This window comes from Rhodovulum marinum (assembly GCF_004343075.1).
Lineage (GTDB): Bacteria > Pseudomonadota > Alphaproteobacteria > Rhodobacterales > Rhodobacteraceae > Rhodovulum > Rhodovulum marinum.
Genome location: NZ_SLXP01000013.1, coordinates 1 through 91,305, shown reverse-complemented (window position 1 = coordinate 91,305; position 91,305 = coordinate 1). Strand labels below are relative to the sequence as shown.

78 protein-coding genes, 2 tRNA genes and 9 pseudogenes are annotated in these 91,305 nt (G+C 64.4%); 40 read left to right on the top strand and 49 right to left on the bottom strand.

The window, feature by feature from the left end; all coding sequences use genetic code 11:
- The coding region (locus tag EV662_RS16380; RefSeq protein ID WP_132464881.1) for a UDP-glucose dehydrogenase family protein at nucleotides 1-719 on the bottom strand (719 nt) is incomplete at its 3' end.
- A gap of 228 nt (nucleotides 720-947) precedes the next feature.
- On the opposite strand from EV662_RS16380, the pseudogene EV662_RS16375 reads away from it, so the two are divergent.
- Nucleotides 948-1,124 (top strand): annotated as a pseudogene (locus EV662_RS16375) (IS481 family transposase); the annotation flags it as partial.
- A gap of 14 nt (nucleotides 1,125-1,138) precedes the next feature.
- Here EV662_RS16375 and EV662_RS16370 read toward each other — a convergent pair.
- Nucleotides 1,139-1,408: pseudogene (locus tag EV662_RS16370) on the bottom strand (DDE-type integrase/transposase/recombinase); the annotation flags it as partial.
- Between EV662_RS16370 and EV662_RS16365 the strand changes: the two are divergent.
- Nucleotides 1,407-1,703 (top strand): annotated as a pseudogene (locus EV662_RS16365) (transposase); the annotation flags it as partial. The pseudogenes EV662_RS16370 and EV662_RS16365 sit on opposite strands and share 2 nt — an antisense overlap.
- 62 nt (nucleotides 1,704-1,765) lie before the next feature.
- A pseudogene (locus EV662_RS16360) lies at nucleotides 1,766-1,882 on the top strand (ATP-binding protein); the annotation flags it as partial.
- A gap of 232 nt (nucleotides 1,883-2,114) precedes the next feature.
- Here the strand turns inward: EV662_RS16360 and EV662_RS16355 are convergent.
- From EV662_RS16355 to EV662_RS16340, 4 genes and pseudogenes are all read right to left on the bottom strand, one after another.
- On the bottom strand, nucleotides 2,115-3,263 hold the full coding sequence (locus tag EV662_RS16355) for an acyltransferase family protein (RefSeq protein ID WP_165915634.1): 1,149 nt from the start codon (nucleotides 3,261-3,263) through the stop codon (nucleotides 2,115-2,117).
- Between the two features lie 40 nt (nucleotides 3,264-3,303).
- Nucleotides 3,304-3,797, bottom strand: a pseudogene (locus EV662_RS16350) (GDP-mannose 4,6-dehydratase); the annotation flags it as partial.
- Nucleotides 3,798-4,025: 228 nt separating this feature from the next.
- Nucleotides 4,026-5,000: a UDP-glucuronic acid decarboxylase family protein gene (locus EV662_RS16345; protein ID WP_132464875.1), complete on the bottom strand. Its 975-nt coding sequence runs from the start codon at nucleotides 4,998-5,000 to the stop codon at nucleotides 4,026-4,028.
- 16 nt (nucleotides 5,001-5,016) lie between these two features.
- Nucleotides 5,017-5,847, bottom strand: coding sequence for a glycosyltransferase family 2 protein (locus EV662_RS16340; RefSeq protein ID WP_207903638.1), 831 nt, complete (start codon nucleotides 5,845-5,847; stop codon nucleotides 5,017-5,019).
- A 126-nt stretch (nucleotides 5,848-5,973) separates the two neighbouring features.
- On the opposite strand from EV662_RS16340, the pseudogene EV662_RS19960 reads away from it, so the two are divergent.
- Nucleotides 5,974-6,268: pseudogene (locus EV662_RS19960) on the top strand (transposase); the annotation flags it as partial.
- Between the two features lie 367 nt (nucleotides 6,269-6,635).
- Here EV662_RS19960 and EV662_RS16330 read toward each other — a convergent pair.
- The 15 genes and pseudogenes from EV662_RS16330 to EV662_RS16260 form a co-directional block, all read right to left on the bottom strand.
- A complete protein-coding gene (locus EV662_RS16330) occupies nucleotides 6,636-7,175 on the bottom strand; it encodes an LbetaH domain-containing protein (protein ID WP_132464869.1) in 540 nt (179 codons plus the stop codon).
- An 18-nt stretch (nucleotides 7,176-7,193) separates the two neighbouring features.
- A complete protein-coding gene (locus EV662_RS16325) occupies nucleotides 7,194-8,378 on the bottom strand; it encodes a glycosyltransferase (RefSeq protein ID WP_165915633.1) in 1,185 nt (394 codons plus the stop codon).
- Entirely contained in the window at nucleotides 8,378-9,715 is a 1,338-nt protein-coding gene (locus tag EV662_RS16320) for a hypothetical protein (protein WP_132464866.1), read from the bottom strand. The genes EV662_RS16325 and EV662_RS16320 overlap by 1 nt, the downstream gene beginning before the upstream one ends.
- On the bottom strand, nucleotides 9,712-10,887 hold the full coding sequence (locus EV662_RS16315; protein WP_165915632.1) for a glycosyltransferase family 4 protein: 1,176 nt from the start codon (nucleotides 10,885-10,887) through the stop codon (nucleotides 9,712-9,714). Before EV662_RS16315 ends, EV662_RS16320 begins: the two co-directional genes overlap by 4 nt.
- 58 nt (nucleotides 10,888-10,945) lie before the next feature.
- Nucleotides 10,946-11,668: a hypothetical protein gene (locus EV662_RS16310; protein ID WP_132464860.1), complete on the bottom strand. Its 723-nt coding sequence runs from the start codon at nucleotides 11,666-11,668 to the stop codon at nucleotides 10,946-10,948.
- Between the two features lie 36 nt (nucleotides 11,669-11,704).
- Complete coding sequence (locus EV662_RS16305) at nucleotides 11,705-12,808, bottom strand: hypothetical protein (RefSeq protein ID WP_132464857.1); 1,104 nt, start codon at nucleotides 12,806-12,808, stop codon at nucleotides 11,705-11,707.
- Between the two features lie 74 nt (nucleotides 12,809-12,882).
- Nucleotides 12,883-13,770: a hypothetical protein gene (locus EV662_RS16300; RefSeq protein WP_132464854.1), complete on the bottom strand. Its 888-nt coding sequence runs from the start codon at nucleotides 13,768-13,770 to the stop codon at nucleotides 12,883-12,885.
- A 64-nt stretch (nucleotides 13,771-13,834) separates the two neighbouring features.
- Complete coding sequence (locus EV662_RS16295; protein WP_243695879.1) at nucleotides 13,835-13,945, bottom strand: LbetaH domain-containing protein; 111 nt, start codon at nucleotides 13,943-13,945, stop codon at nucleotides 13,835-13,837.
- Nucleotides 13,942-14,394 carry an acyltransferase gene (locus tag EV662_RS16290; protein ID WP_132464851.1) on the bottom strand — a complete coding sequence of 151 codons (453 nt, stop codon included), beginning with the start codon at nucleotides 14,392-14,394 and terminating at the stop codon, nucleotides 13,942-13,944. The genes EV662_RS16295 and EV662_RS16290 overlap by 4 nt, the downstream gene beginning before the upstream one ends.
- On the bottom strand, nucleotides 14,391-14,702 hold the full coding sequence (locus EV662_RS16285) for a glycosyltransferase (protein ID WP_132464848.1): 312 nt from the start codon (nucleotides 14,700-14,702) through the stop codon (nucleotides 14,391-14,393). Before EV662_RS16285 ends, EV662_RS16290 begins: the two co-directional genes overlap by 4 nt.
- Nucleotides 14,703-14,870: 168 nt before the next feature.
- Nucleotides 14,871-16,028, bottom strand: coding sequence for a glycosyltransferase (locus EV662_RS16280; protein WP_132464845.1), 1,158 nt, complete (start codon nucleotides 16,026-16,028; stop codon nucleotides 14,871-14,873).
- Nucleotides 16,029-16,701: 673 nt separating this feature from the next.
- A pseudogene (locus EV662_RS16275) lies at nucleotides 16,702-17,652 on the bottom strand (IS5 family transposase).
- A 65-nt stretch (nucleotides 17,653-17,717) separates the two neighbouring features.
- Nucleotides 17,718-18,107: a sulfotransferase family 2 domain-containing protein gene (locus tag EV662_RS20110; protein ID WP_132464842.1), complete on the bottom strand. Its 390-nt coding sequence runs from the start codon at nucleotides 18,105-18,107 to the stop codon at nucleotides 17,718-17,720.
- Nucleotides 18,104-19,228: a glycosyltransferase family 4 protein gene (locus tag EV662_RS16265; protein ID WP_132464839.1), complete on the bottom strand. Its 1,125-nt coding sequence runs from the start codon at nucleotides 19,226-19,228 to the stop codon at nucleotides 18,104-18,106. The genes EV662_RS20110 and EV662_RS16265 overlap by 4 nt, the downstream gene beginning before the upstream one ends.
- The gene (locus EV662_RS16260; RefSeq protein ID WP_132464836.1) at nucleotides 19,225-19,758 is read right to left on the bottom strand and encodes an FkbM family methyltransferase; all 534 of its coding nucleotides are present in this window, start codon (nucleotides 19,756-19,758) and stop codon (nucleotides 19,225-19,227) included. The genes EV662_RS16265 and EV662_RS16260 overlap by 4 nt, the downstream gene beginning before the upstream one ends.
- Before the next feature lie 9 nt (nucleotides 19,759-19,767).
- On the opposite strand from EV662_RS16260, the pseudogene EV662_RS16255 reads away from it, so the two are divergent.
- Nucleotides 19,768-20,058: pseudogene (locus EV662_RS16255) on the top strand (transposase); the annotation flags it as partial.
- 359 nt (nucleotides 20,059-20,417) lie between these two features.
- Here EV662_RS16255 and EV662_RS16250 read toward each other — a convergent pair.
- Both EV662_RS16250 and EV662_RS16245 read right to left on the bottom strand, forming a co-directional pair.
- Nucleotides 20,418-22,226 (bottom strand): ABC transporter ATP-binding protein, encoded by a 1,809-nt coding sequence (locus EV662_RS16250; protein ID WP_132464833.1) that lies wholly within the window; start codon nucleotides 22,224-22,226, stop codon nucleotides 20,418-20,420.
- A gap of 170 nt (nucleotides 22,227-22,396) precedes the next feature.
- Entirely contained in the window at nucleotides 22,397-22,786 is a 390-nt protein-coding gene (locus EV662_RS16245) for a MarR family EPS-associated transcriptional regulator (RefSeq protein WP_132464830.1), read from the bottom strand.
- 792 nt (nucleotides 22,787-23,578) lie between these two features.
- On the opposite strand from EV662_RS16245, the gene EV662_RS16240 reads away from it, so the two are divergent.
- The 10 genes from EV662_RS16240 (at nucleotide 23,579) to EV662_RS16195 (ending at nucleotide 33,402) form a co-directional block, all read left to right on the top strand.
- On the top strand, nucleotides 23,579-24,343 hold the full coding sequence (locus tag EV662_RS16240) for a glycosyltransferase family 2 protein (protein ID WP_132464827.1): 765 nt from the start codon (nucleotides 23,579-23,581) through the stop codon (nucleotides 24,341-24,343).
- Nucleotides 24,340-25,461, top strand: coding sequence for a GDP-mannose 4,6-dehydratase (gene gmd / locus EV662_RS16235; RefSeq protein WP_132464824.1), 1,122 nt, complete (start codon nucleotides 24,340-24,342; stop codon nucleotides 25,459-25,461). The genes EV662_RS16240 and gmd overlap by 4 nt, the downstream gene beginning before the upstream one ends.
- An 8-nt stretch (nucleotides 25,462-25,469) precedes the next feature.
- On the top strand, nucleotides 25,470-26,441 hold the full coding sequence (gene fcl / locus EV662_RS16230; protein ID WP_132464892.1) for a GDP-L-fucose synthase: 972 nt from the start codon (nucleotides 25,470-25,472) through the stop codon (nucleotides 26,439-26,441).
- Complete coding sequence (gene nusG, locus EV662_RS16225) at nucleotides 26,405-27,157, top strand: transcription termination/antitermination protein NusG (RefSeq protein ID WP_341799086.1); 753 nt, start codon at nucleotides 26,405-26,407, stop codon at nucleotides 27,155-27,157. The genes fcl and nusG overlap by 37 nt, the downstream gene beginning before the upstream one ends.
- Nucleotides 27,158-27,337: 180 nt before the next feature.
- Nucleotides 27,338-27,571, top strand: coding sequence for a hypothetical protein (locus EV662_RS16220; RefSeq protein WP_132464818.1), 234 nt, complete (start codon nucleotides 27,338-27,340; stop codon nucleotides 27,569-27,571).
- Nucleotides 27,572-27,586: 15 nt separating this feature from the next.
- Entirely contained in the window at nucleotides 27,587-28,660 is a 1,074-nt protein-coding gene (locus tag EV662_RS16215; RefSeq protein ID WP_132464815.1) for a nucleotidyltransferase family protein, read from the top strand.
- The gene (locus EV662_RS16210; protein ID WP_132464812.1) at nucleotides 28,660-29,823 is read left to right on the top strand and encodes a PqqD family peptide modification chaperone; all 1,164 of its coding nucleotides are present in this window, start codon (nucleotides 28,660-28,662) and stop codon (nucleotides 29,821-29,823) included. The genes EV662_RS16215 and EV662_RS16210 overlap by 1 nt, the downstream gene beginning before the upstream one ends.
- A gap of 120 nt (nucleotides 29,824-29,943) precedes the next feature.
- On the top strand, nucleotides 29,944-32,193 hold the full coding sequence (locus EV662_RS16205; RefSeq protein ID WP_165915631.1) for a GumC family protein: 2,250 nt from the start codon (nucleotides 29,944-29,946) through the stop codon (nucleotides 32,191-32,193).
- A gap of 44 nt (nucleotides 32,194-32,237) precedes the next feature.
- Nucleotides 32,238-33,014, top strand: coding sequence for a metallophosphoesterase family protein (locus EV662_RS16200; protein ID WP_132464806.1), 777 nt, complete (start codon nucleotides 32,238-32,240; stop codon nucleotides 33,012-33,014).
- Between the two features lies 1 nt (nucleotide 33,015).
- Nucleotides 33,016-33,402, top strand: a complete 387-nt coding sequence (locus EV662_RS16195; RefSeq protein ID WP_132464803.1) for a hypothetical protein — start codon at nucleotides 33,016-33,018, stop codon at nucleotides 33,400-33,402.
- Here the strand turns inward: EV662_RS16195 and EV662_RS16190 are convergent.
- Both EV662_RS16190 and EV662_RS16185 read right to left on the bottom strand, forming a co-directional pair.
- Nucleotides 33,346-34,800 (bottom strand): O-antigen ligase family protein, encoded by a 1,455-nt coding sequence (locus tag EV662_RS16190; protein ID WP_132464800.1) that lies wholly within the window; start codon nucleotides 34,798-34,800, stop codon nucleotides 33,346-33,348. The two genes, EV662_RS16195 and EV662_RS16190, sit on opposite strands and share 57 nt — an antisense overlap.
- Before the next feature lie 649 nt (nucleotides 34,801-35,449).
- Nucleotides 35,450-36,100 carry a hypothetical protein gene (locus EV662_RS16185; RefSeq protein WP_132464797.1) on the bottom strand — a complete coding sequence of 217 codons (651 nt, stop codon included), beginning with the start codon at nucleotides 36,098-36,100 and terminating at the stop codon, nucleotides 35,450-35,452.
- Between the two features lie 337 nt (nucleotides 36,101-36,437).
- Between EV662_RS16185 and EV662_RS16180 the strand changes: the two genes are divergently transcribed.
- Together EV662_RS16180 and EV662_RS16175 are read left to right on the top strand one after the other, a co-directional pair.
- Nucleotides 36,438-37,598 carry a polysaccharide biosynthesis/export family protein gene (locus tag EV662_RS16180; protein ID WP_132464794.1) on the top strand — a complete coding sequence of 387 codons (1,161 nt, stop codon included), beginning with the start codon at nucleotides 36,438-36,440 and terminating at the stop codon, nucleotides 37,596-37,598.
- 427 nt (nucleotides 37,599-38,025) lie between these two features.
- On the top strand, nucleotides 38,026-38,745 hold the full coding sequence (locus EV662_RS16175) for a VPLPA-CTERM sorting domain-containing protein (protein ID WP_165915630.1): 720 nt from the start codon (nucleotides 38,026-38,028) through the stop codon (nucleotides 38,743-38,745).
- Between the two features lie 217 nt (nucleotides 38,746-38,962).
- Here the strand turns inward: EV662_RS16175 and EV662_RS16170 are convergent, their stop codons facing one another.
- Nucleotides 38,963-39,637: a sugar transferase gene (locus EV662_RS16170; RefSeq protein WP_132464788.1), complete on the bottom strand. Its 675-nt coding sequence runs from the start codon at nucleotides 39,635-39,637 to the stop codon at nucleotides 38,963-38,965.
- A 690-nt stretch (nucleotides 39,638-40,327) separates the two neighbouring features.
- Between EV662_RS16170 and EV662_RS16165 the strand changes: the two genes are divergently transcribed.
- The 4 genes from EV662_RS16165 to EV662_RS16150 all read left to right on the top strand — a co-directional run bounded on the left by EV662_RS16165 (nucleotide 40,328) and on the right by EV662_RS16150 (nucleotide 43,304).
- Nucleotides 40,328-40,774: a hypothetical protein gene (locus EV662_RS16165; RefSeq protein ID WP_132464785.1), complete on the top strand. Its 447-nt coding sequence runs from the start codon at nucleotides 40,328-40,330 to the stop codon at nucleotides 40,772-40,774.
- A 239-nt stretch (nucleotides 40,775-41,013) separates the two neighbouring features.
- Nucleotides 41,014-41,433: a hypothetical protein gene (locus EV662_RS19630; RefSeq protein ID WP_165915629.1), complete on the top strand. Its 420-nt coding sequence runs from the start codon at nucleotides 41,014-41,016 to the stop codon at nucleotides 41,431-41,433.
- A 3-nt stretch (nucleotides 41,434-41,436) separates the two neighbouring features.
- A complete protein-coding gene (locus EV662_RS16155) occupies nucleotides 41,437-42,516 on the top strand; it encodes a CBS domain-containing protein (protein ID WP_132464779.1) in 1,080 nt (359 codons plus the stop codon).
- 26 nt (nucleotides 42,517-42,542) lie between these two features.
- Complete coding sequence (locus EV662_RS16150; protein ID WP_132464776.1) at nucleotides 42,543-43,304, top strand: HNH endonuclease; 762 nt, start codon at nucleotides 42,543-42,545, stop codon at nucleotides 43,302-43,304.
- Between the two features lie 259 nt (nucleotides 43,305-43,563).
- Here the strand turns inward: EV662_RS16150 and EV662_RS16145 are convergent.
- Nucleotides 43,564-43,638 (bottom strand) — tRNA-Thr (locus EV662_RS16145).
- 87 nt (nucleotides 43,639-43,725) lie between these two features.
- Here EV662_RS16145 and EV662_RS19625 point away from each other — a divergent pair.
- Genes EV662_RS19625 through EV662_RS16135 form a run of 3 tightly spaced genes read left to right on the top strand, consistent with a single transcriptional unit; the run spans nucleotide 43,726 to nucleotide 45,634 of the window.
- Nucleotides 43,726-43,878: a hypothetical protein gene (locus EV662_RS19625; protein ID WP_165915628.1), complete on the top strand. Its 153-nt coding sequence runs from the start codon at nucleotides 43,726-43,728 to the stop codon at nucleotides 43,876-43,878.
- Nucleotides 43,878-45,146 (top strand): UDP-N-acetylglucosamine 1-carboxyvinyltransferase, encoded by a 1,269-nt coding sequence (gene murA / locus EV662_RS16140; RefSeq protein WP_132464773.1) that lies wholly within the window; start codon nucleotides 43,878-43,880, stop codon nucleotides 45,144-45,146. The genes EV662_RS19625 and murA overlap by 1 nt, the downstream gene beginning before the upstream one ends.
- Entirely contained in the window at nucleotides 45,143-45,634 is a 492-nt protein-coding gene (locus EV662_RS16135; RefSeq protein ID WP_132464770.1) for a DUF2948 family protein, read from the top strand. The genes murA and EV662_RS16135 overlap by 4 nt, the downstream gene beginning before the upstream one ends.
- Nucleotides 45,635-45,643: 9 nt before the next feature.
- Here EV662_RS16135 and EV662_RS16130 read toward each other — a convergent pair whose 3' ends face one another.
- The gene (locus tag EV662_RS16130; RefSeq protein WP_132464767.1) at nucleotides 45,644-46,042 is read right to left on the bottom strand and encodes a c-type cytochrome; all 399 of its coding nucleotides are present in this window, start codon (nucleotides 46,040-46,042) and stop codon (nucleotides 45,644-45,646) included.
- Nucleotides 46,043-46,241: 199 nt separating this feature from the next.
- Here EV662_RS16130 and hisD point away from each other — a divergent pair, with 199 nt between their 5' ends.
- The 11 genes from hisD (at nucleotide 46,242) to EV662_RS16075 (ending at nucleotide 52,612) form a co-directional block, all read left to right on the top strand.
- Nucleotides 46,242-47,552: a histidinol dehydrogenase gene (hisD, locus tag EV662_RS16125; protein ID WP_132464764.1), complete on the top strand. Its 1,311-nt coding sequence runs from the start codon at nucleotides 46,242-46,244 to the stop codon at nucleotides 47,550-47,552.
- Nucleotides 47,549-48,034 carry a UPF0262 family protein gene (locus EV662_RS16120; protein ID WP_132464761.1) on the top strand — a complete coding sequence of 162 codons (486 nt, stop codon included), beginning with the start codon at nucleotides 47,549-47,551 and terminating at the stop codon, nucleotides 48,032-48,034. The genes hisD and EV662_RS16120 overlap by 4 nt, the downstream gene beginning before the upstream one ends.
- 1 nt (nucleotide 48,035) lies before the next feature.
- Nucleotides 48,036-48,503: an arsenate-mycothiol transferase ArsC gene (locus EV662_RS16115; RefSeq protein WP_132464758.1), complete on the top strand. Its 468-nt coding sequence runs from the start codon at nucleotides 48,036-48,038 to the stop codon at nucleotides 48,501-48,503.
- Nucleotides 48,500-48,895 carry a ketosteroid isomerase-related protein gene (locus EV662_RS16110; RefSeq protein WP_132464755.1) on the top strand — a complete coding sequence of 132 codons (396 nt, stop codon included), beginning with the start codon at nucleotides 48,500-48,502 and terminating at the stop codon, nucleotides 48,893-48,895. The genes EV662_RS16115 and EV662_RS16110 overlap by 4 nt, the downstream gene beginning before the upstream one ends.
- Nucleotides 48,892-49,479: a GNAT family N-acetyltransferase gene (locus EV662_RS16105; protein WP_132464752.1), complete on the top strand. Its 588-nt coding sequence runs from the start codon at nucleotides 48,892-48,894 to the stop codon at nucleotides 49,477-49,479. Before EV662_RS16110 ends, EV662_RS16105 begins: the two co-directional genes overlap by 4 nt.
- Nucleotides 49,476-50,369 (top strand): carbon-nitrogen hydrolase family protein, encoded by an 894-nt coding sequence (locus tag EV662_RS16100; protein WP_132464749.1) that lies wholly within the window; start codon nucleotides 49,476-49,478, stop codon nucleotides 50,367-50,369. Before EV662_RS16105 ends, EV662_RS16100 begins: the two co-directional genes overlap by 4 nt.
- A 68-nt stretch (nucleotides 50,370-50,437) precedes the next feature.
- Entirely contained in the window at nucleotides 50,438-50,656 is a 219-nt protein-coding gene (infA, locus tag EV662_RS16095; RefSeq protein WP_037209844.1) for a translation initiation factor IF-1, read from the top strand.
- A 3-nt stretch (nucleotides 50,657-50,659) separates the two neighbouring features.
- Entirely contained in the window at nucleotides 50,660-51,238 is a 579-nt protein-coding gene (locus EV662_RS16090; protein ID WP_132464746.1) for a Maf family protein, read from the top strand.
- The gene (locus tag EV662_RS16085) at nucleotides 51,235-52,278 is read left to right on the top strand and encodes a ribonuclease E/G (protein ID WP_132464743.1); all 1,044 of its coding nucleotides are present in this window, start codon (nucleotides 51,235-51,237) and stop codon (nucleotides 52,276-52,278) included. The genes EV662_RS16090 and EV662_RS16085 overlap by 4 nt, the downstream gene beginning before the upstream one ends.
- A complete protein-coding gene (locus EV662_RS16080) occupies nucleotides 52,275-52,457 on the top strand; it encodes a DNA gyrase inhibitor YacG (RefSeq protein WP_132464740.1) in 183 nt (60 codons plus the stop codon). The genes EV662_RS16085 and EV662_RS16080 overlap by 4 nt, the downstream gene beginning before the upstream one ends.
- 80 nt (nucleotides 52,458-52,537) lie before the next feature.
- Nucleotides 52,538-52,612, top strand: a tRNA-Phe gene (locus tag EV662_RS16075).
- A gap of 515 nt (nucleotides 52,613-53,127) precedes the next feature.
- Here the strand turns inward: EV662_RS16075 and EV662_RS16065 are convergent.
- The 7 genes from EV662_RS16065 to EV662_RS16035 all read right to left on the bottom strand — a co-directional run bounded on the left by EV662_RS16065 (nucleotide 53,128) and on the right by EV662_RS16035 (nucleotide 62,270).
- Nucleotides 53,128-54,240 carry a tyrosine-type recombinase/integrase gene (locus EV662_RS16065; RefSeq protein WP_132464737.1) on the bottom strand — a complete coding sequence of 371 codons (1,113 nt, stop codon included), beginning with the start codon at nucleotides 54,238-54,240 and terminating at the stop codon, nucleotides 53,128-53,130.
- Nucleotides 54,241-54,265: 25 nt separating this feature from the next.
- Nucleotides 54,266-54,505, bottom strand: a complete 240-nt coding sequence (locus EV662_RS16060) for a helix-turn-helix transcriptional regulator (protein ID WP_012177662.1) — start codon at nucleotides 54,503-54,505, stop codon at nucleotides 54,266-54,268.
- A 426-nt stretch (nucleotides 54,506-54,931) separates the two neighbouring features.
- Nucleotides 54,932-55,927: a DUF2840 domain-containing protein gene (locus EV662_RS20105; protein ID WP_132464734.1), complete on the bottom strand. Its 996-nt coding sequence runs from the start codon at nucleotides 55,925-55,927 to the stop codon at nucleotides 54,932-54,934.
- Entirely contained in the window at nucleotides 55,924-56,952 is a 1,029-nt protein-coding gene (locus EV662_RS16050; RefSeq protein ID WP_243695878.1) for a replication initiator protein A, read from the bottom strand. Before EV662_RS16050 ends, EV662_RS20105 begins: the two co-directional genes overlap by 4 nt.
- 427 nt (nucleotides 56,953-57,379) lie before the next feature.
- On the bottom strand, nucleotides 57,380-58,504 hold the full coding sequence (locus EV662_RS16045; protein WP_132464728.1) for an ABC transporter permease: 1,125 nt from the start codon (nucleotides 58,502-58,504) through the stop codon (nucleotides 57,380-57,382).
- Between the two features lie 3 nt (nucleotides 58,505-58,507).
- The gene (gene rbbA / locus EV662_RS16040) at nucleotides 58,508-61,249 is read right to left on the bottom strand and encodes a ribosome-associated ATPase/putative transporter RbbA (RefSeq protein WP_132464725.1); all 2,742 of its coding nucleotides are present in this window, start codon (nucleotides 61,247-61,249) and stop codon (nucleotides 58,508-58,510) included.
- A gap of 10 nt (nucleotides 61,250-61,259) precedes the next feature.
- On the bottom strand, nucleotides 61,260-62,270 hold the full coding sequence (locus EV662_RS16035; RefSeq protein WP_132464722.1) for an HlyD family secretion protein: 1,011 nt from the start codon (nucleotides 62,268-62,270) through the stop codon (nucleotides 61,260-61,262).
- Nucleotides 62,271-62,525: 255 nt separating this feature from the next.
- Between EV662_RS16035 and EV662_RS16030 the strand changes: the two are divergent.
- Nucleotides 62,526-62,752: pseudogene (locus EV662_RS16030) on the top strand (integrase core domain-containing protein); the annotation flags it as partial.
- A gap of 187 nt (nucleotides 62,753-62,939) precedes the next feature.
- Here EV662_RS16030 and EV662_RS16025 read toward each other — a convergent pair.
- The 9 genes from EV662_RS16025 to EV662_RS15985 are packed head-to-tail and all read right to left on the bottom strand — an operon-like array spanning nucleotide 62,940 to nucleotide 72,382.
- Complete coding sequence (locus tag EV662_RS16025; protein WP_165915627.1) at nucleotides 62,940-65,183, bottom strand: ATP-dependent nuclease; 2,244 nt, start codon at nucleotides 65,181-65,183, stop codon at nucleotides 62,940-62,942.
- Nucleotides 65,184-65,220: 37 nt separating this feature from the next.
- Complete coding sequence (locus tag EV662_RS16020) at nucleotides 65,221-66,948, bottom strand: complex I subunit 5 family protein (protein ID WP_165915626.1); 1,728 nt, start codon at nucleotides 66,946-66,948, stop codon at nucleotides 65,221-65,223.
- Nucleotides 66,948-68,444, bottom strand: coding sequence for a complex I subunit 5 family protein (locus EV662_RS16015; RefSeq protein ID WP_243695877.1), 1,497 nt, complete (start codon nucleotides 68,442-68,444; stop codon nucleotides 66,948-66,950). The genes EV662_RS16020 and EV662_RS16015 overlap by 1 nt, the downstream gene beginning before the upstream one ends.
- Nucleotides 68,441-69,919 carry a complex I subunit 5 family protein gene (locus tag EV662_RS16010; RefSeq protein WP_207903636.1) on the bottom strand — a complete coding sequence of 493 codons (1,479 nt, stop codon included), beginning with the start codon at nucleotides 69,917-69,919 and terminating at the stop codon, nucleotides 68,441-68,443. The genes EV662_RS16015 and EV662_RS16010 overlap by 4 nt, the downstream gene beginning before the upstream one ends.
- A complete protein-coding gene (locus EV662_RS16005) occupies nucleotides 69,912-70,211 on the bottom strand; it encodes an NADH-quinone oxidoreductase subunit K (RefSeq protein WP_132464710.1) in 300 nt (99 codons plus the stop codon). The genes EV662_RS16010 and EV662_RS16005 overlap by 8 nt, the downstream gene beginning before the upstream one ends.
- On the bottom strand, nucleotides 70,208-71,167 hold the full coding sequence (gene mbhE, locus EV662_RS16000) for a hydrogen gas-evolving membrane-bound hydrogenase subunit E (protein ID WP_132464707.1): 960 nt from the start codon (nucleotides 71,165-71,167) through the stop codon (nucleotides 70,208-70,210). Before mbhE ends, EV662_RS16005 begins: the two co-directional genes overlap by 4 nt.
- Nucleotides 71,164-71,463, bottom strand: a complete 300-nt coding sequence (gene mnhG / locus EV662_RS15995; RefSeq protein ID WP_132464704.1) for a monovalent cation/H(+) antiporter subunit G — start codon at nucleotides 71,461-71,463, stop codon at nucleotides 71,164-71,166. Before mnhG ends, mbhE begins: the two co-directional genes overlap by 4 nt.
- Nucleotides 71,463-71,723 carry an MrpF/PhaF family protein gene (locus EV662_RS15990; RefSeq protein ID WP_132464701.1) on the bottom strand — a complete coding sequence of 87 codons (261 nt, stop codon included), beginning with the start codon at nucleotides 71,721-71,723 and terminating at the stop codon, nucleotides 71,463-71,465. The genes mnhG and EV662_RS15990 overlap by 1 nt, the downstream gene beginning before the upstream one ends.
- A complete protein-coding gene (locus EV662_RS15985; RefSeq protein ID WP_165915625.1) occupies nucleotides 71,720-72,382 on the bottom strand; it encodes a Na+/H+ antiporter subunit E in 663 nt (220 codons plus the stop codon). The genes EV662_RS15990 and EV662_RS15985 overlap by 4 nt, the downstream gene beginning before the upstream one ends.
- A gap of 286 nt (nucleotides 72,383-72,668) precedes the next feature.
- Here EV662_RS15985 and EV662_RS15980 point away from each other — a divergent pair, with 286 nt between their 5' ends.
- A complete protein-coding gene (locus EV662_RS15980) occupies nucleotides 72,669-73,040 on the top strand; it encodes a DUF1127 domain-containing protein (RefSeq protein WP_132464695.1) in 372 nt (123 codons plus the stop codon).
- A 259-nt stretch (nucleotides 73,041-73,299) separates the two neighbouring features.
- On the opposite strand, the gene EV662_RS15975 is transcribed toward EV662_RS15980, so the two are convergent.
- A complete protein-coding gene (locus tag EV662_RS15975) occupies nucleotides 73,300-74,295 on the bottom strand; it encodes a DUF2333 family protein (protein WP_165915624.1) in 996 nt (331 codons plus the stop codon).
- A gap of 190 nt (nucleotides 74,296-74,485) precedes the next feature.
- Between EV662_RS15975 and EV662_RS15970 the strand changes: the two genes are divergently transcribed.
- Nucleotides 74,486-74,992, top strand: coding sequence for a sigma-70 family RNA polymerase sigma factor (locus EV662_RS15970; RefSeq protein ID WP_207903635.1), 507 nt, complete (start codon nucleotides 74,486-74,488; stop codon nucleotides 74,990-74,992).
- An 11-nt stretch (nucleotides 74,993-75,003) separates the two neighbouring features.
- A complete protein-coding gene (locus EV662_RS15965) occupies nucleotides 75,004-75,810 on the top strand; it encodes an anti-sigma factor family protein (protein ID WP_132464689.1) in 807 nt (268 codons plus the stop codon).
- Between the two features lie 581 nt (nucleotides 75,811-76,391).
- Here EV662_RS15965 and EV662_RS15960 read toward each other — a convergent pair.
- The gene (locus EV662_RS15960; protein WP_132464686.1) at nucleotides 76,392-79,841 is read right to left on the bottom strand and encodes a phospholipase D family protein; all 3,450 of its coding nucleotides are present in this window, start codon (nucleotides 79,839-79,841) and stop codon (nucleotides 76,392-76,394) included.
- A gap of 58 nt (nucleotides 79,842-79,899) precedes the next feature.
- Nucleotides 79,900-82,716, bottom strand: coding sequence for a DUF3427 domain-containing protein (locus EV662_RS15955; protein WP_132464683.1), 2,817 nt, complete (start codon nucleotides 82,714-82,716; stop codon nucleotides 79,900-79,902).
- A gap of 452 nt (nucleotides 82,717-83,168) precedes the next feature.
- Here EV662_RS15955 and EV662_RS15945 point away from each other — a divergent pair.
- Nucleotides 83,169-84,271 (top strand): IS3 family transposase gene (locus tag EV662_RS15945; protein ID WP_132464677.1). Its coding sequence is split into 2 segments (ribosomal slippage): nucleotides 83,169-83,430 and nucleotides 83,430-84,271, totalling 1,104 coding nucleotides; the frame shifts between segments, so codons are not numbered across the junction.
- A gap of 106 nt (nucleotides 84,272-84,377) precedes the next feature.
- Here the strand turns inward: EV662_RS15945 and EV662_RS15940 are convergent.
- Both EV662_RS15940 and katG read right to left on the bottom strand, forming a co-directional pair.
- Entirely contained in the window at nucleotides 84,378-87,848 is a 3,471-nt protein-coding gene (locus EV662_RS15940) for an EAL domain-containing protein (RefSeq protein ID WP_132464674.1), read from the bottom strand.
- Nucleotides 87,849-88,240: 392 nt separating this feature from the next.
- Nucleotides 88,241-90,415, bottom strand: coding sequence for a catalase/peroxidase HPI (gene katG / locus EV662_RS15935; protein ID WP_132464671.1), 2,175 nt, complete (start codon nucleotides 90,413-90,415; stop codon nucleotides 88,241-88,243).
- Nucleotides 90,416-91,305: the final 890 nt, after the last annotated feature.

The window sequence follows — 91,305 nt, the reverse complement described above, 5'->3', positions numbered from 1 at the left end:
TTGGACACCGCCTTGATGTCGGCGCCGACCTTTTCGCACAGCATCGCCATTTCGTTGATGAAGGTGATCTTGGTCGCGAGAAAGGCGTTGGCGGCGTACTTGATCATCTCGGCCGATTCGAGGTCGGTGTAGACGATGGGGAATTCGCGCAGGAACAGCGGGCGGTAGATATCGGCCATCACCGCGCGCGCGCGGTCGGACTCGACACCCACCACCACCCGGTCGGGCCGCATGAAATCGTCGATCGCGGCCCCCTCGCGCAGGAATTCGGGGTTCGACGCGACGTCGAACTCGGCCGCCGGGTTGGCCCCGCGCACGGCCGCCGCAACCTGGCGATTGGTGCCGACGGGCACCGTCGATTTCGTCACCACCACGCAATAGCCGGTCAGCGCGCGGCCGATCTCCTCGGCGGCGGCCATCACATAGGTCAGGTCGGCATGGCCGTCGCCGCGCCGCGTGGGCGTGCCGACCGCGATGAACACCGCGTCGGCCCCGTCGACCGCGGCGGCCAGGTCGCCGGTAAAGGACAGCCGCCCGGCCGCCACGTTGCGCGCCATCACGTCATCGAGGCCCGGCTCGTAGATCGGCACCTCGCCGCGCTCCAGCATGTCCAGCTTGCGCGGGTCCTTGTCCACGCAGACCACCTCGTGGCCGAAGTCCGAGAAACACACACCGGAGACCAGCCCGACATAGCCCGTCCCGACCATCGCAATCTTCATGTCGAAATCCCTTTAGCAAATGCCGCCGGGATCGCGATGCGACAGCGGGCGGCGCGTGTCAACACGGTGGAAGGTCGGGGGTCCCCCTCTGTCAGGACTGATCTGCTCCCCTGAAACGTCCTATTTTTGAAACTAGTTGTTCCATACCGGATGATCACATAGACCCTCGCCGGTCCGCTTTGTTCATGGCAAGATTGATCCTGCGCAGTGTTCGCGAGGGGGGCAAGCATGCTGATCTCTTTGCACAAGCAGGCGGCGAGCACGCCGGAGATCCGCGCCGCGATCCAGGCCAGCACGGAGCCGGCCTGGCTGGTGGCTGAGCGCTACGGGATCGCGGAGCAGACGGTCTGGAAGTGGCGCAACCGCGACGACATTCACGACCGGAGCCACACGCCGCATCGTTTGTAGACGACGTTGTGCTGCCACACGGCCATCAGCAGGGCTTGCAGGGCGAGGTCCGTCGTCATGCGGGACTGGGCGGACCAGCCGACAACCCGACGCGAGAACAGATCGATGACGACGCACAGGTACAGCCAGCCTTCATAGGTCTTGATTTAGGTGATGTCGGTCACCCAGACCTGATCGGGCTGAGACGCATCGAAGCACTGCTCCAACCTGTTATCAGCGACTACAGCAGGCTTGCCGCCATATCGGCCGGGACGGCGCTTGTAGCCGATCTGCGCAGCTATCCGCAGCACCATCGAGGCGGTTTTCAATGAAGAGCTCGACGGCTTTCTCGGCCGGCTGCGCTACGATCGGGAGGCCGGGGCGGCGAAGGGCTATCGCCACGGCCACCGCGATCGCCGGATCACGGGGACGTTCGGCACCGAGACGATCAGCGTCCCGCGCGCCCGTGTCGAGAACGAGGACGGCAAAGTGCGCGAATGGCGCTCGAAGGCGCTGCCGCGTTACCAGCGGCTGACGAAGACGGCCGAGGCGCTGATCGCGTCGGTCTATCTCTCGGGCACCAACACGCGTCGTGTGTCCCCATGGTCGCCTCCTCGGCTCAAAGTAAGGGGGCAAAGCATCTAAAAATCTAGGGGCACCTCACTACTGCGCTCCTCGATCGCCTTACCAATCGCTGCCACATTCTCGTGACCGGCAACGACAGCTACCGCTTCAAGGCCAGCACCAAAGCCGCCCGAAAGAAGAAGGAGGACTGACGGGCATTGACCCACACATAGACCAAAGACCATAACCCTGAGGGGGATCGCTTCCCCATGAAAAGACCGGGGCAGTTCTCAGCGGAAATCAACACCACAGTGACCTCGAACCAAAGGCTGGAGCGCGCGGGGGAGCTGGCGCAAGATGGGCGATCCCACCATGCAGCGATGTCCGGCAACATAGGTTCCTTTCACGCTTTAATCTTTTCGGATCCGAGGCCCCGATAGGACTTCACGTATCCTGTTTTTCATTGCGGGGAACGGATTGCTGAAGCCAGCCGCTGTCGAGGCGCGCCATGGCCCAGCGGTACACCCGATTGGTATGGCGTTCGAAGAGCCACCAGACCAGCCAAGCATAAACGAACGCCGCGAGGATCAGGACGGCGTAGGTTGTAATCCCGGTCGTCGAAAGGGCCAATTGGTCGGGAAGCAGCCACACAGTCGAGAAAAACATCAAAAGCGGAAAATGTGTCAAGTAGAGGGTGAAAGACATCTCTGCCAGATGTTCACTTATTACATTGAAGACGCGTGACACCGAGGGCATCGCGGCCCAGACCGGAAGGCCCGCAGCAACCAAGAGGCCAAACCACAGGTCGCTTGAGGCTGACAAGAGCTTAGCACCCACCATGCCCACCGGCAGCGCGACGATCGTCGTCGCGCGAGCGAGGTTGTGTTCGAACAGCGGTTTTAGCCTCCGGTCCTGCGCCGCGACGGCGGCGACGGCGCCGGCCAGCCAGACGAAGCCGCCGACGATGAACGCGGCTGGCAGCAGGACGACCATTGCCGCCAGAGCCACGATGCCGATCGTGCGGATGCGGCGCTGGGCAATGCCGAGAGAGACCCACAGGGCCGTCGGAATGAACACGTAATACCAGAACTCGTTCGCAAGGCTCCACATTGGTCCGTTGGAGCCGAAGACGGGCACGGTCACGGTCTGGAGGAACAAAACGTTGCCTAGAAACGTGACCGAAGAATCCGCGAGCCCCTGCGCCCCGGGGCCAGAGCTCAGGAGAGCGTTGTAGGAACCGTCGTAGCCTTTCCCGCCGGACAGCGAAGCGCCGAACGTGTCGAAGGCCAGCGTAAGTAACAGGGCTGGGATCGCCACGATCCACAGTCGCGATAGGCGTCGGGCCACGTAGGGCACCCAGGCGAAGGTGCCGAACCAGAGCATCCGGATGGCGGGCCCGCCGACGAGGTATCCGCTCATCGCGAAAAAGATGATAACTGCTTGGTGCCCGAGCCCTGTAGCCAAATAAAACAGGTCGGCTAGGACGCCGCCCCCGGGGGTGTGATCCTCGAACACGAATGCCCGCGCATGGCCAGCCACCACCAGCACGGCCGCAGAAGCCCGAAGGAAATCAAGGTAGTGATGCCGTGTCAATGTGACGAAACCCGTGACGGGGAGGAGGCGACGGGCGCGATCAATTCTCGACCGATACTGGAGTGCTCAGCCCGTGCGCCTTCAACAGCGCATGGCGTCGGGCCGCCTTGAGGTCTTCGACGACCTTCTCCGCGCACATCTCTTGCGCGGTGATCTCGGGCTCCCAGCTGAGCTTCTGCTTGGCTTTCGCAGGTCGCTCAACTGGGTCTCCACTTCGCCTGGACGTAAATGGCGCGGATCGATGCGAACCAGTACCTTGCCCGGCTCCACCGAGGGCGCGATATCGGCCTCGACCGACGTGAACACGGCGCGCTCGTCGAGGCCCTCACTATCGAAGCCGAGCGTGTTGCCCAGTTCGGACGCCGACCATGCGCAGAACTCGAGCACGGAATACTGGTTACCGGTCGCGATCACGAAATCTAAAGGCGTGTCCTGGTGGAGCATCATCCACTGCATGCGGGCGCAATCCTTTGCGTCGAGATTGCCTATGTAGAGACAGGACTCTAACCCTTGCGCGGAGTTTGCGAGCACGCGGTTGCCATCGGGCGGATCTGGGATGTCGTCAAAGGCGCCCAAAAGGGTGTTCATCAGGGGGAAAGACTCCGAAGAGTGTGTCCCACCCCACAGAATCCATCCCGCGCTTGGCGGCAAGAGGGTCAGATCAGACCCTCCGCGCCATATGCGATTCTCCTGAAGACCGGGCGCCGGCGCGGCGAAGAAAGACCCCGGTGGTTCGAGCGACGAGTGCCGGCGGGGCCTGGATCAGGCCGAAGGCGCAAGTTCCGGCAGCCGGGATCGGAAGTAGTCTATCGTTCGGTCCAGCCCTTGGTCGAGCGGCACCGTCGGCTCCCAGTCGAGCGTCACCTTCGCCTTCGTGATGTCGGGCTGGCGCTGCTTCGGATCGTCCTGCGGCAGGTCGTGGAACACCAGTTCGGAGCGCGACCCGACCTTCTCGATCACCTTCTCGGCCAGTTCACGGATGGTGAACTCGTTGGGGTTGCCAAGGTTGATTGGGCCGGTCACCTCGGACCCGGTCTCCATCAATCGGATGAACCCCTCGACCAGGTCGTCGACGTAGCAGAACGACCGGGTCTGCGTTCCGTCGCCGTAGATCGTGATCGAATTGCCCTGAAGCGCCTGGACGATGAAATTCGACACCACCCGCCCGTCGGCGTGGTGCATCCGAGACCCATAGGTGTTGAATATGCGCGCCACCTTGATGTCGAGCCCGTGCTGCCGGTGGTAGTCGAAGAACAGGGTCTCGGCGCAGCGCTTGCCCTCGTCGTAGCACGAACGGATGCCGATCGGGTTGACGTTGCCCCAATACTCTTCGGACTGGGGATGCACTGTCGGATCACCGTAGACCTCGCTCGTCGACGCCTGGAAGATCTTGCATTTCAGCCTTTTGGCGAGCCCGAGCATGTTGATCGCCCCGTGCACCGATGTCTTGGTGGTCTGCACCGGATCGTGCTGGTAGTGGATTGGGGAGGCGGGACAGGCGAGGTTGTAGATCTCGTCGACCTCAACGTAGAGCGGGAAGGTCACGTCGTGCCGCATCAGTTCGAACCGCGGATGGTTGTGCAGATGGTCAATGTTGCGCTTGGAGCCGGTGAACATGTTGTCGACACAGAGCACTTCGTGGCCGTGATCTAAGAGTCGGTCAATCAGGTGCGATCCGATGAATCCGGCACCGCCGGTTACCAATATACGTTTCCGGCTATCGTAAAGTCGGGCCATTGGACGGTGTCCTTTCTCATATGGCTTTTTGTAGGGCCGGTTCAGCAGCATACTCTTGGATCAGCAGGCGGATTGTTTGGAAGTACCACGCTTTGTACATGGCGTAGTGAAACCCTGCGCTGCCGTCTAGAAACCCGCGCTTGGCGATGAAGGTGAAGGCAAAATAGAACGGCGGATACCACCATTTGGTAAGGTGGGTATACTTGAACTTCTGGCGATCGGTGAGCTGTGTCCAGGTTTCAGGTTCGTCGCGCATCAGCGCATAGCGCCGTGCTTCCCATTGCGCGTAATCGCGGTGTTTGGAGATGAAATGCGCAAGACCCTTAAAGTCACGATGGTCGATCCGCGCATCGATTTCTCCTACCTTGCCCTCGACGATCGGGTGCTCGTGGATTTCCATGTCGAGCGCGCTCCAGTTGTGCTCGTCGATCCGCTCATAGAGAGCCTTTCCGACCCTGAACAGCGCGAGTTTGCGTTGCACGAGACCATGCCGGATGGGTTTGCCGAGGAAAAAGTTGTCGTAGTGGAGCCAGTAGCCATGAATGTCTTCACGGGTCACGGCCGCCTCGAGCGCATCGCAGAACGCATCGTCGACATATTCATCAGCGTCGAGAAATAACACCCACGGCGTCGCGATCGGCTTGTTCATGAGAAACCAGTTGCGCTTCTTCGGGAATTCGCCGTTCCACTGGAAATCGACGACCCGCGCACCAAAGCCCTCGGCGATCTCGCGCGTGCGATCGGTTGACCCGCTGTCGATGATCACGATCTCTTCGAAGCGGCCCAGCCTCTCGAGACACCGGGCGATGTTGGCTTCCTCGTTCTTCACGGGAACGGCAACGGTCACGGGAAGTTTGCGCTTTGACATTGGTCTGACTTTCGAATTGGCATGGCTAACAGGTTGCTGAAAAACTCCGATCGACTGCGCGGCAAGCCCATGATTTAAGACTTTGGATCGGAATTGGCAGAGAACATGCGCGGATCGAATGAAAGTACGGGGTTGCTGTTCAGCTATGTCGATCTTGAGGAGCGTGTTCCGGCTGGGCATCCGCTGCGCCAGATCCGACGGGTTGTCAATGAGGCGGGATGTGACACCTAGATGCCGATTTCGAGGATATCTATGCGCCGGATGGCGGGCCCTCGGTCCCGCCGGAACGGCTGATCCGGGCGAGCCAGCTGCAGGTTCTGTTCTCGATCCAGTCCGAGCGGCAGTTGATGGAACAGATAGACTATAACCTGCTGTTACGCTGTTCTTGGGCCTGGGGATTTGCGGAGGTGGTCGGGGCGATGCGGCACCGTTCTCCAGTGGCGAACACCGCCGCGCCGATCGCCCTGCGCAAACGCGACCGAGATCGTTGCCTTATGGACGTCCAGCCCGACGAACATGCTATTCTGCATCTGCTCTCTCCCTCAATCTTGAGGCTCGGCGCCAGCCAATCTGCCGTAACTCTTGAAAGGAGAATGCCGCCGACCCAGTCAGCTCACTCCGCGATCTCTGGGTCTAGAGGAACGCATCCCGGATATCGCGCCACGGGAGCGCTGTTGTTCCACGACCGGCAGGGCACGGATTGCATTTCAAAGGCCCCGGTGCGGAAAAAACCGGGCACCAGAGTTGCGCTGTGTTGGCCGACATCGTCATACGTCCGTCCGCCCAATCGGGCGCGCCGGGTTGCCGCCAACAATGGTGCCGGCGGGCACCGCTTTGACGACCACGGCGCGCGCCGCCACGATGGATCGATCGCCGACGTCGAGCCCCGGACCCACGTAGGCGTCCGCGCAGATCCAGCAATCGGCTCCAATGCCGATCGGGGGTTTCAGGAGCGGCATATGCGGTTGCCGCCAGTCATGCGTGCCGGCACACAGATGAGCCCCCTGCGAGACGGTGGTGCGGGGCCCGATGCGCACCTGGCCGAGCGCATAGAGGATGACTCGGTCGCCGATGGCACAATGGTCTTCCAACGTGAGGTTCCACGGGATCGTGATCCTAACGGTCGGGAAAACATGAACCTCGTGGCCGATGCGTGCGCCGAATAACCTGAGCAACCAGCGCCGCACACCCCACATGGGGCGTGGGCTGAGGCGGAAGAGCGGCCAAGCCGTGGTCCAGAGGATGCGCCCCGCGAGTTCGCGGCGCGACCATTTCCGGCTATTCCTATTTGTCGCCACGTCGACCATGTTGGACAATCTCGGGCGCTACACTTGGACCATGTCAGGAGGCGTGCCGCCCGCCACGACCCAGCGATAGACCTCCAGCATCTTCAGGGCAACCTGGTCGAGGCCGAAGTCGCGCGAGACCCAGTGGCGCCCCCTCTCACCCATTCGGTGCAGAGCATGCGGCGATAGCGCCGTGGACGCCAGCAAGGTTTCGCGCAAGGTCTCCTCGCTCAGGTCGATCCACCAGCCACATTCGTTGGATTCAAGCCCCGACCACGGCGCATTTCTGGTGGTGATCACGGGTACCTCCTGTGCCAGAGCTTCGGCGACGACGAGGCCGAAGTTCTCGGCATAGGTCGGCAACACGAGCAGATCGGCGCTACGGTAGAGCGCCGCCTTGTCCGCGCCATGGACAGCGCCATGCCAGACAACGCGACGCAGGCCGAGCTCCGATGCCAGTGCTTTCAACTCGGCGGTGTGGTTGACTTCGTCGGGCCCGGCGATGTGCAGGTCCCAGTCGGGCCGTTGGACCTCGAGCGCGGCCCAGGCGTGCAATAGGATCGGAAGGCCTTTCTTGGGGTGAACCCGGCTGAGAAACAGAAGCCGCCGACGGCCATCTGCAAGCGGGACGCGTGGCGCCAAGTCGGGGATCTCGACACCGTTTGGCACGACGGCAATCGGGTTGGTCAGGCCGTAACTGCGGAAGTGTTCCGCTTCCATGTCGGCCGTCGCGCGCAGACAGGCCGCTGTGCGCAGATGCGCGTCTTCGAACCACAGCCGCACCAGACGTTTCTTGAACGCGGATCGGTCACGCGCCCAGGGGTCAAGCATGCCGCGCGGGGTGACTACGTAAGGCGTCCCGATTGCACGATGGTAGCGCAGATTGGCAAGTGACGCATAGGTCCACAGCCCTTGCACGTCGGTCACGTCGGGCGCGAGAGTGCGCAAGCGCCGCGCGAGGGACGGCGCGAAGACAAAGGATTTTGGGCCGTAGATCCGCGCGGCAAACACCGCTTCGGCCCAGGCCGCGGCCGCCTGCGGATCCGAAGGATCCTCGCCGCCGAGCACTTCGACCTCGGCCGCGCCGGAAGCGCCGAGGCGATGGGCTAGGTTGGGGACCGAGGATGAAAGCCCGCCGGCCCTGGCGGACAGCGTTCCGGCGAGAAGGCCGATCCTGATGTCCGGTGTTGCGGCAGCCGCGTCCAGATGTGGCCTTGGCACCATTATGTCTCTCGGATGAGTGAATGGCGCAGCGCGACGACCAGGCCAAACGCGAGCCAGAGCATGTATGCCTCGGTCGTAGAGCTGGTCAACTGGCCGAAGGCGAACGACACGGCTACCAGACCTGCAATCGGCAAGGCCGCGTATTCCCTGCGTGCTGCCAACCGGACGGAGAGCCACGCGATCCAACCCGCCGTGGCAAAGCGGAGCAGGAGGAACAGCGGCCCAATGAAGAGCCCGAGTTCGTTGATGTTGCGCCGGGTATCGGACTCGCCAAGGAACAGAGGGCGCAGACCAAAGAAGCTGGTCACGCCCGGCGCACCGGCGCCGATCCCGTAGCCGAGCAGTTCCGACTCGTTCTCCGAACCGAGGAAACTGAAAGAGTTGTAGTAGATCCTGTTCCACAGCCCGCCCTCGGCGTTCGAAGCCCGTTCGAAGCGATCCTGCATGGCGGCGAACATGTCCGAAAAGACCCAAACGAAAAGTACGCCCGCCAGCCCGATGAAAAGGAGGATGCCGAACATACGGCGGAAGGCGCGCACGGTTGGGCGCGCCCCCAGAATCCCAACGCTTGCCAACCCAAAAATTGCCGCTGCCAGGAAATAGATCGTTCTGCTGCCGGTCAGAACCAGCATAGTGCCGACGGCGACGGCCACGGCGACCAAGAAGAGTGTCTGTTTCTTGCCCAGACTCGCGGCGAGGTAGTAGGCGATGAAAGCCGCCAGCGAGAAGGCCGTGTAGAGCACGTTCGGCGCCGTGTAGGTGAAAAGCCCGAAAGGCCTGACGAGCCCGTCACCCAGACCGACCGCACCCTCGTTGTCGCCGGCAACGCCCCAGTTGATGACAGCAACAGGTGGCGCCGAATACTGCATCGCAACAAGTATGGCATAGGGGATCGCGACGATCAGCACGATCCGCAGGAACCGGGAGATGTCTTCGCGCTGATAGGTGGCGGCGATGACCAAGGCCAGCGGCATGTACAGCCAATAGGTGCGCACGCCCAGCAGCCACCCGGCGACACCCAAGCCATTGAGCAAGTATTGCAACAGGCCGATCGTCGACGTGAGAACTGCGAAGAACAGCCAAAGTTTGGCAACGCCGCGTTTCCAGAAAAAGCCATTTGCTAGGGCATAGGCGTAGAGCGCGAGCGCGAGCGGATCCCGCAGCAGCGTCAACACACCCGAAAGCCCCGGCAGAAACCATTTCCGCAGCGACCCTTCAATTAGAAACACAAAGAACAGCAGGAAGGTTGCCCTAACGACAAGCCGACGATTTGCTTCCCGCTTTGCCTGGCTGCGAACGGCTAGAAGCTCCGCGCGGTCTCTCACAACGGAGGTCATTGCGCGACTGCCTTCCCGACGGCCGCCGCAACCGCCTCTTCGTAGCGCGACCAGGGCGATCGTGCCGCCAGGTCGAGCGCCGCTTGGGCCATGGCTTGCCGCAGGTCTTCGTTTTCGGCCAGACGGGTTATCCTGTCGGCAATGGCGTCCGGATCCCGGATCGGGACGATGAACCCTTCACGACCGTCGGTGATGAGATCGGGCGCCGCGGTGTGCGGTGTCGCAATGATCGGGAGCCCGCAGGCCATCGCCTCGGTTAGAACCATGCCGAAGCCTTCGTAGAGTGAGGGAAACACGAAGACGTGCGCCTGCGTCATGGCCCCAAACAACCGGTCGGGTGTGACGAATCCGAGATACTCAACATTGTCCCGTTTCAGGAAAGCGGAAAGCGCATCCGGGACTTCGCGAGGCAGACCGCCGGCAATCGTCGCTTGCCAGTCAATATCCAGTCGCCCCAGCGCGGCGACGAGATCAGCGAAACCCTTGGACTGACTGAGGCGGCCGGCGAAGAAGATCCTGATGGGTTGTCCGGGCCCACGCCGGATCACCCGATCAGTCCTCGGAGACGGCGCCCCGTAGGGCACCACCGTAACGACGTCCTCCATCCCAAGGTATCTCCCCAATGCCGACCGCGAAAAACTTGAGGCGACGAGAATTCGATCCGAAAGATGCAGTTCCCGATCCTTCCGTTTGCGGTGCTGATCGCTGTCGATCAGCCCGTCCATGGTGCCGGCCCAATCCGGCTGGCGGTCACGTTCCTCTTCCAGGATATCTTTGACCGCGCGCCAATGTGGCGAGGGGAGATCATAGACGCACGTGAGACCCAACTGTTCGGCCGCGGTAAAGCTCATCATTGCACCGTCCTCGTAGGCGTAGAGGCTACCCGCACCTTCACGCGCTAAACGCGGTAGCCGGCGCGCCACGGCAAGATCGAGCGCATAATAGACCTGGTGGTAGCTCGCCAATCCGGTTTCATGTCGTGTCAGTCTCTTCCACCCGGCGCGCCGGGCGATCTGCCGAACGCTTTCTCGCAGCGGGTGGGTGACGACCGATGCCGAGGGCACCTCCGGAAACACGCGTGCCGCGAATTCGTCTCTGATGTTCGCTGGCATCGGGATTTTCGCCAGAACCGGCTCTGAGAACGCCAAAGTCGTACAAAACGTATGAAGCATGTCCCTTTCATGCAATCCCCGCAACACAGCGCGGAGATTGGCATTGCCGGTTGGATGGCTAACGACGACGCGCATGGATTTCCAGGTAGCGTTGATGCACTTGGTCGCAGCGTTTCATCAAGTTGCGTAGGCCGGCATTTGCCTCCAGCGCCGCATCGAAGTCGTGGCGCAGCCCATCCTTGATCTCGTCACGCTTTTCATTCGGCCGGGCGTGCCAGCCCAATTCGGTGGACTTGGCCGCCGCCGTGGATTCGCTTTGGAACTCCGTACCAAACGTGGCGTTCACATCCTCGATCATCGGCTTCAGATCCTGCGTCACCTCATCGAAGGGCGCGATCACGATCTTGTCGAGATATGGTTCGAGCGTCTCATAGAACATCAACCAACTGAATGCCACGTCGCTGAAAGAAAGTGGCTTTTCGGGTCGATCTTCGCCACGATAACGGGCCTCTTCGACCAGGGCCAGGTTGGACAGCATCGCGGTCGCCGGTTTGCGGATCAGCACCACGGCGGGTAATCCCTTGCGCGCCGCCTGCAACAACTGGGCGACATGGTGCTTATGGTGCGCGAGGCGGATGTCACCAACCTGGCGGTCGATGAAGCCGTGCGCCGTCGTGCTGTTCGCCGAGCGCGGATACCCTTCGATGACGATATCCGTGTTTTTCGTGACGCAAAGCTTGTCAAATCGTCCCGTGAGGCGCCTGAGGCCGTAGTAGAGGGTTGGACGCGTCGAGACCCAGATCGTCGCCCGATACTTCAGCGAATGCAGCGGAATGGTCATTCTTCGTCCTTCATCTCCAAACGGAAATAGCGTGCTCTAGGCGTCGGAATCGGGCGCCCTGTGCGCTCCTGTGGTCGGTAACGTACCGGTTCCGGCGGCCTCGAACAGCCGGCGGGCGACCACCGCAACACCATGTTTCCGGTACCAGGCATGTCCAGCCGCCGCCGTTGTCGGCCCCTGGGCGGCGATGCTGTCCAAAGAGACAAAACCGGCATTGTGCGGCGGGGCGTCTGCCCCGCCCGCCAGAGCCGCGTCGTCACCGAGGTTGAACGCAAACACCCCGTGCGCGAGGTAGGCGGCGAGAATACCCGACTTCGTCAGACGGTTGCCGGGATAGTCGAGCAACCCGAGCCGGCTGGCCAGAAGGGTTTCGCTCACCCGATCGGCAGGCAGCACGCCAAGGGCCTCGACCGGCCGGCGCGCGATCCGGTCGGCAACCTGCAAATCCGGGCCGATATCCAGGATTCTGTCGATCTTCAGGTCCGACAGGAGCTTTTCGGTCTGGCGTGGGTGGCGCTTGAGCGCCTCGTAGACCCGCCGCCGCTGCCCGCGGCCGCCGAAAACCACGGCCTGGGGCGGACGATCGAACAGCGGCGCGACTTCCGCGGGTTCGCCCACGTTGGAAAACACCGGGAGCACCTCGCAAACGCCAGGCGCCCCAATCTTGTGCAACTGAGCGGCCCCGACTGCGGACGAGACAAAGCACCTGTCGGAGATGCGAGCCAGGTCGCGGGCGATGCGCCGCTGCGGGCGCGATGTCCAGAAACTCCTGCGCCAAATCGGGCCGGTGGCATAGACCTCGTGGAAGATGGTCACGATCCGGCCTTGTGGCCGCTCATCTTTCCAGCTGTTGAGACCCTCGACGAGCCAGACGCACAGCCCGTTGCGGGCATAGCCGTAGCCGGAGAAATGCGCGATGACCGCCTCCGCCCCGCTGCCGTGCAGCGCGTCGGTCAGAGCCTGCGCTGAACGCACGCCATTGAGGCTCTTGCCCGCCTCCGAGATCGGGTGTTCATTCGCGACGACGGTGTAAAGCTGCGCGCCCAACCGCTCGAATTCCGGCACCATCTGCGCGGCGTGGTCGCCAACGCCGCAGACAATCGGCGGATAATTCGGCGCGATCTGAACCAGATCAACCATGCGGTATTGCACCCTGCGCCGGTCCCTTGGTCCAGGTGCGGGCCAGTACACTCGGATATTTCGAGGTCATGGCCCTAGAATATCCGCATCCACACGCGGGCAATCTTCATCTCCAGCCGCGCCAAGCGCCGCTCCCGCGGTGAGAAAGCTTCGACCGGTCCCGACACGTTGTTCCAGTAGACTACGTCCGCCATCCGTGGGCCCACCCCAGCAACGATCGCCTTCTTCAGATAGCCGCGATGCCAGGGTTTCCACTTTCCGACCGGGTGGGTCATGTATCCCTTCGCAAGCCCGAAACTCATACCCTCCGGCCCCACCAGAGAGAGCGGCACATCCACCGCCATCATCGTGGCATTCATGACGTCCTGGTCGATGGTAATGAACCCGTGTTCGTTGGCGACACCTGCATGGGTCCCGCCGCGCCGTTCCGCCTTCAGTTCGAGGAGCCGTTTCCAGGTATGAACGAATTGAACGTCTTTCTTCTTCAGCCCGATGAAACCGCTGTTGGCGTATCCGGTCAGGCGTCGTGGCGACAAGCCGGCATCCTCGATGAGGCGCGACCAATAGTATCGCATGGGGTGGTTCTCGCCCATGCCTGCGAAGTTCACGTCCCCGCACAAGGCGACGCCCATTTCGATCCAGGTCTCGAAGAAATCCCAGTCCTTGCAGATGACGATGTCGGAATCGATGAAGAACACAGCGTCGTCTCCGGCGGTTTCGAGCGCGTGCAGCAGGATCTCCGGCTTGCGGTAATGCGGCAACCCCCCCTCGGGAAAGGTGTGGAACACTAGTTCGATCCCTAGGTCTGCGAGCGTTCCGGCCGCCGCCTTCAAGCGCTTGGGCACCGACCCGACATGACCGACAAAGACGCGGCCGCTGAAGCCGTGGGCGTGGAGCGAGTTCAGGAGTGCGGCGGTGCCGACCTCGAAGCTTTCGGTCGTTATCGTGCAAATCGTGGACATGCTGTGCCTGTATTAATTCATTGAGAGCTGGAGCCCTGGTCCTGATCGTCACCAAACCGCGTCTTCAGAAACCGAGCGGCCCCCCCCATATCTCGTTGCTCGGGACGGATTTCGTAACCACGGCACCCGCCGCAATGATTGCGCTATCTCCGATCGTGATCCCCGGCAGGATCAAGCTAGACGCGCCGATCTACACGCCGTCGCCGATTTCGATAGGCGTATAGGTCGCGCCTTGTTCCTTGATGGCGTATCCGGGTTCTCGGAGTTGTGGCGCGCATCGGTGAACAGACACATCGGCGCGACGAGCCTGTCGCGTCCAATCCTGAACCTGCTCCCGACGTTGATCTGCGTCGAATGACCGATGAAGGTGTTTTCGCCGATCTCGATACCGGAGACCGGCCAGGGACCATCCGGGCGCAACCGCACGGAATCCTCCAAGTGGCACAAGCGGCCGATCTTCGCGTCCTCGGGGCGTTCGGTGCGGATGCGACCAATCAAGGCGCCGCGCCCGATCTCCGCTCCTCGCAGTCTCAAAAGACCGATGGTTATCGTGTTTCTGAGACGGTCGATCTCGCGCAGGACCCGATTGACGGTCCTGGGCAGAAGTTTCCTTGCGCGCGTCATCCGGCAGACCCCGATTTCTGGATCCCGTCGGCATAGAGACGCAACAGCGCATCCTGCCACCCGTCGGCATACGGCATTTTGCCCATGTCGCCAGCGGTGCGCTTGTCGACGTCCTCCGGCCGCCATTGCGCGAGCGCGCGCAGGACCAGCCGTGTCGCATCCTCGACCGTGCCATCGAAGAAATGCCCGAAACCCTGGGCGACTTCGGCGAGCGAGGCGGCATCGCTGCACACCACCGGCGTGCCGCACATATGCGCTTCCAGCACCGGGAGCCCGAAGCCCTCGTACAGTGACAAAAAGAACAGCACAGCCGCGGTAGAGTGTGCTGGTCAACAGGGTCGAGCCGGTGCGCCCCTGTGCGAAGACCAAGAAGCGCACGGTCGGCCGCGGGCGGAGGGCATTGCGCGCGGTTTTGAGCTCGTTCCTCAGACCGGTGCGGATCATGCGCCCGACGGGGCGGTGTTCGCACGCCTCGATCAGGCCCTTGCGGCGCTGGAATCTCGGCATGTCAACCCCATGATTTCGCGCAGGCGGGCGGCGGTGTGCGCGTGGGTAAAGTGGTCCTCGACACGGGCGCGACCAGCGCGGCCCATCGCTTCGGCGCGCTCCGGATCGTCGAGGAGAGCGAGCATCGACGCTGCCATGCCGTCCACGTCGTGTTCCTCGACAAGGAGACCGGTTTCGCCGTCGGTGACGGCTTCCGGAATGCCGCTGTGCCGCGTGCTGACGACCGGCAATTTGTGCCCCATCGCTTCAAGGATAGCAACGGGCAGGCCCTCACAGTCCCCATCGCTCGCCTCCACGGAGTGCTGCACGAAGGCCAGCGCGTAGCGCATCAGGGCGACGACTGTCTCATGGGGGACGACGCCATGAAACCGAACACGCTCGCTGATGCCAAGCCGGTCCGCTTCACTCCGGCAGTGGTCCATGAGTGGCCCGTCTCCGGCGAAATCGAGCACGACCTCATCGTCCTCCTCCGCCACCTTGGCGAAGGCGCGCAAGGTGCTGAGCGGCGACTTCTTTTCGACGAGGCGCCCCACGGCGAGAAAGGCCTTTGGACGCTCACGTCGCTCGCCCTGCTCGGGTAGCTCGATCCCGCACGGGCTGACATGAAGCTTCGAACGATCGCAGCCCATATCCGTCAAACGACCTGCCAGAAACTCCGACGGCACGATGATCCCCGTCGAATCGCGGAAGAGGCGCCGGTAGTGCCGCCGCCAATGCCTGTCACGCGCCAGCTTCGTCGCGTCGAGGCCGTGGAAATGGACGTAGAGCGGGATGCCAGCGCGCGTGCAGGCGCGGCGCAGGAGCGCTCCGTTCGGTCCGAACTCCGCCAAGACCGCCGTCACCCCGTGGCGCTGGAGGAACGCCCGCACCCGCGCCTCGTTCTGTCCATTTGCGGCTGGATCGACGTATCTGCGCCACCGATGGAGCAACCCGTTGAGTACCCGCTCCAACAGGTGCCGGGGCCGGGGCAGAGGGACGACATCCGAGAGCACCGGACACCCGAACTGCGCCGCGCCGCCGTCCTCCCGGCAGATCAGCACCGTCCGCCCCGGGGCAATATGGGTGACATGCGCCCGGATGAAGGTCTCAGACGGCTTGTCGAAGGTGTTGGCGGCGATGGCGAGCATTACTCTCGTGACATGGTTACTTGAATTGACATTGAAGTCGGCGGCAACTTCTTCAATCTGACGGCTTGATCGCTTGCGATATCAATTCGTAATCTATTTTGTAGATTTGTCAGATAAGACCTTTTGCCTCTTCGTCCGCCAGGGAGGCGTTGTCGGGGAGCGATCCACGCAATTCGTATGATCGCGCCAGGCGGTTCGCTGGCGTGTTGGACTGCGGGGTATGTTCGGCTGTTATCGGCGTGCTATTGACTCGAGAGTGAAAAAGGAATCAACAACTTCTTCGGTGAGGATATCCTGACTTGCCTCGGGGAGGTCGTCAATCATCATGACTTGATCGTAGGTAATCGGCCATAGATGCTGCGCTTGTGAAAAGCAATGTGGATCTATCGTGGCGTCGGAGGAAGGATTATTTTTCAATATCAAGCGCAGATATTTATCCTTAAAGCATTTAAAGCGCGCCTCTCCGCCTTGTATGCCGGTGGTTTCTTCGAAGCTTTGCAGGATGTCTTCTGCGCCTCTCCTTTGAATGAAGGAACGTCTGATCTACGCGGTTGGCTGCGCCGAGATGGCGGCTTGATCGCTTCCGGGACCGTGGCACGTGTAGTTGGCGGTCCATGTCGTGGTTTCTGGGCCGCCGTGTCGGCTGTCGGGCAGATCGAGGGCGGACTCTTCTTCACGCCAGCAGTCTCCTCCGGACCAGGAACAGGTTGCCGAGCGCAAACAGCGTGAAGAGCTGGTCGCGGTTTTTGGACAGGCCCCTGTAGCGGGTCTTCACGTAGCCGAACTGCCGCTTGAGGATGCGGAACGGGTGCTCGACCCTGGCCCTGACCTTGGCGATGATCCGGTTGATCTTCTCGTCCTCGGGGTGAAGCTTGCCGCCCTTGGGCGCCTTGCGCGTCACGCCCCAGACCTTGCCCTCTTCTTCGGCAAAAGCGGCCTCGCGCTCGGCGCTGACATAGCCCTTGTCGGCCCAGACCAAGGTCTCCTCGCCGTGCAGCAACTCGTCCTAGATCCGACTGTCATGGACTCTGGCGGTCGAGGTCTCGAGGCTGTGGGTCACCTCGCTTTCGGCATCGACGCCGAAATGCGCCTTCATGCCGAAGTACCAGGTGTTGCCCTTCTTCGTGGACGACATCTCTGGATCGCGGGCGCCCGCCTTGTTCTTGGTGGATGACGGCGCATCGATGATGGTCGCATCAACCAGCGTGCCCGAGCGCAGCGTGATGCCCTTGTCCGCCAGGTGCGCGTTCACGTCCGCGAAGATTGCCTCGGTCAGCCCGTGCCGCTCCAGAAGATGGCGGAAGTTGAGGATAGTGGTCTCGTCGGGAATGCGGCCGTCGCCAAGCTCAATCCCGGCGAAGCGCCGCATTGCCTCGCTATCGTAGAGCGTCTCCTCCGCCATCGGGTCGCTCAACGCGTACCAGTTCTGCAGGAAGTAGACCCGCAGCATCGTCTCCAGTGGCATTGGCGGCCGTCCGCCCTTCGGCACCGCCTTTGGATAGTGCCGCGCGACCAGCAACCGCGTCCACGGCACCACGGCATCCATCTCCGCCAGGAACTGCTCCCGCCGCGTCACCTTCTTCTTCATCGCATCGCGAAGACCGGGAATGGCAGGCTGCTTCAGCATCAGCGGAACTCCTCAAGGGTGCCCACGCAGCCTATCAGATCACGCCAGAGCAGGGAAGTTTTTCAGGGGTTCCTGAACTTGTTCCGGTACAAAGAACACATCCGCTCAACCGGGTCGCGCAGTATGAGCAGGCGCCTTGTGCGCGCAAGTTCCCACTCCACTGAAAATGCGTATCTCTCTGCAACAATCGAAATGTTGGCGTCATGTCCGCGCCGCTCTCCCATGTCGTGCAAGAACCAGCGCTTGAACGCACTACAGCCATTCTTTCCAATATAAACGTAAACAATATGATCGTATGGTTTCGGAAGCCTGAGGTGTAGTCCTGCATTCTTGTAAAGCAGGGGGCGCCGTGCTCGTAGCCGTCCGCGTAGGCGGGTATGAAACGGCACCTTGACTGGGCCAGTCTGAGCGGGGCTAAACTTCTGTTTTGAATTGTCTATCTGGCCAATCATGCAGAGAGCGCGCCCTGAGATGACGTGTAAATATCTCGATAGTTTTTCGCCCAATTAGTGGCCGAGAAATGGTTCGGCAGAGTTTCTATGCCGTCCGTGGCCAGGGCGTTAAGGGTGGCGCTGCTCAAAGCTCTTACTTGCTTTGGATCGCAAAGGAGCGCATATGAATTACCCACCTCCGGCAATGCCCCCCGGTCCGAGCACACCACCGGCGTGCCGCACATCTGGGCTTCCAGGACGGGTAGGCCGAAGCCCTCGTAGTAGGAGGGGAACAGCAGGACCGCGGCGGTGGTGTAGAGAGTCGCCATGTCCGCGCGCTCTATCCGTTCGATCACGTGGAGCTCGGGGCCGAGGCCGAGCCGCTCCGCCTGAGCCTCTAGAGCCGGGGGCAGGGCGCCGACCATGACGAGGTGCACGTCCGGCCGCGTTTCGCGAACACGGGCGGCCACCTCGAGCACCGTTTCGCGGTTCTTGTACCAGTTGCGCCCCACATGGAGGATCAGCGGCGCCCCCGCGGGCAGGCCCAGGCGAACGCGCAGGTCGGCGCAGGCCTCTGGCGAAGCTGGTGCCATGGGCTGGAAGACGGCGTTGTGGATGATTCTGACGCACGCCTCGGGGATGTCGACGTAGGCCAGCAGGTCGCGTCTGGTGGCGTGGGAAATGCAGACGATGTGGTCGACCTTGGCCAGCTGCGCCGTGATCCGGTTCATCAGCCAGCGCCCGGTAAGGGTGGGCCGCCAGCCCGGCAGTTTTCCGTCGCGAGCGAGGTAGGGGATCATGTCGTGCACGGTCACGATCGACCGGCGGTGGCGGATGAGCGGTAGGTAGACGGCGTTGCCCGGGTCGACGACATGGACGATGTCGGCCTTGCGCCCGGCGAATTTCAGCGGCGTGACGACGAAACGGTCGAGATTGTTGGCGAACTTGCGGGGCGGGCCCTGGATCCGTTCGGGCAGGAGCCGGCCGAGCAGCGAGGCGGGGCGGAACTCTACCACCTCGTGCCCCGACTGCCGCGCCGCCTCCAGCACCATCTCGCCATAGCCGATCATCGACCGCTGGTCGGCAGCGCGGGCGTTGGTGAGGATGGCGAGGGTTTGTTTGGGCATGGACTTGGCAATCACCCGATGGCCTCGTGCAGGTCGTCCAAACGCTCCGCCGGATACATCAGGCAAGTCTCGACCCGCCGGAGGCCAGCGAGCGCCTCAATTGGGCATGCCTCGAGCCGGGATGTCGCACCATCCTCGCGTAGAAGGGCGGTCTCGTAACCGTCTGGGAGCGACGGGGCAAATACTGCCGAGGATGTCGTCCCCCGCTTTTGATAGAACCAGTTATTGATTTCGGTAAGGATGATGGGTCGGTCGCGGTGCAGCCACTCCTGTGCCCCGCGCAGGAAGAAGTCCTCGTGGCCTTCTATATCGACCTTGGCGACTAGGTACTTCGCCTTGCCCATCTCTGTCAGAACATCGTCGAAGCGCCGCATGGGCACGGAAATTTTCCGGAACCGTCCATCGGCATCTTCCGAAATCGCTATGGAGGCATTGCCGGTGGCCGAGCCCGACTCGAAATCTTCCCTCAACACGAGCATTGTCTCGCCATTGGCATCGGACAAAGCGATTTGCTGAACCTCCACGCGGTCTTCAAGGTCGTTCATACGCGCATTCTCACGGACGGCCTTCCTCCCGCCGAACACATGCTGGCGGACCGAGGATACGATGCGGACTGGTATCGCGAAGCCCTTGAAGACAAGGGGATCACCCCGTGCATCCCTTCCCGAAAGAACCGTAAGGTGCCGATCCCGCATGACGAAGCCCGATACCGCAAGCGCCACAAGATCGAAAACAGCTTCGCCCGGCTCAAGGACTGGCGGCGCGTTGCAACCCGCTACGATAGGTGCCCCAAGGTATTCTTGTCGGCATGCGCCTTGGCTGCTGTGGTGATGTTCTGGTTATGAATCCTGACCCTAGGCCCGCCGCGACCCGTATCGAATACATCCCGATATTTCCGCCAACATCAAGAAAACCACCGTCGTGCCGAACCAGCAGCTTTCTGATCAGGGCGATGGAGGCGTCGTCGTAGCGGCCCGAATAGAAGGAGTACCATTCTGTCTGGGAGCGGAGATCGAGGCGCATTCGCGTACCATCTCGCATTCGACCGACTTGGATCGGCGGCACGCCTGCCTTGAGGAAACGATGGTTTAGAAATCTGCAGACCCGCCCCGCACCGCGAACAACGGAAAATGGACGCAGCGCTCCAACGAAGGCGGCCTGAACTCTTTGTGCTGTATTCATCGAGTATCTCCGCAGGCCGACGTCAGGCCGCCTCCGCCAGCGCCCGGAACGCCGCATTGCGTTCCATGAGATCCGTCCATGTGCCCACACCGGCAACGCCCCCCCGCTCCATCACCACGATCCGGTCGCAGACTTTCACGGTGCTCAGCCGGTGCGCGATCATCAAGATCGTCTTGTCCCCCGGCAGCGCCTCGATCGAGGCCATGACCTCGCGCTCGGTCAGGTTGTCCAGGGCGCTCGTCGCCTCGTCGAAAACGATCAGATCAGCGTCGTGGTAGAGGGCGCGAGCGATGCCGATGCGCTGCCGCTGCCCACCAGAGAGGCGCACCCCGCGCTCGCCGATGAGCGTCGCGTAGCGGTCTGGAAGCTCGGTCATTGTGAAGTCGTGCAGTTGCGCGATACGGGCCGCGCGCTCGACACGGGCGGCGTCGATCTCCTCGGGGCGCAGACCGAGGGCGATGTTCTCCGACAGGCTCGCGTCGGTGAGGAAAATGTCTTGCGGCACGTAGCCTACCGTCTGCTGCCAGGCGCGCAGGGTGTCGGGCGTTATCTCCGCCCCGTCGGCCCGGATCGTGCCGGTCTGCGGCACGAGTAGGCCGAGGACCACGTCGGCGAGTGTCGTCTTGCCCGCGCCACTCGCGCCGACGACGCCGATCCGCTCTCCGGCGCATATGGTGAGGCCGACGTCGCGCAGGCCGGGCTCCTTTGCACCGGGGTAGGCGTAGGTGACTCCTTCCAGCTCCAGCGCGTGGCGCAAGCCGAGGGGCGCCGGAGTGGTGCGGTCGAGGGGGGCGGGGGGGCCGCCCGTCAGATCGGCATGCACGCGGTCGAGCGCGGCGGTGCCGGCGGTCATCTGCGTAATCGACTGGTAGAGCTTCTGCAGCTCCGGCATCAGGCGCTGCCCGGCGAAGGCGAGGAGGCCGACGAGCGGCAGGATCCCGCCGAGCGCCTCTCGCTTCTGCAGGCCCTCGGGGTCGAGTAGCACGAGGCATAGCACGATGATGCCTCCAAAGGCGACCAGCTGGATCGCGTAGCGCGGCGCCTGCGCGAGGACGCTGACACCGATCTGCGCCTGCGCCATCTCGGCCGAGGGACCGCTGAACCGGTCGAGGTAGGCGGCTTCCCGGCCGAGCAGCTTGACGTCCTTGATCCCGCCGAGCGCCTCGCCAGCCATGCGGAACCGCCGTGTGTTCGCGAGCGCCCGCTCCTGCCCCATGCGCCGGACGTAGCGGCGGGTGGTCATGGTCACCGCTCCGTAGACTGCCGCGAAGCTGCCGATGGCGATGGAGGCGACGACGGGGTCAGCGATCAGCAACGTTGTGACGACAGCGGTGATGGTGAGCGTGGCGGAGAGCAAATCGCCAAGCGGGCGGAGAAATTCCCCGACGACCTGCTGCGCCTCCGACAGGATGTTCGTCGACATATCGCCAGAGTGTCGGCCGAGGAAGAAGTCGTATGGCTGCGCGAGATAATGGGCGAGCAGCCCCCGGCTGATCGAATGCACCCGCATCTGCATGTAGCGGGCGACGGCCCAAGTCTGCAGCACCAAAACAATATTCGAGAACAGGATGACCGCAATCGCCCCGAGCCCCAGCGCGACGAGGAAACCATAGCCCGAGGTGAAGCCGCCCGCGCGGTAGAGCCAATCGAGGACCGCGTTCTCCGCGATCAGCCCGGGGTCGGCGAGCACCGTGAGGAATGGAAAGACCGACCCCACCATGGCTGCCGAGGCGAAGGCGCCGAAGACCATGACACCCAGCAACTTATACGCATTGCGACGCTCCTGAGCGTCGAGTAGCGCCCATGCTTTTTTGATCGATGAGCCAGTCATGCAAATCTCCGGAGTTCGTCCAACGCAATTGTTGGACGAACTCGCCCCAAACCCCCGATAACGCAAACTCACGGCCTCAAGCAGCGCCGCGGTAGACCGAGAAAGGAAACTCCCGGCCTCAAGCAGCGCAGCGGTAGGCCGGTATAACAACTCGCAGACCCACGCGGGCCTCATTCGTCACTTTCCCGCCGGTTGCCCGGACCCTCCTCGCGGGGGGCCGCGCCGGGCTCGGGCGGAGGGAAGTCGCGCTGCAGTGTGGCGATCTCGGCCTTCAGCGCCTCGTATTCCGCCATCTTCCGCATCAGGAAGCCATGGGCGAGGCGGGAGCGTTCGGAGAGGCCGCGGGGGGTCAGCAGGTAGGCATAGCGCAGCTTGTTGTCGGAGGCGCGGAAGCTCTCGGTCTTGAGCAGGCCTTTCTCGATCAGGGCGCGCAGGCAATAGTTCATCCGGCCCAGGCTGACCCCCAGGCGGTCGGACAGCTCGCGCTGGCTGATATTCGGATCGGCGGACAGTTCCTGCAACACGCGGAACCGGACATCGTCGGCGGCAGGGCGGGTCATCCTTCGGGGCCACGGCTACCGCACCGGAGGTTGCGGCACTGCCCCTCTCGGAAGATCGCGTCGGAACGGCACGTCACGCGTGAAGCGAGTCGCGTTCATGCCTGAACGGCTATCGGATTCGGGCCGGGCGAACAAGTCCGTTTCGCCTTCGCGCGCCTGCCGCAGTGAAAGGCCATGTGCTGGCAATGCGAAATTGAAAAAGAGAATTGGGGACGAAGACAGATTTCGTAACTTTGCACTGAATGCTGCAGTCCCGCCAACGGCGAGCCGCTTCTACTGTGGCGCGCCTTTCGGGCGCCTGTCGGATGTTCTGCAAGCATAACAAAACAATATTTTTCCTGCTTTGGCGGTTTTCGGGGCGAGGGGGCCGGTTGAGAAATATATTTATTAACAGTGCTTTGGCCGATCCGGGGGCTTCGCGCCAGGCTTCGGTTCGACGCGGTGAGCCCTTCAGTGGAAGGTGTTCGCGATCCGCTTGAAACATGAGCGCTTTGCAATCCCGTTGTGCCGTGCGGTGAAAGAAGCGGTCGGACCTGATGAAAGGTCAGAACTCGGTTACGATTTAAAAACCGATGCTTGAACGAGGCCAAAGGCGGTGGCACTCAATTGCGGTGCCCTTTGCGGAATCGCAACGAGGCATTGGGGTTGGGCTTTTTGATTCGGTGCAAAGTTCATTCCGTTCCCGTTTGTGCTTCGGTCCCATTGGGGCGCAGGCGATCCTGGTTGGCACGTGTCTGGTCGGGCGGTGTCGTCGGGCGCCGGACGGGCGGAAGGGTAGGGTGGATCGCGAGCATGAAGATATCCGTTGTGACGGCAGTATTCGATCGTTCTGGTACGATTGGGGATGCTTTGCGGAGTGTTGCGGGGCAGAGCCATGGTGATGTCGAGCACGTGATCCAGGACGGTGGGTCGACCGACGGGACGCTGGAGCGGATCGCGGCTTTGGCGACGGGGGCGACGCGGCTGGAAACGGGGCCGGACGCGGGTATCTACGACGCGATCAACCGGGGCATCGCGCGGGCCACGGGAGACGTGATCGGGCTGATGCACTCGGACGATTTCTTTGCCCATGACCGGGTGCTGGAGCGGGTCGCGGCCGCGCTGGCCGATCCCGGGATCGACGGGGTTTACGGCGATCTCGATTACGTCTCGGCCGCCGATCCGCAGCGTGTGATCCGGCACTGGAAGTCGGGGGGGTACGACCGGGCGAAACTCGCGCGTGGCTGGATGCCCCCGCACCCGACGCTGTACCTCCGGCGCGAGGTGTTCGCCGCCTGGGGCGCCTATGACACGCGGTTCCGCATCTCGGCCGATTACGACGCGATGCTGCGCTGGCTGGTGCGCGGCAATATCCGCCTGGCCTATATCCCCGAGGTGCTGGTCAAGATGCGGGTGGGCGGCGCCAGCAACGGCTCGCTCGGGCGCATCCTGCGCAAGAGCCGCGAGGACCTGCACGCCCTGAGGCGCAACGAGGTGGGGGGCGTCGGCGCGCTGGCGCTGAAGAACGCGCAGAAGCTGTCCCAATTCGTCATCCGCGAGCGGAGGGCCCGGGCATGAAGCGCGCGCTGATCACCGGGATCACCGGGCAGGACGGGTCGTACCTGGCGGAATTCCTGCTGGAGAAGGGCTACGAGGTGCATGGCATCAAGCGCCGTGCCTCGCAGTTCAACACCCAGCGGATCGACCACATCTACCAGGACCCGCACGAGGCGAACCCGCAGATGCACCTGCATTACGGGGACTTGACCGACACCTCGAACCTGACGCGGATCATGCGCGAGGTGGAGCCCGACGAGGTCTACAACCTCGGCGCCCAGTCCCATGTCGCGGTCAGCTTCGAGGCGCCGGAATATACCGCCGATGTGGATGGCATCGGCACCCTGCGCCTGCTGGAGGCGATCCGGTTCCTGGGGCTGGAGAAGAAGACGCGGTTCTACCAGGCCTCGACGTCAGAGCTTTACGGGCTGGTGCAGGAAACCCCCCAGCGCGAAACCACACCGTTCCATCCACGCAGCCCCTATGCGGTCGCCAAGCTCTATTCCTACTGGATCACGGTGAACTACCGCGAGGCCTACGGGATCTACGCCTGCAACGGGATCCTGTTCAATCACGAGAGCCCGCGCCGGGGCGAGACCTTCGTGACCCGCAAGATCACGCGGGGGCTGGCCAATATCGCGCAGGGGCTCGAGACCTGCCTGTACATGGGCAATATCGACGCGCTGCGCGACTGGGGGCATGCCAAGGATTACGTGCGCATGCAGTGGATGATGCTGCAGCAGGACGCGCCCGAGGATTTCGTGATCGCGACCGGCCGGCAATACGCGGTGCGCGAGTTCATCGCCTGGGCCGCGGCCGAGCTGGGGATCGCGCTGGAATTCCGGGGGGCGGGCCTCGAGGAGGTGGCGGTCGTCGCGGCGGTCAGCGGCGACAAGGCGCCCGCGGTCCGGCCCGGTGACGTGGTGATGCGCATCGACCCCACCTATTTCCGCCCCGCCGAGGTCGAGACGTTGCTGGGTGACCCGACCCGGGCGCGCGAGCGGCTGGGCTGGGCGCCGCGGATCACCGCGCGCGAGATGTGCGCCGAGATGGTCGCCGAGGACCTGAAGATCGCCGAACGTCACGCCCTGCTGAAGCGGCACGGCTACGACATTCCCGTGTCGCTGGAAAACGCGTGAGCCGGACCATGGCCAAGGTCTATGTCGCGGGGCACAGGGGCATGGTGGGCGGCGCGATCCTGCGCCGGCTCGAGGCGCGGCGGGCGGACGGTGCGCCGCTGGACCTGGTCACCCGCACCCATGCCGAGCTCGACCTGACCGACCAGCACGCGGTGCGCGCCTTCTTCCGCGACGAACGCCCCGACGTGGTGATCCTGGCGGCCGCGCGGGTGGGGGGCATCCATGCCAACAACAGCTTCCCGGCCGACTTCATCTACGAAAACCTGATGATCGAGGCGAACGTCATCCACCAGGCCTGGGCCGCCGGGGTGCGGCGCCTGTTGCAGCTGGGGTCGTCCTGCATCTACCCGCGCGAGGCGCCGCAGCCGATGCCCGAAGAGGCGCTGCTGACCGGCCCGCTGGAGCCGACCAACGAACCCTACGCCATCGCCAAGATCGCCGGGATCAAGCTTTGCGAAAGCTATAATCGCCAGCACGGCGTGGATTATCGCTCGGTGATGCCCACCAACCTTTACGGGCCGGGCGACAACTTCCACCCCGAGAACTCCCATGTCCTGCCCGCGCTGATCCGCCGGTTCCACGAGGCGGTGCGCGAGGGCCGCGACGAGGTGGTGATCTGGGGCAGCGGCACGCCCCGGCGCGAGTTCCTGCATGTCGACGACATGGCCGAGGCCAGCCTGTTCGTGCTCGACCTCGCCCCCGAGGTCTACGCCGCGAACACGCGCCCGATGCAAAGCCACATCAACGTGGGCACCGGCGAGGATATCAGCATCGCCGAACTGGCCCGCCTGGTCGCCGAGATCACCGGATTCCGCGGCGCCATCCGCCACGACCGCACGCGCCCCGACGGCACGATGCGCAAGCTGATGGACGTCTCCCGGCTCGCCGAAATGGGCTGGCGCGCACGCATCACCCTGCGCGACGGCATCGCCGAAACCTACAAATGGTTCCTCGACAACGCCGAGGAGGTCAGGGCCTGAAATCGCGATGGCGCGCGAATGGGGGATGCAAGTCATTTAAAGCGGAACGGTGTTCCGAATTTTTCGAAGGGGGAAAGATGCCGGCAAATTCGCAATGGTTTCTCGCGCAACTCAGGCCGAATGGCCTGTGCCTTGCCGAGCGTAATCTTCTGAGGCAGGGGTTTCGCATCTTCAACCCGCGTCAGCGGCAGACCCGACGGCGGGGTGGGCGTTTCGTGACCGAGAACGCCCCGCTTTTTCCAGGTTATCTTTTCGTGTCCTTCGATCCGCGCCAGGGCCAGTGGCGTGCGATCAACAGCACCTATGGCGTGGCCCGGCTGGTCAGCTTCGGCGGGCAGCCAAGGCCTGTGCCCGGCCGGTTGGTCGATGGGCTGGCTGCGCGCACCGACGCGGACGGCCAACTTGGCCTCGCGCCCGGCGATCGCGTCCGCATCACCGCGGGTGCGTTTGCCGAATTCGTCGCCACGGTGGACCGGCTGGCCCCGGACCAGCGCGTCTGGCTGTTGCTGGACATCATGGGGCGCGAGACGCGCGTGGCCGTCGAAAGCACGGATCTTGCCCCGTGCGAGCGGCGTGGGAACTGTGTGGGTGGCCGTGACGCGGCCGGTGATCCGCGTGCCCCGCAGCGGGGGCGAATCGCGCGCGATGGCGGGGCGGTGCAGTCCCGCGCTGCGCCGGCGAACGGGGCGAGGCCGCATCTGCACGCGGGCGAATAATCGCATCGCGGGAATATGGTGGCGGTTTCGCGCATGAATTGGGCGTACGAAGCTTGACAACATATCCGTTCAGAAATGAACGCGTTAAAACCTTTTATTGTCCGGCCATATCCGAAATGATATGGAAGATCGCGTTGGGGTGATTATTATGCGAAATTCAAAGGTGGGTGCATAAAGGGTATGACACGGCAGACGCAAATCGACGAGGCCCCCGAGGCTCTCGGTGAAATCGACGGCGAGCGCCGCGCGGCTTTGCGCCGTCTCGGGGCGCTGGCCGGTGGGGCGCCTGCGGTCGCGCTGTTGCTCGCGCCGTCCGCGTCCAGGGCGGAATTCATCGGATCCTGTGTCGACGCCAGCAATTGCCCCGATCTCGGGGATGTCGACGACGACGATGACGACAGGCCGCAACTCTGACGGCCGGGTTTCGGGATGAGCGACGGGCTGCAGATGCTGTCCGCGATCGGAAAGCTGGTCGCGGGCAACGGGGCGTTTTCCTGGGACTGGTCCGACAGTCGCCTGGTGCGTGCAAGTGATACGCTGGTGACGGCGGTCTGGCCGGCGGCGAATGCTGCCGACAAGGCGCGCCACGCCGCAGATCTGGCGCCGTTCGAAGCTGCCCATGATCTGAACGCCGTTCGTAATGCCGATCTGCGCCGACAGATCGAAGCCGTTGGCATTTGCCTGAACCGCGCAGGCATCGTGCCCGTATTGCTGAAGGGGGCGTCGCACCTGGCGACGGATCTTTGGCCCACGCCGGGATCACGCCTGTTGGCGGATCTCGACCTTCTCGTGCCGCAGGGGCAGCTGCAAACGGCGCATCGCACCCTTCTGGAGCTTGCCGGGCGGGGGGCGCAGGCCCCGGGCCACCCGGAACTGGTGGCACAACACAAGCATCTCTTGCCCGTGGTCGGCGCAGGGGGGCAGGCGCCGGTGGAACTGCACCATGCGATCCTCCCCGAAGAGGCCCGCGCCCTGGCGCCCGCCGAGGACATCATCGCGCGATCCGAGGAAATCGTGCTGGGGCAGGCGCGCCTGCGCGTGCCCGCTCCGACCGACCGGGTTCTGATCGCGATGCTGCATGGCCCCGCGGGCGGCGGCACCTATCTCGCGCCCATGCTGCAGATGCGCGACCTGCTCGATATCCGGTTTCTTGCCGCCCGCCACGGGGACCGTATCGACTGGGACTGGCTCGAACGCCATCTCGCCGGGGCGGGGTGGTCCGGCGTGCTTGAAATCACCAATCGCTGTCTCGTTCGCTTTACCGGGTATGCGCCGCCCGTGCGGCGCTGCGGCCCCGTGGCGCGGCTCGACGCGGCGCGGTGGGTGTGGCAACTCGACCATCCGCGGTCGCGCCGGGTGGGGCTTGCGGCAAACCTGGCACGTTACACCTTGCGCAGCCTGGCCCGCGGGGGAGAGCCACGCCGGCGCGCCATCCGTTATCTCGGCCAGCCCGAAACCTATCGCCGTGCCTATCGCCGTTACGTTCTGGGGCGGTCGGCGTGATGGCAGCAGGGGCCCCCGATGTCGCGGCCTGCCGCCACTGGCGGCCCAGCGTGGACTTTGCCGGTCTGCGCCTGGGCCTTGTGCCCGCCTGGAATGCCGTCGTCGGGCTGAACGGCACGGCCGCCGAGATCTGGGACCTGCTGGCCGGCGCCCCCGGACACGGCACTCTGGCCGAACGGTATCGCGCCCGCCGCCCCGACCGCGCGGCGCAGGCCGATACCGACATCGCCGATTGCCTGGCCGCCTGGCGGGCACAAGGTCTTTTCGATCCGCCTCCGTTCCGGGATGTCCCGGCATTTGAGGGGGAAACGGTCGGATGTCCCGCGTTTCGGCGGGGGATCGCGGTGGCCGGGCGCTCTGTGGTGCTTGAGGTCGACGACCCCGGTCTGGCGGCGACCGTCGCGGACATGACCGCCGGGTTCCCGGATGGCGGCGCGGGGCGCCGTCATGTTCTGCGGGTCGCGGGACCCGAGGGGGGGTGGCGGCTTTGCCTCGAGGGCAGGGTGTTCCGCCGGGAACGGGATGCGGTGGCGCTGCGCGGGGCTCTGGTGTCTGAGCTCATCCGGCTTGCCGGCGACTGGCACGCCATGGTGCATGGGGCCGTGCTTGCGCGGGATGGCCGGGCGGTCTTTCTTGCCGGACCCAGCGGGGCGGGAAAGTCGACGCTGGCCGCGGGGCTCGTTGCGCGCGGCTGGCAGATGGTGGCCGAGGATTGCGCGCCCTTCGATGCGGAAATGCGCGTTGTCCCTTTGCCGTTTGCCCTGAGCGTCAAGGAGGGCAGCGTCGCGGCGCTGGCAGGCCTGTTCCCCGGTCTTGCCGGGGCGCGCGTGCATGTCCTTGGCCGGCGCAAAGTGCGCTACCAGCCCTTGCCGCAGGGGGCGGTCGCAACGCATCCGGTCCGGCCCGACCTTGTGGTCGATCTGCGTTACCGGCGCGATTTTCCGGCGGCGCATGCCATCTGCCGTACGCTCTCGCCGCTGGACCGTTTGCGGCTGTTCCTGACCGAGGACGGCTATGTCGATTTCGAGCGCGATCTTCGCAACGCCTTCTTGCGGTTCGTCGAGACGACACCCGGCATCGCGCTGGAACATGGCGGGCTCGATGCCGCCGAAGGGGCGATCCTGCGCCAGCTGGACAGGGTCGTGGAGAGGTGTTCGGGATGAGATGCCATCCAGACCGCGCCGGCCCGTCTGACCGTTCGCAAATGGGCAGGGCCGGCGCCACGCATGCCAAGCAGAAGTGGTTACATGACAGGTACGAGTAACAGGACCCCGGGCCCGGCAATGGCCGAACCGTTCGACGAAGACGACGACGTCATCGATCTGCGCGCGCTGGCGATGACCATGTGGCGCGGCAAGTGGATCATCGCGATCTGTGCGCTGTTCGGGATCGTGATGGGTATTCTCGCCGCAAGCCAGGTCGAACCGCGTTACCGGGCGACGGCAAAGCTATTGATCGGGACCGAACGGGCCGATGTGATGAAGGGCGAAGGGGTGATGGTGGATGCCCGTTTCGGGGATACCACGCTCCAGACCCATACCGAGATCCTGCGGTCGACCAAGCTTATCAATCGCGTGATCGACGAGCTTGGCCTGATGGAAAATCGCGAATTCCAGCCCAGGCCGCCCGAGGATCTGACCGCGGTGCAGAGAGCGCGCCAATGGTTGCGCGACCTGACGACGCTTCCCGACGGCGTGCAGGAATTCATGATGGATATCGGCCTGAAATCACCGCCGCCACAGCCCTTGCCGCCCGAAGAGGCCGCCATGCGCAAGCGCCTTGCCCTGGTCAACCGGATCGAAGCGGGCATGTCGCTGAATCCGATCCCGGAAAGCCGCGTTATTTCGGTGTCTTTCACCTCGGGTGATCCAAGGCTTTCGGCACGTATCGCCAACGAGATCACCGAACAATACCTTGTCGATCAACTGGAAGGAAAGCTCGAGACCACGCGAAACGCCGTCGGCTGGCTGTCCGACCGGGTCGAGCAGTTGCAGGGCCGGGTGTCGGCGGCCGAGCGCGAGGTCGAGATCGCCTATGCCACGCTCAGCACCGAGTCGGGCCAGAGCCTGGATGTGACCAAGCAGCAGATCCAGTCGTTGAACGGCGCGCTTGCGGTCACCCGGAACGAATTGTCCTCCAAGGAGGCGCAATTCCGACGGCTGTCGCAGGCGGTTGAAGAAGGGCAGGACCTGGGTGCGCTGACCGAGTTCCGTGAATCCCCGATCATCGCGGGGTTCCGCCGCGAGGAAAGCGAATTCATGGCCCAGCTGGCCGCGCTGGAGACCACGGTGCCGGCGGGCCATCCCGCCCGTGTCCGGCTGACCGCGCAGATCGAGGAGGTCCGCAAGAGCATCCGCGCCGAGGCCGCCCGGATCCTCAAGTCGATCGAGATCGATCTCGAGGCGAAACGCGCCGCCGAGGAAAAGCTGGTCGCCGAGATCCGTGCGCTCGAGGACAAGGCGGCCGAACAGGCCAAGGCAGCGGTCGAAATCCGCCAGCTGGAACGCGAGGCCGAAGCGAGCCGCATCCTTTACGAGAACCTGCTGTCGCGCCTTCAGGAATCCTCGGCCGAAGAAACGCTTCAGACCGCGGATGCCCGCGTGATCTCGCCGGCCGAGATCCCCAACGGCCCGCTCGGCACGTCGGCCCGGCGCACCAAGATGCTGTCCACCCTTCTGGGCCTGATGACCGGGGTGGGGCTGGTGTTCCTGATGGACAAGCTGAACAACACCTTCCGCTCGGCCCAGCAACTCGAGCAGATGACCGGCCTCGGCATCCTGGGCACGATCCCCTCGGCCGGAAGCCGGGTGCAACGGTCGGACGTGGTCGAGGTTTTGCGCGACAAGCCGAATTCGTCGCTTGCGGAATCGATCCGCAACCTGCGCACCTCGATCCTGTTCTCGAATGTGGACAGCCCGCCGAAGGTGGTCATGTTCACCTCGTCCGTCCCGCGCGAGGGCAAGTCGACGACGTCGATGTTGCTGGCGCTCACCAGCCGGCAGATGGGCAAGTCGGCGATCATCGTCGATTGCGACCTCAGGATGCCCGCGCTTGGCAAGGTGTTGAAGGTCAAGGAGGACGAACTGGGTCTGCTGTCGGTGATGAACAACACGGCGACGCTTGCGCAGGCGATCTACAAGGAACCCGAGACCGGCCTGCACCTGCTGATGACGAAGTCCGCCGAGCGGAGCGCGAACATCAACGCCGCCGACGTACTTGCCTCGCACCGGTTCCGCGAACTGGTTCAGGACCTGTCCGAGGCCTATGACCTGGTGATCCTCGACACGCCGCCGACGCTGGTCGTGACCGATGCGCGGATCCTGGCGTCGATGGCCGACACCGTGGTGTTCGCCGTGCGTTGGGACAAGACCCCGAGGAACGCGGTCCTCGAAGGCCTGCGGGAACTGACCTCTGTCGATGCGAAGCTGACCGGCCTTGTCTTCACCATGGTCGACGAGGCCAAGGCCTCCCGGTACGCCTATGACGGCTACGCCTATTACAAGGGGCGCTACCGGGACTACTATGAGGTCTGATCGCGCCTCGCGCGGCCGGACGATCCGTTGAGTGGGCGGTGACCATGCTGGGGTTGAACAGAAGAAAGACAAACACGCCAGCCGAACCCGAACCGGTGCGGCTCCCCGCGCCGGATCGTCGTCTTTACGTGGTCGGCGATCTGCACGGGCGCATCGACCTTCTCGAGAGGATGCTGGACCGGATCGCCACCGACATCTCGGCCCGTGCCGGCGACGGTCGCGATCCGACGATCGTCTTCGTGGGCGACATGATCGACCGGGGCGACCAGTCGCGCGAGGTGCTGGAATGTCTGCACGGTCTGGCCTCGGTCTGCGAGGCGGACGAACTGGTCCTTCTGAAGGGCAATCACGAAGCGGCGCTGTTGCGATTTCTCGATGCGCCCGAGGCCGGCAAGTCCTGGCTGCAATTCGGCGGCGCGCAGACATTGGCAAGCTACGGTGTCCCGCCGCCCCAGGGAGAGCCGCGCAGCGACAAGCTGCGCACCGTGGCGCTGGGCCTTCTCAAGGCGATGGGCGATCACGTGGACTTCCTGCGGGCGATGCCCCTGGTCTATCGGTCGGGCGACGTCGTCTGTGCCCATGCAGGGCTTGATCCCCAGCAGCCGGACAGCACCGACGAGGCCGCGCTCCTCTGGGGATCGTCGGGTTTTCTCGATGCCGAAGGCGTGCCGGGGCTGCGTGTTGTTCACGGTCATTTCGATGCGTCCGAGCCGGTTCTGACCGACCGGCGGATCTGTGTCGATACGGGCGCCTATTACTCGGGGCGGCTGACCGCGGCCGTGATCGACGAGAATGTCCGTTTCCTGACGGTCTGGAACTAGCGTGGCGGCCGGTCGCGGCGCGCCATGGTCACCTTCCGCACGTCGCCGGATCGCGGCGGTCTCGGCGCTGGGCCTGTTTGCCGCGATCTGCTGGCTCAGCCTGACCGACGATCTGCCCGACCTCGTGCGGCGCGCGGTGGAAGGGTATCAAGTGCCCGCGCATGGCGCCATGCATATGGCCTTGGCCGTTCTGGTTTACGCAGCCCTGCCGCGCCGCAGGGATGCCGCCGCGGGGGTCTTGCTGGCCGTCGCGGTGCTGCTTGAACTGGCGCAGGGGATGACCGCGACGCGCGAAGTCTGGTTGTCCGACATGGCCGCGAATGTCGCCGGCTCACTTGCCGGGATCGCGCTTTTCGCGGCGGTCTCGTCCAGGTGCGCCCCGCGATAGATCCGACCGGCGGCGCCGGCGGGGCGTGGTTTCGACCGCGGTGAACGCCTGCGCCCAGCCGATGCCCAGGATCGCGGCGAACGTGGCGGCGATGGCGGGGATCTGCAGGCTGAAATCGAACAGCGAATGGAACGCGGCCACCGTGAAACAGGCAAAGGCCAGCGCCGGTACGCTTTGGAACCTGCGCCGCGTGCGCAGCCCGCGCAACAGCCGCGTCCCGATCAGCCCGAGCGCCGCGAAGAACAGCACCGCTGCCGGCAGCCCGAATTCGAACGCGTTCTCAAGGTAGGTGTTGTGCGCCATCGTCCATTCCGCGAAGGCCGCCTCCAGGGGGACATAGGGGCGAAACGCGGGCAGGAACGACCCCGCCCCGTGGCCCAGCAGCGGGCGGTCCAGGATCGCCTCGACCACCTTGGGAAACACGATGAACCGCGCGTCGCCCTCGGTTCCGGCCAGCCGGTCGACGACATCCGAACTCAGCACCAGCGCGACGAATCCCGCCAGCGCGGCCGGCACCGCCCAAAGCAGCCGGTCGCCGCCGCCCTGCTTGCGTCGCAGCGCCCAGATCAGCACCAGGATGCCGATCACCCCGGCCATGCCCCCCGCGCGCGAGGCGGTCATCGCCAGCGCGCTGAGACACAGCAAGGCCCCCAGCGCATGCACCCAGCCGCCCGCAAAGAACCGCTCCAGGTAATCGCGCAATGCCATGGCGCCCTCGGCCCGGAAGGTCATCCGGTAATAACAGGCGATATTGGCCAGCGCGCCGAAGGCGGCATAGGTGGCATAGGAATTTCGGTTGAAGAAACTCGCGCGGACCGGCCCATGTTCGTCCACGCCCAGCAGGATGTTGACCCCCGCCAGCCGCGACAGGATGCCGTAAACCGCCAGCGCCGCCGAGAACAGCGCGAAGGCGCGCAGGAACGCCATGGCGCGGCCTGGGTCCAGCGCGCTGCGCATCATGATCCAGAAGATCATCGCATAGGCGGTCAGCCGCATCACCAGTGGCCGCCCGCTTTCGGGATCGGCCGAGATCGTGGGCGCAGCGCCTTCGGGCGCGATGGCCCAGACCGGGTGATGCAACCCCATGGGCAGCCCCGGTACACCCTGCAGCAGCAGCCATCCCAGCACCGCGAACCACAGCGCGCCTGGCACAAGCGCCCGGCGCGCGGCCACCGGCAGCCCACCCGCCATGTCCAGCACGACCTGCAGCGTAAAGAGCCCGAGCGCGGCCAGCGCCATCAGAGTCGAGGCCACCGCATAGACCCCGCCATTGACGAGCGCAGCCGCCATCGCGACCAGCAGCGCCGCCCAGCCAAGCGCGCCCTGCAACCGGTCGGCGACCGTGCGGTCCGCCGGCCGCGACAGGGCAGGGGAGAGGGAGCGGACGGACGCGCGCATGGATAGCATTTGAGACTCGGACCGGGATACAGCATAACGCCTTTCCTCTAGCCTGATGCCCCCCGAAAAGGCAAATGGCCGCGATCAAATCGTGAAGTCGTTACGAAGTCGGCCAATTGCCCCGTTTCTGCCCCCGTGTCGATTGACCGGCCGGGGGGGCGGACGGTATTAACCAAGTCAGGTTTGGCATTGCCCGCGGGACGGGGAGAGTTGCGATGATGCGCATTTCGAGGAAGGTTTTTTTTGCGGTGGCTTTCGGTGTCAACGCGACGATTGCGGGTGCTCTAGGGGCCCAAGTTCCTGGCCTTCAAGAATATTGTGCAGAAGCCGACGCGGTTTTGACTTGGTGTGGAGTTAATAATGAACAGGGATGTGATGGATTTGATAACCTGAGTAGCCTCGCCGCTTGCTGCGTTCTCGGCAATGATGGCAGCTACTCTTGGGGTGACACAGTGTATTGTGCGCAGAACGACCTTAGCAAGGACTCTCTTCTGTGCACTGCTTCCACAACCGCCAGTCCGAGTAACTCCCGTATTTGCCCGCCAACGCAGTGAAATGACCGAAACCATGGTGCCGTTACCGAGTTCTATTCGAGGGTGAGGCTCCGTACATCTCTTCAGGTCGTTTGTTCCAGACGCCTGACGTTAGGTCACTCGAAAGCGGCGACGTCCTCAAGCAAGTCCACGATCGCTGACGTCTGGACCTCGTTCATTGCCCGTCCCGTTCGCCCGAGGGTGGCGGCATTCGCCCGGACAAGGGGCCTCAGCGCCGCGTCCGCCTCCACCGCGCCGCGCAACTCCGCCGCCAGGTCCAGCCTTTCTTCTGCCATATCAATGCTGTAGGGCGCCATGGCTTGCGCGCGCAACAGTGCCTCCAGCGCCCTGTCGGGGGCGCCCAGTTCCTCTTGGGCCGAGGCCAGCAGCAGCCAGGTATGGGCATCGGACGGGCGCAGGCGCAGACTGGCCAGCGCCAGGTCACGGGCGCGCGTGTATTCGTTCTGTACCACGCCGCCGGCGGCCTCGGTCGCCGCGCGGTTTCGTTCCATGCGCTTCTTGAACGCCTCCAACCCTTGCGTGAACATCAGGGTCAGGGTCGCATGCCGATAGCCATAGCCCACCTGGTACAGGTATTCCGCCCGGTGATACATCGACCCTTCGCGGAAGGACCGCGTGCCGCCCAGGACGTTTTCCACCTGCAGGCTGCGGTTGAAGGCGGGGGTGTGGCGCAGCGTGTCCCAGCTTTGCCAGCCCGCAAAGGCAAGAACGGCAAGCGGGGCGAGCGACCAAAGGCGTTTCGGCATGGGCAGGACCTGCGGCAAAGCGGCATGAGGCAAAAGGTTTCCGGCTTTGGATGCGAAAGTCAATCGCCGGGGCCGTTCCAATGGAAGGGCGCCCTTGGCATCGCTGTTCCCACCGAATAACCGCGCAATGTTACGAATTTAAGCCTGGCATCGGGGGAATTCCCAAGGGTGCCACGGGTCGGCTGGCGAAACCGGCCTGCCCGGTGAATGAGCGATTGCGCAAAGGCCGACCGATGCAGAAAAACCGCACCGTATCAGCGAATTGATCGCGTGACTTGCCGAACTCTGCGGCGTTGGGTCATCAAGATGCAAATTCGGCTTGGTTCGGAGCGGTCAGGTGAACAAGTGCAAAACGTTGGTTCTGGGGTGTGGTCTTTTGCTGGCCGGGTGCGGCGGCAGCGGGCCCAGCGCCAACGCCATCCTCAGCGGCACGGACATGGTCGTGGGGCGCGCCAGCCTGTCGGAAACCGAACGTGCCCCTTACGTTCTGGTCGAAATGGACCGCGGCCTTGCACGAGCGTTCACCGACGCGCAGCGCCGTACCGAACAAGAGGCGTTTCACCGCACCGGCGGGCCGATGCCGGTGGTGATCGGGCGTGGCGACATCGTCCAGGTGGCGATCGTCAGCACCGCCGAGACCGGGTTCGTCGATTTCACCACCGCCTCGATTTCGCCGATCTCGCAAACCTCGCTGGTCCCCCAGGAGGTCGGCGATGACGGGATGATCCGGGTGCCGCCGCTGGGCCGCATCCGGGCGCAGGGGCGAACCGTCCGCGAAGTCGAGAACTTCCTGACCGAACGGTTGGGCGAGGTGCTGGTGGAACCCGCGGCCATCGTGCGCATCGCCGATCGGCAAAGCGCCAAGGTGTCGGTCGTGGGCAAGGTCGGGGCGCCCGGCAAGTATTCGCTGGACGATGTGAACCTGCGGGTCCTGGACCTGATCACCGCGGCCGGCGGCCCCGCCGAGCGGTCCGAAAACCTGCGCGTCAAGCTTAGCCGCAACGGCGTGACCCGCACCGCGCTGTTGGAAAGCATTCTTTCGAATCCGCGGCTGAACGTCTATCTGCGCCCCGGTGACGTGATCGAGGTCGAGACCCCCGAGAACCGAATCGTGGTGCTGGGGGCGGGAGGGACGCGCAACCAGACTTTGACGCTGGATCAACCCGATGGCACCCTGGTTGATGTTCTTGGTTATGGCGAGGGGTTGGCGAACCGCCGCGCCGACCGGTCGGGCGTATTCATCTATCGTGACGCGCAGCGCGACGTTCTCGCCCGGATGGGAGTGGACGTATCGCGCTTTGCCGGGGACAGCGTGCCCACCGTCTTCCGCTTCGATCTCTCGCAACCCGACTCTCTCTTCGTGGCAAAGTCCTTCGCGGTCGCGGATGGGGACGTTCTCTACATTGCGGCCAGTCTCAAGGATGCTGTGGACGCCTTCGCGACCTTCTTCCCGGTGCCGTCGACCTTCGTGCCGACACCGTCCGGTTTCGACTATTGACGCGGCAGCCCGACCGTTCGATTTGACCGCTGCCACTGGAATATGCCAGTCCAAATTAATATCGTAACGTGAGCCGGTTTTAGGCTTGCATTTTTCATTAACGCATTTCCGAATCGCCTGGCATTTGCTAACGCTGAACTGGGTGTCGTGATTGGATTGGCGGGTTTGGCTTTGGGGGAATTGCAGGGGTTGAACGTCCGTGTACGTTCGATGCCGTCGGACACGGGGCTGGACGACACGTCCGTCACGCTTGACCGGGATTAGTCTTCCAAAGTTGCTGCAATCAGGCCGTGCGCGCCGGCTATTGTTCAATTTGACGGGTCGTTGCGAAACTTACGGGGTGCCATCATGACGGATCGAAGGGCGATGTGCCGCTGTCCGGACGGATCGGTCGGGCGGGGTGCAACGGCGGTAAGAGGTAATGGGAATGAATAAATCCGGTATCCAGGCGATTGTGGTCGGGCTGTCCCTGTTTGCAGGGGACGCGGCATTGTCGCTGACGCTGACTGGGAATTTTGGATCGAACGAGTACGATAACTTCGGTGTTCCGCAGGCCCTTTCGAACGGCGCGGCGAACGCTGGTCTCTTGGCGCTGACGGCGAAATACGACGACGGCTCGACGCAGTCGATCGACGCATATTGCGTCGACCTGTACCAGCCCTTCCTGCAGGGGAAGACCTATTCATTTACCGAGATGCCGTTCGGAGATGGCGGTATGTCGCTCAGCCTTGCGCAGCAGCGAGATATCAAAAACCTGTTCGAGATCGCGGATCCAGTCAGCCTCGATTTCGGGACAGAGAAGCACTCCGCGGGTCTGAACCTGGCGCTTTGGGAAATCGTTTATGAAACCAGCGGTGTCTATTCCCTGGCAAATGACGGCGGCGCCTTTTGGGTGTTTGCCGATCCGAACGACCCGGGCAATGGCGAGGTCGAGGCCGCGAATTTCGCGGCGTCGCTTCTGGCGCAGATCACGCCGGGTGCTGCTGCGGTGAGTGACAATTACAATGTCCGTTTCCTCGAGTCCGCAAACCATGAAAGCCAGAACCTGGTGACCTTCACGCCTGTGCCTCTGCCCGCGGCGGGTTGGGCACTTGTCTCGGCGCTTGGCGCGCTGGTCCTGATGCGGCGGAAGACGCGCGCGGCCTGAGGTCTGAGAAGCCGTTCCTTGCATCTTTGGCTAGCCTGGTTGGTTGGTGGGGTAGGTAGAAAACAAACCCCGGGTCTCATGGACCCGGGGTTTTCCGTTGCACTGTCGTGAATGAACCTTATCGTCAGGACATCACCTGGTCACCGCGAAACGGCTTTGTCCGAGAGATCGGCGTAGATCAGATGAAGCTTATTGAGGAAGCGTGGCTGGCGGGCGCTTACTTCGCGCCCCAGCCCGTCAGCATCACGCGTACCGTGTGCCAGATGATGTGAAGTTCCATCTTGATGCGCGAGCGGCTGACGTAAAGTCGGTCGAAACGTGCCTTGCGCCGAATGGCATGGTCACAATCGGCATAGCCGGCATGGATCTGGGCCAAACCCGTAATGCCCGGCCGCACACGGAAGCGCAGCTGGTAATGGGGAACCGTTCCGACATAGCTGCGCGCATGCGACCAGGCATCCGGTCGCGGACCGATCACGCTCATCTCGCCGCGCAGGACGTTGAAAAAGTTGGGCAGCTCGTCGAGCCGGGTCTTTCGCAGGAACCGACCGAGAGGCGTAATCCGATCCTCCTCTAGCGGTTCGTTATGGTGACGGACGACCGTATTGGAGGGCAGCATGGTCCGAAATTTCCACATCAGGAATTTCTGACCACCAAGCCCCATCCGTTCCTGCCGAAAGAAAAGCGGTCCGGGATTCAGAAACGGGTTCAGCAAGAGCAACACAACCGCCACGCCCAAGATGATCGGCATCGCCGCGATCGACATGCCCTTGTCGAAAGCAAATTTGAACACCCGGTACCGCGGCGACCATCGCGCGATGGGGGCGGGGCGCTGCACGCGTGGAACATCCGCGTAACGCAAGTCCAGATGCGAATAGCCGTCAAAAGACATGCCCACCCCCAGGCGATGAGAAAACACGACACCGAATGATAGCGTTTGGCCACCTGTGCAGGTTCGACCCGCACCCCATGCAAAGAAATCGCGAAAGGGTTGAATGAATCAAGGAAATATTAATCGTTCATTTTTGAACGTGTATGCTTCGTTTCGTTGTTACGATTGCATTGGACGAGGGAGTGTTTCGCGCAAAATACTGGCCAAGATGGATGCAGTTTGAAAACTCTACGGACTGCACAGGTATCAACGGCGCTCGTCAAACGCGAATCGGTGCGGATTGCTGCCGCTCCCTGACAACACGGGAAGATGATGCATGTGCACAACACCCTAGAACAGGCCATGAGTGGCTTTTTTGACTTCACGTAAGTATCTGGAAATATTGACGAGAGCGTTCCTGTTCCCATGTGGCGCTCGAGCTTTCGCGGTCCGTTTGGATACGGCGAGGGAGGCGTATTTGACACGGTGATTGTCGAGCCCATCGCGCGTGCCTTGATAAGTTGTCGTCCAAGGCGGCTGCGCCGCTGAGAAATCAGCATGAAATACTGAAATTAATGATGGTCGATTAAATTCGGTCGGGTTTCTGGAATTGCTCTGAATTGGCCGGACTGCCTGCACCCCATGTACGCTCGACTCCGGGGCGACGATCCATCGCGGGGGCATTGGGCGTGTTAAAGCAGCAGGGATGTCTTGGCGTATCGCAGCAACGGCCAATTCACGGTCGTGGCTTGCCGTTGGTCATGCGGTGTCGCCAAGTTCTACGAGCGCGCCAACAAGGACGCGAAGAAGGGCCAGGGCACATTCGACTTCACCGGTGGCCGGTCGGACCTGCCAACCGCCCCGCTCTCGGCGGAGTTCTCCGATCTGCGCGACCTGCCGGAGGATACTGTCAAGGATGTTGAGGCCAAGGCGAAGGCCTACCGCTCGCTCCGCAAGCAGGACGCCTTCCTGCGGGCGCGCATGGGCTGCAACCTCTACATGGCGGCCTTCCTGCTGCCGAAGACCGACGAGGTGCCGAGCGGAGATTCCGAACGGACCGTGCCGACGTCGCAGGATGTCTGGCTCGCGGTTGGTCAGGGCAAGCCGACCCGACATGGGACCCAGCACCCCGCTACTGGGTGCCCGAGGACGAGGTGACGGCGCGGCTAACCGCCAGGGACTGGAAGCGCGGCTGGTCGATAGGCTGGCGTCGGAATGCAAGAAATACTGATGAACGCACTATGATTGCGAACCCACTGGTCGGTTCGCTGGGCATCGGAGACAGCATATTCTGCCTATCGACGGCACAGAGTAGTCCCGCGCAGGCAGCACTTCTTGCCAACCTTGACACGCTTTCGATGGACTTTGCCGCTAGACAAAAAGTTAGCGGGGTCAACATGAGCTTCTATTTCGTCAACCAATTCCCCATCCTCCCCCCCGACTTTTACACCGCGTCCCGCCTCGCCTTCATCACACCCAAAGTTCTAGAACTCACCTACACCTCGCACAGCCTGGCCCCCTTCGCCCGCGATCTGGGCCATGATGGCCCACCCTTCCCTTGGGACGAGGACCGCCGCGCGCTCCTCCGTGCCGAGCTCGACGCCTTCTACGCCCGCGCCTACGGCCTGACCCGCGACGAGCTGCGCTACATCCTCGACCCCGCCGACGTGAAGGGCCCCGATTACCCGTCGGAAACCTTCCGCGTCCTCAAGGAAAAGGAAATCCGCACCCACGGCGAATACCGCACCCGCCGCCTCGTCCTCGAAGCCTGGGACCGAATGGAGGCGAACTGCGAGTTCAAGGCCATGGGGATGTGACCGATGCCTGATGATCTCAATGCCGTTGAGGACGCGATGATCGCCGAGTTCGAGGAGGTGAAGAAGGACGTAGCGGAAGGCCGGGAGCCGTCCCGAAGCGTTCGAGAATTGCTTCGCTGGTTCGGCGCTCGGCGCAGGCGAGCCGGCGTCGTGGAACGCATCGAGGCGGAACTGGAGGCCGCTGGCCTTTGCACCGATCCGCATTTCACCACGACCTGGATCGACGCGCCAGTGGTCTTCAGGAAACTCGACGCTGCCGCTCCCGCGCCCGAGGCTGCTCCTGTCGTAGCCCCCGAGCCCGGAGACGATGGCGCCAAACCTGCGAAGCCTTCTGACGTCGCGGACATGACCCATCTCGTACGCATGCTCGAAGCTGCGAACCGTGAGGTGATTTCTGTCAACCCGCAGGATCCGATCGAGCGGGCTGTCACCCTGATGCTTGCCTATGACTTCTCGCAACTCGCGGTGATGACTGGCCCGCGCGATCTGAAAGGGGCAATCAGCTGGAAATCGATTGGCAGTCGCCTGAGCCAGCGCAACGAGCTCAAGCAGGTCAGCGACGCGATGGAGCAAGCAGCCGAAGTCTCAGACGCTGACTCCCTGTTCGAGGTCACGAAAACAGTCATCCAGCGCGAATATGTTTTCGTGCGCGCTTCTGCGGATCGCAGGATAACTGGCATCGTGACAGCAACCGATCTTAGCGAGCAGTTTCAGGGACTCTCTGAGCCGTTCTTGCTGCTGGGCCGGATCGAGAACCAGATCAGGCGGCTGATTCAGGATGTCTTCGACGTCGACACCCTCCGCGCTGCCTGCGATGACAATGATCCCGAACGAAAGGCCTCCGTCACGAAGGCGTCGCAGCTGACCTTCGGTGAGTATCAGAGGATCTTCGAGCGAGAGGAGAACTGGGCTCAGCTCGGGTTCGTCGCCTGCCGAAAGACGTTCTGCAAGGAACTGGATGAAGTCCGCAAGCTTCGCAACGAGATCATGTATTTCCACCCCGATGTCATCGAAGATGGTGATTTCGAGCAGCTTCGAAGATTCTCGCGACTTCTTGAACAGCTTGATCAACTCGCTGGCTGAGCAAAAAGAAGAAGCAGACACGTCGCATGCCTGTCATCGAAAGCCCCCAATCCTTCGTCACCCGCCAGGAATGCGACAAGGTCGCGTTCCAGAACGGATTCCGCCGGACGCATGGCGAGACCGATGGGTGGCGACGCTACAGCTCAACGACGGCTCAGGGCTCGCTCTGGCTGGCTCGTGACGCTGCCGACGGCTGGCTGCTCGCCATCGACCACGGGGGGGTGATCGAGGAACTTGAGATTGCTGTGACTTTCGTCGAAGGACCAGGACTGGCCCGCTATGCATTCGCAACGCTGGGTGACCTCTACACCCTGATGCCCCGGTTCTATCAGCTGGCGGCCAGCCTTCCCGACGCGCCGCTTGCGCAGTTCCACGCCAAGGTGAAGGATCTACCGACCAGCACCGAGGCCGAACGACTGGTAGTTCAGCGCATCGGCCAGGATGTATTCCGATCGGGACTGCTCGAATATTGGCAGGGTCGCTGTCCGCTGACGGGCATCTCAGATGAGCCCCTTCTCCGTGCTTCGCACATCATTCCCTGGAAGGACTGCACGAGCGACGCCGAACGCCTCGACGTGCATAACGGGCTGCTTCTCTCGGCACTCTGGGACGCCGCGTTCGACCGCGGCCTAGTGAGCTTCGACGACGACGGCCAGCCGCTACTCTCTCCTATCCTTGGCGAGCAAGCGCGCTCGGAGCTTCGCTGGCAGCAGCCAATCGCGCTGACCGACAAGCACCGTGGGCGCCTCGCCTGGCACCGGGCACAACGCTTCGAGCAGAACCAGTAAGTGAGCCCCTTGGCCTGTCAATGGCGGCCGCAAAGCGCACTGGGAAAAACAAACTTGAAAAGGTCCAGTTTTCGGGGGCAGCGCAGGGGCTGTGATAAGCCGACCGGACGATCAGGGACTTGACCAGGCTTGCGCGCAGGACCGAGTGGGTCAAGTTCGTATTCTTACCGACCATAGACGCAAAGGTGGTCCATTGGGTGGACAGACTTTGATATGAGCTGCATACGGCGTTGTAAATAAATGAAAATATAAAAATTTATGGTGCCGCAGGGGAGGATTGAACTCCCGACCTCACCCTTACCAAGGGTGCGCTCTACCACTGAGCTACTGCGGCGTAACGTGGGCGGCTGATTAGACTCAATCCTTTCCCGACGCAAGCGCTATCTGGACGCATTTTCCACCCTGCGCTAGAGAGGGCGCCATGAGTGGAAAACCCCCGAAAACCGGCGCGGACAATGGGGCCGCGACCCGCGAAGAGCGGTTGAAGCAGGCGCTGAAGGCGAACCTGGCCCGGCGCAAGGCGCAGGCGCGTGCCCGGGCTAACGCGTCCGACGGGCAGAAAGAACAGGGCTGATGGACCAGATCATGATCCGGGGCGGCACGCCGCTTCATGGCGACATCCCGATCGCGGGGGCCAAGAACGCGTGCCTTGCGTTGATGCCGGCGACGCTTCTGACCGATGCGCCGCTGACGCTGACCAACGCGCCGCGGCTGTCGGACATCCGCACCATGACGACGCTGCTGCAATCGCTGGGGGTCGAGGTGTCGGCGCTGCACCGGGGCAAGGTGCTGGTGCTGTCCTCGCACGCGCTGGACAGCCAGCGCGCCGATTACGACATCGTCCGAAAGATGCGGGCCTCGATCCTGGTTCTGGGGCCTCTCCTTGCGCGCTGCGGGCAGGCGCAGGTGTCGCTTCCGGGGGGGTGCGCCATCGGTGCGCGCCCGGTCGATCTGCATCTCAAGGCACTCGAGGCGATGGGCGCGGAGTTGGACCTGCGCGACGGCTATGTGCATGCCAAGGCGCCGGGCGGTCTGAAGGGCGCCGTGGTCGAGTTCGAGCAGGTGACGGTCGGGGCGACCGAAAACGCGCTGATGGCCGCGACGCTGGCCAAGGGCACCACGGAACTTCGCAACGCAGCCCGCGAACCCGAGATCGTGGACCTTGCCCAGTGCCTGCGCGCGATGGGCGCCCGGATCGAGGGCGAGGGGACGGGCACGATCACCATCGAGGGTGTCGACCGATTGGGCGGGGCGACCCACGCGGTGGTGCCCGACCGGATCGAGTTGGGCACCTACATGCTGGCCCCGGCGATCACGGGGGGCGAGGTGACCTGCCTGGGCGGGCGGCTGGACCTTGTCGCCGCCTTCGCCGAGAAGCTGGACGAGGCGGGTGTCTGCTGCGAAGAGAACGAGCGGGGCATTCGCGTAAGCTGCCGTAACGGGCGGGTAAATGCCGTCGATGTCACCACGGCGCCGTTTCCCGGCTTTCCGACCGATCTGCAGGCGCAGATGATGGCGCTTCTTTGCACGGCCCAGGGAAAAAGTGTCCTGGAAGAGACCATCTTCGAGAATCGTTTCATGCACGCACCCGAGCTGATGCGGATGGGCGCGCGGATCGAGGTGCATGGCGGCAGCGCGACGGTGACCGGGGTGGATCGGCTGAAGGGCGCACCGGTGATGGCTACCGATCTGCGCGCCAGCGTGTCGCTGATCCTCGCCGGGCTTGCGGCCGAGGGCGAGACGGTGGTCAGCCGCGTCTATCACCTGGACCGCGGCTACGAGAAGGTGGAACAGAAACTCGGCGCCTGCGGCGCGCATATCGAACGGGTCAGCGGCCAATGACCGGACAGCGGGAAGACGCGCGCTTTGCCGATGGGGCCGAACGGCCACTGCACCTGATCGCCGTCGACCCCGGCGATCTGCCGGTGATCTCGGCGCTGGTGCAGGACGCGGTCTTTCCGGTCACCGAAATGCGCTGGGACCGGCGCGGGCGGCGCTTTGCGATCCTGCTGAACCGGTTCCGCTGGGAAAACCGCGAGGCCGCCGAACTTCGCGGGCGCCCCTATGAACGCGTACAGTCGGTGTTGACCGTCGAGGACGTGCTGGCCGTCGCCAGCCAAGGCTTCGACCGGGACGACCAGGACCTGGTGCTGTCGCTGCTGTCGATTACGTTCGAGCCGGGCAAAGACGGCGCCGGCCAGGTGATCCTGACGCTGGCCGGCGACGGCGCGGTGTCGTTGGCAGTCGAATGCCTCGAGGTGACGCTGCACGACGTCACGCGCCCCTACGAGGCCCCCTCGGGCAAGGCGCCGCGTCACCCCGATTCCTGACGCGTGGCCTTATTGCTGGATCGATTCCAGGTACTGGGCGAGCGCCAGCACGCGCCCGCGTACCATCAGTTCGGCCCCGTATTCGCCGCCGCTGGGCACCGCCTCGGCCTTGAACCGGTCGCCCCAGACCGGCATCGGATAGCCATGGCCGCGCACGCCGGTGCGCCCGTCGATGATCTGGATCACCGCCAGCATGGGGAATTCGCCCTCGTTGGCGGCGGAAAGCTGTGTCAGGTCGGGCATCGGCACGGTCATCAATTCGGCCAGCGGACCATCGCCCACCCCGCTTTCGCCATGGCAGGCGGCGCAGGCCTGCATGTATTCGGCCGGGCCGGGATCCTGGGCCTGGGCGGTGCCGGCGGCCAGGGCCGCGGCAAGAATCGCCATGCTGCATGTCGTTCGGGTCATCGTTTCTCCTCCTCGTCTTGCGTCCGGGGGCGGGCCGCCCCGTTTCCGCATGCTGCGCCAGCGGGTTGACCCTGGGCCCCCATGCGATTCCCCGCATTGACGGCGCGCAACGGGCCGGCGCGGGCAGGTCCGTTTTGGGGTGTTCCCCCTGCGGGCAATTGCCGCTACACACGGGCGCGATAGCCTCACGGGGGACGAGATGCCGGTATTCCTGGACAGCACGGCGGCCAGTTTCGAGGCCGACTTCGCCGCGCTTCTCGGCGCCAAGCGCGAAGACAGTCCCGATGTCGACGCGGTGGTGTCGGAAATCATCGCCGACGTACGCGCGCTGGGCGATGCCGCGTTGATCGAACTGACCGCGCGGTTCGACCGGCTGGCGCTCAGCCCCGAGACGCTGGCCTTTTCGCAGGCCGAGATCGATGCCGAATGCGCCAAGGTGCCCAACGCCGAACGCGATGCGCTGGAACTGGCCGCCGAGCGCATCCGCGCCTATCACGTGCGCCAGATGCCCCAGGACGCGCAATGGACCGACCCCGAGGGGGCCACGCTGGGCTGGCGCTGGACACCTGTTTCGGCGGCGGGGTTGTACGTGCCGGGCGGGCTGGCCAGCTATCCCTCGTCGGTCCTGATGAACGCGATCCCGGCGCAGGTCGCGGGGGTCGAGCGGCTGGTGATCTGTGCGCCCACGCCGGACGGCAAGGCGAACCCGCTGGTGCTTTTGGCGGCGCGGCTGGCGGGCGTCGACACGGTCTATCGGATCGGCGGCGCGCAGGCCATCGCGGCGCTGGCCTATGGCACCCGGACGATCAAGCCGGTCGACAAGATCACCGGCCCAGGCAATGCCTATGTCGCGGCGGCCAAGCGGCGGGTGTTCGGCAAGGTCGGCATCGACATGATCGCGGGGCCGTCCGAGATCCTGGTGATCGCCGATTCCGACAACGACCCCGACTGGATCGCGCTCGACCTGCTGAGCCAGGCCGAGCATGACGAAAGCGCGCAGTCGATCCTGATCACCGACGATGCCGCGTTCGGGCGGGCCGTCGCCGCCGCCGTCGACAAGCGGCTGGAAACGCTGGACCGGCGCGGGATCGCCGGGGCCAGCTGGCGCGATTTCGGCGCGGTCATCACCGTGCGCGACCTTGACGAGGCGGCCGAACTGTCGAACCGCGTGGCGCCCGAGCACCTGGAACTTTGCATGGCCGATGCCGATGCGCTGGCGGCCAAGATCACCCATGCGGGCGCGATCTTCCTGGGCCAGTGGACGCCCGAGGCCATCGGCGACTATATCGGCGGGCCGAACCACGTGCTGCCGACCGCCCGCTCGGCGCGGTTCTCGTCGGGGCTTTCGGTGATGGATTTCCTGAAACGCACGACGATGGCACGGATGACGCCGCAGGCGCTCAAGGCGATCGGCCCCGCGGCCGAGACGCTGGCGATTTCGGAAAGCCTTCAGGCGCACGGGCTGTCGGTCCGCGCGCGCCTGGACCGCCTGAACGAGGAAAGCGCATGAGCACCGCGCGCCTGGTCCATGTCGAACTGGACGATTCCAACCTGCCGCCCCCCACGCCCCAGATCGAGCAGGAGCGCAAGGTCGCGCTGTTCGACCTGATGGAGGACAATTCCTTCGCGCTGCCCGGCCGCGACGACCGCCCCGCGCCCGAGGGGCCCTATCGGCTGACGCTGTCGATCCGGGAAAAGCGGCTGGTCTTCGACGTCCGCACCGAGGCGGGCGACCCGGCGGCGGAGTTCCACCTGTCGCTGTCGCCCTTCCGCCAGGCGGTCAAGGATTACTGGCAAATCTGCGAAAGCTATTTCGACGCGGTGAAACGCCTGCCGCCCAGCCAGATCGAGGCCATCGACATGGCGCGGCGCGGCATCCACAACGAGGGCGCGCGCATCCTTCAGGAACGCCTCGACGGCAAGGCCGACCTTGATATCGACACCGCGCGGCGGCTTTTTACCCTGGTCTGCGTCCTGCATTTCGGGGGCTGAGGTGGCCGGCCCGCTCCCTTCGTCGGTGCTGTTCTGTTGCGATCACAATTCGGTCCGCTCGCCGATGGCCGAAGGCATCATGAAGAAATTCTATGGCCAGGACACCTATGTCCAGTCGGTGGGGGTCAAGAACGACCGCGACGTGGACGGGTTTTCCGTGGCCGTCTGCGACGAGTTGGGCGTCGAGATCGACCGCCACCAGACCCGCTCGTTCGACGAGATGGAGGATTGGGGCGACGACCTGTCGGGCTTCGACCTGATCATCGCGCTGTCGCCCGCCAGCCTGCGCCGGGCGCAGGAACTGACGCGCTATTATCACCTCGATGTGGAATACTGGCCGGTGCTGGACCCGACCGGCCTGGGCGAAACGCGCGCCGACAAGCTGGCCGCCTATCGCCAGACCCGGGACCAGATCGTCGAGCGGCTGATCGACAGGTTCGGGCCGCCGACCCAAGGGAGAGAGGGATGACCCAAGACGTGATCGAGCGCTATTTCGCCGCCTTCAACCGCGGTGACACCGACGCGATGCTGGCCGAACTGTCCGACGACGTGGAACACCACGTGAACGAGGGCGTGATCCGCCGCGGCAAGGCCGCCTTCGCCGAGTTCTGCGCGCACATGTCCCGCTGTTACCGCGAGGAGCTGACCGACATGGTGATCTTCGCGACCGAGGACGGCACCCGCGCGGCCGCCGAATACATCGTCAACGGCACCTACCTGGAAACCGACGAGGGGCTGCCGCCCGCGCGCGGCCAGACCTACCGCCTGCCCGCCGGGTCGTTCTTCACGCTGAAGGACGGCAAGATCGCGCGCGTGACCACCTATTACAACCTGGCCGACTGGCTGCGGCAGGTGAAATGACCCTGTCCTTCCGCACCCTGACCGGGGCGGAGGTCGAATCCGCCCTCGACGACCTGGCCGCGCTGCGGATCCGGGTGTTCCACGACTGGCCCTATCTCTATGACGGCGACCTGGATTACGAACGCCGGTACCTCGCGACCTATCGCGATAACCCGCGCGCGATCCTCGTCGCCGCTTTCGACGGCGATCGGATCGTCGGCGCCTCGACCGGCACGCCGCTGGAGGATCATGCCGATGATTTCGCCGCGGCCTTCGCGGGGACGGGCCACGACCTGGCCGACATCTTCTATTGCGCCGAAAGCGTGCTCTTGCCCGGGTATCGCGGGCAGGGGGCGGGGCATGCGTTTTTCGATGCGCGCGAGGGGCATGCGCGCCGCCTGGGCCGGCGGTTCTGCACCTTCTGCGGCGTGGTGCGGCCCGATGATCACCCGCTGAAACCGGCCGACTACCGTCCGCTGGACGCGTTCTGGCGCAAGCGCGGCTATGAAAAGCTGCCCGGCGCCGTCGCCCATTTCGAGTGGAAGGACATCGACCAGCCCGCCGCGACCCGCCACGACCTGCAGTTCTGGATCAAGCCGCTATGAAACTGGCCGCCGCCGCTTACCCGATCGACTGGCACGACAGCTGGGCCAGCTACGAGGACAAGCTGTCCCACTGGGTGGCCGAGGCCGCCGGGCAGGGGGCCGATCTGCTGGTTTTCCCCGAATATGGGGCGATGGAACTGGCCGCGCTGGCCGGGTCCGAGGCGGCGGGCGACCTGGAACGCTCGCTGCGGGCGGTGTCCGACCGGGTCGAGGCGGCGGACGCGCTGCATGCGCGGCTGGCCATGGCGCACGGGGTGCATATTCTCGGCGCATCGGCCCCGGTCTGGCACGGGCAACGGCCCGTCAACCGAGCGCGCCTCTTCGGTCCCGAAGGCCAGACCGGCTATCAGGACAAGCAGATCATGACCCGGTTCGAGCGCGAAACCTGGGACGTGCGCCCCGGCGGCCCGCTGACGCTGTTCGACACCGCGCTGGGCAAGCTGGGCGTGCTGATCTGCTATGATTCCGAATTCCCGCTGCTCGCGCGCGCACTGGTCGAGGCGGGGGCCGAGATCCTGCTCGTGCCCTCCTGCACCGATGCGCTGGCGGGCTATTGGCGGGTGCGGGTGGGCGCCATGGCCCGCGCGCTGGAAGGGCAATGCGTCGTGGTGCAGGCGCCGACCGTGGGTGATGCCCCCTGGTGTCCGGCGGTCGATGAAAATGTCGGCGCTGCAGCCATTTACGGCCCGCCCGACCTGGGCTTTCCGGCCACGGGCGTCCTGGCCGAGGGCACGCTGAACGCGCCCGGATGGACCTATGCCACGCTCGATGCAGGCGCGGTCGCACGGGTTCGCGCCGAGGGGCAGGTTCTCAACCGCGCCCACTGGTCCGAACAGAAGGACCGGCTTGTACCGGTCGTTTCCACCCCATTCGATGCATTTACGACTTGAAAATTATATTGATCGGGCGCATCTAACTGGCGCCCGCGCCAAGCCGGGTAACCTTCGATGGAGTGTTCATGGCCAAGGAAGAAATGCTCGAATTCCCCGGCGTCGTGAAGGAACTCCTGCCGAACGCGACATTCCGGGTCGAGCTTGAAAACGGCCATGAGATCATCGCGCACACGGCAGGCAAGATGCGCAAGAACCGCATCCGCGTTCTGGCCGGCGACCGGGTTCAGGTCGAGATGACCCCCTACGATCTGACCAAGGGTCGGATCAACTACCGCTTCAAGTAAGCCTTGCGGCTGATCCTCGGCTCAGCCAGCCCGCGCCGCAAGGAGTTGCTGGCGCAGATCGGGGTCGTGCCCGACGCGGTGCGCCCCGCCGATATCGACGAAACCCCCGCAAAGGGCGAGTTGCCGCGCCCCTATTGCGCTCGCATGGCCATCGAAAAGGCACGCGCCGTGCAGGCCGCGCCGGACGAGTTGGTGCTGTGTGCCGACACGACCGTGGCGCTGGGCCGGCGCATCCTGGGCAAGCCCGCTGATGTCGGCGAGGCGGCGCAATTCCTGCTGGCCCTGTCGGGACGGCGCCACCGGGTGATCACTGCGGTCGCTTTGCGCCTGGGCGAAAGGGTCTGGGAACGCGACGTTGTCACGGCGGTCAAGTTCAAGCGTCTCTCGGATGAGGAACTGAACGCCTATCTCGCCTCGAACGAATGGCACGGCAAGGCCGGCGGCTATGGCATCCAGGGTATGGCGGGCGCCTTCGTGCCGTGGATCAGTGGGTCGTTCTCGGCGGTGGTCGGCCTGCCGCTGGCCGAAACCGCGGCGCTTCTGTCCGGCGCGGGTTACCCCGTGCACGGGGGGCAGGCATGAAAGGCCGCAGCGTCATCCTCGACGAGATCGCGGGCCGCAAGGCCGCGGCGCTGATGGTCGACGGACGGTTGGACGACCTGCTGATCGACCCGCCCGATGACCTGCCCGCGCCGGGCGCCATCTTCCGCGCCGTTGTCGACCGGCAGATGAAAGGGCAGGGCGGCGTGTTCCTCCGCCTGCCCGAAGGCCGGGCCTTCTTGCGCCAGGCCAAGGGGTTGCGTCCTGGTCAGGGCCTGCTGGTCCAGGTCACGGGTTTTGCCGAAGAGGGCAAGGCCGTGCCCGTGACCCCGCGGCTGTTGTTCAAGAGCCGCTATGCCATCGTCACGCCGGACGCGCCCGGCTTCAACATCTCGCGCACGATCCGCGACGAGGACGAGCGCGACCGCCTGCTAGAAACCGCGCATGCCGCGATGGCCGGGTCGGTGGACCACCTGGGCGTGATCCTGCGCTCGGCCTGCGAGGGCGTCGCCGCCGAGGCCGTGACCGAGGATATCGCCATCATGCGCGGCTTGGCCGAGGACATCCTGGCCGAACCCGCCGAGGGCGCGCCGGAACTCTTGCTCGATGCGCCCGATGCCCATACCCGGGCTTGGCGCGACTGGTCCGATCCCGACCCCGACCAGGTGATCGACCGGCCCGGCTGTTTCGCGGACACCGGGGTGCTCGAGGCGATCGACGCGCTTGCCGGCCCGGCGCCGCTGCCGGGTGGCGGATCGGTGTTCGCCGAACCGACCCGCGCGATGGTCGCCGTCGACGTGAACACCGGGCCGGATACGTCGCCCGCCGCGGGCCTCAAGGCCAACATCGCCGCCGCCCGTGCCCTGCCGCGCCTGTTGCGCCTGGGCGGGCTGGCCGGGCAGGTCGTCGTCGATTTCGCGCCGATGCCCAAAAAGGACCGCAGTGCGCTGGAACAGGTGCTGAAATCCGCGTTCCGCGCCGACCCGGTCGAGACGACCCTGGTCGGCTGGACGCCGCTCGGCCACGCCGAACTGACCCGCAAGCGCGAACGCCTGCCCCTGGCCGACCTGCTGCCGCGATGACCTGCCCGATCTGCAAGAAACCCGCCGATCCCGCCTACCGGCCGTTCTGTTCGCGGCGGTGCGCGGATGTCGACCTGGGCAAGTGGCTGGGCGGCAGCTACGCCATCCCGGCCGAGGCCCCCGAGGACCTCGACGAGGCCGCCGAAGAACTGTCGCGCACCCCGCCCAAGCCGCACTGATTTTCCCGCCAAAACCCTCTGGACAGTCCCGCGCCCCGCGTCTACAAACTGCCCACCCGAAGCAAGTCCGCTTCACCCGTGCCCGGGTAGCTCAGGGGTAGAGCAGTGGATTGAAAATCCTCGTGTCGGTGGTTCGATTCCGCCCCCGGGCACCAAATCGCCTCTAAATGTTAATTAAATCAATGGGTTATGGGGCAAAATTGTCCCACCGTTTTCGCGCTTGGGCAAAAGTGGGACTTTTTGTTCGTGAGACGTTCGCGCTCCGGCGCGCAAAATCGCGTCCTCGGCGGCAGTCGGGGAGTCGCAGTCTTCGAAGTTGGAAGGCCTATAGGAAGTCGGCTGACATCACCGCTCAACTGAGGTCGAGCGGTTTGCCGTTCGGTGTGAAGCTCGAATGGAAGTTAGGTAGGCCGATCTATCGTCCGCTGCTCGTCGCGCTTCAGGTACTCTTCATGCAGCCGATCGGCTTCCGCCTCGATTGCTGCCCGACGGGCGGGTGCGAGGGTCGCAAGCTTTTCCTTAAGGCTGCGGGACATCGTCTCTGTCCGTTCCGGTGTTCAGGTGACGCGTTGGCTTCTGTGGAGTATGCAGGATACTGACTGCAGGGGAAACAGGTTTGCAGCCATGGGGAACGGCGCATCAAGCGGGCCGTCGCGGTCGGTCTCGGAACTCAGGCGCCGCCGCACTGAGCCTCCTTCCTTTCCGGCCCGGCACCCTTCCGCGACAACAGCTTCATGCCGGACGCCGCCAGCACCTTCTGGCGCGCGGCGCGGGTGTAGCGCGACGCCTCCTTCATGGTCGTCCAGCCGAAGATCGCCATCAGTTGGCGCTCGGTCGCGCCGTTCTCGGCCGCCAGCGCCGCGCCCGCCTTGCGCAGCCCGTGGGCGGAGCAGTGCATCAGCCCGGCCTCGTCGCATTGCTTGCGGAACCAGTTGCCGAAGCCGTTCGAGGTGAAGGGCTTGCCGAAGGCCGTGACGAGGAAGGCGAGGTTGCCGGTGGGCGTGGCGTCGAGCACCGCTTTCAACTCGGGCAGGACCGGGATGGAAAGGGTGACGGGCTTGCGGTCGCGGTTCTTGGCCTGGGTCAGGGTGATCCAGCCGTCCTTGATGTGCTGCGGCCCGAGCCGGACGATGTCCGATCGCCGCTGGCCGGTGTAGAGCATGAGCGCGAGCGCCAGCCGCGGCTTGCTGCCGATCGGGTGATGGTCCTCGAACTGCCGGACCTCCTCCATCGTCCAGGAATGGAAGCCGTCGCCCTTGGCCTTGAGGTAGGGCACATCGCGGGCCGGGTTGCGCTGTGCCAGCTCGTATTCGACCGCGAATGTATAGACCTGCCGCAGCGCCTTGACGAAGCCGTTCGCGGCCTCGGGCCGGTCCGCCATCTCGTCGCGCATGCGCCGGACGTGGCGGGGCTCCATCAGCGCGTAGGGCTTAGATCCGCTCTTCTCGCAGATCCGGTCGAGGATGCCCCGCCGGACATACTTGGTGCGACCGCTGAGGCGCTGGTATTCGGCCGAGACGTAGTACTGCTCGCAAAGCCACTTGAAGCTGCCTTTCGAGCCGCGCCGCTCCAGCGGTCCGGTCCGTGCGCGGGGCGTCGCCCCCATCATCGCGGCGCGGTATTCGGCGAGGAAGTCCTCCGTCCCCGGCTGGCTCCTCAGCCGCACCTTCAGGTGCCCGGGCCGCCGCAGGTAGACGCGCACGTTCCCGTGCCGGTCGGTATCCTCGATGACGTGCTTCAGGCGGATGCTGCCCGAGCCGTCTCTCATCCTGAATGTGGGCATGGCACGCGCTGCCTTTCGTCAGCCGTCAGTCGTCCCAGGGATTGTGGTCGGAGTGATCCCCATCAGGGATCAGCTCGAACGCCCGGTCAAGTTTTTTCCGGTCCCAGACGGTGCGGGCATTGATCCGCTTGGGCGGCGGCATGCGTCGGTCGCGGACCAGGTGATCGAAGAGCGTGGGCGAGACCCCGATATAGGCCGCTGCCTCGGTCCGCGAGAGACCGCGAGGCGCGAGGGTGGGCGGCAGGATGGCGGGGCGCTTGGGCATCGGACGATCGGTCGAGGTTTTGGATGCCCCGAGGATGCCGGAAAGGAAGGGAGGAACGAAGCCGAGAACCGGCGGAATAGGCCTATGGCGGGGAATGACAGGCGGGTGGCGGGTGTGGCGTTGCTGATCGGTGTTCTGGCTGGGTTGGGGTAGTCGCGCATTCTCGTGGAATCGGCGTTGTGCCGCGCAGAAATAGATTTAAGGTCAATGCCTTGGCGCGGTTGCTGCTCCAATACGCGTGGGACTGCGGCGGAAAATCTCTGCGAAAAACAGCAATTTGAGGTGTCCGTGCGGCACCTCTTTTATCTCGCGCTCCCATTGTTGAGCGCGAGATGTCCCCTTCCAATGCCCGGCGATGTTGCCTCTTCAACCAAGCAGCCGCCAAGAGCACGATTCCGCGGTGTGCATGCCAGTGGTCTGAAAACACTACAAAAATGCTGTAAACCTGCACACGACCGAAAGCCATGCACGCGAAAACGCTAGTCCCGTTAGGGACTTGCGGCATTCGTGGCAGGTGCTTTTATCTTGCCCATTTCCCTTCCCGCACGCTTCCCCGGCACGCCCTTCCACCGCCGCTACGAAACGGCCCGCCAGCACGCGCAGAACTACGATCGCGTTCATGGCCGCGTCTCCGCGCCGGCCCGGACAACGAAAATGCCGGGATTGGTGGCGGATGGGCCGTTTCGCGGGGCGGTAGATCTGCACCCGGGCTGCCACCATTGTGCGGTGGATGCGCCTCCGATCTGTCGGTGAAGAGGGCCGTCTCGCGCCAGTCTGAGACGGCCGACCCGCTCGGGAGCGGCGCCGGACCGTCCAGATGCGGAGCCAGCATCTCGACATAGGCGCGGGTCTCGGGGAGCAACGGGCGACCCTCGGAGAGGTATGCGTCGTAGCGCCCCGGCCCCGCATTGTAGGCAACGAGCATGCCGCCCAGGCCCGGTACTGGAGACGCGTATAGGGATGGATCGGTTGCGCGGTGGCCAGGCGATTGTGCAGGTGTCGCCAATACGCCGGGGCCGCATCCGCCGGGTCGATGCCGAGTGCCTCGATGGCGTCGATGGACTGCAACACGCGTTCGACCTTGGGCCAGCCATGGGTGGAGAGCAGCAAATTCCCTCCGGGCCGCAGATAGGGCAGCGTCTGCATGGGCGTTCCGGGCTTCGAAGCTCGCAAGATGTCAAAGCGCGACAGAACCGTGCCATAGGCGTTGGCCGCCCAGCGATTGACCCCGAAGAGGGCGCCCGGCGCGAAACCGAAGCGGCGGCGGTGATGATCAATGCGATCTTCGGTGACCGGATGGCCAAAACGGATCCACTGCTCGACCCGCCCTTCCGTCCAGGTCAACTCGACCTCGGTCAGCGCGGCCTGGCGGTCATCGCGCGCCGCCTTGCGCGCCTCCTTGTCGGGACGATGCGGGGTCATGTCCCGCGTCCCCGCGACGGTCCGAGCGGCAGCCCGGGGGTGTCCTCTGTGCACCCTGTTTCGGGGCGGCCAGAACCGGTTCGGGCGCGGTTTTCCCCAGCGGGTCGGGCCCTACAAGAGTTAGACTCTTCGTTAGACTCTAAGTTAGGGGAGCGATTTCTGCTGTCATTCGAAAGGGATAGACCCGGTTTGGGTTCCCGATAGCACGATAGCCCGGTTCCCGATAGCACGATACCCGGGGTTCCCGATAGCACGAGCCCATTCACAGGTTGTCCACAGGGCTCGAAGGCGAGCAGCGGGCCTCCCGGCGCGTCGGTTTCGAGGGCGAGGCGGTAGCCCGGCAATGGCTGTCGGCGGATGATATCCCGCAGGTCGAAGGCGAAACGCTTGAACGGTGCAAGGCTGCCGGATTTGACGTGGAGATGCCGGAACTCGAACTGCCAGCCGGCCCGCTGGCGACCAGCATGCTTGCGCACGAGCCGATAGAGCCAACGATCGAGGCCTCCGGTCAGGTCGAAATACGCCCGGTCGAGCGTGAGGATCAGCGCATCATCAAGCACCGCCTGGTAGAACCAGTCCGGCACGATCAGCTCGATCCCGTCTGGACGGCCACTGGCATCGGTTTGCTCCTGCCACTCGTTGATCCAGGAGAACCGGTGACGACGTCCTTCGGCGGGCTGGCGGATCGACGTGCAGACCGTCGTCGACTGCAACCTGTCCAGCGCGGCCTTCAATCGATCGTAGTCGCGGGCCGAGGTGCCACGGCGGATGAAGGTGAGGATCTGACGCGGCGTCGCCGCCATGAGCCGCGACGTGCGCAGCCCGGAATCGCGCGCCTCGACGATCTGGCTTGCGGCCCAGATCAGGATATCGGCATCCCAGATCGTGGCCATTCCGTGATCCGCCACGGCCTCGACGCGGATTTCGACACTCCCGACCGCGTACTCGATGGGACGCGTGCGATGGGTCTTGGACAGGGAAAAGAACGGATAGAGTGCGAAGATCGGAGGGCCGAAATCGCACACCACGAGCTATGATTGAGGCGTTGGCCGATTTGCTGGAGCGCAACGATACATGAGCTTGAACGGAGGCAGTCCTCGTGCCGTCCTTCGTCAGACGATTATGATACCGGTTCGCTGACATGCGAGTCCCGCAGGGCGGGAAGCGGTCGTTCGCTGCGCGTCACACGGATGACCGCAATGCGCAACCGGAGCGGCCTTTGGACGCTTGGTCGAGCTGTCAGCTGTCAGCTGTCTTGGCTGGGAAGCACTGTGTCGTTGAAAGGAAAAGCGGCATGCCCTTGCGGCCGAATATTTGTGACCGAGTGAAGTAAAGCCGGCAGTATCCTGTATGCACGCAGCCGGCTTCCTATGATACTGTATTTGAGTAACGAGAGCCGGACATGACGTCAGGTACCACTAGGCGCCTAGCTGCCGAGGCTCGACCGAGAGCTTAGCTTGCCGCACTCAATGATCGGCGAAACACCAGCAAGCTGCACAGCAGAAAGCCCAACCCCATCCCGGCGATGCGCAGCAGGTCGGGCCACACCACGTCCAGCCCTGCCCCGCGGAACACGACCGCCTGCGAGAACGCCATGTAGTGGCGCGAGGGCAGAAGCGCGGTGAACGGTTGCAGCATCTCGGGCTGGCTTTCGACCGGGCTGATGCCGCCGGACAGCAGCATCATCGGGATCACCACCAACAGCACCAGCAGTGCAAACTGCGCCATGCTGCGCGCCACCGTGCCCAGCAGGATGCCGATGGCGCTGGCCGCGAACAGGTAGAGCGTCGCCCCCAGCATCAGAATCCAGCGTGACCCTGCCACCGGCACGTTCAGCCAGCCCTCGACCACCACGCTCATCGAAAGGCCAAAGGCCACCAGCACGATCAGTCCGTTGGCCCAGATCTTGGCCAGCGCGATCTCGACCGCGTGCAGGGGCATGACCATCAGGTGTTCGATCGTGCCATGCTCGCGCTCGCGCACCAGCGCCGCGCCGGTCAGCATGATGATGATGATGTTGAGGAAATCGAGGATGCCGGTCAGCGCGTTGAACCAGCTCATCGTGCCATTGGGGTTGAAGGCGCGGTGGATTTCGTTGCCGATGGCCAGATCGCTCTCGGCGTCGGCGCGCGACAGATAGCGCGCCACCTCGTCATTCACGATGTTCTGGATATAGGCATCGCCCAGCCCGGCCTGCATCACCGCCGTGGCGTCGATATCGAGCTGGATCTCGGGTTGATGGCCGCGGCGCAGGTCGGCCTCGAACCCATTGGGGATGCTGAGTGCGAACAGGATGTCACCCCCATCCAGCGCCGCGTCGACCTCGCCCGCCGTGATCTGAACAGGGGTCTGGAAATAGGGCGGGTAGAACGCGTTGGCGATCTGACGCGACAGCGAAGAGTTGTCTTCGTCGACGATGGCGATGGATGCGTGGTTGACGTTTTCCGGCAGCGCCGTGGCCTGCATGTAGACCATGCCGGTAAAGGTGAACAGGATCAGCCCCACCATCATCGCATCGCCCAGCACCGCGCGCAGTTCCTTGGTGCCTAGCCAGAAGATGTGTTTCAGCGCGCCCATGGCCTAGCGCTCCTGCTTGCGCAGCAACAGCAGCGCGGGGATCAGGAAAACGGGGATGAACGCGGCCAGCGCCAGCATGTCAGGCAGCAGTTGGACGAAACTCAGCCCCTTGGTGTAGGCGCCCACCGACAGGTGCATGAAATAGCTGGCGGGCCAGACCTCGCCGATCAGCCGGCCGATCCCGTCGAGGGTCGAGATCGGTTGGATCATTCCGGAAAACTGCACCGTGGGCATGATCGACAAGATGGCGGCGGCGAAAATGGCGGCGACCTGCGTGCGCGTCGCGCTGGAAATCAGCAGCCCATAGGACGTGACCGCCGCGCCATAAAGCAGCGAGCCGACGACCAGCGCCGCAAGACTGCCCTCCAACGCGACACCCAGCCCGAGGCTGACCACCGCCAGCAGGGTCACGCCATTGATCAGTGTGATGAAAACGTAGGGAAGTTGCTTGCCCACCAGAAACTCGACCCGGCTGGTGGGGGTGACGTAGAAATTGGTGATGGTCCCGATTTCCTTTTCGCGCGCCACGGACAGCGCCATCAGGATCGCGGGGAACATCATCAGCAGGATCGCGGGCACCGCCGGGCCGATGGCGCGGATGCTTTCAAAGGCGGGGTTGTAGCGATAGCGGTTTTCGATGTTGAACGTCGCCAGTTCGTCCGGGTCATAGCCCGCGCGGCGATAGGCATCTTCGAGGGCGGCGTAATGGGCGGCCTCGACATAGGCCTCGATCGTGCCGGCGCGCGTCGTGTTGGCCCCGTCCAGCCAGGTCGAGACGCTGACCTCGTGGCCCTGTTGCAGGTCGCGGCCAAAGCCCGGCGGGATCTCGATCGCGACGGTCAGATCGCCCGCGCTCATGCGGGTGACCATCTCGTCGCGGGTCAGGATCTCGGGCTGTTCGAGAAAGGTGTTCGAGCTGTAGAAGGCCTGTAGATACTGGCGGCTGGCCGGGGTCTGGTCCTGATCCAGCGCGGCGATGGTGATATCCTCGATATCCATCGAAATCCCCAGCGCGATGACGATTGTCAAAAACACCGACCCGAAAAACGCAAAGGCCAGCCGGATCGGGTCGCGCATCAATTCGCGCCATTCGCGCAGCGCGATGGCCGACAGGCGCGTCGCGCTGAACCGCGACGGGCGTGGGGTTGCATCGGCGTGTGGCGTGGCGGGCGATGGCGGCGGTGCAAGGTCTGGCGCGGTGCCGGTGGCGCGCGCGGCGATGGCGCCTTCGATCTGCTGCACGAACGCCTCTTCCAAGGTGCCCGAGGGGCTGTTGGCCGCGATGTCATCGGGGGCGCCGACCACCATGACCTGCCCCGCATGCATCAATGAGATGCGGTCGCAGCGCATCGCCTCGTTCATGAAATGGGTCGAGATGAAGATCGTCACGCCGTCACCGCGCGACAGCTCCACCAGCAGATCCCAGAATTCGTCGCGCGCCACCGGGTCCACGCCCGAGGTCGGCTCGTCGAGGATCAGCACTTCGGGTTCGTGCAGCACGGCCACCGCCAGCGACAGGCGCTGACGCAGGCCAAGCGGCAAGGTGCCCGCCCGCGCGCCCATGTAAGGGCCAAGGTCGAACCGGGTCGCCAGCGTGTCGATGCGGGCCGCCGCGTGATCGCGGGGCAATTCGAACAGGCGCGCATGCAGGTCGAGGTTCTGGCGCACCGTCAATTCGCCATACAGCGAAAACGCCTGGCTCATGAAGCCCACGCGCTTGCGCGCCGACAGGTCGCTGGCATCCACTGGCTTGCCGAACAGGTCGGCCTCGCCCTCGGTAATGGGCAGCAGGCCGGTCAGCATCTTCATCGTCGTGGTCTTGCCGCAGCCATTCGAGCCGAGAAAGCCGAAGATCTCGCCCGGTCGGATGTCGAAACTGACATCCGAGACGGCGGTGAAATCACCGAACCGTTTGGTCAGACCCCGCGCCGCGATGGCCGGGGCCGCCCCGTCATCGCGCAAGGGCGGGATTTCCAGCGTGGTGCCGTCGCCGCGCTTATCCTCGGGCAGCAACTGCACGAAGGCGCGTTCGATATCGGGCGCGCCGGTGCTGGCCTTCAACTCGCCCGGGCTGCCGGTGGCCAGAACGCGGCCGGCATCCATCGCCACCAGCCAGTCAAAGCGCTCGGCCTCGTCCATATAGGCGGTCGAGACCAGCACCGACATGCCGGGCCGGTCGGCGCGGATGGTGTCGATCAGATCCCAGAACTGCCGCCGCGACAGCGGATCGACCCCGGTTGTCGGCTCGTCCAGGATCAACAGGTCGGGATCATGCAGCAGCGAGCAGCACAGGCCCAGCTTCTGCTTCATCCCGCCAGAAAGTTTTCCGGCAGGGCGATCCATGAACGGGTGCAGCCCGGTGGCCCGCGTCAGCCGATCCGCGCGCGCCTGCCGCGCCGCGCGATCCAGCCCGAACAGCGTGCCGAAAAAGGCCAGATTCTCGGCCACCGACAGCGCGTGATAGAGGTTTTTCCCCAACCCCTGCGGCATGTAGGCGATGCGCGGCCCGGCAAGGCGGCGATGGCGCGCGTCGCGCATGTCGCCGCCCAGCACCTGCAATTGCCCTTGCTGCATCACCCGCGCGCCCGCGATCAGGTCAAGCAGCGTGGATTTCCCCACCCCGTCCGGCCCCAGCAGGCCGACCATGCGGCCTGCCGGGACCTGCAACGACACGTCAGACAAAGCTAAGGTCTCGCCGTAGCTTTGGGTCAGCCCCTGCGCGATGACGATGGGTTGGCCCGACATGGCACGCCCCTCAGTTCAGTGGCAGGGGCAGGTCGGACAGATCGGCAAGCTGCAACTCTGCGGGCCAGTCGGACGGGGCCTGCCCCGGTTCGGGGGCAAGACGCACATAGGCCACGCCGCGAATGCCGGTGCGCACGTAGTCGATATAGGCCTCGACCAGTTCCTGCGGCACGCGGGCACGGACCCGGAACACGAGGTTCTGACGCTCGTCCGCCGTTTCGACCGTGCGCGGCGTGAATTGCGATACGGGCGAGACGAAGGTGACGATGGCCGGCACCACGGCGTCCACGACGTCGAGCTTGATGCGGGCCTCATCCCCGATGGCAAGGCGGTGCGCCTGCGTCGCGGGCAGGTAGAATTCAAGGTAGACTTCGCTCAGATCCACCATGGTCATCACCCGCGCGCCCGCGCTGATGATCTCGCCCGGCTCGACCAGACGATACAGGATGCGCCCGACCGTGGGGGCGGTCAGCTCGGTGTCCTCGAGATTGGCCGCGATCTGATCTGCGGCAGCGCGCGCGGCGTCAACCGCGCGCTCATGGGCCAGAAGGGCGGCGCGCGCGGCCTTGAGATTGGCCTCGGCCACGGCGACATTGGTGCTGAGCGTGTCGAGGTTCGATTGCGGCGAGGTGCCCCGTGCGACAAGGGCGCGGCTGCGCTCCTCCTCCTCCTGGGCGAGGGCCAGCAGTGCCTCCATCTGGCCGATCTGCGCCTGGGCGGCGGCGCGCTCGGCCTCGGCGGCGGCGATCTGCGCCTTGGCCTGGGCCAGTTGGGCCTCGATGATCTTGGCATCGACCGTCGAGACGACCTGACCCGGCGTGACCATGTCCCCCTCGCGCACGGATACCGTCTCGATCCGACCGGCGACCATGGACGAGATATCGATCTGCACGGCCTCGATCTGGCCGTTGCCGTAGGCGATATCGACCGGCAACCCGTCATCCTGCGACTGTGTCCAGAGGATGTAGCCGCCTGCGGCCAGAAAAATGGCAACAGCGGTGAGGCCGATTTGCAGACGCATCGTGACATTCCTTCGATAGCTCCAGCATCGGACCGAACCCGATGTAAACCGTTTAGTTCACTGTACAAAATATCCAAGGTTTATCGAAGGAAACCCGCTATGAGGTCAGATCAACTCCCGCTGTCGGATGCGCAGCTAAGCGGCCCCGCGCGGTTTCTCCTGACGGTGCTGGGTATGGACGTGGCCCGACGCGGACGGCCCAGAACCATTGTCAGCGACAACGGCACGGAACTGACCAACATGGCGGTGCTCAGATGGTGCCAGGAAACGCGGATCGACTGGCACTACATCGCGCCGGGAAAGCGGATGCGAGACACGGCTTCATTGAGTCGTTCAACGGCAGTTTCCGGGACGAACTCCTGAACGAGACCCTGTTCTCAACGCTGGCCGAGGCCCGGGAGAAGATCTCCGCATGGAAGGAGGACTACAACCGACACAGACCGCACTCATCCCTTGGCAATCTCACGCCGCAGGAATTTGCATTGAAATCGAGACTGAAAAACCAGGGCTTCATGAGGCCAGAAATCAAACGACGGACTCTCCCGAAGGCTGGAGGGAAGTCGGGTCTCAGGTCACTGAGACTGTCATAGCGATCGCAATTGGCGCCACGGGCAGGGCATCCACAAAGACATCGCGCGGCCCGCATCGCGGCGGGCCGGTTGATGCCCTTCACACCGTTGCTGTCGACCCCTCTGAAGCCGCCATGCGAGAATTGAGACATGTCTCGATCACGGAACGCCAGCGTGCGCGGGTTGCGTCGGACACTGCTGCCGGTCCGCGGGCCAGGAGGCGGTCCCGGGTCCGGCGGGCAAGTTCGAGGCGCCAATCGGGCCGCAACCGAACGTCGGCCGCCATGGCCCAGGCCTCGACCTGCGGGACGAACGGTGTGTCTGTGTGCAGCGTGTCGCTCAGCATCGTCTCGGGACGCCGCTCGATCCGGTCGACGATCTCGGCGAGAAATACAGGCGGCATCAGATCTTCGATGGTCGCCCCCGCGCGGCCGACAAGATCGGCAAGGCTGAGAACCCCGCTATCGGCCCCTGCGCCGGGTCGGTCATGCAGGAGCGTTGGGCGCCGGTCATTTCGTCCGGTCAGAACCTCTGCCATGCGCAGCGCGATACCCGGATCGCCCGCAGGCGCGAAGAGGATATCACGAGCCGGTGCGAACTCTCCGGCGGCGATCAGGGTCGTTTTCATCGCCGTGAGGTAGATCTGTTCGACCATACCCGGCACCAGAACCGCATCGGCCCCGCCGAAGCTCGCCTGGGCCACCGACATGTTGACCGCGGCACGCACCGCGTATGACGCCCCGCTCTCGCCCCCGCCGCGCTCGGGCGCGGCGAGGTCCGAGGTCACCCGGGTCGAGCCGTCCTCGCCGACGAAGACCTTGCGGGCTCGTTCCAGCCGGTCGGCATCGACGAGAAAGGGTGAATGCGCGGTGTAGACGATCTGGTGGTTGAGGGCGATCTTGTCGAAGAACACCGACAGGTCGCGCTGGGCGAGCGGGTGCAGCGACAGGCCCGGCTCGTCGAGCAGCAGGACCGCGCGCCGGTGCAGCCCGGAGCTTTCGTGCAGGAAGACGAGAAAGAAGCTCAGGAACCATTGCAGTCCCGTCGAGCGTTCTTCCAGTTCCACCTCCTGCGCACGCTCGGAATCCGACACCCAGATGCGAAAATTGTTACCGTCGGCCTCGAAGCGGAAGCGATAGTCGCGCACCCGCCACCATTCGCCGAACCGTTCGCTCAGCCGGTTGCCGGCCGATTGCAGCAGGATCGAGCGGGTACGCTTGGCCTCGGCGATACGGGCCATCGGGTCGGGGCCGAGATCGGGCGCATTCGTCGGCCGCACGAGGTCGAGCAGACTTTCGAGCGGGTTGCGCTCTGCCCTTGCCGCGAGGCGGCGGCGTTCCGCCTCCTTGCGCGTTTCGCTGAAATCGCGGCCCAGTTCCAGGATCTCGGCCGGCTCCAGCCCGACAAAGCCGAACAGAACCCTCAGCGTGCGGGCCTTCGACGCCTCCTTGGGGCCGAGATCGCTGCGGCCCAGATTGTCGACCACATGCGGCAGGTAAATCTCTGAATCGAGGTTGCCCCAGGTCGAGTAATAGACGAAGCGCGGCAAGTGCGACAGGACCGCGTCGCGCACAGTGGCGAGCTGGCCGGGATCGGGGGCCAGCATGTCGGTCATCCAGGTGCCCAGGTCGCGGCGGAGTGCACGAAGCTCTTCGAGCGTCGCGCTGCGGAAGTGGATCTCGTCGGGCATCATTGCGCCGACCCGATTGCGCAGCCGCATCATGTCGTTTCCAGTCAACATCGGCTCGGCCTCGACCTCGGCCAGCATCGCGTCGATCCCATCGAGGACGGTGGTGTGAAGCTCCTTTTCGTCGAGCGGGATCTCGGCGGCCGCGATCGTGGCGCGCGCGGTGCGCAGGCGCTCGGCGGTACGGCGGGCATCGGTTTCCCGCGGCCGAGCGTAGTTCGGGAATTCGACGGTGTAGCTGCCGTCGAAGAGTCGGCCGACGGCAACGCGGCGCGTGGCCTCTACCGGAATACGGGCGAGTTCGGCGATCTTTTCGGCGGCGGGGCCGGTGTCGAACTCGGCCAGGATGAAGCGGTAGGCGCCGGGTGCGGTGCGGATCTCGGCGAACATCGCCTTGGGATAGTCCGACACCGGGTCGAGATTACCATCGGCCACCGGGTTCAGCTTCCAGAGCGGCAGGAGAAGATTCGTCTTGCCGGATTCGTTGACCCCGACGAGCGCGGTGACACGGCCGAGATCGAGCCATCCGCTGTCCTTGACCGAGCGGAAATTGGTGACGCGGTAGCGCAGCAGGGTCATCTGGTCGGTCGGCATCGAGTCCGGGCGCGGCGTCGCGGGCTCGGGGGCGGGCGTCTGCGGAATGGAATCGTAGCGCATGGTCAGTCTCCTTCCTTGCGGGTCTGCGGCATGTGACTCAGGGGCCGTTCTGCTCAGCGGCAGGCGGCGCGATGGGGTCGGTGGGGGCGACATGCTGCGCTCCTCCGATGACGAGGACGGCGACGAGGAGCGCCGCAATTCCGGTCTGGCCAAGCCGGTGCTCGGCGATCCAGCCGTCCAGCGCCGGCGGCAGTGCGCGCGCCTTTCGCGAAAGCGCGCGTCGGCGGCGCACCAGGGCATCACCCACCCGCGCAGCCGCGCGTTCGGCCGGGGCCGTCAGCGTGGACAGGACCGCGCTCCACCCGACGCGGCTCGTATGGGATGCGACGGCGGCCGCGGTGGCAATGAGGGCCCCGGCGACGAGTGGCCAGGGCGTGCCCGGTGCGGCCTCGGCGATCGGTTGGGCGGCGCTTCCCGCGACGGTGGGCCAGATCGCCGGAAGCGCCGCGGCAGCCAACGCCAGCAGAACAAAGGGTATGACCAACCCGTCGCTTTCGACGCCCGCCGGTGCAGCGGGCCGCTTGCGCCAGAGCTGGACGAGGAACCGCGCCATCAGAAGTGTCGTCGCGACGCCCGAGAGCATGAGCGCGAGCGTTATCCAGGGCAGCCAAACCGCGGGCCCGGCGCCCAGCGCCGTCTTCAACGCCTCCTTGCCGAGCGCTCCGGACAGGAGGGGCATCCCGGCCAGGATGAGCGCGGGCAGCACCAGCGCCACGGTCACCGCCATCCGAGCCGCCGGGCTGTGCTGAACCGCGAAGGCGCCCGCCCCCAGGAACAGCCCGGCCTTGGCCAGCGCGTGATGGGCGGCGAGGAAGGCCAGCACGGGCAGCACCGCGCCCCAGGCGCCCGGCGCCATCAGCGCCGCGCCGATCCCGAGCGCCACGATGCCCATCTGGCTGACGCTCGAAAAGCCCAGGACCGTCTTGGGCGCGGTTTCGCGCGCGCCCATCAACAGCGCGGCAAAGATCGTCACCATGCCCGCCGCCGTTACCACGACCCCCAGATCGGCATAGGCCGCCTCTCCCAGCGGCAGGGTTGCGACGATACCGAAGAGCCCCGCCTTGATCATTGCGCCCGACAGGACCGCCGAGGCCGGCACCGGCGCCGCGCCATGGGCGGGCGGCAGCCAGAAATGCAGCGGCATCACGCCCAGCTTGACGCCGAAACCCGCCAGAAGCAGCGCGACGGTCGGCACGGAGAGCGCGGTGTCGGCGATATCGGCCAGCATCAGCGAGCCGGTTTCGCCCACGGCCAGGCCGAGGCCCGCGAAAAGCGCAAGCTCGCCGGCCAGAACGAACGCGATGTAAAGCCGCGCCGCTCCCAGCGCCTCCTCGCTGCGCGCGTGCAGTACGAGCCCGTAGGAGGAAAAGCTCATCAAGGCGAAGAAGGCATAGAACGTGGGCGCGTCATCGGCGAGGAACAGGCCCAGGTTTCCGGTCATCGCGAAAAGAAAACACAGGCCGAACCCGGTGGCGCGCCGATCGCCGGCCATCCAGACCCGCGCGGCCGCGGCCGCCGCCGTCCAGACCAGCGCCGCGGGTATCAGGAACAACCGCGCCGTCGCATCGAGGCCAAGGACGCTGCCGAGGATCAGCCAGTCGTTCGAGACGGTGAACGGCACCGTCCCGAACAGCGCCAGCGCGAGCGCGGGCAACGGCGCGAAGGAAAGCGCCCGCCACACCAGCCCGCGCGCGGCGGGCAGCGCCAGCAACAGTGCAAGGCCAAGCGGTGTGCCGATGGCGGCAAGCAGGGCAAGGCCGGGCATCACAGACCTCCGTTGAATTCGCGGGTGACGATGAAGCGGGTCCATTCCAGCGGGCTGAAGGGCGCGTTGGCCAACACGCCGATGACCAGTACGAAGCCCGCGGTGACCATCGGCGGCGCGGCCAGCCAGAGGCTGATCTTGCGCCGGGCCGGGGCATTGGCCGCCTCGGGCGTCGCGTCCCGGAACCAGGCGCGGTGCAGGAGCGGCAGGAAATAGGCCGCGTTCAGCAGGCTCGATCCCAGCAACAGCGCGATCACCCAGTCCTGTCCGGCCGCGATGCCGCCCTGCGCGAGGTACCATTTCGAGACGAAGCCCGCGAAGGGCGGCAGCCCGATCATCGCCAGCGCGGCGAGCGAAAACGCCGCCATCGTCCCCGGCATCGCGCGGCCGACCCCGTCCATCTGGCTGACCTTCTTCACGCCCAGCCCCTCGGCGAGGTTGCCCGCCGCCATGAACATGGTGATCTTCATCACGCCCTGGTGGATCAGGTGCGCCAATGCGCCGATCGCGGCAACCGGACCGGCCAGAGCGACGCCGAGCGTGATGTAGCTGACCTGGCTGACGGTCGAATAGGCGAGGCGGACCTTGATGTCGTCCTGTGCGAGCGCGCGGAGCGAGCCGTAGATGATCGTCACGGCGGCCACCGCGATCAGCGGTCCGGTCACGCCCAGCCCCTGGGCCAGCTCGATCCCGAACACCTCGTAGACCACGCGGATGATGCCGAAGGCGCCCGCCTTGACCACGGCGACGGCGTGCAACAGTGCCGAGACCGGCGCCGGCGCGACCATCGCGATCGGCAGCCAGCCATGGAGAGGCACCAGCGCCGCCTTGACGCCAAGCGCCGCGATCAGCAGCACGAAGAGCGCCTGCGCGGCCGCGGGCCGCTCGGCCGCGACCTCGGCCATCACGCCGCCGGGGACGAAATCGGTGGTTCCCGCCAGCCCCCAGAGCGCGAGCGTGCCGAGCAGCAGCGCAAGCCCGCCGACCAGCGTGTAGATCAGGTAGATCCGGCCCGCGCGCAGGGCCGCCGCGGTGCCGCGATGGATCACCAGCGGATAGGTCGCCAGCGTCAGGAGTTCGTAGAACAGCAGGAAGGTGAACAGGTTGCCCGCCATCGCGATGCCGACAGTCGCGGCGACGCAGAGGCTGAAGAAGCCGAAGAACCGCGCCCGGTGCGGCCCGCGCTCGAGATAGCCCACCGAATAGATCGTGGTCACCAGCCACAGCACCGCCGAAAGCGCCACGAACATCAGCGCCAGCGGGTCCGCCTGCAAATGCAGGTCGAGCCCGGGCAGCACGCTCAGGCGCAGGTCGTAGACCACGCCGTGCGCCGCCTTCCAGGCGAGCCAGATCACCAGCGCCACCTTCACGGCAGCGACGGCGAGGTTCAGCCCGGTGCGCAGCCGTGCGCTGCGCTCGGGCAGCGCGAGCAGCACCGGCGCGGCGCCCAGCGAGGTCATCAGGATGATCAGCGGCAGAAGCGGCATGTCGATCATGGGATCGCTCCGAACGGGGTGCCAAGGTCGAGAACGGCGAGGATCGGCCCGGCGGCAAGCCCGAGGCCCACGGCGAGGCCCGCCAGCACGACGGGCGGCGCGTCGGCGAGCGCCCAGCCGCGGTGTTCGTCGAGCGGTGCGCGCACCCGGTCGAAGCGCAGGAAACCGGTGAGTGCGCGGGTGAAATAGGCGACACTGAGCAGCGTGCCGGCCATCGTCACCGCGACCCAGTGCCAGTTGCCCGCCATCATCGCGCCCTCCATCAGCGACCACTTGCCGATGAAACCCAGCGAGGGCGGCAGGCCGATCAGGCTGATCGCGGCCAGCGCGAAGGCAAGTTGCGCCAGCGCGGGGCGCACCGCGCTACGGTCGAGCTCGCTGATGCGGTCATGGCCGATCACGTCCTTGATCCGGCCCGCGGCCAGAAACATTCCCGCCTTGGCGACGGCATGGGCGAGAATCAGCAGCGCCGCGGCGCGCCAGCTGTCGGACAGCCCCTCTAGGCCGGCGCGGGCCAGCGCGACGAAGATCAGCCCCATCTGCGCGACCGTCGACCAGGCGACCAGCAGCTTCAGCCGCTCGGCCCTGAGCGCCTGAACCCCGCCCCAGAGCACCGCGCCGGTACCGAGCACGCCCATCAGCGTCAGGATCGCCTCGCCGGGGAAGGGCCCCGCCTCGGCCAGCCGCAGCAGGATGTAGAGCCCGGCCTTGACCACCAGCGCCGACAACAGCGCGCTGGCGGGCGCGGTGGCGTTCGCATGCGCCTCGGGCAGCCAGAAATGCAGCGGAAAGAGCGCGGTCTTCAGCGCCAGTCCGACCAGCATCAGCCCAAACGCCGCCGACAGCGCCGCAGAGTCCGGCGCGCCCGCCAGCCCCGCCAAATCGAGCCGCCCGGTCTGGAGATAGACGAACCCCACGCCGAGCAGCATCATCAGCGCGCCCAGAAGGCTCGCGTACATGTAGGCGAGCCCCGCCCGCAGCGCCGCGACCGTGCCACCCAGCACCGCAAGCCCCACGGCGGCGAGCGAGATCACCTCGAGCATGACGTAGAGGTTGAAGAGATCGTTGCTGAGATAGACCCCGTTCATTCCCGTCAGCAGCAGCAAACAAAGCGGCCAGAAGAAGGCCCGCTGGCGCGCCATCGGCTGCCCGCCCACCTCGGTCTCGCCCGCGAAGGCGGCCAGCGCGCCAAGCCCCACGCCCAGCGCGATCAACGCGGTCAGGCCCAGCATCGCCAGCGCCAGGCCATCGGCGCGCAGCTCGATCCCGAGCGGCGCGCCCCAGCCGCCGAGCGGCACGAAAATGGTGCCCGCCTGCACCACCAAGTGGCCCAGAACCGCGATTGCCGCTGCAGTGGCGACCACCGCCCCCAGCCCGATCGCGGGCGCTGCGCGGGGCAACAGGAACGCCGCGATGGCGCCGAAAAGCGGCAGCAGGATCGCAAGCGTCAGCGGGTCGGGCATGACGTCAGTCATCGGTGTCGGTCTCCAGGCTGTGCAGGCGGCGGATCAGCGCCAGCGCCACGGCCGTGGCGCTGACCATCACGACGATGCCGGTGATCACCAGGGCATGCGGCACCGGGTCGGGCACGGCGGGCGGGCTGCGCCAGGCGGCGGCGATCAGCACCATGCCGGCGCCGGCCGCACAGAGGTTCAGCGCGATCAACCGGCGCAGCCGCTCGGCCGCGCCCAGAACGCCCATCAGTCCCAGGCCGAACACGGCAAGGCCCGCAAGGCCGTAGATCGTGGCTTGGCTCAGCGCGATCATGTCGTCTCCTTTCCCGTGGCCACGGTCACCGGCTCGCGGCCATGGAACAGCGCGGCCAGCGTCGCGGCGATCGAGACGGTGACCATGGCCTCGATCAGCAGGATCAGCGTCTTGGCGTGGGCCGGCGGATACTCGAACGTCTCCCGGCCCGCCCCGGAAACGCCCAGTGCGACAAGGGCGAAGATGGCCGTACCCGCGACGAAGGTGCCGCGCGCCAGCGGGCGGTGAGCGGGTGCGGGCCGGACGTGGCGCGACAGGAGGCCCAGCACGGCGACCGCGCCCAGCACGGCGCCGGCCTGGAACGCCCCGCCGGGCGCCTCGGCCCCGATCCACAGCAGGTAGCCTCCGGCGATCACCGCAACCGGCAGGGCGACGCGGGCAAAGCCTTGGTAGACCGTACCCAGCGCCGGTGCGGGCGTCTCGGCGAGACCGCGCTCGACCTGCCACACCACGATCACCGCGGCGAGAAGGACGACGACCTCCATCAGCGTGTCATAGGCGCGGAAGTTCAGCAGCACGGCGGTCACCGGATGCGTGACGCCGCTTTCGGGCATCGCATCGGTCACATGGGCCTCGAGCCCCGGCACGTTCTGCGGCGCGCCGAGATAGGCCAGCCCCAAAGCACAGGTGGCAAGCCCCGCCAGCAGCGCGTTGATGCCCTGAGTGGCACCATTGGTGGGCGCGGAAACGGATGCGCCGCCTTGCGCGGACAGGCCTCCGCCGCGCAGATGGGCAAGCGTCCGCAGCAACAGCGCACCGCTCAGGCCGGCCCCGATCGCGACCTCGGCCAGCGCCACGTCGGGCGCCACCAGCCGCGCCCAGCCCAGCGCCAGGAGCATCCCGAAGACGATGAAGGCGACGATCATCGCGAAGGCGTCGCGCATCAGCAGCGTCGCGGCGGCAAGCCCGACAATCGACGCGGCCAGCAGCAGGTCGAAGGCCAGCAGAACGGTCATGGCCGCACCTCGCGCACCGGCGGTCCGGCCCGGCGGGCATGGCGGGCGACAAGGTGGCCACCGGTCGCACTGGCGAGCGCCACGAAGACCCAGATCAGGAGGATGCGCAGCGCCTCGCCCCCGTCCGGCGCACCGATGGCCGCGCTGAGGCAAACCAGGGCAAGGCCCATTCCGTCGGCCTTGGTCAGCGCGTGCAGCCTGCAGAACACGTCGGGAAAGCGCAGGAGCCCGATGGTGCCGGCGACGAAGAACAGCGCGCCGAGGGCCATGAAAGCCGTACCGGCGATCTCGAGCATCACCGACCCCTCCTCTCCGAAAGCGCGACATAGGCGACCAGCGTCACGGCCGCGAGGAGCGCCAGCACCAGCGCCACGTCGAGCAGCGCGGGCATGTCCTGCAGCCGCGCAAGGACCACCGTCATCGCCACCGCGGCGGTGCCCAGCAGCTGCGCCGACAGCATCCGGTCGGAGTCGGACGGGCCGCGGATCACGCGCCAGAGGCCGCCGAGCAGGCTAGCCAGAAGAACGGTCAGGATGACGGCAAGAACAGGGCTCATCGTGCGGTCTCCGGTTGTGGGGAACGGGTGGCGGGGGCCTCGGGCAGCGCGAATAGGGCGCGCACCCGCGCCTCGAGCGGCGCGAGTTCCGCGTTCAGATCGCTGCGGATGTCGAGCATGTGCACGTCGATACGATTGCCGTCGATCTCGGCCGACAACGTGCCGGGCAAGAGCGTGATCGCGTTGACGAAGACGAGGCGCGGCGCGCCCGGCGGCAGGTCGGTCTCGTAGCTGCGGAAACCGGGCGCGAGCGGGATCCGCCAGGCCAAGGCGCGACCGGCCACGTCGACCGATCCGCGCACCGAGGCGACTGCGAACCAGCCCGCGAAGTGAAGCGCGCCCACGGCGGACAGGCGCCAGGCCGGCGCCACCGGAAAGCTGAAGGCCAGGGCGGTCGCCGCGGCGACCGCGGGCACCCCGAACACCCAGCTCGCAGCGTCCCAGCCGGTCAGCCCGCCCCAGACCAGCGCAAGCGTACCGGCCGTCAGGAAAAGCCCGCGCCAGCCGCGCACGCCTTGCGGGGTCGAAACCCGATCGGGGCCGGGCACGGCCGAAGGAGCCGCAAGGCACAGAACCGGCGGCGGCGAGACCGCGCCGCGCGCGTCGCGAATGGCGGTCGGCATATCCTCGGCCCGGCGCAACCGGTCTGGCTCGCGCATGTCGTCCTCTCCATCGGCGGGGGCGTCCCCGGAACGCTGCGGCGGTAGCGGGCCTTGCCTGCTTCGTGCCGTCTGCGCGGGGGTCCCTGATTTCTGCGCCGACCTCATGTCGCCGCGATCCTCCGAAGAACGCGCAAGGTCCGGGTTTAATCCCCCTGAAGCGTCGAAAACGGCGTGGCGGGGTCGGGATTCCCGGCCGCATCGCGCCTTCGCTGCGAATTCTTCAATGCGAGGGATTAAAATGCCGCCATGGGCGTTTTTCGGGCATCAAACCAAGGAGGATGCCATGACGCACACCGAAACGACTGCCGAAACCAACGAAACGCCGGTTCGTGACCGGCTGGCCAAGCTGCGCGGCTTCTGGCGTGGCAACATCATCGAATCCGTGGCCGCCCTGCATTACCGCGACCAGGATGCCTATAACGAGTGGCTGGAGGCGCGTGACACCGTCAGCATCACGGCGGCCCTGTCCCGGTTGTCTGACCGGCAGCTCGACCGGATCGGCCTGAACCGCGAGACCCTCGTCCTGGCGGTGGAGGGCATGATGGAGGCCAATACCCGCAACGGCGCGATCGTCCGCGAGGCGCTGGAAATCGTCGAACCCAGCGAGGCCCGGAAGGAACGGCGCGAGATGGCGCACGGCGTGGCGGCCGAGTAGGCGGTCAGCCGGAACTACGAGGCGGCCGGGCCGCTCGCCCGGCCTCCTCTCGAAGATCGATATGAAATGCGTGCCCTCGTTTCCGAGGCGCGCATTTTTCTTTTCCATGTGACATGGGTCGAAACTTGAACTGCCCGTCGGCTCGTCCAGATCCCGGGGCGCCCCCAATCACATCCCTCACCAGACGGCATGACGCGCACGAGCGGATCCGCCCCGGCCATGGCGCGGGGCGGATAGCGGCAATTCGAAGGTGGTCGGGCTAGCGCGTATTGCGCAGGACGCGCACCACCTCGTCGAGCTGCAGCAGCGCCCGTTTCATGAAGAATCCCTGAAGGTGAAGGTGATTGGCGAAGATGCTGCTCTCGCCCGAGGAATTCAGGACCACCAGCGGCCGCTGCGTCGCCGCCTGGCGCAGGCTGTCGAGCGTCTGCGCCCAGACTGCCTCGATCCCCATGGTCGAGATCACGCGATCGAAATCGCGGCCGAGTTCCCGCACCAGCAGGTAGGTGGCGTAGCTGAGGCCCTTGTTGAAATAGAAGATGTCATCGGAGACGCCGTCCATGAGGCCGGAATCCTGCTGTGTGTGCTGCTCGATCACCGCGGCCCGCGCACCCAGCTCGCCGAGCATCCGTTCCAGGGTTAGCACGAGCGCGTCGGGACGTGTCTCGAACGCGGCCTGGCCGGCGGCCACGCGCGCGTTGTAGGCGCGCAGCGCGTCCGCCGCGGCGCGGTACTGGGTATCGGCCGGCTGCACCGGCAGGATGGATTGCTGGAAGTCGAACAGCCAGACATCGGTCGGGAATTGCAGGAGCCCCGCCGCCTGTTCCAGGTCGCGGTCGATGGCGGAGGTGCCGTTCAGCCGGCCAATCTGCGTCTCGAGTTCAAGGGTGAACCGGCTGACCGCGCGCATCAAGCCACGCTGGAAGTTGCCCATGTTGTCGTGAAAGGCGGTCGGATAGAAGGCCGGATCGTTCGGGGCCCAGCGGTGCGTGTCGACCTCCCGCTCGATAAGCGAGGCCACCATGTCGACCGCGTGACTACCATTCTCGACGGTGGTGGGCGAGAAGTCCGGGTTCGCGTCGATGCGCTGCATGGCGGTTCCCATCCCGCCGAAATAGAGCGCGACCGCCGCGGCGATCATGATCGAGGAACGCTTCAGGATCGTTTTCGGCTGCCGTCCGAAGACGAAGCCGGAAAGCGACCCTGGCGGTCGGTCCTCTCCTGACTGGTGGGGGATGATTACGTCGTTTGCCATCTGGTCCTCCTTGTTCGGCAGGGGGTGCGGGGCGATGACGCCGCGGCGCACTTCGTTCACCGGAAAGGACGCGCGAGCCCGCGCTTTCATCCCGGCAGCGGGAAATATGCGGCGCGGGAAATTTTTTTTGACGGCGTGGGGATGAAAGTGCGGGCGGCCGCGTATGTAGTCTGAAACCAAGGAGGGAAATGTGCTGCCAGCATCGCCGAAGTCGGAGGTTCGGACCCATATTGCCAGTTTGCGCCGCTATGCACTGGTGCTGACACGCGACCATCACGAGGCCGAAGACCTCGTGCAAGAGACACTCGTCAAGGCGATTGCCAAGGTGGACAGCCTGCACCCTTCGAGCGACCTGCGCCCCTGGCTGTTCCGCATCATGCACAACACGCATGTCAGCGGGCTGCGCCGGGCGCAGGTGCGCAAGGCCGCAGAGCCGGACCTGCCCGAGCCGATCGCGCCCGAACGCCAGCACCGCCACGTCGAATTGCAGCAGGTGCTGGACGCGCTCGACCGGTTGCCCGAGGCACAGCGTCGGCCGATCGTCCTCGTGGCCCTGGAGGACATGAGCTATGCCGAAGCCGCCCGAAGCCTCGACGTGCCGCTGGGCACGTTCATGTCGCGGCTCGGACGCGGCCGGCAGGCACTGCGCAGGATCCTCGGCGAGGTCAAGCGCTCGAAGATCAGCCTGATTTCGTGAAAGGCGACGACATGAAGACCGACACAGACACCAATTCCGAGTTCGATATCGCGCTCGACCCCGACCTGCATGCCTACGTCGATGGCAAGCTGTCGCCCGACCGCATGGCCGAGATCGAGGCGCGCCTGGCGGGCGATGCCGCGCAGCGGGAAACGGTGGCCGGTTGGGCGCGCGACCGCGACCTGATCCGCGAAGCCGCGGCCGCCGCCGATGACAGGCCCGCGGATCTGCGCACCGAACTGCTCGGTCGCGAGCTGGCAAGGCGCATTCGCGCCGGGCGGGTGCGCGGCATGGTGATGCGGCCGGCGTTCCGGCAGGTCGCCGCCAGTGTCGCGATCTTCGTCGCGGGCTGGGGAGGGCATGCGGTTTACGTCTCCGGTCCGCCCGCAGCCGAGGGCCAACCCCGTTTCGTCACCCAGGCGACCGTGCTTCACAATGTCTATGACCACAGCGGTGTCGAGGAATTCGAGATCTCCGACGATCGGATGCAGGCCACGCTCGACTGGGTATCCGACCGGATGCAGCGCAAGATCGAAAGCCCCCGGCTCGAAGAACTCGGCCTTCGGGTCATCGGCGGGCGTCTGGTGAAGGGCGAGGATGGCCCGATCGCGCAGTTCACTTACGAAGAGACCGACACCGGCAGGCAGATCACCTTGTCGATGATGCCGCATCCCGAGGGCGAGCCGCTCTACTCCTATGCGGTCAGTTCGGTCTCGGGGCAGCCGGTCGCCTACTGGACGCGGGAGGGCGTGGACTACGCCGTCGTCGGCGAGAACCAAACTGCGCGGCTGTCAATGCTTGCAAGTGCGATGCGCTGATGAAAGGCAGTAAGGCCGGTCCCCGTTCTTGCGACCTTGATTGCATGACGGTCAACTCCGTCGACATGTGGGAAGCTTCGCCGCGAAACGCGGCAGTTCGCCGAAAAAACGAGAGGGCAGCGCATCCCGCCTCGGCGACGTGCGGGAATCTGGCACACGCTCCAGGGGATTCGCATATCGGGTCTCGAGCCTGCAGCGACGCAGATGCTGCGCTCGTCACGTATGTCTCGACTAGGCTGCCGGTCGTCGGCCGACATACTCATGGCGTCACAGCGTGAGAGTCGGTTTATCGCCGTGCCGCCGCATGGTGGATTCGAGCCCCAGCCTCACGGGCTCGGTTTGTGCCGCAATTGACTTGAACGTCATATTTGGGCTGCCCTACGAAATCTTACGGTTTTTGCCAGCTATCCCCAATGCCCCGCGAGGTGCGGTTCGCCGGCTGCGTGTCTTCGCGGGCGCAGCGAATGGCTGGAATGACGGGCCGCGCCGCGGCGGAGCGAGGCGGTGGTCAATAGCCGGTTAGGGCCGAGAGCGTCAACTCCCTATAGTCAATCTTGGCAGGGCTCGGAGAAAGTTCAGGCCTACGGTCTAGCTTCGAAGATAACCGCTACCCGGCTGAGAACATCTATCGGTTGCCCGTCCGACAATGCCGTGCATCGAACCAAGAGTTCCCTCATCCTGTTCTTTACAGCTGAGCGGACATCGTCTGGTTGCTCTTGGAAAGCTCGGTAAATCGCGTCGATCCCAAGATAGTCAGGGATTTCAATGCCAGACGCGCTTCTTTGGCTAACCGTTTCCTTCGCCTCGATCCAGAACACATCGAGTTCGTGTGCCCATGCTTCTGCCAGCTTTTCCAGTGTCGGCAGAGTCAAGTAACCGAAGAGCTCTTGACCAGCATCACCGGTGTCGTGTCCTGACAGGAAATTTGCGAGGGACGAAAGAAGTGAAACCGTTCGAGCCGGTCGGATATCCCAGTGGGTCAGATGCGCAAGCGTGCTGCCGAGCCTGCTGAACGTAGCTGATATCGCGTTCAGTTTTGGGCGGTGGCTTTGCATGCCTCGCCGGCGCGTTTCGGCATAGGCGGCGGATAGGTGTCTAGCTGCTTCGACCTGGTCGCCAATGATCTCTGCGCTCCCATCAACATCTCGAACGGCAATCAAACGAGGCGGTAGAACGGTAGGGTCATGGGGGCTGCCTGTGCGACCGCCCAAGAGGAGGATGGTGACTGGCTCAACTGAGGACAGAAGACAAAGTTCGGCACCCCAAAGACCGCGAGCGTTTGCGTTCCAGACCCGGTCTAGAACGTCAGCCGGCAATTCTCGCCGAAGGGCTTCAAGCTGATCAAAGTAGTTGTTGGGGCGGAGGATGCGCGGTTTCTTGACCTGTTCTAGAACAAGATCGGTCAGATCACCGGCAGAAAACTCAACCAGCTCTGATGGTAGGTCTTCGGCGCCAACACCTGAAAGGAGAGCGATGCTCGCGACACGAGCGCGCGCCTTGTGGTCTGATGACAGAACTAGACCGGGAAGGTCGAAGGTGTAGTAGTGGATGCGGGAGTTGGGGCTGTCGATCCGGTCGATCCGCCCCAACCCCTGAATGAGGCTCTTGACGTCGGACGTGACGCCAATGATCCCAAGCGCAGAGGCGATTTGGAGGTTGATTCCTTCGGCCATTTGGAATGTGAGGAACATGGCCCGGGGCTTCAGCGGGGCGACATGTTTCCCGTCGATGCCGAAATACTCCTGCGCATCTGCGCCAGATCGGATGTGATGCAGCTTCTTGCCGGTTTTGATCCTTGCACCAGGTGCGACCACGAAGACCTCAGGCCCTCGTCCGCGTTGCCCAGCAAGAAGCCTGGCATAAACCTCGAGCACGCCGACCCGTTCAGCAAGGAAGATGGCATGGCCATGCTTTCGAAGGATGTCTCGCATGGCACCGGCCCGGGCTTCATCAATGCTGTCGAGGCTGAGATGATTCAGAAGCCTACTGATCCGATCGCAAATCGGTGTTTCACTTTCGTCGGCTTCGACATCAACTTCCTCGGGCAAAACTCCGTCCGGAATGGCAAGGCCGCGGGCGTTTTGTTTCTCGGCGCGTCTTAGGTTTTCTCCGATTGATGCCCGCCCTCGCTGATCGGCTTCGCTGTCGCGCTCTCTGGACCATTCTTCGCGTGCAAAGGTTATCGACGCGCGCAGCAAAGCGAGGAAGTTCCGGATGTGAATGCGCGATTTGTCGTGGAATTTGATTTCTGTGTGTGCGGCGCGTTGGGGATCAGCAGAAACAAGGGTCACCCCAGTCGTAATGCATTCCGCCAATGCCTTGATTCGCTCAATAATTTGGCGCTGATGATCACTCAACGCCGTATCCTCTCGGTGGCTTCGGATCGTTGGGTAAACGAAAGCGCCGGACTTTCGATCCGCACTCTCCCCAATGCAATCCCGTTGGCGCCGCACGACGTACGGCGCCAGGGCGTCGGCCAATCCTTCCTGAAGCGCACTGATTTGCAGCCCGCCGGTCTCTAGCTGGCGTTCGACTTTGTTGACTTCGACCTGTAGTGCTTCCGCGCTGTCGAACAGGTCGTCCTGCACGCTTTGATCTTCGATCCGGCGGTTCATGTGTTCGAGGTAGCGCACAAGTTCTCCACGCTTTCGAACTTTGGCCATGTGTTGGTTGATCTGCTCCGTCATGGGCGGAGGCACGTAGATCGAGGCGCGTTTCTCATGGAATGCGAGCAAGCCATCCAGACCTTGGTTTCCCATGAGCGTGGCAGACAAGCAGGCGGTCCAGATCGCCGGGCTGCGTTCGAAAACAAGCGAGCGTGCAGAAGGCGCAAGGTATCGCGAGCTCAGCCGGTGGCTTTCATCAACGATCATTGATGCAGACGAACGGACCGCCCGGTTTATCTCTTCGAGTTCTGAAGTCTCCTCCTTACCTCGCCGCGACAGGTGACTGTGCTTGATGGGTTTGAAGTTCGCAGGCGCGTTCGTTGTCCAGTTCTTCAGAACGCTGGCAGGTATCAGGGCGAGCGAGCCAAGCCGTTGTTGATCGGCGCGCTCTCCCCAGGAAAAGACCGTCTGCCCATGGCTGACCGGTAGAACCGTCGCCAGGTGTTTTCCGATGTCGGTTTTCCCGGCACCAGTTGGCGCTTCGACAAAGGCAAAGCCGTGTTCATAGACCGTTCCTGCAGCCTCATAGACAAGATCGGCCTGGAAGGGTTGAGGCGGACGTCCGGCGCTGGTTTCGCCTGCGACACGCCAGGGGGTGAAGGTTGTGGCTTCGTGAACTGTTCTGGCCACCGCTTCTTCGGGTGAGACAAGGCGGATCAGCGCTCGCAGGATTTCCAGCGCTGTTTCAGTCCAATCGCGCCCCATGTCCCAATACTGCTCAGCGGCCGTTCGACGCGCAGTCGCAAGTTCGGGCCAGGCATCGGCGTCGTCCATGAATTCCAGATTGCGGCGCAAACCGTTGATCGAGAAATTGGCACTTCCCGAAAGTGCCTTGTCCCCACCTACAAAAAGCTTCGCGTGAAGCATTGGTGGACGGCGCCCTAGTTTTTCTTCTGCCAGATCAGGGTCGAAAATACGGAACTTGATGATCCCGCGCTCGATTGCGTCCATCGCAAGCACTGCGCGCAGATCGGCCAAATCAACAACCGAAAAGCCCCTTGCGCCAAGGAAATGCTGGCGCGCTTCTTCGGCCACTGACCGGCCGCTGCCGCCTAGAGCCTGTCGTGTTTCGGAGTTGGAGCCAAATACGATGCGGATGCTGCCCTCTGGGCGCTCGTCAAGTTTGTCGACCGCTTCGAGCAAGATTGTCAGAGAAGATAGGAAGTCCTGGTATCCTGTGACAATCAAACAACTCGGTTGCCTCAGAACGGACTTGACCAAGTCACTTACCGAGCGCGTTGCATTGTCGCCCCAGGCCTCATGTCCAGACGCAGGAGGCACTTCGGTCGCGCGCTCATCTCGATCAGAATCGCCTCCGCGCGAGAAGAACCGTGAAATCAGTCCCTGCCGCTCTGTGGTTGCCATGTGCCGTTGTCTTCCTATGCCGCTGGGGGCAAAGCTAAATTTGGTTTTTTCTAAGCTATCAGTCTTGATTTGGAATTCCGAGCTCCGCCCAAAGCTCGCGCGGTACCGGCGACACTAAATCCCACTGTACTTCGATTGGCTTCTCACCTTTCCATCCGGCGAACCTGGGATGCCCACAATAGATGAACGGATTGACCTTGCCGTTCACCTTGTTCCCGCGGCGGATGAAAAGGTGCACTTCGTGCCCTTCCTCGCCGTTGATGACCCGGCCGTGCTTGCTATCCTGCCGCGTCTGGTTCTGGCTGAACCATTTCAGTCGTGACGGGTCGAGAAACGCGTTTTCGTAGGTCAGGTCCTGGGTCGAGACATTTGCGAAAAGGATCATGATCTTCTTTTCTGGCAGCGCCTTCATACCGGTGCGCCAGAGGTTTTGCTTGTACTCTTCGCCAAAGAACCCGGCGATGTCAGGAACGTAATAGCGCTGCCAAAGCGCCAGTTCTTTCGGCTTGCCGACAAAGGTCGCGGATGCCTCGGCGGCCTCGCGCAGGGCGGGCGTCTCCGCCAGACGCCATTCGACCAACTCGCGCACAAGCGGTTCCAAGTCGCCGGAGGAGTCAGGTCGCGCCAGCCGAAAGCCGCCGCGGCCCTGCGCCAGGTGCGGGTTGAAGGCCAGCTCTGACGCCCCTTCGCTCGGTGGGCGTCCGGCTACGACGTCGTGCAAGCCGGTCAACGCGGATCGGGACAGCCCCTTGGGACGCTCCAACTCGCGCAGCAACCGGCCGTGGGTGGCGAAGGGACGTTCGGGCATTGGGTCACCCATGTCCCGGACGAAGTCGAACCAGCCGCCGTGGCCAGAAGCGCGGGGATCGAAGCCGTTGCGGAAGACTTCGACTGCCGTCGGGCGGATCCCGTTCCGGTCCCTGAAATCGACGTAGAAGGCTTCGAGTTCCGCCGCGCCTTCCTTCGGGCGGAGCAAACTGCGCAAGATGTCCATGACCTCGAGCTCATAGGTGATCTCGCAACCCTTCGGCATCTGGAATTCGCCAGCTTGAAGCGCCTCCAGCTTGGTCGAGATCGAGCGATCCCCTGCGCCGGCCTGCAGAAGGGTCGCGACCTTGGTCAGGAAGCTGCGGTGGTTGCCGATATAGTCGATCACCTGCAGCACCTTTCCCTCGACGCGGCGCAGGCCGCGGCCGAGTTGCTGCAGCCAGATAATCGCGCTTTCGGTGGGGCGCAGCATTAGCACGGTGCCTATCTCGGGCACGTCCACGCCTTCGTTGAACATGTCGACCGCGAAGAGGATGTCGATCTCGCCGCGACCAAGCGCTGCCAGGGAACTTGCTCGAGGTGCGGAGCTTTGGCCCGAATGGACGGCAACAGCCTTCAGACCGGCGGTGCGGAAGTAATCCGCCATGTAGTCGGCGTGGCGCATAGAACAGCAAAAGCCGATCGCTGGGCCGGTTGCGCGCTTGCGGTATTGTTCCAACGCATTTAGCGCCCGCGCCTCGGTGGCCAGGGCTGCGTCTAGCGCGGTCGGGTCGAACTGGCCGGAACGCCAGGGGATTTGTGCGTAATCCACGTCATCCGGAACGCCGAAATAGTGGAAGGGCGACAGATGTCCCGCGTCGATCCCGCGAAACAGGTCGCATTCGTAGACGAGGTTTTCGCCGCAAAGGCCAAGCAAGTCGGCGCCATCCGTCCGGTCGGGCGTAGCGGTCAGGCCGAGCAGGAAGCCGGGCGTGAAATGCTCGATCAGCTTCTGGTAGGTGCGGGCCGCGGCGTGGTGGAATTCATCAACCACGATATAGTCGAAATGGTCCCGGTCGAATTGGCGCAAGTGACCGACGCGGCCAAGTGTCTGAACCGAGGCGAAGAGGATTTCTGAATCTGCCTCCTTCTCGGTGCCAGTGTAGCGGCCGAGCTTGGCTTCGGGGCGCACCTTGCGAAAGGCCGCCATCGCTTGGGTCAGAATTTCGTCGCGATGGGCAACGAAGAGGATGCGGCCCGCCCTGGCACGGATCGTGTCGAAGGCGGCGAGCCAGGTCTTACCCAGCCCGGTGGCCAGCACGACAAGCCCGGCGCGGTGGCCGTTCGATCGGCTTTTTGCAAGGGCCGCCAGCGCCTCCTGCTGGATCGTGTGCGGCTCGGGTGGAGGGCCTTCCTCGGCCACGATGCGAGCAGTGAACTCGGGCATTGGCCTTGCCCTGCGGCGTTTGGCATAGGCATCGATCCACGCCGCCGTCAGCGGCTTGACCTCAGGTCGCGCCAGCAGGTCCTCGAAGGCCGCTCCGACGCTGTCTGCCGCATCCTCGAAATGCAGGTTCCATTCCACACCATCGGTCAGCGCCGATTGAGACAGGTTCGAACTGCCGACGATCGCCGCCCCGCGTGCATCGGCGGCGCGGAACAGCCAGGCCTTCGGGTGAAAGCTGAGGCCTCCCGTTTCGAACACGAAGAGCTCGGCGCCTTCCAGGTCCAGCAGGCGCGCCAACGCCGTCGGGTCGGTCGTGTCGAGATAGTCGCCCACCACGATCCTGAGCCGCCCGCCGCGCGCCAGCAGCTCTCGGAACCAGGGCTCAAGCAGGGCCACGCCGCTGTCCATGGCGAAGGCAATTGCCAAGTCGACCGAGTGCGCGGTGTCGAGACGCTCGGCGAGCAGCGGCAGAAGCGGATCGCGGCCGCCGGTTGTCAGACGCGCCGTACTGGCTTCCCGCAGGTGAAAATGGCCGTGATCGGATGAGGCAGCAAAACCAGCCGTGCCGCGACCAAGTGCGGTGCCCACTTCGGCCAGCATCGCCATCTGCTCCGAGAGGGTCAGGTCATCCCACGCCGGCACATGCCGAGGGGCGGGGATCAGTCCGGCCTCACGGTTCATGCAGATCGGGCAGGTGAAGCGCGGGTTAGTCACACTCGTCCAGATTGATCTTCTTTACTGTCACCATTCCTAAGGATCGCCGGCGTCATGTCCAGGCGCTGCGGCGATGCGGCACCGGCCCGAGCAGTGAACTCCGGCCTCAATCCCCATCGGAAAAGTGGGACACTTATCCGAAAAAACCCAATAAACATGGTGAAAGAAAAAAGTCCCACCGCCTCGTAACTTTTTATAATAAAATCAACAATTTATGCCGCCCCCGGGCACCATTACCAACAGGTAAGCCTCTGTTTCCCTTAAGTTTTCGCTGATGAGAGCTGGAGGCGTAGACCATGCTGGAGACCAAATCTGCACCCTTGACATTTGTGAAGCAGTGATCTGATTCCCGATAACTGGACCGTTTGAAGCTGGAGTTTTCCGCTACGCTTTCCCGGCTGGGAGAGGAGCGGAATCGAATGAAGGCGAGCAAATTTTCGGACGCGCAGAAGGCGTTCATCCTGAAGCAGGGCGAAGAAGGCACGCCCGTTGCCGAGATCTGTCGCAAGGCGGGGATCAGCCAAGCGACCTCCTTTGCCTGGAAGAAGAAGTATGCGGGGCTTCTGCCCGACGAGATGCGCAGGCTGAAGCAACTCGAGGACGAGAACGCGCGGCTGAAGAAGATCGTGGCTGACCTGACGCTCGACCGCGAGATGCTGCAGGACGTCGTCCGCCGAAAGCTCTGAAGCCTGGTCGCACGCGCGAACTCATTCGTGGGATGTGCCGCGATTGGGCGGTCTCGATCCGTCAGGCTTGTGGGGCCATCGGATTCGACCGCTCGACGTTTCACTACAAGTCCCGCCGCACCGATCAGGCAGCCGTCGAGAAACGGATCCGGGAAATCTGCGAGACTCGGGTCCGCTACGGCTATCGACGCGTCCACGTCCTACTGGAGCGCGAGGGCTGGGGCATCAACATCAAGAAAGTCTACCGCATTTACAGGGAGTTGGGTTTGCAGCTGAGAAACAAGACACCCAGGCGCCGCGTGAAGGCTAAGTTGCGCGACGATCGGGTCGAAGCGGTCGGCCCAAACCAGGTCTGGGCTATGGACTTCGTGCATGACCAACTGGCGACAGGCAAGAAGATCCGCGTCCTCACCGTTGTCGATACCTTCTCGCGTTACGTGCCGGTTCTGGATGCACGTTTCAGCTATCGCGGCGAAGACGTCGTCGCGACGCTTGATCGGGTTTGCCGGAAAGCAGGCTATCCGGCGACGGTCCGGGTCGATCAGGGCACCGAGTTTGTGTCGTGCGACATGGATCTCTGGGTCTATCAGCGTGGCGTAGTTCTGGACTTCTCGCGCCCAGGCAAACCGACGGACAACGCCTTCATTGAGGCATTCAACGGTCGGTTCCGGACGGAATGCCTGAACCAGCACTGGTTCATGACCCTTGCGGACGCCGCCGAAAAGCTGGAGGCTTGGCGTAGATACTACAACGAGGAACGGCCACACGGCGCGATCGGCAATAAGGTTCCGATCATGCTGACCAAATCGGGGGGCGCCACCAGCCCGTCACCCTGAGCGTAGCCGGAAAACTCTGCCCACGGGCGGTCCAAGGTTGGGGAGCAGAGCAGAACCAATCGGGCTCCGGTCGCGGCTGGATGAAAGTTCAGTGGCAGGTCACGGCCTATGCGCAGCGTCGGTCCGTTGCCAGAACGTATCTGAGGAAATCCTCCTCGCTCAGAGGGCGTGCGAAAAGATAGCCCTGCATCGTGTCGCAGCCGCTTTTTCGGATGATGTCGGCCTGTTCCTCGGTTTCCACCCCTTCGGCGATCGTCGATATGCACAGGGTTTCGGCAATCTCGACGATGGCAAGAAGCAGGTTGCAGGAACGGTCGTCATGGGCCACGGGTGCCACGATCCTGCGGTCGATCTTGAGCGCGGAGGGCGCGATTTCCATCAATCCGATGATCGATGCGTGACCCGAGCCGAAATCGTCGATCTCGATGTCGATGCCGGCTTCGCGGATCATGTCGAGGTGGAAACGGAAGGCATCGCTCTCCTCCTCGACCAGGATCGATTCCAGAAGTTCGAAGGTGACGTTCGTCTGTTCGGCCACCATCTCGCGGGCCAGGCTGACCACGTCGGGGTCGTGCATCCGCCCCGACGAGACATTGAAACTGATCTTGGGCACCCGTACCCCGCGGCTGCGCCATCGCGCCAGCGCCGTCCGCGACTTTTCCATCATCAGGCGGTCGATCTCGGGCACGATCCTCAGTTGCTCGGCCACGCGCATGAAGGCGTCCGGCGCAAGCAGGCCTTTTTCGGGATGGTTCCACCTGAGCAAGGTCTCGACGCCCACCAGGCTGCCATCGGCCGCGGAAACCTGGGGCTGGAAGAATGGAACGAACTGGTCGCGCTCCAGTGCCTCTTGCAATTCCGCGGCGATGCGCCGGTCTTCGAGGATGCCGTGATGGAGTTCCGGTGTGAAGAACTCGATGCGGTTTCGTCCGCCCGCCTTTGCACGGTAAAGCGCGGCATCGGCAAAAAGCTGCAATTCCTCCCCAAGTTCGGTGATGTCCCCGATTTCCGCGATGCCGAAGGAGACACCGAACCGGCATTGGCGGCCGTTGTAGAGCATGGGCTTCGCAAGCCTGGTCCGAATGCGTTCGACCAGCTCTTCGGCGGCGTTGCGCCCCAAGCCGGGCGCAAGCAGCACCGAGAATTCGTCGCCCCCGATGCGTGCGGCGACATCGCCGGCGCGCAGGCTTTCGCGCAGGACGTCCGCAAGGTGTTTGAGCACCTGGTCACCGGCCTCGTGGCCAAGGGTGTCATTCACGTATTTGAAGTGGTCTATATCGACCCGGATCAGCGTGCAGACGGTGGGCCCGCCCGTTCGCGCGGCCTCGCGTCTGCGGCCGAGCATCCGGTCATAGCAGCGTCGGTTCGGCAGGCCCGTCAGTGCATCATGCAGCGCCTGATGTTCGTTCTCCGCGCGCATCTCTTCGGCGAGTCTGTGGGCTCGGCGAAGTTCCGCCTCTCTTTCCGCGTCGGCCGTGACGTCACGCAGCGCACCGGTCCAGATGACTGCTCCATCGGCGCCCTCACGAGGGGTGGCGGTCGCGTTGAGCCAGAGCGTACCACGCTCGGGATGCAGGAACCGGAAGCGGTTGTTGCGCGGGGTCAACTTCCGGCTGCTTTCGTCGACCCCGGAGGTATAGCGGTCAAAGTCCTCTGGATGGATGCGCTTGGCCATTTCGGCCTGCAGTTCCTGCATCGCGCCTTGGGGGCATCCGATAAGCTCGTCGAAATGCGCGCTGGTATAGGTGAAGCGGACGTTCATCGGGCCATACCAGTGGAATTCGTAAAGGCCGACAGGCGCGATCTCGGCGACCGAGGACAACCGTTCGTGCGCGCGGCGTACTTCCGCGGCGGCCTCTTCGGCGCGCTTCTCGATCTTGCATTGCTCGGTGATGTCGATGACCGTGCCATACCAGATCACCGCACCATCGGTCTGGGCGGAGGGGATCGAGGACAGCATGAGCCAGCACAGCCCCTTCTCGGGATGCGCCAGCCGGTAGCGCACGCTCAGCGGCGTGAGCGTGTCGCGGGAATGGCGGATGCGCTCGAACAGCATCGGGGCATCTTCGGGATGGATGTTGCGCGCCGCGGTTGCGCCATCGGCCTCCATTTCCTCGCGTGGCACGCCCAGGATGTCGGACAGGCGCGCGCTGAAATAAGGCAGGTCGATGGACCCGTTCTTGTCCTCGCGATATTCGAAAATCGCGCCCGGCGCGTTGTCGGCAAGGGTGTTCAGGCGTTCTCGCGCCCGGCGCGCGACAGTTGCGGCCTGGGCGAGCTTCGCCTCGTTCTCCTTGTTTTGGTCGGTGCTGATCACGGCGCCCGCCAGCAGCGGTGGTTGCGACGGGTCGGAAGATTCCATCCAGCTCGCGACCGCCCGGTACCAGTGATAGGTTCCATCGCCATGGCGCAGGCGGTGTTCATGTTCGTAAAGCGCGGTGCGGCGCTGCTGCAGCGCCTCCATCGCTTCGACCGCTCCGGGTAGGTCGTCGGGATGGATAAGGCCGCGCCAGCCCGTATCGGTCGAGGGGAAGGCGCCGGGTTCGTAGCCGAGAAGCCGGTATGTCGCATCGGTGGCCCAGCCCTGATCGCGCCCGGGGTTCACCGAGAAATGGCCGATTCCGCCCCGCAGCGAGGTGATCTTCAGCATCTCCTCGCGCATCTGTGCATTCAGACGCGCCGCCTCTGCCTCGGCAAGGGCCGAGGCCAGCCGTTCCTCGATCTGGATGCGTTCGCTGGTTTCCGCGAAGCTGCCGCAGATCATGTAGGGCAGACCCGACCCGGTGCGTTCGACCTTTTGCCCCTTGGACGTAACGGCACACCAACTGCCGTCGGCGCGTCTGACCCTGAACGCGAGGCCGTAATGGTCGGTCTCGCCCCTCTCGATCGCGGCATGGGCTTCGGCCACTGCCGGCAGATCGGCGGGATGGATCAGTTCGCGGAATTCGGACGAAGTCATCTTGACCTCTGGCGGCAGACCCAGCAGCGCCGTGATGTTGTCGCCGAACCAGGAAACACCGGTGTCGGGAACGCGATACCAGGGCACGACCCTGCCCATGGTGGTGGCGATGTGCAGGATTTCAGCCCTGGCTCGGGCTTCGTCGCGCTTGTCGCGCACCTGTTTCAGGGCCTGCGAAAGACCCCCCGGCAGCAGGCCGCAGCGGTCGGGGTCGAACCCCGGGCCCTGCAGGTCGGGCGGGGGTAGGGGATGCGCGCGCGGCGGATCGTCCGCCTGTGGCACCGGTCGCCCCTGGCCGAGAACGCCTGCGAACTTTCCATCCAGATGCAATGCGCTCAGCAGACAGTCGAGCCTGCGGTCAGGGCCGACACCTGGACGAAGGGCGAGGGTCAGGCGCGCGGTGCTGGCAGTTCCGTCGAACAATGGGCGGCTGGCCTCAGCCAGTGCATCCCTGTCGCGTGGTGAAACAAGGCTGCAGAATGCCCGGCCCGCAGGCACGGCCAGTTCGGCACGGAACGCGGGGTTTGCGGCAACGAGGTCCCCGTCGGACGTCATCAGCCAGGCCGGCCCGCTGAGCGCGCCGATCAGACTGTCGAATTGCCGAATGCCGCGATCCATGTAAGTGCCACCGTCCGTTGCGGGCCGTGCACCAACTGATCGCCGGGATTTCTTGTGGATGGTTTAAAAAGCGAAGGATCGTTCGATTTTGCCGTTTTTTCTTGCCGGGTCGGCCGCGGGTCCAGTGGCGTTTTCCGCTTGCGACGCGGATGACGATCACATGCACGATGGCCTTGTCCGGTTGGACAAGCCCGCGGCCAAGGTCAATCTGCGGACCATGCAAAGGGCCCTTTGGGCGAAATGCGATCAATTTAAATCAATCGCGTAATCATCGCATCGGGCGCCGTTGCGCGCCCGGACGATGCCCTTGGCCACAGCGGCGGCCTGGGGCCTTAAAAAACGAAAAGGACGCGGCCATTTCGGGCCGCGTCCCATCCTTCGGGTCGAACCGCTTAGGCCAGGTCGAAGCGATCGGCGTTCATCACCTTGGTCCAGGCCGCGACGAAATCGTGTACGAACTTCTCGGCATTGTCGTCCTGGGCATAAACCTCGGCATAAGCCCGGAGGATCGAGTTCGAGCCGAACACGAGGTCCATGCGGGTCGCCGTCCACTTGACCGCGTCCGTCTTGCGGTCGCGGATTTCGTAGATGCCATCGCCCGTGGGCACCCAGCGATAGGCCATGTCCGTCAGGTTGACGAAGAAATCGGTGGTCAACGCGCCCTCGCGGTCGGTGAACACGCCGTGCTTGGTGCCGCCATGGTTGGTGCCCAACGCCCGCATGCCGCCGACAAGGCAGGTCATCTCGGCCGCTGTCAGGCCCAGAAGTTGCGTGCGGTCCAGCATCAATTCCTCGGGGCTGACCACATAGTCCTTCTTCAGCCAGTTGCGGTAGCCGTCGGCGACCGGTTCCAGCACGTCGAAGGACGCGGCATCCGTCATCTCGTCGGTCGCGTCGCCGCGGCCCGGCGCGAAGGGCACCTCGATGTCGAACCCGGCCGCCTTGGCCGCCTGCTCGATGCCGACATTGCCGGCCAGCACGATCACGTCGGCCACGCTTGCGCCGGTTTCGGCCGCGATGGGTTCCAGCACCGACAGCACCTTCTGCAGGCGGTCGGGCTCGTTGCCCTCCCAGTCCTTCTGGGGCGCCAGGCGGATGCGCGCGCCGTTGGCCCCGCCGCGCAGGTCCGAGCCGCGGAAGGTGCGCGCGCTGTCCCAGGCGGTGGCGACCATCTCGGCCACGCTCAGGCCGCTGGCTGCGATCTTGGCCTTGACCGCGGCCACGTCATAGCCCGTGGGGCCCGCCGGGATCGGATCCTGCCAGATCAGGTCCTCTTGCGGCGCCTCGGGGCCGATGTAGCGCGATTTCGGACCCATGTCGCGATGGGTCAGTTTGAACCAGGCGCGGGCGAAGGTGTCCTGGAAATACTCGGGATCGGCCATGAATTTCTGGCAGATCTCATTGTAAATCGGGTCCATCTTCATCGCCATGTCGGCGTCGGTCATGATCGGGTTGTGCCGGATCGAGGGGTCGGTGGCATCCACCGGCTTGTCCTCTTCCTTGATGTCGATCGGTTCCCATTGCCAGGCGCCGGCGGGCGATTTCTTCAACTCCCACTCATAGCCGAACAAGAGCTTGAAATAGCCCATGTCGAACTTGGTCGGATGGGTGGTCCAGGCGCCCTCGATGCCGCTGGTGACGGCATTCGCCGCCTTGCCGCCCATGTTGGGATTGGCCCAGCCAAAACCCTGGTTCTCGACGCCCGCCGCTTCGGGGTCGGGGCCAAGCGCGGCCGCGTCGCCATTGCCGTGGCACTTGCCGACGGTGTGGCCGCCCGCGGTCAGCGCGGCGGTTTCCTCGTCGTTCATCGCCATACGCGCAAAGGTCTCGCGCACCTGTTCGGCGGTTTTCAGCGGGTCGGGCTGGCCGTTCACCCCCTCGGGGTTCACGTAGATCAGGCCCATCTGCACCGCGGCCAGCGGGTTTTCCATCGTCGCCGGGTTCGCCACGTCCTCGTAGCGTTCGTCCGACGGCGCCAGCCATTCCTTTTCCGCGCCCCAGTAGATGTCTTTCTCGGGGTGCCAGATATCCTCGCGGCCGAAGGCGAAACCAAAGGTCTTCAGCCCCATGTCCTCATAGGCCACGTTACCGGCCAGGATGATCAGGTCGGCCCAGCTGATCTTGTTGCCATATTTCTTCTTGATCGGCCACAGCAGGCGCCGCGCCTTGTCCAGGCTGACATTATCCGGCCAGGAGTTCAGCGGCGCGAAGCGCTGGTTGCCGGTGCCGCCGCCACCGCGGCCATCGGCCAACCGATAGGACCCGGCCGCGTGCCAGGCCATGCGGATCATCAGCCCGCCGTAATGGCCCCAGTCCGCCGGCCACCAGTCCTGGCTGTCGGTCATCAGCGCGCGAAGATCGGCCTTGAGCGCGTCGACATCCAGCTTCTTGACCTCGTCACGATAGGAATAGCCCTTGCCCATCGGGTTGGTCTTGGTGTCGTGCTGGTGCAGGATGTCCAGGTTAAGCGCATTCGGCCACCAATCCATCACATCCTTGCCGACGGCCGTATTGCCGCCGTGCATGACCGGGCAACCGCCTGTCTTGGGGATATCGTTTCCGTCCATCTCTCGCTCTCCGTTCGTGGCTTTCATGCGTCGACTATCTTGCGGGCGGTGTCGTGGTCCGGACGCTACAGGATCGGCCGCGCGCAATCTCTCTGCGGCTGACCCCAGTGTTGCCATCGTGGCGCGACGGCCTTGGTGCCCGGGTGTCACTCGACTCCTCCCTCTGGGTCTTTTAGCGGAAACATTTGATTGGAATAAGTTCGATTTGATGATTGATGCGATAATTTGCAATTATCATTCATGGGCCGCCATGCTGGGTCCGTCAGGCATGGCGCGTTGAGCTTGCCGCGCGCCACGCCCATGATGGCAATGGAAGGGTCATGGCCCGAGGCCCCGAAAGAAAGCCCCTCTTCCCGGGCAGGTATGATGTTGCGGTGCCGGCCGCGCAAGGCGTGGTGAATTCGGTTGTTTCCCGGACCCTCAGCCGTACCGGTCCAACCGCAACCGCAGCGGTTGACACTTGGTCACCGATTTCGGTCCTGCGCCCGCGGCAAAATGCGTTTCCTTCTGGCCCGAAGCGGCTGGCCGGGTCGTACGCGATGGCGGCGGCAGGTGGGTGGTTTCATTCGGACTTGCGCGGCGACAGGGGGCGGCGATGGATCAGGATCAACTGGATTCCCCGCGCGGTTGCCCGTCGAACGGTTGAAACGCGCCGTCCGTGCCTTTCCTGAAAGACTCGTCTTTTTTCGCGTCCGGCGTTGTGCCGGTTCGCGGAGGGATCGGTCGAGGCGCCGGGGGAGGGGGCGCGGGGGTGGTTGTTCTGCGTGGGGGGCGCGCCTTGCGAAATTCGGAAAAGGGGCGCCCGGGTTTTGCCGGGCGCCCCTTGGTCCTGCCGGTGTGGCGGGACGGGATCAGAAGTCCTGCCATGCGTTTGTGTCGTTGACGGCGGC

Coding starts and splice junctions, on each gene's coding strand:
- EV662_RS16345 (WP_132464875.1), bottom strand. CDS start 5,000: ATGGCCCGACTTTACGATAGCCGGAAACGTATATTGGTAACCGGCGGT.
- EV662_RS16330 (WP_132464869.1), bottom strand. CDS start 7,175: ATGGTCGACGTGGCGACAAATAGGAATAGCCGGAAATGGTCGCGCCGC.
- EV662_RS16325 (WP_165915633.1), bottom strand. CDS start 8,378: ATGGTGCCAAGGCCACATCTGGACGCGGCTGCCGCAACACCGGACATC.
- EV662_RS16320 (WP_132464866.1), bottom strand. CDS start 9,715: ATGACCTCCGTTGTGAGAGACCGCGCGGAGCTTCTAGCCGTTCGCAGC.
- EV662_RS16315 (WP_165915632.1), bottom strand. CDS start 10,887: ATGCTTCATACGTTTTGTACGACTTTGGCGTTCTCAGAGCCGGTTCTG.
- EV662_RS16310 (WP_132464860.1), bottom strand. CDS start 11,668: ATGACCATTCCGCTGCATTCGCTGAAGTATCGGGCGACGATCTGGGTC.
- EV662_RS16305 (WP_132464857.1), bottom strand. CDS start 12,808: ATGGTTGATCTGGTTCAGATCGCGCCGAATTATCCGCCGATTGTCTGC.
- EV662_RS16300 (WP_132464854.1), bottom strand. CDS start 13,770: ATGTCCACGATTTGCACGATAACGACCGAAAGCTTCGAGGTCGGCACC.
- EV662_RS16290 (WP_132464851.1), bottom strand. CDS start 14,394: ATGACGCGCGCAAGGAAACTTCTGCCCAGGACCGTCAATCGGGTCCTG.
- EV662_RS16280 (WP_132464845.1), bottom strand. CDS start 16,028: ATGCTCGCCATCGCCGCCAACACCTTCGACAAGCCGTCTGAGACCTTC.
- EV662_RS20110 (WP_132464842.1), bottom strand. CDS start 18,107: ATGATTGGCCAGATAGACAATTCAAAACAGAAGTTTAGCCCCGCTCAG.
- EV662_RS16260 (WP_132464836.1), bottom strand. CDS start 19,758: ATGAACGACCTTGAAGACCGCGTGGAGGTTCAGCAAATCGCTTTGTCC.
- EV662_RS16250 (WP_132464833.1), bottom strand. CDS start 22,226: ATGACTGGCTCATCGATCAAAAAAGCATGGGCGCTACTCGACGCTCAG.
- EV662_RS16245 (WP_132464830.1), bottom strand. CDS start 22,786: ATGACCCGCCCTGCCGCCGACGATGTCCGGTTCCGCGTGTTGCAGGAA.
- EV662_RS16240 (WP_132464827.1), top strand. CDS start 23,579: ATGAAGATATCCGTTGTGACGGCAGTATTCGATCGTTCTGGTACGATT.
- gmd (WP_132464824.1), top strand. CDS start 24,340: ATGAAGCGCGCGCTGATCACCGGGATCACCGGGCAGGACGGGTCGTAC.
- fcl (WP_132464892.1), top strand. CDS start 25,470: ATGGCCAAGGTCTATGTCGCGGGGCACAGGGGCATGGTGGGCGGCGCG.
- nusG (WP_341799086.1), top strand. CDS start 26,405: ATGGTTCCTCGACAACGCCGAGGAGGTCAGGGCCTGAAATCGCGATGG.
- EV662_RS16220 (WP_132464818.1), top strand. CDS start 27,338: ATGACACGGCAGACGCAAATCGACGAGGCCCCCGAGGCTCTCGGTGAA.
- EV662_RS16215 (WP_132464815.1), top strand. CDS start 27,587: ATGAGCGACGGGCTGCAGATGCTGTCCGCGATCGGAAAGCTGGTCGCG.
- EV662_RS16210 (WP_132464812.1), top strand. CDS start 28,660: ATGGCAGCAGGGGCCCCCGATGTCGCGGCCTGCCGCCACTGGCGGCCC.
- EV662_RS16205 (WP_165915631.1), top strand. CDS start 29,944: ATGGCCGAACCGTTCGACGAAGACGACGACGTCATCGATCTGCGCGCG.
- EV662_RS16200 (WP_132464806.1), top strand. CDS start 32,238: ATGCTGGGGTTGAACAGAAGAAAGACAAACACGCCAGCCGAACCCGAA.
- EV662_RS16190 (WP_132464800.1), bottom strand. CDS start 34,800: ATGCGCGCGTCCGTCCGCTCCCTCTCCCCTGCCCTGTCGCGGCCGGCG.
- EV662_RS16185 (WP_132464797.1), bottom strand. CDS start 36,100: ATGCCGAAACGCCTTTGGTCGCTCGCCCCGCTTGCCGTTCTTGCCTTT.
- EV662_RS16175 (WP_165915630.1), top strand. CDS start 38,026: ATGAATAAATCCGGTATCCAGGCGATTGTGGTCGGGCTGTCCCTGTTT.
- EV662_RS16170 (WP_132464788.1), bottom strand. CDS start 39,637: ATGTCTTTTGACGGCTATTCGCATCTGGACTTGCGTTACGCGGATGTT.
- EV662_RS19630 (WP_165915629.1), top strand. CDS start 41,014: ATGAGCTTCTATTTCGTCAACCAATTCCCCATCCTCCCCCCCGACTTT.
- EV662_RS16155 (WP_132464779.1), top strand. CDS start 41,437: ATGCCTGATGATCTCAATGCCGTTGAGGACGCGATGATCGCCGAGTTC.
- EV662_RS16150 (WP_132464776.1), top strand. CDS start 42,543: ATGCCTGTCATCGAAAGCCCCCAATCCTTCGTCACCCGCCAGGAATGC.
- EV662_RS19625 (WP_165915628.1), top strand. CDS start 43,726: ATGAGTGGAAAACCCCCGAAAACCGGCGCGGACAATGGGGCCGCGACC.
- murA (WP_132464773.1), top strand. CDS start 43,878: ATGGACCAGATCATGATCCGGGGCGGCACGCCGCTTCATGGCGACATC.
- EV662_RS16135 (WP_132464770.1), top strand. CDS start 45,143: ATGACCGGACAGCGGGAAGACGCGCGCTTTGCCGATGGGGCCGAACGG.
- EV662_RS16130 (WP_132464767.1), bottom strand. CDS start 46,042: ATGACCCGAACGACATGCAGCATGGCGATTCTTGCCGCGGCCCTGGCC.
- hisD (WP_132464764.1), top strand. CDS start 46,242: ATGCCGGTATTCCTGGACAGCACGGCGGCCAGTTTCGAGGCCGACTTC.
- EV662_RS16120 (WP_132464761.1), top strand. CDS start 47,549: ATGAGCACCGCGCGCCTGGTCCATGTCGAACTGGACGATTCCAACCTG.
- EV662_RS16110 (WP_132464755.1), top strand. CDS start 48,500: ATGACCCAAGACGTGATCGAGCGCTATTTCGCCGCCTTCAACCGCGGT.
- EV662_RS16105 (WP_132464752.1), top strand. CDS start 48,892: ATGACCCTGTCCTTCCGCACCCTGACCGGGGCGGAGGTCGAATCCGCC.
- EV662_RS16100 (WP_132464749.1), top strand. CDS start 49,476: ATGAAACTGGCCGCCGCCGCTTACCCGATCGACTGGCACGACAGCTGG.
- infA (WP_037209844.1), top strand. CDS start 50,438: ATGGCCAAGGAAGAAATGCTCGAATTCCCCGGCGTCGTGAAGGAACTC.
- EV662_RS16085 (WP_132464743.1), top strand. CDS start 51,235: ATGAAAGGCCGCAGCGTCATCCTCGACGAGATCGCGGGCCGCAAGGCC.
- EV662_RS16080 (WP_132464740.1), top strand. CDS start 52,275: ATGACCTGCCCGATCTGCAAGAAACCCGCCGATCCCGCCTACCGGCCG.
- EV662_RS16065 (WP_132464737.1), bottom strand. CDS start 54,240: ATGCCCACATTCAGGATGAGAGACGGCTCGGGCAGCATCCGCCTGAAG.
- EV662_RS16060 (WP_012177662.1), bottom strand. CDS start 54,505: ATGCCCAAGCGCCCCGCCATCCTGCCGCCCACCCTCGCGCCTCGCGGT.
- EV662_RS20105 (WP_132464734.1), bottom strand. CDS start 55,927: ATGACCCCGCATCGTCCCGACAAGGAGGCGCGCAAGGCGGCGCGCGAT.
- EV662_RS16045 (WP_132464728.1), bottom strand. CDS start 58,504: ATGGGCGCGCTGAAACACATCTTCTGGCTAGGCACCAAGGAACTGCGC.
- rbbA (WP_132464725.1), bottom strand. CDS start 61,249: ATGTCGGGCCAACCCATCGTCATCGCGCAGGGGCTGACCCAAAGCTAC.
- EV662_RS16035 (WP_132464722.1), bottom strand. CDS start 62,270: ATGCGTCTGCAAATCGGCCTCACCGCTGTTGCCATTTTTCTGGCCGCA.
- EV662_RS16025 (WP_165915627.1), bottom strand. CDS start 65,183: ATGCGCTACGATTCCATTCCGCAGACGCCCGCCCCCGAGCCCGCGACG.
- EV662_RS16020 (WP_165915626.1), bottom strand. CDS start 66,948: ATGCCCGGCCTTGCCCTGCTTGCCGCCATCGGCACACCGCTTGGCCTT.
- EV662_RS16015 (WP_243695877.1), bottom strand. CDS start 68,444: ATGATCGACATGCCGCTTCTGCCGCTGATCATCCTGATGACCTCGCTG.
- EV662_RS16010 (WP_207903636.1), bottom strand. CDS start 69,919: ATGACTGACGTCATGCCCGACCCGCTGACGCTTGCGATCCTGCTGCCG.
- EV662_RS16005 (WP_132464710.1), bottom strand. CDS start 70,211: ATGATCGCGCTGAGCCAAGCCACGATCTACGGCCTTGCGGGCCTTGCC.
- mbhE (WP_132464707.1), bottom strand. CDS start 71,167: ATGACCGTTCTGCTGGCCTTCGACCTGCTGCTGGCCGCGTCGATTGTC.
- mnhG (WP_132464704.1), bottom strand. CDS start 71,463: ATGCTCGAGATCGCCGGTACGGCTTTCATGGCCCTCGGCGCGCTGTTC.
- EV662_RS15990 (WP_132464701.1), bottom strand. CDS start 71,723: ATGAGCCCTGTTCTTGCCGTCATCCTGACCGTTCTTCTGGCTAGCCTG.
- EV662_RS15985 (WP_165915625.1), bottom strand. CDS start 72,382: ATGCGCGAGCCAGACCGGTTGCGCCGGGCCGAGGATATGCCGACCGCC.
- EV662_RS15980 (WP_132464695.1), top strand. CDS start 72,669: ATGACGCACACCGAAACGACTGCCGAAACCAACGAAACGCCGGTTCGT.
- EV662_RS15975 (WP_165915624.1), bottom strand. CDS start 74,295: ATGGCAAACGACGTAATCATCCCCCACCAGTCAGGAGAGGACCGACCG.
- EV662_RS15965 (WP_132464689.1), top strand. CDS start 75,004: ATGAAGACCGACACAGACACCAATTCCGAGTTCGATATCGCGCTCGAC.
- EV662_RS15960 (WP_132464686.1), bottom strand. CDS start 79,841: ATGGCAACCACAGAGCGGCAGGGACTGATTTCACGGTTCTTCTCGCGC.
- EV662_RS15955 (WP_132464683.1), bottom strand. CDS start 82,716: ATGAACCGTGAGGCCGGACTGATCCCCGCCCCTCGGCATGTGCCGGCG.
- EV662_RS15940 (WP_132464674.1), bottom strand. CDS start 87,848: ATGGATCGCGGCATTCGGCAATTCGACAGTCTGATCGGCGCGCTCAGC.
- katG (WP_132464671.1), bottom strand. CDS start 90,415: ATGGACGGAAACGATATCCCCAAGACAGGCGGTTGCCCGGTCATGCAC.